The organism is Nocardioides sp. InS609-2 (genome assembly GCF_023208195.1).
Classification (GTDB): domain Bacteria; phylum Actinomycetota; class Actinomycetes; order Propionibacteriales; family Nocardioidaceae; genus Nocardioides.
In genome coordinates this window covers 4,312,959-4,427,816 of record NZ_CP060034.1, presented here as the reverse complement: position 1 = coordinate 4,427,816, position 114,858 = coordinate 4,312,959, and the positions used below count along the sequence as shown (strand labels likewise).

The following is a 114,858-nucleotide window of genomic DNA, read 5'->3' as shown; positions in this document are numbered from 1 at the left end:
GTCGGGCGATCCGGGCCGGGCAGCCAGCATCTGGCCGCACGTCGAGGAGCACGTCGTCGACCTGATCGAGCAGCACCGCTCGACCATCGTGTTCGCTAACAGCCGGCGGCTGGCCGAGCGGCTGACGGCCCGGCTCAACGAGATCGCGGCCGAGCGCGCCGGCGAGCGGCAGGAGCAGCAGACCGGCCCGCCCGCCCAGATGATGGCCCAGTCCGGTCAGTCGCACGGTGCCGAGGCCGTCATCGCCAAGGCCCACCACGGCTCGGTCAGCAAGGAGCAGCGCGCCCTCATCGAGGACGACCTCAAGCGTGGTCGCCTGCCCGCCGTGGTCGCCACCAGCAGCCTCGAGCTCGGCATCGACATGGGCGCGGTAGACTTGGTCATCCAGATCGAGAGTCCGCCCAGCGTGGCCAGCGCCCTGCAACGCGTCGGCCGCGCGGGGCACCAGGTGGGCGAGACCAGCCGCGGGGTGCTGTTCCCCAAGCACCGCGCCGACCTCGCCCCCACCGCGGTCACGGTCGAACGCATGCGCTCAGGCGCGATCGAGAGCCTGCGGGTGCCCACGAACCCCCTCGACGTGCTCGCCCAGCAGATCGTCGCCATGACGGCGATGGACGCCTGGGGCGTCGACGACCTCTTCGAGCTGGCGGTCCGCAGCGCCGCGTTCACCCATCTGCCACGCTCCGCCTACGACGCGGTGCTCGACCTGTTGAGCGGTCGCTACCCGTCCGACGAGTTCGCCGAGCTGCGCCCGCGGATCGTCTGGGACCGTGTCACCGGCCAGCTCACCGGCCGCCCCGGCGCCCAGCGGCTTGCGGTGACCAGCGGCGGCACGATCCCCGACCGCGGGCTCTTCGGCGTCTTCCTCGTCGGCGAGGGCACCGGCCGTCGGGTGGGTGAGCTCGACGAGGAGATGGTCTACGAGTCCCGCGTCGGCGACATCTTCGCCCTCGGCGCGACGAGCTGGCGCATCGAGGACATCACCCACGACCGCGTGCTCGTCACCCCAGCGCCGGGCATCCCCGGCCGACTCCCGTTCTGGACGGGCGACACCCTCGGCCGCCCGGCCGAGCTCGGTGCGGCGATCGGCGCGTTCACCCGCGAGCTGGGCGCGATGCCGCGCGCCAAGGCAGTTGCCGAGCTCCGCGCCCACGGCCTGGACGCCTACGCCGCCGACAACCTGGTCGGCTACCTCGCCGAGCAGACCGAGGCCACCTCCGTCCTGCCCAGCGACACCACGCTGCTCGTCGAGCGCTTCCGCGACGAGCTCGGCGACTGGCGCCTGGTGATCCACTCCCCCTACGGCACGCCGGTGCACGCGCCCTGGGCGCTGGCCATCAACGCCCGGCTGCGCGAGAGGTACGGCGTCGACGGCCAGGCAGTCGCGTCCGACGACGGCATCGTCGTGCGCATCCCCGACACCGACGCCGAGGCCCCGCCCGGCGACATCATCGTCTTCGCGCCCGACGAGATCGACGACCTGGTGACCCAGGAGGTCGGCGGTAGCGCGTTGTTCGCGAGCCGCTTCCGGGAGTGTGCCGCCCGGGCGTTGTTGCTTCCGCGGCGCGACCCTGGCCGTCGCAGCCCGCTGTGGCAGCAGCGCCAGCGCAGCGCGCAGCTGCTCGAGGTCGCTGCGCAGTACCCGTCCTTCCCGATCGTCCTCGAAGCGGTGCGCGAGTGCCTCCAGGACGTCTACGACCTGCCCAGCCTGGTGGCCCTGATGCGCCGCATCGACCGGCGCGAGGTGACGGTCACCGACGTGGCCACCACGCAGCCGTCGCCGTACGCCCGCAGCCTGCTCTTCGGCTACGTCGCCCAGTTCGTCTACGAAGGCGACTCCCCCATCGCCGAACGCCGGGCGGCCGCGCTCAGCCTCGACCAGGGCCTGCTCGCCGAGCTGCTCGGCCGGGCCGAGCTGCGCGAGCTGCTGGACCCGCAGGTGCTCGCCGACGTGGAGGCCGAGCTCCAGTGGCTGGCCGAGGGCCGGCAGGCGAAGACCGCCGAGGCCGTGACCGACCTGCTGCGTCTCCTCGGGCCGCTCACCACCGTCGAGATCACCGATCGTGCCGTCGACGGGGCTGACGTCGACGAGTGGCTGGCCACGCTGACCGCCGCCCGGCGGGTGGTCGAGATCCGGATGGCTGCCCAGCAGCGCTGGGCGATCGTCGAGGACGTCGGGCGGCTCCGTGACGCGCTCGGAGTGCCCGTGCCCGCCGGCACACCCGACGTCTTCGCCGACCCGGTCGACGATCCGGTAGGCGACCTGGTGGCCCGCTTCGCGCGCACCCACGGCCCGTTCACCACCGACGAGGTCGCGACCCGGCTGGGTCTGGGTGCCGCGGTGGCCCGGCACACCCTGCAGCGGCTGGCCGCGCGCGGTCGCGTTCTCGAGGGGGAGTTCCGGCCCGCCGGCGCCGGCTCCGAGTGGTGTGACGCCGAGGTGCTGCGCAAGCTTCGTCGCCGGTCGCTTGCGCTGCTCCGCAAGGAGGTCGAGCCAGTCGAGCCCGATGCGCTGGGTCGCTTCCTGCCGGCCTGGCAGCACGTCGTCGGCCGCGGGCTTCGGGGCGTGGACGGCGTCCTAGCCGCCATCGACCAGCTGTCCGGAGCACCCATGCCGGCCAGTGCGCTCGAGTCACTGGTCCTGCCGGCCCGGGTCCGCGACTACCAACCCGCCCACCTCGACGAGCTCACCGCCGCCGGGGAGGTCGTGTGGGCCGGCCACGGTCCGCTGCCCGGCGCCGACGGCTGGGTCAGCCTCCACCTCGCCGACCAGGCCGACGTCACCCTCCCCGAGCCGATGCCGTTCCAGCAGGCCGAGCTGCACCAGTCGGTGCTCGACGCGCTCGCTCCTGGCGGCGCCTGGTTCTTCCGGCAGCTCGCGGACGCCGTGGCCAGCGCCGACGACGGGGCTCTCAGCAAGGTGCTGTGGGACCTCGTCTGGGCAGGTCGCATCAGCAACGACACTCTCACTCCCCTGCGGGCGCTGACCCGCGCCGGCACCACCACCCACCGCAGCCGCCGGCCCCCGCCACGCACGGGGCGTGGCTCACTCCCCCGACGCACCGGCCCGCCCGAGACCGCCGGCCGCTGGGCCGCCCTGCCTGCTCTGGACGTCGACCCGACGCGTCGTGCGCATGCCGTTGCCGAACGGCTTCTCGACCGGCACGGCGTGGTCACCCGCGGAGCGGTGGTCAGCGAACGCCTGCCCGGTGGCTTCGCCGCGGTCTACAAGGTGCTCAGTGCCTTCGAGGACTCCGGCCGCTGCCGTCGCGGCTACTTCGTCGGCGGCCTCGGCGCAGCCCAGTTCGGCACCACCGGCGCCATCGACCGGCTCCGCACCTTCTCCGAGGTCGCGCCCGACGCGACCCCGGTTGCCGTGGCACTCGCGGCCACCGACCCGGCCAACCCGTTCGGCGCGGCGTTGCCGTGGCCGGTCGGTGACGCCGAGGCCGGCGGCCACCGACCGGGTCGCAAGGCCGGCGCACTGGTCGTGCTGGTCGACGGTCACCTCGCCCTGTACGTCGAGCGCGGCGGCCGCACCCTGCTCACCTGGGGCGACGACGGCACCCGCCTCGGCCCGGCCACGCAGGCCCTCGCCGACGCCGTACGCCGCGGCGCACTCGGCCGGCTCACGGTCGAGAAGGCCGACGGCGCCCAGCTGCTCGGGGCCGGTCAGACTCCCCTCCGTGCGGCTCTTCAGGATGCCGGATTCGTGTCGACGCCGAAGGGGCTACGGCTTCGCGGCTGAGCACCGCGTCGCGCGGGCGTAAGGTGGGCTGATGGAGACGCGCCGTGCCAGAGGGTGACACCGTCTGGCGCGCGGCCCGCACCCTCGATCGCGCGCTTGCCGGCCACGTCCTCACGGCCTCCGACTTCCGCGTCCCGCAGCTCGCGACCGCCGACCTGAGCGGCTCCCGCGTCGTCTGCACGCTCTCGCGCGGGAAGCACCTGCTGACCCGCCTGCAGGGCGGCGAGACGGGCGGCGCCGACTGGACGCTGCACACGCATCTGAAGATGGAGGGCGGCTGGGAGATCTACACGCTCGGCCAGCGCTGGCGGCGGCCGGCCAAGGACGCCCGCGTCGTACTCACCACCGACGAGCGCGTGGTCGTCGGCTTCAGCCTCGGCATCGTCGAGCTCGTGCCTCGGCACGAGGAGCAGCGCGTCGTCGGCCACCTCGGCCCCGACCTGCTCGGCCCCGACTGGAACGAGGAGGAGGCGCTACGCCGCCTGCGTCAGGACCAGTCGCGCCCGCTCGGTGAGGCACTCCTCGACCAGACCAGCCTGGCCGGCATCGGCAACATGTATGCCTCCGAGCTGTGCTTCACCAGTGGAGTGCATCCGCTGACGCCGGTCGGCGAGGTCGACGACCTGCCGCGGCTGGTGCGCCGGGCCAGGCAGATGCTCGACCACAACAAGGAGCGCGCCGAGCAGACCACCACCGGCGACCTGCGACGCGGTCGTCGCATGTGGGTCTATCGACGCGACGAGCAGCCGTGCCTGCGGTGCCAGACACCGATCAAGGTGCACATGCAGGGCGACCCGGGCAAGGAGCGCGCCAAGTACTGGTGCCCGAGCTGCCAGCCGGCACCCGGCTGAAGACCCGGTCAGGCAGCGCTGGCGACGACGTCGCCACGCTTGGCACGAGCGACCTCGATGGGCGTGGCCGCCACGGACGCCTCTTCGACGGCGACAGCACGGCTGACGTCATGGAGGACCGACGACAGCGGCACCTCGAGCGCCGAGCACAGCGAGGCGAGCAGCTCGGAGGAGGCTTCCTTCTGGCCGCGCTCGATCTCGGAGATGTAGCCCAGGCTGACTCGCGCCTCGGCTGAGACCTCGCGCAGCGTCATCCCGCGCGCCAGGCGACGGTCGCGCAGGACGTCGCCGAGCACTCGACGGAAGAGCACCATGCGTCTGTCCTTCCCGACAGGAGACCGGTCTGTGAGGCCCAACGCTACCCGACGGGCCTTTCTTCCCAGGTCACCTTTCCACAGCGTCCAGATATTCGATCAGCGCACCCAGCGCCGCCCGCACCGTCGCGTCGGCAACGGCGAGCCGATCACCGGTCAGTGACAGCGCCGCGACCCGGGCCTCCCCCGGCCCGGCAAGACCGACGAAGACGGTGCCGACCGGGTGTCCCTCCTGGGAGTCGGGCCCCGCGACCCCCGTCGTACTCAGTGCGTACGACGCCCCCGTGAGGTCACGCACCCCGACCGCCATCGCGCGGGCGCACTCCGCCGACACCACGCCGTACTCCGCCACGAGGTCGTCGGGCACACCAACCACGGCTGTCTTCAGCGACGTCGCATAGGCGACCACCCCGCCGAGGAAAACCGCCGACGCCCCCGGCACCGCCGTCACCGCCGCGGCCAGCCGGCCACCCGTCAGCGACTCGGCGACCGCCAGCGTCTGCCGGCGGCTGCGCAGCAGGTCGAGCACGGTCACGGCCTCCGACATGCCCGTGATCATAGGTAGGTGGCCGGTCGTTACGGTGACCCCATGGCGCTGGCGATCGAGGACTACGCACTGGTCGGTGACCGCGGCACCGCAGCACTGGTGGGACGTGACGGCTCCGTCGACTGGCTGTGCCTGCCCCGCTTCGACTCCCCTGCCTGCTTCGCCGCCCTGCTCGGCGACACCGACAACGGCCGGTGGCTGCTCGGCCCCGCCGACCTCGAGGACGCCACCGTCACGCGCCGCTACGTCGGGAACTCCGCACTGCTCGAGACGACGTTCACCACGTCAACCGGCACGATGATCCTCCTCGACGTGATGCCCACCGGAGACGGTCGCGCCGACCTGGTGCGCCGGATCATCGGCGTCGAGGGCACTGTCCGGGTCCGGCACGACTGGGTCGTGCGCTACGACTACGGCCGCATCCGCCCCTGGGTCAGCCGGCACCACGACGGCGACGAGGAGACGATCGTGGCGGTCGCCGGCCCCGACCAGGTAATCCTGCGCGGTCCGCGCCTTCCGGTCGCCGTCGACGGCCATCACGAGGACGAGTTCGACGTGAACGCCGGCGACGAGCTGGTCTTCTCGACGACCTGGACGAGGTCATGGCGCGACATCCCACCGCGCATCGGGTACGACGACCGCATCGAGGCCACCCGTCTCGACGGGGAGGAGTGGGTCAGCTCCTGCGTCTCCGGTGTGCCGCATCGCGACAAGGTAGTGCGCAGCCTGCTGACCCTTCGCCTGCTGACCCACGACGAGACCGGCGGCATCGTCGCCGCGCCCACGACGTCGCTGCCGGAGCACTTCGGCGGTGAGCGCAACTGGGACTACCGCTTCTGCTGGCTGCGCGACGCTTCGCTCACGCTGGAGTCGTTGCTGGCTGCTGGCTTCACCGGCGAGGCGGAGAAGTGGCGGACCTGGCTGTTGCGCGCAATCGCCGGCGACCCCGCCGACATGCAGATCATGTACACCGTCGACGGCGGCCGCCAGCTGCCCGAACGAGAGCTCGGCCACCTCGAGGGGTACGCCGGATCGCAACCGGTGCGCATCGGCAACGGTGCTGCCTCACAGCGCCAGACCGATGTCCTGGGCGAGGTGATGATCGCCCTCCACGACGCCCGCCTCTCCGGCATCCGCGAGACGCGTGACTCGTGGTCGCTCCAGCGACGGCTGGTCGACGAGCTGGCCGACCACTGGGACGAGCCCGACAACGGTCTGTGGGAGATCCGTGGGCCGCTCCAGCACTTCACCCACTCGCGGGTGATGGTCTGGGTGGCGTTCGACCGCGCGATACGCGGCATCGAGGAGTTCGGGCTCGACGGCCCCGTCGAACGCTGGCGCCGGATCCGCGACGACGTGCATGCGGAAGTGCTCGCCAAGGGCTTCGACACCGAGCGCGGCACCTTCACCCAGCACTACGACACCTCCCACGTCGACGCCTCGCTGCTCAACCTCCCGCTCGTCGGCTTCCTGCCACCCGACGACCCGCGCATCCTCGGCACCATCGCCGCGATCGAGACCGACCTCATGCGCGACGGCTTCCTGCTGCGCTACCTCACGGAGTCGGGCGTCGACGGTCTCCCCGGCGACGAGCACCCGTTCCTGGCCTGCTCGTTCTGGCTCGTCTCCGCGTACGCCGCGGCCGGGCGCCTGGACGACGCGCACGCCCTGATGGACCGCCTCTGCGCGCTCACCAACGACGTCGGCCTGCTGTCGGAGGAGTACGACGTGACGAACGCCAGGATGGCCGGCAACTTCCCGCAGGCGTTCAGCCACCTGACCCTGGTGCAGGCCGCGCTGCGGCTCGCGGACGCGACCACCCGCGGCTGACGTCGTACGGAGATGACGGAAGGGGCCCGGGAAGACCCGGACCCCTCACGTCAGATGGTGCTCCAGCTAGTTGCGGTAGACCTTGATGGTCTTCTTGCCCTTGGCCGGCTTGTAGAGGTTGTTGCCGAGGCACTTGACCTTGACGTTGTAGCTGCCGGGCGACGTGAAGCGCGGCAGCTTCACCTTGGCCTTGCCCTTGATGACCTTGCCGAAGTACTTCTTGGCACCGATCTTCACCTTGAGCTTGCCGCCCACCTTGGCGCCGCCCACGTTCTTGACGACGACCACGACGCGCGGAGCACCCTTGCGGACCGCGATGTGCTTCGGGAAGAACTTGATCTTGGTGACCTTCGGCCGGCTCTTCTTGACGTCACGGACCAGCGTGGTCTTGCTCGGCATTGCGACCAGCTCGACCTGCGAGGCACCGGGCACGGTGAACGGCACCTGGGCCGACCCGTTGGTGACGGCGACGGTCTTCATGACCTTGCGCTTGCCGTCGCGGACCCGCACCACCTGCACCTGGGTGTTCTTGACCGCTCCAGTGGACGTCATGTCGAGCTTGGACAGGTTGGTGGTGATCTTCTGGCCGGTCTTGAGCGCGGCCGGGAGGTGCTGTGCCACCACTTGCTCGCGCGCGAAGTTCGGCGCGAGACCGGCGTGGTCGCGGATGTACTTGATCCACAGGTCCCGGTCGACGAGACCGGTGTCCTTGGTCTTGCCCTCGGTGAAGGCACCGAAGTTGTCACCGCCGGCGGCGAGGAACGAGAACGTCGACACGGTGTAGGTCTCGGTCGACACCATCGGCTTGCCGGCGATGCGGATCGAGGTGATCCGGTGGCCCACCGCTTGGGTGGGGTCCTGGGTGACCTGGACGTTGTCGGAGACACCCAGGTGCAGGTAGGGCCGCGAGGATCCGACGGGCTGCCACTGCTGCTCGAGGATCTTCTTGATCTGGGCACCCGTCAGGTCGACGGCCGACACATTGTTGACGAACGGCAGCACGTTGTTGGCCTCGGCGTAGGTGACCACGCCGTCGGTGTTGGCCGGGTTCGTGGTCGTGTCGCCGGCGAAGACCAGGTCGGCACGCAGGCCACCAGGGTTGACGAAGCCGAGGTCGGGCTTGGCGATGTCGGCAGGGATGCCGTCGCGCAGCGCGTTGGCGACGAGGTCGCCGAGAGCCGACTCCGCACCGCGGTCCTCGACCGGCTTGCCGGCGGCGTCGACGCCGCTGAAGGCACGGCTGATGTCAGCGGTGACCGAGCCGATCGGCTGATCGCCGATCTGCTTCGCGTAGGCCTGGGCGGCCTTGACGATGTCGTCGACCTGCTTGACGTCGGGGTTGGTGAGGTCGGCCTTGACACCGGCCGACGGCACGTTCTTCTTGGTGTAGGACTCCACGTTGCCGGTCGCCGTGTCGACGGTGAGCTGGATCTGGCCGACGTTGGCGGCGTACTCGCCGGTCTGCAGGATCGGCCGCGTGCCGCCACCGGGCTTGGGTGCGTCCCAGGCATAGACCTGGTGGGTGTGGCCGTTGAAGATCGCGTCGACGGACGCGGGCAGGGTGGCCATCTTCTGGAACTCGCCGGCCTTGGCGACCTCGGCTTCGTACGTCGAGCCGGAGCCCCTGGTGGCTCCCGCGTGGAAGCTCGCGACGATGACCTGAGCCTCGCCGTTGGCGGGGTTGCCGTCGCTCAGCTGGTTGGCCACCCGGGTGACGGCGGCGATCGGGTCGCCGAAGTCGAGGGCGGTGATGCCGGCAGGCGACACCAGCGAGGCGGTCTCCTGGGTCACGGCGCCGACGACGGCCACGGTCAGACCGTCAATGGTCTTGGTGGCGTACTCCGGCAGGACCGGAGTCTGGGTGCCCTTGGCATAGACGTTCGCGCCGAGGTAGTCCCACTTGGCGTTGCGTGCGGTTGGCGTGCCGATCACCCGGTCGCGCAGGTCGGCGAAGCCCTTGTCGAACTCGTGGTTGCCCACGGCCGAGGCGTTGAGGCCGATCGCGTTCATCACGTCGATGGTTGGCTGGTCGTTCTGGACTGCCGAGGCGAAGTCGGAGGCACCGATGAGGTCTCCGGCACCGACCACGATGGAGTTGTTGGGGCGGGTCGCCTTAGGTCCACCCGCGAGCGTCTCGAGGTTGGTGGCCCACTTGGTGGTGTCGTTGTTGATGCGACCGTGGAAGTCGTTGATGCCGACCAGGTTGATGACGGTCGACGGGACCGCCTGGGCGGGCACGGCAGTGATGCCGACGACCGCGAGTGGTGCGGCGGTGAGGGCCGCAGCAGTGGCTGCAACTCCCAGTCGTCGCCGCAACGGGCTGCGTGTGCTCCCCGACTTCGTTGCTGACACAGTGATTCCCTTCACAAGGGTTTGAATAATGGTGACGCCCGTCACCATAACCCGAAGGGGCTATTCACTCTGGCACCAATGGGCTATTGCCCTATCGGCGCAGATCTGCTCATGAGCGGGTGTCACCCGTGACCGCAGCGCGGTGGCGCCAGACGTCGCGGAAGAACTCGTAGCCCGACCACAGGGTCATCGCCACGGCGCCGGCCAATGCCACCTGGCTGAGGTAGAAGAGGGCTTCACCGAAGCGGCCCCAGGCGTCGAAGTTGCCGCCGTGGGCGTCGCCGTGCGGCAGCGGCCACGTGAGCCCGCTCAGCGCGACGGCCTGCAGCGTGGTCTTGATCTTGCCGCTCTGGTTGGCCGGCAGGACGACGTGCTTGAGGACCGAGAGGCGCAGCAGGGTCACCGACCACTCACGCACCAGCACGAGGATCGTCACCCACCACCAGATGTCACCGACGATCGACAGCCCGATGAACGCCATGCCGGTGATCGCCTTGTCGGCGATCGGGTCGGCGATCTTGCCGAAGTCGGTGACCAGGTCGTGCTTGCGCGCCAGGTCGCCGTCGATCTTGTCGGTGATCATCGCGACCGCGAAGATCGCGAAGGCGATCCAGCGCCACATCGTCGAGTCGCCGCCGTCGTGCAGCATCGCCCAGCCGAAGAACGGCACCATCACGATGCGCAGCGCGGTGAGCGCGTTGGGCACGTTGTAGTTGCTCGCCTTGGAGTTGGTCTCGCTCATCGCTGCCTGCTCGCGATCAGGTCGACGCCGTCGGTGCCGACTACCTCGGCAGTGACCATGTCGCCCACGGCCACGTCGCCGGACAGGTCGACCAGACTCGTCGTGCCGTCGACCTCCGGGCCCTGGTGTGCGGCCCGGCCGACCACGCCGTCGGAGATGTCCTCGACGAGTACGTCGACGGTCTCGCCGATGCGGTCCTCGGCACGCTGGGAGTTGAGCTCCTCGACCAGTGCGGTCACGTGCTCGGTGCGGGCCCGGACCTCGTCGGCGTCGAGCTTGCCGTCGTACGTCTCGGCCTCGGTGCCGTCCTCGTCGGAGTAGCCGAAGACGCCGGTGACGTCCATCCGCGCTGCCGCGAGGAAGTCGCACAGTGTCTGGAGGTCGTCCTCGGTCTCGCCGGGGAAACCGACGATCACGTTGGACCGCACGCCGGCCTCGGGAGCGAGGGTGCGGATCTGCTCGAGCAGGCCCAGGAAGCTCTCCGGGTCGCCGAAGCGCCGCATCCGGCGCAGCACCGTGGCGCTGGCGTGCTGGAAGGAGAGGTCGTAGTAGGCAGCCACCCCGGGCGTCGAGGCGATGGCCTCTATCAGGCCGGGCCGGGTCTCGGCCGGCTGCAGGTAGGACACCCGCACCCGGTCGACTCCGTCGATGCCGGCGAGCTCTGGCAGCAGGGTCTCGAGCAGCCGGAGGTCGCCGAGGTCCTTGCCGTACGACGTGGAGTTCTCGCTCACCAGGAACAGCTCGCGCACTCCCTGGGTGGCCAGCCAGCTGCCTTCCTGGATGACGTCACTGGGCCGGCGGCTGACGAACGAGCCGCGGAAGCTGGGGATGGCGCAGAACGAGCAGCGCCGGTCACACCCGCTGGCCAGCTTGAGCGGTGCCATTGGGCCACCGTCGAGCCGACGGCGTACGGCGCGGGGACCGCTGTCGGGGGCCAGGCCGGCCGGCAGGTCGGGCGCGGAGTGGCCCGGGACGCTGACCGTGCTCGCGCTGCGCTCGGTCGGGGAGATCGGGAGCAGCCGGCGCCGGTCGGACGGCACGTGGGACTCGTGCTTGTCTCCGGCGACGATCGAGCGCAGCCGCGCCGCGATGTCTGGGTAGTCGTCGAAGCCCAGCACGGCGTCGGCCTCGGGAAGCGACTCGGCCAGGTCCTTGCCGTAGCGCTCGGCCAGGCAGCCGACGGCGACGACGGCCTTCGTGTGCCCCTGTCCCTTGAGATCGGCAGCTTGCAGCAACGTGTCGACGGAGTCCTTCTTGGCTGCCTCGACGAACCCGCACGTGTTGACCACCACGGTGTCGGCGTTCTCGGGGTCGGCGACCAGCTGGAAGCCGTCGGCCTCGAGCCGCCCGGCCAGCTCTTCGGAGTCGACTTCGTTGCGCGCACAGCCGAGGGTGACGACGGCGACGCTCATGGGGGGCTTGTCAGTGGTGGTGCTCATCGTGGTCCGAGTATGCCGTGAGGGCGTCCGTCACGCTCATTCGGCAACGTCTCAGTCGCCGGCGTAGGTGCCCTGCGCGGCCTGACCCGGCTCCCCGATCGGGCCGCGGTCGCGGCCGGCCACGGACACTGTCACCGCACCGTCGGAGGTCTGCACGCGCAGCGGCGGCGAGGCCTTGACGGTCTTGGAGTCACTGATCGCCAGATTGCCCTTGAAGACCACGATCCCGGTGCTGTCGCGCACCACGATCTGGGCGCCACCGGAGACGGCCGAGATCACAACCGGGATCGGCTCGGCGGCCTTCGCGGAGCCGCCGTGCGGCCCACCGGAACCGTTGAGGATCGGCTCTGCCCCACGCAGCTCGGTGGGTGCGTCCATCACCAGCCGGGCGATCGACCAGGCCAGCACAAGCGCCATCACCACGGCGACCAGGATCGACCAGTTGGGACCGCCGCGGGTGCCGCGGATGCTCCCGTGCGAACCCGTGGCCAGCTCGGCCTCGAAGACCCGGCGCGGGTCGATGGGGGCGTGCGCGTAGCGGTCGGCGTACGCCTCGAGCAGTGGAGCGACGTCGATGCCGAGAACGCGGCACAGGGTGCGGAGGTGGCCGCGGGCGTAGAAGTCGCCGCCACACGGCACGAAGTCGTCGACCTCGATCGACTCGATCACGTGCGGCCGGATGCGGGTGCGGTCTGCCAGCTGGTCGACGGTCAGGCCGAGACGGGTGCGCGCGGCGCGGATCTCGGGACCGACCACGGGGTCGTCGGCGGGCTCGATGCCGAGCTCATCGATGACCAGGGGCGCGACTGCGCTGCCCTCGCGGGCGATCGGGCGTACCCGGTCGCTCCAGACCTGGTCGTCCTCGACCATCTCGACGGGCGCCCGGGGCCCCGCCGCGGCGGTCTCGTCGGCGCGGCTTACGTCGGAGCGGGCGCCGACCACTGGCTCCCTGGTGGGTGCCGGGGTCGGCGTCGCGAGCGGCAGCTCGTAGGCGGCGTCGTCGAGCTCGTCCTCGACCGGCTCCTCGATGGCGTCGTCGTCGTCGAGCACGGCATCGCGGCGTGGCAGCAGTGCGGAGATGCGGGCGATGCCGGAAGCCAGCAACGGTCGCGGGTCGCGGACCCGCGGCGGTGTCGTCGGCTCGGGCTCCGGCTCCTCGCCGTCGGGCTGGCCGGGCAACCGGTCGAGCTCGGCCTCGTCGTCGCGGTCGTCGATGACGACGAGCTCGGTGGTGCGGTCGGCCAGCGCAGCGAGCGCGGCCGAGAGATCGGTGGTGCCGACGACCCGGGTGGCCAGGCCCAGCGGCAGCGCCAGCGGCGCGCCGTACAGCCAGCTGGAGACCGCCGCGCGGCGCGAGGCACCGGCGTCGAGCTCGTCGACGAGCCGTTCCGGGTTGTGGGGTACGACGACCAGCCGGCCGTCACGCAGGAAGCTGGCGCGCGGCGTGTGCTCGACGCGGGCCACGGCGCCCCAGGGCAGACCACGCCACGAGCGACCGAGCCGCACGCGCACACCCTGGGCGTCGGCGACCAGCAACGGAGTGCGGGCGTCGACCAGCGCGACCAGCCAGCCGATGCCGAGCATCCCGATGGCTGCGGCGAGCGCCCAGTCGACCGGCGAGCCGCTGACGATCGCCCGGCGGAGGTACATGATCGCGACGGTCGAGGCGACTGCACCGACGGCGGCGGCGAGCCCCGCGTTGCGGCGTACCTCCACGGAGTCGGGGGCCATGCTCAGGCCGAGTCCCCCGTCGTTGTCGTGCGGGTCCTCGATCTCGTGGACTTCGGTGGCACTCATCGGTCCCCCTCCAATGTGGCGATCACTGCGTCGATCTCGTCGGGCTTCACGAGCACGTCGCGGGCTTTCGAGCCCTCGCTGGGCCCGACCACGCCGCGACTCTCCATGATGTCCATCAGCCGGCCGGCCTTGGCGAAGCCGACCCGGAGCTTGCGTTGCAGCATCGACGTGGAGCCGAACTGCGTGGAGACGACGAGCTCGATGGCCTGCACGACCAGGTCGAGGTCGTCGCCGATGTCGTCGTCGAGGTCACGCTTGGCCGCTGCCGGGGCGGTGACCTCTTCGATGTAGTTGGGCTCGAGCTGGGTCTTGCAGGCCTTCACGACCTGGTGGACCTCAGCCTCGGTGACCCAGGAGCCCTGCACGCGCACGGGCTTGCTCGAACCCATCGGCAGGAACAGACCGTCGCCCTGGCCGACGAGCTTCTCGGCGCCGGGCTGGTCGAGGATGACGCGGCTGTCGGTGACGCTTGAGGTCGCGAACGCCAGCCGTGACGGCACATTGGCCTTGATCAGGCCGGTGACGACGTCGACCGAAGGCCGCTGGGTGGCGAGCACCAGGTGGATACCGGCCGCCCGGGCGAGCTGGGTGATCCGGACGATGGCGTCCTCGACGTCGCGCGGCGCGACCATCATCAGGTCGGCGAGCTCGTCGACGACCACGAGGAGATACGGGTACGGCGAGAGCGTGCGCTCGCTGCCTGCGGGCACTTCTACCTTGCCGGCCCGCACCGCCTTGTTGAAGTCGTCGATGTGACGGAAACCGAAGTTGGCCAGGTCGTCGTAGCGCATGTCCATCTCGCGCACGACCCAGGCCAGCGCCTCGGCGGCCTTCTTGGGGTTGGTGATGATCGGGGTGATCAGGTGCGGGATGCCCTCGTAGGCGTTCAGCTCGACCCGCTTGGGGTCGACCAGGATCATCCGCACCTCGTCGGGCGTCGACCGCATCAGGATGGAGGTGATCATCGAGTTGATGAACGACGACTTGCCGGAGCCGGTTGCGCCGGCGACGAGCAGGTGCGGCATCTTCGCGAGGTTGGCGACGACGAAGCCGCCCTCGACGTCCTTGCCGAGCCCGGCCACCATCGGGTGGTGGTCGGCCCGTGCGATGCCCGACCGGAGGACATCGCCGAGGCTGACGATCTCCTTGTCGGTGTTGGGGATCTCGATGCCGATCGCGGACTTGCCCGGGATCGGCGACAGGATGCGTACGTCGGCGCTCGCGACGGCGTACGCGATGTTCTTGGAGAGCGCGGTGACCTTCTCGACCTTGACGGCCTGGCCGACCTCGACCTCGTAGCGGGTGACCGTCGGTCCACGGGTGTAGCCGGTGACCTGGGCGTCGATGCCGAACTCGTCGAGCACCTGGGTGAGCCGCACGACCACGTCGTCGCTCGCCTTGGAGCGCGCCTTGTGCACCGACCCGGGCTTGAGCACCTCGTTGGCGGGCAGCGTGTAGGTGATGTCGCCGGACAGCGACAGCTGCTCGACACGCGGCGGCAGCGGCGTGTGCGGCGGCGGCTCGATCCGGCCGGCGTCGTCGACCGCGGGGGTGACCTCGGTGGGGACGTCGGTCAGCAGGTCGAGGCCGACGTCTGAGGTGTCGTCGGCGCCCTTGCGGCGACGCTTCTTGACCTCACGGTCCTCGAGCACGGGACTGTCGTAGGCCGGGTCGCCCAGCTCGGGGTCGATGTCGTCGAGCATCCCGCGGCGGCGGGTGCGGATCGGCTGGGTCAGCTGGGTCTCGTCGTCACCGTCGGCGTCGGCCGGGCTGCGGCCGAGCAGCCGGTCGCGAGTGGCCCTGAGCTTGGCGGGCACCTGGTAGACCGGGGTGGCCGTGATGACCAGCAGCCCGAAGAGGCCGAGCAGGGTGAGCAGCGGCACGACGACGTACGCCGTGCGAAGCAGGTCTAGGAGCAGGCTCGAGACGACGAAGCCGATGGCGCCACCGGCCTGCTGGAGCGAGCTGGCGTCGCCGAGCTCGGGCTGCGGGCTGCCGTTGGCGATGTGGACGATGCCCAGCAGTCCCAGGCACAGCGCGGACCAACCGATGACCTGGCGACCTGCGGGCCCGTTGTGCTCGGGGTTGCGCAGCGTGCGCCAGCCCAGGTACGCCAGCCACAGCGGCACCAGCCAGCCGACCTTGCCGACCGAGCCGGCGACCGCCGAGCGGATGAACTCCATGAAGCCACCGGGCGGCTGCCACCACACCGCGGCGGCCACGACCATGGCGAGGCCGAAGAGGAAGAGGCCGACACCGTCACGGCGGTGGGCCGGGTCGAGGTCGCGTGCACCGTGGCCGATGCTCCGGGCCACCGACCCGATCGCGTGGGCCACCCCGAGCCAGATCGTGGCGACAGCGCGCCCCAGGCTCGTGAAGCCGCGCGAGACCGGTCCGGGGCCGTTGCGCACGGCGCGCGGAGCGGGACGCCGGGCAGGGCGTTTGGATGCACCTCGGCTGGAGGTACTCCGGGATCGGGTGCTCGAACCCTTCCTGGTGGTGGTGCCAGACCTCGAACCCGACCGCGGGGCCGACTTCGTGGAACCACTCCTGGACGTGCTCGAGCTCCGCGAACCCGGCGGGGAAGACGTACGGGTCGCCATGCTCACGACCCTACGGGATCAGTCACACCAGCCCCATGCATCACACGGTCAACGAGCGCGCGTGTCGCACCCGGAACAACCGTGGCCTCACGACCCTCATCGCGTAACAAGAAAATGCCGCCCAGCCATTTACCTGTAACGAACCGCTTCATAAGGTGACCCGCGTCACCCTGCCGCTCGGGCCGGGTCGGCGCTCACTTTTTTGGAGGAAGAAATAGTGAAGTTCCTCAGGCAGGGGATCGCCCTGGCCGTCGCTGGAGCAGGCCTCGCGGCCATCCCGGCGATGCAGGTGCAGGCACAGGCGGCAGAGCCGTCCCTCGTGCAGCAGATGAAGAACCAAGCGCAGGGCGCGACGTCCGTCTCCGACGAGAGCGCCACCGGACGAGTCGGCTTCATCCGGGTCTCCGCCGGCGGCGACCTCATGCCGGCGCGTGATGGCGCGTCGACGTCGGCCGCTGCCGACAAGGCGTCGGCCTACCTCGACAAGTACGCCGCCGGCTTCGGCGCCGGCCCCGGTGAGCTCGAGCAGGCCGGCGTGGTCAAGGACTCGTCGGGCTGGACGGTCACCTACACCCAGGACTACAACGGTGTTCCGGTGTTCGGCTCCACGCTCCGGGCACACGTCGACAAGCAGGGCGACCTGACCGCTGTCAACGGCTACGCCGCCCCCGGTCTGAGTCTCTCGACCACGCCGCGACTGGACGCTGTTGCTGCCGCGGAGCGCGCCGTCGGCACGGTGCGCCAGGACCCGCCGGGCCACGAGGACGAACGGGCCGACACGACCGGCATCGAGGCTGCCAAGAACGACCTGGTCGTCTACCGCACCGGCGCCACCAAGGGTGTTGTCGGCAAGGCCTCCCTCGCCTACGTGGTCGAGGTGAGCAACGGCGCGAACATCCGCGACATGGTGTTCATCGACGCCCAGACCGGCAAGATGCTCAACCGCTACTCCATGGTTCATGACGCGCTCGACCGCGAGCTGTACGAAGCCACGGGTACCCCCGCGGCCCCGGTCCTGACCAAGGTCTGGAAGGAAGGTGACCCGTTCCCGGGCACCCTCAACCAGGACCAGCAGAACGAGGTCGACGGCACGGGCGACGCCTACTGGTTCTTCAAGAACGGCTTCAACCGCGACTCCTATGACAACGCCGGGCACAAGATGGTGACTGTCAACAACGACCCGCGGATCCGCTGCCCCAACGCCAACTGGAACGGCGCGACGACCAACTACTGCTCCGGCGTCTCGTCGGACGACGTGGTCGCCCACGAGTGGGGTCACGCCTACACCGAGTACACCCACGACCTCATCTACCAGTACCAGTCGGGCGCGCTCAACGAGTCCTACTCCGACATCTGGGGCGAGACGGTCGACCTGATCAACGGCAAGCAGGACGCCGGCGAGGGTGATCTCACCGCAAAGCGTCCCGACGGTCAGTGCTCCAAGTACACCCGTAGCGACATCTCGATGGTGATCAACTCACCGGCCGGCGCCGCCGGCCCGTGCACCGCGGTCGCCGCGGCGTTCGGTCCGGTCTTCGACCAGGCGGGGGTGACCAGCGACATCGTGGTTGCTGTCGACCCGGTCGAGCCGGCTGTGCCGGGTCCCCCTGCCGTACCGGCCGGCACCGCGAACGACGGCTGCTCGGCGTACACCAACGCCTCTGCTGTCGCAGGCAAGTTCGCCTACGTCGACCGAGGTGGCTGCTCTTTCGGCATCAAGGCCGACCGAGCAGCGGCGGCAGGCGCCACTGGCATCATCGTCGGAGACAACGCCCCTGGCCGTGCGCCGATCTCAATGTCGGGCAGCGCCAACATCTACGGCGCCATGGTCACCCAGAGCAACGGGGCCCGCATCAAGACCGCAGGCACCGTGAACGCGACCATCAAGGACGCGGAGACCGACCCCAAGGCCGACTCGTACCGGTGGCTGATCGGTGAGAAGTCCACCGCCTTCGGCGGCGCGATCCGCGACATGTGGAACCCCACGTGTTACGGCGACCCCGGCAAGGTCTCGGACGCCGAGTACTTCTGCGGCACCGCAGACGGCGGGGGCGTGCACAGCAACTCGGGCGTGCCGAACCACGGCTACTCCCTGCTCGTGGACGGTGGCAGCTACAACGGTCAGTCGGTTTCCGGCATCGGGTTGGACAAGGCCGCGGCGATCTACTTCCGGGCGATGACGCAGTACCAGACGCCGACCTCGGACTTCGTCGATCACGCTGACTCCCTGGCCGCGTCGTGCACTGACCTGATCGGCCAGCCGATCAACCAGCTGACCATCGCGCGCAACGCAACCCCGACACCCGCGACTCCGATCACGGCGGCGGACTGCACCCAGGTCGCCGCGATGTCCGCGGCCGTCGAACTGCGGGTCGATCCAACCGACCAGTGCGGCTACAAGCCGTTGTTCGACAAGAACACCCCGGCCCTGTGTGGTCCGGGATTCAAGGAGAACACCGTCTGGTCCGAGGACTTCGAGGACGGCCTGGCCGGCTGGACGGCCAGCCAGGAAATCGTGTTCGCAGGCGGGATCGGCGCCGAGTGGAAGGCGAGCAGCACTGCTCCGGGCAACCATCCCGGCGGAGTAGCCTTCGGTCCCGCGCCGGACAAGGGCACCTGTTCCAGCGGAGCTGGTGACTTCTCGAGCCGTGACTCCATCACGGGTCCGGTCATCGAGCTGCCGGCCTCTGACAAGCTGCCGCGCATGTCGTTCGACCAGTACGTCGCCACTGAGAACGGATACGACGGTGGCAACCTGAAGGTGAGCGTCAACGGCAGCGAGTTCACCGCCCTCCCGGCGGCTTCCTACACCTTCAACGCTCCGGTCACGCTGACCGGGTCGGCGACCAACACCAGCCCGTTGGCCGGCGAGCCCGGCTTCACCGGAACCGACGGTGGCAAGCTCAACGGCTCCTGGGGCACGTCTCACGTCGAACTGTCAAGAGCCGGCGTCAAGCCCGGTGACCTGGTGCAGTTCCGGTTCGACATCGGCCGCGACGGCTGCGGCGGACTCGACGGTTGGTACGTCGACAACGTCAAGCTCGTCACCTGCAAGATCAAGGCCAAGGTGAGCGCGGCGCACCTGCCTGAGCCGTCCACCTTCGGTCAGGCCTCGTCGGTCAAGGTCACGGTCGATCGTGACGGCACCGTGGGAGCCGCGCCCACCGGCAGCGTCACCCTCACCAAGGCCGACGGCACCGCCGTTGGTTCTGGCACCTTGGCCAACGGCAGCGCGATGATCGCGCTGCCTGCGGACCTGGCGGTCGGTGTCTACACGATGAAGGCGAACTACTCCGGCAACGACACGATCGCCCCGGAGACGGGCACGGTCACGGTGACGGTCAAGTCCGGACCGGGCACTCCCCCGACGTCGGTCGGCTCCAGCACGCACCTGAAGGTCAAGCCGAGGCACCCCACCTACACCCAGAACATCAAGGGCGTGGCGAAGGTCATGGCTGACAACGGGTCGGACGTCACCGGCAAGGTGAAGTTCCTGCTCGACGGCAAGAAGGTCCGCGTCATCTCGCTCGACAACGGCCGGGCTGTCATCAAGATCAAGAAGGACCTGAAGATCGGCAAGCACAAGCTGGTTGCCGTCTACACGGGTTCGGACACGATCAGGAGGAGCCGCGACAAGGTGCCGTTCGAGGTGAGGCGGCGCTGAGCCGGCCCCGGCCACCTAATAGAAGTGATGCGGAGGCCCCGCCGGACTCGTCCGGCGGGGCCTCCCCCATTTCAGGAGGCGGAGTCGAGGCGCGCCTGGCGCGGCAGCCGCAGCCAGAATGTGCTGCCGACGCCGAACTCCGACTCGACAGTGATGTCGCCGCCGTGCAGCTCGGCGATCCGCCGCGAGATGGCCAGCCCCAGGCCGGTGCCCGGCAGCGAGAGCGCGTCGGGATTGCTCGATCGGTGGAATGCCGAGAACAGGTGGCTCTGGTCGACCTGGGAGATGCCGAGCCCGGTGTCGCGCACGGTCACCACCGCGGCGTCCCCGGCGTACGACGCCCCCACATCGACCCGACCACCGCGTCGGGAGTACTTCACGGCGTTGCCGACAAGGTTGTCGATGATGCGGCCCAGCTCGTCGGGGTCACCCGACACGACGGCTCCACCCGAGACCGGGGTGAGCGTGATGGAGATGCCGGCGGACTCGGCCTGGAAGGCAAGCAGCTCGACGCTGTTGCGGCACAGGTCGTCGAGGTCGACCGGGCGGCGTACGTGCGCGCGCTTCTCCTGCAGGCTCGAGTAGTTGAGCAGGTTGGTGATCAGCCGGTCCAGTCGCTGCGCGTTGCGCGAGATCGCCTTGACCGACGTGGCTCCGAGCTCGGCCTCGTCGAGGAGCTCGACGTGTCCGATGATCGAGGTGAGCGGAGTCTTGAGCTCGTGGGAGATGGTCGCGATCAGCTCGCTCTTGTAGCGGTCGAGCTCCTGCAGCTCGGCGACGAGCCTGCTCTCGCGTTCGTAGAGGCGGGCGTTCAGCACGATCCGGCCAAGCTCCCTCGCGATGTCGCCCACGGCTACGAGCTCGCGCTCGTTGAACTCCCCCGGCGTGGCCAGCCGGGCCATCACGAGCAGACCCAGCATCTCCTGGCCGACGCCGATGGGCACGGCGGCGACATGGGTGACGTCGAGCTGGCGCATCTGTTCCTGGAGGGTCGCGCGGCTCAGGGTGAGCGCCGGGCAGTCCTCCTGGTCGACCGACAGCTGCACCGGCTCGCCGCCGGGCCACGCAGAACGCGCGAGGTCCTGGCGCAGGCCGGGAATGCCGCCACCGAGCTCGTTGGGGATCGGGTAGCCCGCGACGTGCTCCTGCGGCCCGGCGTCGCCCTCGGGGAAGCACCGGATCCACGTCTGGAGGGCCGAGAACCCGTGGGTCATCAGCTCGGCCGACTCATCGAGGGTCGAGTCGAGTCCGACAAGGGTGCCCGCCATCGCCACGCCCTTGACGGTCTCGCCCAGCCTGACGCGTTCGGCCAGGTCATCGCGCTGACGGGCGTTCGACAGCGCGAGGCCGGCCTGGACGACGTACAGCTCGAGGAGCTCGCGGAGGTTCTCGTCGGGGATTCGTCCGTCGGGCGGCAGGTCGAAACCCATCGTGCCGAGCAGCTCGCCGGTGGCGGAGTAGAGCGGGGCGATGAGCATGTCGTCGGGGTGCCAGTCGAGAGGATCGTCGCTGACGGCGATGTCGGGGGTCCACAGCGAGGTCTCCTTCAACCATTGCGGCAGCTCCCGGTCGTGCGGGATGTACCGGAGGATCCCCCAGTGCTCGGCCGAGTCCATCATCTCCACCCAGAACCTGACCGCTTGACGGTCGCCGAGGATCGTCTCGGCCAGTCCTGGCGGGCCCTCGCAGTAGGTCGTGACCATGTCAGGCCCCTGGACCTGGGAGAGGGCCACGGCACCGAAGCCCAGCTCGATCACACCGCCCGCGACCTCACCGAGGACCTCGTAGGTGTCGGTGGACGAGTTGACCCGTCGCATCAGCTCGAACAGCCGAGCGACGCTCTGGTTGTGCGCCGGATCGAAGGCGCTGTTGTCAGACATGCTTCGTACGCCGCTCAGGAGGCTGGCGCCGAGGCGCTGTCGAGGGAGTCAGCGCGAGGCAGCCGCAGCCGGAACGTGCTGCCCTCACCGAGTTCGGACTCCACGCTGATGTCGCCGCCGTGGATCTCGGCGATGCGACGGGAGATCGCCAGGCCGAGGCCGGTGCCCGGTATCGACAGGGCCTCGGGGTTGCTCGAACGGTGGAACGCAGAGAAGAGGTGGCCCTGGTCGATCTGCGAGATACCCAAGCCGGTGTCGGAGACGGCGACCTCGGCGACCTCGGCGTGCTCGCCGACGTGGGCGACCCGGACGTCGATCTCGCCACCGGACCGGGAGTACTTCACCGCGTTGCCGATGATGTTGTCGACGATGCGCCCCAGCTCGTCGGGGTCGCCGTTCACCAGCACCGCACCGTCGGGCCGCGAGATCGACCAACGGACCCCGGCCGCCTCGGCCTGGAACTGGAGCAGCTCGAGGCTGTTCTGACACAGCTCGGTGAGGTCGACGCGCGAGCGGACGTGCTCGCGCTTATCCTGGACCCGTGAGTAGTTGAGCAGGTTGGCGATGAGCTGGTTGAGACGCTGCGCGTTGCGCGCGATCGCCTGCACGGATATCGAGCTGTGCTCACTCTCGTCGAGCAGCTCGGTGTGACCGATGATCGAGGTCAGCGGAGTCTTGAGCTCGTGGGAGATGGTCGCGATCAGCTCGCCCTTGTAGCGGTCGAGCTCCTGCAGCTCGGCGACGAGCCGGCTCTCGCGTTCGTAGAGGCGCGCGTTCAGGACGATCCGGCCGAGCTCGCGGGCGATCTCGCGCACCGCCGACAGCTCGTGCTCGTTGAGAACCTGGTCGGTGTCACGCATGATCACGACATAGCCGAGCAGCTCGACGCCAACGCCGAGCGGCGCGGCGACGAGGCTGAGCGCGTGGTGCTTGCGCATCACCGCCTGGAGGGCCTCGCGGGTCTCGGGCAGGGCACGCGACTTCTCCGCATCGACCGTGAGGTGGATGGCGCCGCCCTGGGGCCACGCGCTGCGCACCAGATCACGGCGCAACCCGGGCAGCCCGCCGTTGGCGGGATTGGGGGCCGGGAAGCCGGCAGCGTGCTCGCTGCGGCCCAGCTCTCCGTCGGGGAAGCAGCGGATCCAGGTCTGCACGGCACCGAAGCCGTGCGCGAGGGCCTCGGCGGACCGCTCGAGCGTCGAGTCGAGACCAACGAGGCTGGAGGCCATCGCGACGTCCTTGACGATCTCGCCCAGTCGGACCTGCTCGGCCAGCCGCTCGCGCTGCTGGGCGTTGGAGAGCGCCAGACCGGCCTGCACGACGAACAGCTCGAGCAGGTCGCGCAAGGCCTGGTTGGGGATGCGGTTGCCGGGCGGGAAGTCGACGGCCATGTTGCCGAGCAGCTCGCCCGTGGCGGAGTAGAGCGGCGCGTAGAGCGCGTCCTCGGGGTGCCAGGCCTGGGGGTCGTCATCGGGCTCGTAGTCGGGGATCCACGCATTGGTGAGGAACTCGTCGTCGACACGGCCGTGCGGCACGTAGCGCAGGATCCCCCACTTGTCGGCCTGCCGGAACTCGTCCATGATCCGCTGCTTGGGATTGCGCCGACCGATGATCTGGGCGCGTACGTCATCAGGCCCGACGCAGGCGGTCATCACCAGGTAGTCACCCTCGAGACGCGCGATCGCGGCCACCCCGAAGCCCAGCACCTCGACGACACCGCGCGCGATCTCCTCGAGGACCTCGCCGGTCTCGGTCGACGAGTTGACCCGCCGCATCAGGTCGAAGAGTCGCCGCACACTCTCGGCACGCGAAGGATCGAGATCCTGCATCGCTTCCTCCGGCCGACGGGTGGGCTGACGTGCGTGACTCCCCAGGCCACGCATCAGACCTAGAGTAAATACACCGGGACCGGTCTGTGACCCCTTTGGACAACCTCGAACCGCCGCTCCAGGCGGTGCTACGCCTCGATGACGACGGGGATGATCATCGGCCGGCGGCGGTGCGCCCGGCTCACCCAGCGACCGACCACGCGTCGTACGACCTGCTGGAGCTGGTGGGTGTCGTCGACACCGTCGGCGACCGCCTTGTCCAGGGCTTCGATGATGACCGGCTTGACGGCGTCGAAGGCCTTGTCGTCCTCGGCGAATCCGCGGGCGTGGATCTCGGGTCCACCCGAGACCTTGCCGGTGACGGAGTCGATGACCACGATCACCGAGATGAAGCCCTCCTCACCCAGGATCCGCCGGTCCTTGAGCGACGACTCGGTGATGTCGCCGATGCTCGTGCCGTCGACGAAGACGTAGCCGCACTCCACCTTGCCGGCGATCCTGGCCACTCCGTCGATGAGGTCGACGACCACGCCGTCCTCGGCGATGACGACGTTCTCGACTCCGGTCGCCCGAGCCAGCTCGGCGTTGGCGTGCAGGTGGCGGATCTCGCCGTGCACGGGCAGCACGTTGCGGGGGCGGACGATGTTGTAGCAGTAGAGGAGCTCACCGGCGCTGGCGTGGCCGGAGACGTGCACCAGGGCGTTGCCCCTGTGCACGACGTTGGCGCCCCAGCGGGCCAGGCCGTTGATGACGCGGTAGACGGCGTTCTCGTTGCCGGGGATCAGCGAGCTGGCCAGGACGACGGTGTCGCCCTCCTCGATGTGCACGAAGTTGTGGTTGCGCTGCGCGATCCGGCTGAGCGCCGAGAGCGGCTCGCCCTGGGACCCCGTCGAGATCAGCACCTGGCGCTCGGGCGGCAGGTCGGCCAAGTCCTTGGCGTCGACGAGCACGCCCGCCGGCACGGTGAGGTAGCCGAGCTCCTTGGCGATCTGCATGTTTCGCACCATCGACCGGCCGACGTAGGCGACCTTGCGGTCGTGCGCGACGGCTGCGTCGAGCGCCTGCTGGACCCGGTGCACGTGGCTGGCGAAGCAGGCCACGATGATGCGCCGCTCGCTCTTCTGGAACACCCGGTCGAGCACCGGACCGATGTCTTTCTCGTGGGTGGTGAACCCGGGCACCTCGGCGTTGGTGGAGTCGGTGAGGAAGAGGTCGACGCCCTCCTCCCCCAGGCGCGCGAACGCACGCAGGTCGGTGACCCGGCCGTCGAGGGGCAACTGGTCCATCTTGAAGTCGCCGGTGTGCAGCACGAGACCGGCGCCGGTGCGGATCGCGACCGCCAGTGCGTCGGGGATCGAGTGGTTGACCGCGACGAACTCGAGCTCGAACGGGCCGAACGTCATCGTGTCGCCGGCCACGACCGTGTGGTGCACGGTTTCCTTGAGGCGGTGCTCCCGCAGCTTGGCGCCGAGCAGGGCGAGGGTGAGCTTCGAGCCGACGAGCGGGATGTCACCGCGTTCGCGCAGGAGGTACGGCGTGGCGCCGATGTGGTCCTCGTGACCGTGGGTCAGCACGAGCGCCTCGACGTCGTCGAGGCGGTCACGGATGGGGTCGAAGTCGGGCAGGATCAGGTCGACGCCCGGGTGGTGGTCCTCCGGGAACAGCACTCCGCAGTCGACGATGAGCAGGCGGCCGTCGTACTCGAAGACCGTCATGTTGCGACCGACCTCGCCGAGGCCTCCGAGCGGGATGATCCGCAGGGCGCCCTCCGGGAGCGCGGCAGGCGCGGACAGCTCGGGATGGGGGTGGGACAAGAGGTTCTCCTAGATCAGGTGGGACGCCGCGAGGCCGGCACGCAGGGCGGCCACTTCGTCGTCGTCGAGGGGAACGAGCGGTCCTCGCACGTTCCGGTTGTCGAGCACGCCCAGCAGCTGAAGCGCTGCCTTGGCGGTGGTGGCTCCGTAGTTGGCGACGCCCATGACGGCGTCGATCGCGGGGAGCAGCCGCGTGAAGATCGCGAGGGCCTCGGCGTGATCGCCGGACTCGAAGGCGTCGACCATGGCGCGCGTCTCGTTGCCAGCCGCGTGGCCGACCACCGAGACGACGCCGCAGGCGCCGTGCGCCAGCCAGCCGAGGTTGGCGATGTCGTCGCCGGAATAGAGGGCCAGGCCCATTTCGCGCAGGCGCACGCCGCGGGCGTAGTCGCCGACGGCGTCCTTGACGGCGACCACGTGCGGCCACGTGACGGCCTGCTCGTAGGTCTCCATGGCGATGGTGGTGCCGGTGCGAGCCGGCACGTCGTAGAGCATCACCGGGACGTCGGTCGCCTCGACCACGGTGCGGAAGTGATGGAGGACGCCGGCCGGGCCGGGCTTGTTGTAGTAGGGCGTGACGAGCAGCAACCCGTCGGCGCCGATCTTGGCGGCCTGGCGGGCCAGCTCGACCGAGTGTGCGGTGGCGTTGGTGCCGATGCCCGCGACCACGCTGGCACGGTCGCCGACGGCGTCCTTGACGGCCCGCAGGATCTGACCGTCCTCCTCGACCGAGGTGGTCGGCGACTCACCCGTGGTGCCGCTGACGACCACGCCGTGGTGGCCGTGGTCAACCAGGTGGGTGGCGATGCGGGCGGTGGCCTCGAGGTCGACCGACCCGTCGTCGTCGAAAGCGGTCGCCATCGCGGTCAGGACGCGGCCGAACGGCGCGGCGGGCAGGCTCATGTCCCTAGGCTATCGCCGTGGGGACGCGATACCCGACCCGCTCCAGCCAGACCCAGTCGAGATCCGGTCGGGTGACGCGCCGCGCCTCGGCCCACTCGCGCGCGTCGTACGCCGGGTAGCGAGCGTCGCCGTCCGGCGAGAGGTGGACCTCGGTCAGGATCTGGTGGGTCGCCAAGGGCATCGCCAGCTCGTAGATCTGCGCTCCACCCGCGACGTACACCTCGTCATCGCCGGCCATCTCCAGCGCCTCGTCGAGACCGTGCGCCACCTCGACGCCCTCAGCGCTCCATCCGTGGTTGCGGGTGACCACGACGGTGCGGCGACCCGGCAGAGCTCGGCCGATCGAGTCGAACGTCAGCCGGCCCATGACGAGCGTGTGACCGAGCGTCTCCGCCTTGAAGTGCGCGAAGTCCTCGGGCAGGTGCCACGGGAGCCGGCCGTGGTCGCCGATGACGCGGTTGTCGGCGTACGCCGCGATCAGGGTGATGCGGCGCTCAGACGGCAATGGGTGCCTTGATGCCGGGGTGCGGGTCATAGCCCTCGACGGCGATGTGGTCGAGCTCGAAGCCGTCGATCTCGGAGATGCGCGGATCGAGGGTCAGCGTGGGCAGGGCCCGCGGCTCGCGAGTGAGCTGCAGGCGCGCCTGGTCGACGTGGTTGGAGTAGAGGTGCGCGTCGCCCATCGTGTGCACGAAGTCGCCCACCTCGAGGCTGGTCACCTGCGCGACCATGTGGGTGAGCAAGGCGTACGACGCGATGTTGAACGGCACGCCGAGGAAGGCGTCGGCGCTGCGCTGGTAGAGCTGACAGCTCAGCCTCCCTTCGGCAACGTAGAACTGGAACATCGTGTGGCAGGGCGGGAGCGCCATGTCGGGGATGTCGGCGACGTTCCACGCGCTGACGATGTGCCGGCGGCTGTCGGGGTTGGTGCGGATCTGGTCGATGACCTGGCGGATCTGGTCGACATGCCGGCCGTCGGGCGTGGGCCACGAACGCCACTGGTGGCCGTAGACGGGGCCGAGGTCGCCGTTCTCGTCGGCCCACTCGTCCCAAATGGTGATGCCGCGGTCCTGGAGCCACTTCACGTTGGTGTCACCGCGCAGGAACCAGATCAGCTCGCCGAAGATCGAGCGGGTGTGCACCTTCTTGGTCGTCATCAGCGGGAAGCCGGCGCGCAGGTCGAAGCGCATCTGGTGGCCGAATACCGAGCGGGTGCCGGTGCCGGTGCGGTCGGTCTTCTCGACGCCCTCGTCGAGAATCCGCTGGAGGAGGTCGAGGTAAGCCTTCACGAGCCCCAGCCTACGACGCGGCAAGGGCGGCCATGGCGACCCTCGCCGACATGCCCTCGGCACGAAGATTGAACTGCGTAGGCAATGGGTGGCCTCGCGACATGCGACTTGTTCGGCTCGTGGCGGCACCCTTGTTTCCGCTCGTTCTCCTGGGCGGTTGCGGTGCCCCCTCCCCGACCCCGTCGGCACAGACCGATCCCCCCCTCGGCCAGTTCCGCAGCCTCCCCCGGACCGGGCGACGACGACCTGTGCCGAGTCATCACCGAGCCGGACCTCGAGCAGTGGCTGGGCAGCGCCGTCACCATCAATCCGGGAGTGCCCTCGTTCGGTGGTGTGGGCTGCTCGGTCAACGACCCACAGGGCACGAGTCCCGTCGTACTCAACTGGACCATCAGCCCGGCAGCCGGCGACCTCGTCCAGGTCGCCGAGGCTCAGGGATACCCAAGCGGACCCGGAGCGACGTGGTCTTGGCTGCGGCCCGGGCCCCTCGGTGACCCACCCAACCCGGGTGAACCGCCCTCGACCGGCCCGATCCTCGCATGAACGACCACCCCGAGGTCGTGGTGGACGCACCGGCCCATGTTCTGGCCGTCTGGGCGGACCAGTCCATCCAGTCAAGTGACCGAAGCAGTCATCTGAGCCGGAGGCTCCCCGTGCTGCCCGAGACTCTCACCACGTCATGGCACTCCAGCGGCACCAGGGCGCACGTGCGCAGACTCAGCGTTCCGGTCTCGGAGAGCCGCACAGCGGTGTCTGCCGAATGATCTTCGTACTGGTTGCTGATGACGTATGTGACTGTGCCGTCCGGAGCGAAGGTGGCGTCGAGCACGCGCCGGTCAGCCCGCACACCCGAGTCGAGCGTCTCGCGCCGGGTCCGGTCGTATGCGAAGGCGCCGCCGTCGGGGTAGTAGGCGGATGCACCGCCCTCACGCAGGCGCACGACGTAGCGCTGGTCGTGAGAGACACGGACACCGCCGGAGCTTTCGGGCGCGTCGGGCGCCGGTGCCGCCTCCACATCGCCATCGCCGCTGACGGTGAACCAGCGACCGGCCGTGTCGCGGTAGGTGACCTCGTCGTCGCCGGTCACGACGAAGCGGTCCAGACGCGGAAGCTCGACGCTGACATCCTGCAGGTGCAGCCGGCCCTCGGCGTACCACGGGACGGGGGCTGGATTGGCCTCCACTACGACGTCGGGGGCGGGCGCGCGGGTGGTCGCCCAGGCGAGGTAGACGCCGACGATGACGACCGCGACCGCCGCGACCGCGACGCCGCGCAACACCGTACGGCGCCGCTGGCGGGTCTGGTCCTCGATGAGTTCGAGTGGCTGGGGGCTCACCGTGACGTCGGCCGTGCTCTGGATCAGGTCAGGGTCGTCGAGCACCGGTGCGACGGCTCCGTGGTCGGGCGGCAGGCCGGCCTCGGCGCGAATGTCTGCCCAGACGCGGACGTCTGCGTCCTCGTCGCGCGCGAGCCGGCTCCAGCCCGGCCGCAACCGCGCGAGCACCCTGGCCACGGCGGTCTCGGCCTCGGCGACGTCGACACCGTTTGCGACCAGGGACAGGACGAGGACCGGCCAGCGGGCTTGCACGTAGGAGGTGTAGTCGCCTGGTCGGTTGCCCTGCGCGGCCAATGCACTCTCCCTCCGGTCCGATGCGTCAGTGGTTCGTCACCGGGGCGCCGACGGATGGGATCCGCGACTGTTCGGACCGCGCCTTGCGCCAGCCTTCGACACTGTTCCACACCCAGACGAGCAGGAGGAGGAACGCCAGGATCCACGAGGAACCACCTGAGAAGGCACCGTCGTCGTCGACCGCCGCGAGCATCGCGGGGTTGAACAGGCGCTCGGCCACGGCGAGGTAGACCAGCGGCGCGGTGAAGAGGGCGCCCACGACCACGTTGACGGCAGCCAACGTCCGAGACCAGCCGCCGGCGCGGCACCTCACGACCTCGAAGGCCATCGACACGATCACCGTCACGAGCACGACGGGCAGCCAGGTCGACCAGAGGTGGGGGTCGAGCAGCGGCATCCGCTCGCCTCCGGCGGTGACGGGCGAGGAGAGCTGCTGCCAGACGATGGCGGCCCCGAGGAACCCGAACCACGTCAGGTTCGCGGCCATGTCCATGAGCGAGCCGCGCGACTCACCCAGCGAGTCGGGCAGGTGGTCCGGCGTCCACGCCGCGACCGAGCCTTGCAGGTCGCGGGACTCACCGCCGCGCTCGACAAGGGCGAACACCACGGTGATCCAGAAGACGATCTGGACGACGACCGTGAGCGCCATCCACACGGCCCCGCCGACCAGCGCTCCCGTCGACTCGCCGCGGCTGATGTCAGCCAGTGTGGTCAAGGTGACGGCCGGCGGGACGGCCACCCACAGCATCGCCCGGAGCACGCGCACGTAGACCGGGTAGACCTCGGGCCCGATGAGCTGGGCCACCCGTCCCGAGTACGCCGCAGCGAGTCGCACCGGGTCGCCGAGCTCGACGAGGGCGGCGTACTCCGCCTGCGCGAGACTCGTCCCGGGCCGTTCGCGACGCATGGACTCCACGCGGTCGGCGATGCTCGCGCCCAGCTCAGCGGAGATGTCGGCCCGCTGGTCCTCGGGGAGCCGACGCGTCACGTCGCGGATGTAGCGGTCCGGCAGCCGTTCCGAGGCGTACGACGCGGGTTGCGTGGTCATGGGGTTCACCTCAGCTTCTCGATGGAGACGTGCAGGCCCTGCCACTCGTCGAGCAGGGCCTGCAGCAGGGCCTCGCCGTTGCGGCTGACCCGGTAGAACTTGCGCGGCCGCGACTCCTCGGTGTTCCACTCGCTGGTGAGCAGCCCCTGCTTCTCCAGCCGCCGCAGCAGCGGGTAGAGCGTGTTGCCGTCCACCGCGAACCCGGCCTCGGCCAGCGTCTCGAGCAGCGCATAGCCGTACGTCGGTCGGCTCAGTGTCGCGAGCGCGGCCATCACCACGGTGCCGCGTCGCAGCTCCTGGAGGTGGCCTGCGAGGGCGTCGTCGGTCATGTCTGAAACAATAGTGTGTGTCACACACTATTGTCCAACGCACCAGCCGGTCAGGTTCCGGCGTCCACCACGTACGCCGTGAAGTCAGCCGTGTCACGCCCTCGTGACGGTGCGTCGTCGGCGTACTCCTCGGGTCCGCCCGCGCGGATGCGCATCGCCTCGAGCAGCACCCGGCGGAAACGTTCCGGATAGTAGGTGAGCCCCCAACGACCGGCGCCCGACTTCGTGGTCATCTCGCCGGTGACGAGCAGGTGGTGCAGCCGGGCGACGCCGAGGACGCACCAGCAGCACGCCCACTCCGTCCCACCCTCGGGCGGCAGCGTCGCCAGCCCCTCGGCGTTGGCGCGCCAGTAGGTGTCGAGGTTGCCGCGGGTGAAGTCGGCCAGTCGCTCGTCCGAGGTCCACACGCCCAGCTCGCCGATCGCCGGACCGCGCACCGTGATGCCGCGATGGGCGAGCTCGTGCCACGTCACCGCGTTGATGTCGGAGCGCGCCTCCTCGTCGAAGTGCGCGTGCAGCACGCACGGCACATCGGGGCACAGCTCGGGGTCTGCGGCCAGGTCGGAGGCGAGCAGGTGGGCACCGTCGAACGGCACCTCCGGGTGCTCTTCGTGTACGACGACGTGCGAGGTCGCGATCGCCTGCAGGTCGTCACGGCTCGGTCGCCGGGCCAGCGTGGCGACGAAGTCGACGTCGCTCTGCCCCGGCACCCACTCGCCGAACGCCAGCCCACCGCGCAGGTAGAGCCCGGCCACCAGCCCCGGCGCGGCCGTGTCGATGCGGGCCAGCCAGGTCTCGCAAACAGCGGCCACCGGGGCCGGAAGACGGTCGTTCACACGCTCCCCGACACCATCACGGCCGACGCCGGGAAGACGATGTGCTCTCCGTCCATCAACGGCTGCCGCAACCTGTCGAACTCTGCGCGCATGCGGCCCTGCACATCGGGTGTCTGCGCACGCCAGGCAACCCCGACCCCGGCCACTCCCCCGGTGGGTGCGGCCCAGAAGTCGTCGGGCAGGACACGCCAGTCCCAGGTCACGAATCGTCCCTCGACCTCGCGGCAGCCCGCAGCGAGAAGCAGGTCGCCGAGACCCTCGACGGACCGCACGAAGTCCTTGTCCTCGGGCAGCGCCGGGAACTGCGGGTCGATCGCCGCACTGGCCTCCATGACCGCGCGGAACAGCTGGCCCTGGGCGGTCGGCTGGTTGCTCCAGATGGTCGTCCGGAGCGAGCCACCCGGCGCAGCCACGCGCACCAGCTCGGCGGCCGACGCCGCGGGATCGTCGACGTGGTTGAGCACGAAGTTGGCAACCACGACGTCGAACACCCCGTCGTCGTGCTGCAGGTCGGGCAGACCCGCCACGGCGACCGGGACGCTCGCGCCGAGCCGGGCATGGGCGAGCGCCACCATGTCGGCGTCGACGTCGCACGCGCTCACCCGGGCGCCGCGACCGATCGCCTCCTCGGCAAGGGCGCCGGTGCCGCAGCCGACATCCAGCAACCGGGCACCGGGAGGCAGGTCGGCAAGCACGACGGGGAGGGAGCTGGCACACAGACCGGCAAAGCTGCGGGCATAGGCGTCGGCGACGTTCGACCAGAGCTGCTGGGCCATCGCGCGGATCAGGTGTGGAGCGACATCGGCCCGTACACGGCTCGGTCGTGCTCGTAGAGCGTGACTCCGTCGACGCCGAGCTCCGCCAGCTCCGACCAGATCTCGCCGACCCACGACTCGGCGTCGGCCTGGCTCGCGAACCGCGCCGCGGCGTACTCGTCATCGACCTCGACGACGGCACCCGCGGCGTCCAGAAGCGCCCAGTGCCACGGCTGCTCCTCCGGGGTGGGCTGGCGGAAGGTGGGCGGCTGGTCGGGCAACATCACGCCTCCCGGACGGACGGATCGACGAACGGCAGCTTGGTGGACGCGAAGATCTCGCGGCGGCCCCGGACGTCGACGCCGAGCTCGGCCCCCGGGTGGATCATCGTCGGCACCAGCGCCATGCCGATGCCCTTCTTGAGCGTCGGGCTGAACGTGCCGGAGGTGATGTCGCAGAGAGGCACGTCGGCGACCAGGGTCACGCCCATGCCCGGCCGTGGGATCCCGCGGTCGACGGCGATCAGCCCGCGCAGCTTGCGCTTCGGCCCGGCCTCCTTCTCGGCAACGAGTGGCTCGCGGCCCCAGAAGGCTTCCTTCTTCCAGCCGACGGCCCAGCCGAGGCCGGCCTCGTTGGGCGTGACGTCGATGGTGATGTCCTGGCCGTGAAGCGGGTAGCCCATCTCGGTGCGCAGGGTGTCGCGCGAGCCGAGCCCGCAGGCCAGCATCCCGAACTCCTCGCCCGCGGCGAGCAGCTGGTCCCAGAGCTCGCCGGCGATCTCGTTGGCCGCGATCAGCTCGTAGCCCCGCTCCCCGGTGTATCCCGTGCGGCACACCACCACGGCGGGGCCGCCGGGCTCGCCGAACTCAGCCTCGGCAAAGGACATGTACTCGTGCCCGACGGGCAGGCCAACACGTGAGAGCACCTCGTCCGACTTGGTGCCCTGGACCGCGAGCACGGCGTAGTCGTCGTGGTGGTCGACGATCCGCACGCCCTGGGGCGCCTCGGCGGCCAGGCGTCGTACGACCTCTGCCGTGTTGGCGGCGTTGGGCACCAGCAGGACGTGCTCGTCGTCTTGGTAGTAGGCGATCAGGTCGTCGACGATGCCGCCGGTCGCCGCGTCGCAGCACAGCGTGTACTGCGCCTTGCCGGGGCGGATCTTGGCGAGGTCGTTGGAGAGCGTCGCGTTGATGAACTCGGCCGCGCCGGGCCCGGTCACCATCGCCTTGCCGAGGTGCGAGACGTCGAAGATGCCGACGCTCTCGCGCACCGCGGTGTGCTCCTTCACCACTCCGGAGGAGTACTCCAGTGGCATCGACCAGCCACCGAACTCGGCGAACTTCGCACCGAGAGCCGCGTGGCGGTCGTGCAACGGGGACTGCTTCAAGTCAGACGTCTGCGCCATGCGGGCGAACCTACCTCAGGGGGCTGGCTATCCTGCCGAGGTGACGACGACCTACACGCTGCGTGCAGCCAACCCCGCCAAGACCCGTGCCGACGCCGTCGTGGTCGGCGTGCGATCCACCGACAAGGGGCCGGAGCTGGCTGCGGGGGCCGAGGACGTCGCGAAGGCATACGGCCGAAAGCTGCGCCCGCTGCTCGCCTCCCTCGGAGTGAAGGGCAAGGCCGGCGAGAGCCACAAGGTGCCCACCAACGGCGCCATCAACGCCCCGCTCCTCGTGCTGGTCGGGCTCGGCTCCGACGTCGACGCCACGGCAGTACGCCGCGCGGCCGGTGTGGCCGCGCGCAGCGTGCCCAACGCCTCGTCGGTGGCCATCGCCCTGCCGGCCGACGAGCCGTCGCTCGTCGCTGCTGTGACTGAGGGCCACCTGCTGGGCGGCTACACGTTCACGGCGTACAAGTCGTCGAAGTCCGACGACACCGAGGCCGGCGACGTTGTCGTGCTCTCCCCCGTCGCCCGCAAGGCCGAGGCGGTCGCCGCCTTCGAGAAGGCGCAGGTGCTCGCCGCCGCCGTCGCGACCACGCGCGACTGGGTCAACCAGCCTCCCGGTGACTTCACGCCGTCGAAGTTCGCCGATGCCGCGACGGCCGCCCACAAGGCGGCCACCAAGGGCCGCGGCGCCCCCAAGATCAAGATCGAGGTGCTCGACGAGACGCAGCTCGCCGAGCTCGGCTGCGGCGGCATCCTCGGTGTCGGCGGCGGCTCCGACGCTGCCCCGCGCCTGGTCAAGCTCACCTACGCACCCAAGGGCGCGAAGCAGCACCTGGCGCTGGTCGGCAAGGGCATCACGTTCGACTCGGGCGGCCTGACCATCAAGCCGTCGGGTGGCATGCAGACCATGAAGTGCGACATGGCTGGCGCGGCCGCCGTACTCCAGGCCACGTTCGCGATCGCCGCACTCGGGCTGCCCGTCAAGGTGACGACCTTCGCGCCGATGGCCGAGAACATGGTGTCGGGCTCGTCGGTGCGTCCCGGTGACGTGCTCTCGATGTACGGCGGCACCACCGTCGAGGTGCTCAACACAGACGCCGAGGGCCGGCTCGTGCTGGCCGACGCGCTGGTGATGGCGACCGAGGCCAAGCCTGACGTCGTGCTGGACACGGCCACCCTCACCGGCCACATGGTGGTCGCGCTCGGCGAGCGCGTCGGTGGCGTCATCGGCACCGACGGCATCGTCGACGACGTGCTCGCGGCCGGCGCCCGGGCCGGCGAGGCGCACTGGCCGATGCCGATCCCCGAGGAGATGGACGAGCGCATCCACAGCAGCAAGGTCGCCGACCTCTCCCAGCACGACTGGGTGCGCTGGGGCGGCGGGCTCTTCGCCGGCGCGTTCCTGCGCGAGTTCACCGACGGGCTGCCGTGGGCGCACCTCGACATCGCCGGACCGGCTTACCACTCGGGCGGGCCGACGGGTCACTGGACGCACGGCGGCACCGGTTTCGGCGTCACGACGCTGGTGGAGTTCGCGGCCGGGTTGGCTGAGGGCTGAGCTAGCGGCCTTCGGCCTTCTTGCGCCGGTTGTAGTCACGCATCCGCTGCGGCACGCCGACCACTGCCGCGTCGTACGACGGCACCTGGCGCTTGTTGCAGAACGAGTGCGCCCACTCGACCGACGGCACGCGGCGTCGCGTCCACTCGCCGTCGTGCGCGACGAGCAGCAACGTCACGTCGCTGACCGCGGTGCGGGGCTCCACGAACCCTTCCACCCCCCGGCGTGCCGACATGAACTCGTCGAGGTGCCGCTGATCGGTCGCGTCAGAGGCACGCACGGTGGTGGACCCGGTGCGCGCGGTGTCGCGGCCCGGACGGCGCATCCGCGCTCCGCGTCGAAATCGGTCGAACAAACCCATGGGCACAGTGTGTCAAACGGGGTAGCAAACCGCGTGCCGTCGCCACGGGAGCAACCGGGTGTCGGCGGCCTCGCAGAGAGTGCAAAGATGTGTCGGACATCGCAAGTGCACCAACAGGAGGACCGCAGCGTGGCCGAGGCCGAATTCGACGTACTCATTCTCGGGGCCGGGTCCGGTGGCTACTCCTGTGCCCTGCGAGCGGCACAGCTCGGCCTCTCGGTCGGGCTCGTCGAGAAGGGCAACCTCGGTGGCACCTGCCTCCACATCGGCTGCATTCCGACCAAGGCCCTGCTGCACGCGGCCGAGGTCGCCGACTCCGCCCGTGAGGCGTCGCAGTTCGGTGTGCAGACCACGTTCGAGGGCATCGACATGCCCGGCGTCAACGCCTACAAGGACGGCGTCGTCGACCGCCTCTTCAAGGGACTCACCGGGCTGATCAAGGGCCGCGGCATCACGGTCATCGAGGGCGAGGGCCGGCTGACCGGTCCGCGCACCGTCACCGTCGACGGCGCGTCGTACTCCGGCAGGAACGTCGTGCTCGCGTCGGGCTCCTACTCCCGCTCGCTGCCCGGCCTCGAGGTCGACGGCGAGCGCGTCATCACCTCCGAGCAGGCGTTGCGCCTCGAACGCGTGCCCACGTCGGTCATCGTGCTCGGCGGTGGCGTGATCGGCTGCGAGTTCGCGAGTGTCTGGAAGAGCTTCGGCGCCGACGTGACGATCATCGAGGCGCTGCCCCGACTGGTCGCCGTTGAGGACGAAGCCTCCTCCAAGGCCCTCGAGCGTGCCTTCCGCAAGCGGAAGATCGCGTTCAGGACGGGCGCTCCGTTCCAGAGCGTGAAGACCACCGACACCGGCGTCGCGGTCACCGTCGAGGGCGCCAATGGTGAGCAGAGCGTCATCGAGGCCGAGCTGCTCCTGGTGGCAGTCGGCCGCGGTCCGACGACCGACGGGCTCGGATACGACGAGCAGGGCATCGCCATGGACCGCGGGTTCGTGCTGGCCGACGAGCGCTGCCGCACCAACGTCGACGGCGTCTTCGCGGTCGGCGACATCGTGCCCGGTCTGCAGCTTGCCCACCGCGGCTTCCAGCAGGGCATCTTCGTGGCCGAGCTGATCGCCGGGCTCGATCCGACGCCGATCGACGAGTCGGGCATCCCTCGGGTCACCTACTCCCACCCCGAGATCGCCTCGGTCGGTCTCAACGAGTCCGCCGCCCGCGAGCAGTACGGCGACGAGATCACCACCGTGACCTACGACCTGGGCGGCAACGGCAAGAGCCAGATCCTCAAGACCCAGGGCTTCGTCAAGCTGGTTGCCCGCAAGGACGGCCCCGTCGTCGGCATCCACCTGGTGGGTGACCGGGTCGGCGAGCTCATCGGCGAGGCCCAGCTGATCTACAACTGGGAGGGCCACGCCGACGACGTCGCTCCCTTCGTACACGCGCACCCGACCCAGAACGAAGCACTCGGCGAGGCCCACCTGGCACTCGCCGGCAAGCCGCTGCACGCCCACTCCTGATTTCACGACCGACCAGCCTCCTAGACGACAGGAATCCCATGGCCTCCGAAGTCACCCTCCCCGCACTCGGCGAATCCGTCACCGAGGGCACCGTCACCCGCTGGCTCAAGCAGGTCGGTGACGCCGTTGCGATCGACGAGCCCCTGCTGGAGGTCTCCACCGACAAGGTCGACACCGAGATCCCATCGCCCGTTGCCGGCACCCTGCTCGAGATCAAGGCCAACGAGGACGACACCGTCGAAGTCGGCGCCGTGCTGGCCATCGTCGGCGAGGAGGGCGAGGGCGGCGGCAGCGCGTCGTCCGACGAGTCCTCCACCGACGAGTCCTCCTCCGACAGTGAGGCCGGAGGTGGCGAGGACGTCCAGCAGGAGGCCGCCGAGGTCGACGCCGAGGAGCGGGACTCTTCCGGCGAGGCTCCGTCGGAGCAGGCAGAGCCCGAGCAGGCCGAGCCCGAGAAGCAGGAAGAGGAGCCCGCCGAGCAGCCTGCAGCCGAGCAGGACGCGCCCTCGGGCGACTCCGGCGGTGGCGGCGGGTCCGGCACCTCGGTGACGTTGCCCGCCCTGGGCGAGTCGGTCACCGAGGGCACCGTGACGCGCTGGCTCAAGCAGGTCGGCGACGACGTGGCCGTCGACGAGCCGCTGCTGGAGGTCTCCACCGACAAGGTCGACACCGAGATCCCCTCCCCCGTGGCCGGCAAGCTCCTCGAGATCAAGGTCAGCGAGGACGAGACCGTCGAGATCGGCGCCGAGCTCGCCGTGATCGGCTCCGGCGACGGTGCCGCAGCACCCGAGCCGAAGGAGGAGGAGGCCGCGCCCGAGCCGGAGAAGGAGGCCGAGGAGGCACCCGAGTCCGAGCCGGAGCCGGAGCCGGAGAAGGCACCCGCACCGGAGCCGGAGCCGGAGAAGACGCCCGAACCCGTGGCCGAGAAGCCCGCCGAGCCCGAGAAGCCGGCCGCCGCACCCCGGGCCGCCGAGGGCTCCGGCGACCAGAGCAGCTACGTCACCCCGCTGGTCCGCAAGATGGCCACCGAGAACGGCGTCGACCTGAGCGCCGTCACCGGCACCGGAGTCGGTGGCCGGATCCGCAAGCAGGACGTGCTAGACGCGGCTGCCGCGCAGAAGGCACCCGCCGCGGAGGCCGCACCGGCCGCCGCTCCCGCTGCCGCACCCTCGGCGCCGGCAGCAGCGTCTGCGGCCCCGTCGCCGCTGCGTGGCAAGACCGAGCCGCTGTCGCGGCTGCGCAAGGTGATCGCCAAGCGGATGGTCGAGTCGCTCCAGGTGAGCGCGCAGCTGACCACGGTCGTCGAGGTCGACGTGACCGCGATCGCGCGTCTGCGCGCCTCCGTCAAGGACGACTTCGCGGCCCGCGAAGGCGTCAAGCTTTCGTTCATGCCGTTCTTCGCCAAGGCTGCGATCGACGCGCTCAAGCAGCACCCGTCGCTCAACGCCACGATCGACACCGAGAAGGGCGAGGTGACCTACTTCGACCGCGAGAACCTCGCGATCGCGGTCGACACCGAGAAGGGGCTGCTGACCCCGGTCATCAAGGAAGCCGGCGACCTGTCGATCGCCGGTCTCGCACGCAAGATCGCCGATGTCGCCGAGCGCACGCGCACCAACAAGATCACGCCGGACGACCTGTCGGGCGGCACCTTCACGCTGACCAACACCGGCAGCCGAGGGGCGCTCTTCGACACGCCGATCATCAACCAGCCGCAGGTCGCCATCCTCGGCACCGGGTCGATCGTGAAGCGGCCCGTCGTGATCGACGACGCCAACCTCGGAGAGACGATCGCGGTCCGGTCGATGGTCTACCTCGCGCTGACCTATGACCACCGACTGGTCGACGGCGCCGACGCGGCCCGCTACCTCACGGAGGTCAAGCAGCGCCTCGAGGCCGGTCAGTTCGACCTCTGACCAACACGTCGCAAGATATGACGAGCGCCGGGACCCATCGGGTCCCGGCGCTCGTTTCTTGTACGCCGGTCGGCTACTTCGCCAGGGCCTTCCAGTCGTCGAGCCCAAGGGCCGACCCGAGCGCCCGGCTGATGTGCAGGACGAACTCACGGTTGAGGTGGAAGCTGTCGCGGTAGACCGCGTGCTCGTCGATCACGGCCGGGCACACGTCGTCCTTGCACAGCCACGGCAACGGCGAGACGTACGTCGCGCCGGCGTCCTCGGCAGTCGCCTTCTCGGCGGCGTTGTGCTCGTCGTACACGCCGACCTCAGGGGTGACGCTGCACTCGTCGAGAGCGTCAGGGTGCTCGGCCAGGCAGGTGCCGGCGTCCTGGGTCGGGTACGGCGCCTCGCCGAGCACGAACACCTTCGCATCGTTGTGGTCGAACGACGCGATGGTGCGACTCAGGCTCTTCTGCCAGATCTCGTCGGCGTCCTCGTCGGGGGTCCAGGTGTTGTCGGCGTTGCCCTGGCCGAGGGCCCTCGGCTCACCGTCGTCGGTCACAGCGAAGCTCCGGACGGCACCCGCGAGCACCACCATGTCGGGCTTGACGACGTCGTCGACGAGTTCGGTCACCCGCCCGTTGAACTGCGTGCACTCGGCATAGGGACGGGACTCCGCGGCCAACCACGGCGTCTCGCCGAGGAGCGGCGGGCAGCCCAGCTTCGTCAGCACTGCGAGCCGGTAGCCGGTCTGCTCTGCGATCCGGGACAGCGCAGGCATCCACATCGCCGCCCGCGAGTCGCCCCACAGCAGGATGGTCCGGTCTGCCGCCGGGTCGCCGAAAATGCAGATCTCGTCGATCAAGGCGTAGCCGTAGTCGCGTGCACAGCGCTGCTCGAGGCTGGTCAGGGCACCGGACCTGGCGATCAGGCCCTGTCCCGGCACCAGGTCCTCGGGCACCTCGGACGTGTCGACGGCCTCGGTCACCATCGACTCGACCTGTGCGGCGTCCGGCAGGCTGCGGAGGATCTCCTCGGCCGACGGCCCCTTGTCCTTGACGTCGTCGTCGTCGCCACTGGAACAGCCCGCCAGCACGGCCACCGTGGTCGCCAGGAGAAGTGCCACGGCAGTGCGCCGAGCTCTGGCCGAGAGAGGAACAGACATGCGATCGACCCTCTCATGCAGGTTCGGGGCGTTCACAACGGTGGGGGCAACCGGCCCCGTGCCATGGTTGGACCATGCACGCGGTCATCGCCGGCTCGTCCGGGTTCCTCGGATCTCGTCTCGTCTCGTCGATGCGCCGCCATGGCCACACCGTGACCACGCTCGTACGCCGCGAGGCCCGCACGCCGCACGAGCGCCGCTGGGATCCGTACGACGGCGCCCTTGCGGCCGACGTACTCGCGGGTGTCGACGTCGTGGTCAACCTCGCCGGCTCCCCCACCGCCGGCAACCCGCATTCGAAGTCGTGGGCGCGAGAGCTGCGCGAGTCGCGGGTGACGACCACGCGGGTGCTGGCCGAGGCCATCGCTGCGGCGGACGAGCCGCCGCGCTTCCTGGCCGGCAACGGCATCTCGTTCTACGGCGACCACGGCCCGGACTCACTCGGCGAGGGCGCCGACTCACGCGGCGACGCGTTGCTGACCCAGGTGACCCGCGACTGGCAGGCGGCGACCACAGCCGCCACGGGCGCCGGCGCCCGCGTCTGCGTGCTCCGCACCGCCCCGGTGATCGACCGGCGCAACCCGCCCATGAAGCAGCTGTTGCCGCTGTTCAAGGCCGGCCTCGGCGCGCGCCTGGGCTCCGGCACCCAGCACTTCCCGATCATCTCGTTGCGCGACTGGATCGGCGGGGTCTGCTTCCTGGCCGAGTCGCACGACGTCGAGGGCCCGTTCAACCTCTGCTGCCCCGACACCCCCACGAACGCGGAGTTCACCCAGGCGCTGGCCGACGCGGTCGGCCGGCGGGCCCGGCTGGCGGCTCCGTCGTGGCTGCTCAAACCAGCCGCCGGGTCGATGGCGCCGGAGGTGCTCGGCTCTGTCAACGCGCGGCCCGAGGCGCTCGAACGGGCCGGTTACGACTTCCGCGACCAGGACGTGCGCGACGTCATCGCCAGCGCGCTGGGCTGAGCCTCACTCCCGCACCTCGTCGACCAGCCACTCGCCCGCAACCAGCCGCAGCGTGACCTCGCGAGTGCTCGCCCGGTCGGCGGGCAGCGTGATCCTCCGGTCGTCGCCCACTGCGACGGCGCCGCGCATCCGGTCGGTCACCGAGACCACGACCGCCCGGTCGTCGTGCCGCAGCACCTGCGCCCGGAGCACCTGCGTGCGGAGGCCGCGGACGCGCAGCCCGCGGTCGACGTACGCGCTCAGCATGTCGGCGTCCTGGCGGCCGGTGCGGGAGCCGGCGACGTAGAGACCGCGCAACGCCTCGACGTCGCCCTCCGCCCAGGCCCGCGCGCGGCGCGCGTCCCAGTCGGCCAGGGTCGCGACGGCGTCGGGCGGCTCGGCACGGCCGACCGATGAGCTGTCACCACCGGTGGTGGAGAGCCACACCACGACCACGAGCAGGACGCTGAGCGCCGCCACGACGGCGCTCCCGAGGACGAGTCTGCGAGCGAGCACGTGACCACTCTGCCCCGAATCGGCGGCCGGCGTCGGGCGTCATCCACAGGCTCATTTCCCGGCGGTAGGGTCGACGCCATGTCCTTTGATCTGCGTGTCGCCGGCCTGGGTGACGAGGCCGTCGACTACCTGACCGCGTGGGATCTCCAGCGCGAGGTTCACGCCGCCGTCGTCGCGGGCGAGTCGCCCGACACGGTGCTCGTGCTGGAACACCCGCCGGTCTTCACCGCCGGCAAGCGCACCGACGCCCACGAGCGACCGGCCGACCCCGGTGGCGCTGCCGTCATTGACGTCGACCGCGGCGGCAAGATCACCTTCCACGGCCCCGGCCAGCTCGTCGGCTACCCCATCGTTCGGCTCCCCGACCACGTCAAGGTCGTCGACTACGTACGCCGCGTCGAGGAAGCGCTCATCCACGCGTGCAGCGACCTGGGCGTCACCACCGCCCGCATCCCCGGCCGTAGTGGCGTTTGGCTGCGCGCCGACGACCGTGGTCCCGAGCGCAAGGTTGCGGCCCTCGGGATCCGGGTCAGCCACGGCGTCACGATGCACGGCTTCGCCATCAACTGTGACGTCGACCTCGGCTGGTACGACCGGTTCGTGCCGTGCGGCATCGCCGACGCCGGGGTCACCTCGCTCAGTGCCGAGCTGGGTCGCGACGTGACCACCGCCGAGGTGCTGCGGGTGGTCGAGCAGCACCTGCGGCGCTATCTCGACTGGTCGTCGTACACGCCGACGCCCGACTACCAAGCGCGCCCCGAGCCGGGTCGTGCGCCGCGCGTCGAGCTGGTCAGGCCGGGCGCCTGACGGCAAGTTGGGGCGCCTCGGGGCCCCGCGTAGAGTGTCGGCGTGACGCTAGCTGCCGCCCCAGATCCCGGAAGTCGCAAGCTCCTTCGTTTGGAAGTCCGTAACGCGGAGACCCCCATCGAACGCAAGCCGCCGTGGATCAAGACGAAGGCGAAGATGGGTCCGGAGTACACCGCCCTGCAGAACCTCGTGAAGTCCGAGGGCCTGCACACGGTGTGCCAGGAAGCCGCGTGCCCCAACATCTTCGAGTGCTGGGAGGACCGCGAGGCGACGTTCCTCATCGGCGGTGACCAGTGCACGCGGCGCTGCGACTTCTGCCAGATCGACACCGGCAAGCCGCTGCCCCTCGACCGCGACGAGCCCCGCCGGGTCGCCGAGTCGGTGCAGAAGATGCAGCTGCGCTACGCCACGATCACCGGCGTCGCCCGCGACGACCTCGAGGACGGCGGTGCCTGGCTGTACGCCGAGGCCGTGCGCGCCATCCACGAGCTCAACCCCGACACCGGCGTCGAGAACCTGATCCCCGACTTCAACGGGAAGCCCGACCTGCTGCGCGAGGTCTTCGAGTCACGGCCCGAGGTGCTGGCCCACAACGTCGAGACGGTGCCGCGGATCTTCAAGCGGATCCGGCCGGCGTTCCGGTACGACCGCTCGCTCGACGTGATCACCCAGGCCCGCGACTTCGGCCTGGTCACCAAGTCCAACCTGATCCTCGGCATGGGCGAGACGCGTGCGGAGATCAGCCAGGCGCTGGTCGACCTGCACTCCGCCGGCTGCGAGCTGATCACGATCACGCAGTACCTCCGCCCGTCGCTGCGCCACCACCCGGTCGAGCGCTGGGTGAAGCCCGAGGAGTTCATCGAGCTCAAGGACGAGGCCGACGAGATTGGTTTCTCCGGCGTGATGTCCGGGCCGCTGGTGCGTTCGTCGTACCGTGCCGGCCGGTTGTACCGTCAGGCCCTGGAGTCCCGAGAGGGCGCCCGCGCCTCGCTCTGAGCGCGACCCAGATCCGCAGCCGTTCGAACACGACAGAAGGCCACGCATGTCCAGCACCTCCCCGGTAGCCCCCGAGAAGTTGAGCCGGCGCAAGCAGTTCGCGCAGACCTACAAGATGGCCCACAAGACCGACCGGGCCCTGCCGTGGTGGATCCTCGGGACGTTCGTCGTCGGCGCGGCCGTCGGCTTCACCATCCTGTGGCTGCTGCCCGGGACGGGCGCCCTGTCGCTGGTCCTCAGCATCGTCAGCGCACTGCTGCTCGGCCTGCTCGGGGCGCTCATCATCTTCGGTCGCCGTGCCCAGCGGGCGGCGTACGCCCAGATGGACGGGCAGGCAGGTGCTGCCGCGTCGGCGCTGCAGATGCTGCGCCGTGGCTGGAAGGTCGACCCGGTCGTCGCGTTCACCAAGCAGCAGGACGTCGTGCACCGGGTCGTGGGTCCGCCCGGCATCGTGCTCGTCGGTGAGGGCAGCAGCCCCAACCGGCTCAAGAGCCTGATGATCACCGAGCGTCGCAAGCACGAGCGGGTGGTCGCGGACGCGCCCATCCACGAGGTCATCTGCGGCAACGGCGAGGGCCAGGTCCCGCTCACCAAGCTGGTGCGTCACGTGACCAAGCTCGGCCGCGGCGTCAAGCCCGCCGAGATGACCGACATCCTCAACCGGCTCAAGGCGCTCGACGCCAACCGCTCGAACATCCCGCTCCCGAAGGGGCCGATGCCGACCTCGATGAAGGGCATGCGCGGCAACCAGCGCGGCCGCTGAGCGCGCCCTCCTCAGGGTCTGCTCAGGCTGCGGGGTCCATCGTCGGCATCTCGGGCATCGTGGTGATCTGGTCGGCCGGCGGCGCGTCGATCGAGACGTCCTTGCCCCAGTCGTCGACCTTCATCGTCAGCTGACCAGCCTGACCGAGCTCGCTCTGCATCTGGCGGAACAGCCCGTCGCCGTCCAGCCACACGTCGTACTTCAGCTCCTTGGGCAGCGCGCCCTCCGGCGCGTCACTGGCCACCGATCCGGCCACCTTCTCGCCGTCGACGACGAGCGTGTAGTGGTTCATCTGGTCACCGTCGACTTCTTCCTCGCCGACGAAGGTCACGGACTTGATGGCGTCCTCGAAGTTGTCGAAGGCCTTCGCGGGGTCCAGCTGCTCGGTGAAGTCGCCGCCCAAGGGGTTGCTCGGGTCGTCGAGGTCGAAGCTCATGAACTTCTCTCCCCCGCCGGGCACCGACATGTAGAACGTGCCGTCGACCAGGCGCAGGTCCATGTCCTCGCCGGACATCGGGCTCTTCATGGTCATCGCCATCGACGGCGGGGTGGTCGAGTAGTCGATGTCGCCCTCGGCGGACAGCGCCATCTGGCCCTCGGTCTCCATCGTCATGTGGGCCGTCGTGCTCTTCGAGAAGGCCGCCTTGAAGTCGGCGACGAAGTCGGCCGGGTCGACCTCCTCGCCACTCTCGGCGCCGGATGCGGTCGACGAGGTGTCGGTGGCCTTGTCGTCGGAGCCGCACGCGGCGAGTCCGGCGAGTGCGATCGGGAGTGCGGCAGCCCCCAGGGCCAGCCGGCGAAGGGTAGAAGTCGTCATGCGATCGAGGTTACCGGGAGCTCCCAGACGCTGTCTGGAGCGTCACGGTGGCCGTGCCGGCAGCGATGTCGTGCAGGCCGCGACCGTCTGGCCGGAAGACCAGGGGCGGGATCACCAGGCAGATCAGGACGCTGCGCAGCAACGCCTGGAGCAGGCCGACCGGCGCGCCACTGCCGTCGTGCCGTACGACGCGCAGCCGGGTCAGCAGCTTGCCGAACGAGCCACCCACCGAGGCGGTGAGCAGCGCCGACTCGATGACGTAGACCGCCATCGTGTAGAAGCCGGAGTAGCGGTCGTCGCTCCAGCCGGACGGCCCGATCAGGAGCAGCACGACCAGGGTCGAGGCGAACCAGTCGACGACGAGGGCGAGCATCCGACGGGCCCACGAGGCGGTCTCGATCACCCGCACAGGCTAGGTCGTCGTACCTCATGGCCGGAGGCTGGGCATCTGTTACACGGCCGAAACAAACGGGATACGGTCAAGAAACTGCCCCTGCGTAGGTTCACGGACATCCGGTGCGGCAACGCACTCGGTTCTGAACCCGCCTGCCAGAAACCGCATTCGGTCGGGGACGAGATCCCCGACCAAGGAGGACACGAATGTTCGCAAACAGCGACGAGCTGCTGAAGTACGTCAAGGACGAAGGCGTCGAGATGGTCGACGTGCGTTTTTGTGACCTGCCGGGTGTGATGCAGCACTTCACGGTGCCGGTCTCCTCCTTCGACCAGTCGGTGTTCGACGACGGCCTGAACTTCGACGGCTCGTCCGTGCGCGGCTTCCAGGCCATCCACGAGTCGGACATGGCGCTGTTCCCGGACCCGACCACGGCCTACCTCGACCCGTTCCGTGCGGCGAAGACACTGGTCGTCAACTTCTTCGTGCACGACCCGCTCACCGGTGAGGCCTACTCGCGCGACCCGCGCAACATCGCCAAGAAGGCGCAGGCCTACCTCAAGTCGACCGGCGTCGGCGACACCGCGTACTTCGCCTCCGAGGCGGAGTTCTACGTCTTCGACTCGGTGCGGTTCGAGACCAAGCAGAACGCGGGTTTCTACCACATCGACTCCGAGGCCGGCGCGTGGAACAGCGGCTCCGAGGACAACAACCGGGGCTACAAGGTCAAGTACAAGGGCGGCTACTTCCCGGTCGCGCCGTACGACCACTTCGGCGACCTCCGCGACGAGATCGTCATCGAGATGGAGAAGACCGGACTGCACGTCGAGCGCGCCCACCACGAGGTCGGCACCGCCGGCCAGGCGGAGATCAACTGGCGCTTCGACGAGCTGCTGAAGAGCGCCGACGACGTGATGAAGTTCAAGTACCTCGTCAAGAACGTCGCCTGGCGCAACGGCAAGACCGCGACCTTCATGCCGAAGCCGATCTTCGGTGACAACGGCTCGGGCATGCACTGTCACCAGTCGATCTGGAACGAGGGCGAGCCGCTCTTCTACGACGAGACCGGGTACGCCGGCCTGTCCGACATGGCTCGCTACTACATCGGTGGCCTGCTCAAGCACGCGCCGTCGCTGCTGGCCTTCACCAACCCGACGGTGAACTCCTACCACCGCCTGGTGCCCGGCTTCGAGGCTCCGGTCAACCTGGTCTACAGCCAGCGCAACCGCTCGGCCTGCATCCGCATCCCGATCACGGGCTCGAACCCGAAGGCCAAGCGCATCGAGTTCCGCTGCCCCGACCCGTCGGCCAACCCTTACCTCGCCTTCTCGGCGATGCTGCTGGCCGGACTCGACGGCATCAAGAACAAGATCGAGCCGCACGAGCCCGTCGACAAGGACCTCTACGAGCTCCCGCCCGACGAGCACGCCGGCATCCCGACCGTGCCCGCCACGCTCGACGCGGTGCTCAACTCGCTCGAGGCCGACCACGACTTCCTGCTCGAGGGTGACGTCTTCACCCCCGACCTGATCGACACGTGGATCGACTTCAAGCGGACCCAGGAGATCCAGCCCGTCGCGCTGCGTCCCCACCCGCACGAGTTCGAGCTGTACTACGACCTCTGAGATCTCGTAGACCACGAAAACGGCCCCTGACCTGCGGTTTTGCAGGATCGGGGGCAGTTTTCGTTGGGCTAGATCGGCCAGATTTCGCAGGGATTCCGCAGGAGATTCACTCCGGGAACTGTTGGGCGCCGACTTTGGTAGCGTCCGGCCCGCGACAGCGTCGCGGAACGCAAGTTGCCCAGGTGACCTTCAACGGGCACGACATCTGCTGGATCCCCGACCGGCTCTGGCGGGTGGACCGCGGCTCTGCTTCAGCAAGGTGACGTTTCCTGACCGCCCGGCCTCACGCGAGACCGGCGAATGGGTCATGCGCGACTGGGACCTCGCCGACCGCGAAGAACGACGAAGGGTGTACGGCTACCTGCTCCGCGCCGGCCTACCACTGTGGATCTACCGCTGGGTCGACGGAGCGCTCCTCGTCGATCTCTGGCCCGAGCTCGACCTGCCCAGTCCGCTCCGGAAGGAGTGGCAGCCACTCATCGACCACGCCCGGCAAGGGCCCACCGAGGACCCGATGAGAGTGTCATTCGACGACACCAAGATGCGACGAGCCGAGGAACTGCAGGAGCGGATCGCAGCCCGACGTGTCGAGGCCGCACGGCGCCTGACGCAGCGGGACGCTTAGCCGAGTTCAGGCGGTGAGAATTCGCAGTGCGGCCTGTCCGTTGGTCCGCCACCCCGCGGACAAGGAACGCCACTCGCGAGCGTCGTCCGGCAAGGCCCGAAGTAGGGTCTGGAGCCTGGCCGTGTCGGACCCGGTGAAGTGCTCACGCTCGGCGTACGGATCTTCAATCACGGCCAGCAGAAGAGCTGCGTCAAGCAGGTGGCGCTCTTTGTCCCGCGAATCAGTCTGATAGGCGGCTGCCTTGAGGATCACCGCACCGAACGGGGACGGAACGCTGACCGTAGTCGTGCGTCCCGGAACGATCTCAAGCCGAGCGTTGATGGCGCGTTTGAGGGCTTGGGTGCCACCCTCGATCGCAACCATGGTGCGACCGCGAAGCTTCTCGACCACGCTGGGTGCCGGGTGGTCGGCCACCAATACGTCCACGACGTCCGGTGCGCTGGAGACGAGGTCGACGCTGGACTGGCGGCGCTTGAACCGGTGGGCGGTGCCGTGGCGTTCGTCGATGGACGGCGCGAAATCGTACCCGAGCGACTCAAGCGCCCTGGCAGTCTCGGCGGCGACACCGCGAGTGGTCTCGACGTGAAGCACGATGTCCACGTCATTGGTCGGACGCAGGGTGTCAATGCCTTGGTGAATGCCGTGGAGCTGGGTCATCAACCCGCCGACAAGAGTCCACTTCTCGTGCGCGAGGACCGCCTCGATCTCGGCGACGTTGGGCCACGGCGCACCCCAGCCACCAGGCAGACTGGGCACTTCGATGGCCGGGCGCTCAACCACGGAAAGCCTCCAGCACACGGTCGAGTGCGTCGATCCCGGCCCGGCGCTCGCGGACATCGAGAGACTCGGCCAGGTCGAGCGCCCCGAGGACGACGCTTCGCTGGCTCAGATCACGAACGACGTCGAGGTCCATCGCGGTGGCCCGCAGCGTGACCCTGCCTTCGTCGTCCCGAATCAGTCCGTGACGCGAGACGAGTCCGAGAACGTCGCCGACTGCGAGGTAGCCGTCAATGTTGTTCGCCTGTGCCAAGCCGAGCCGGCCCGCGACATCGGCGGCGTACACGAGCTCGGCTTCGAGGTACTGCCCCGTGCTGGAGTGGGCTGCGTAGCGGGTCACGTCAGCCCGTTCACGAGCACGCTCGACCAGAACGGCCGCGCTCATTGCTCGGAGTCGGCCTTTGAGACGGGATCGCTGGCTCTCCCCCATCCACTCCGCGTCAGCACCCGACAGGATCGCGACCGCGCCCCACGCCGTTGCCTCGGACCAAGCGCGCTTGTGAGAACCTCCACGCACCGCAGCAAGCCGCTCTACGGAGGTCTCGTCCAGCACGCCCCGCGCGACCTGCCGCAGCTCGCCGCGCGCGACAAGGTGCTGTACCTGTCGCGTCGAGACCCCGAGACGGTCAGCGGCCTCGGAGATGGCAAGAAGACTCATGACAGACAGTTTCGCTTATGCGAAGTTATCAGTCAACCTCGACCCCTTCTCCGCAACCCCCATTCCGGCTGGGTTGACAGTCCCTTTGCAATGCGTATAGTTATGGGAGAACAGTCAGAAAGGACAAGCGATGTCGAAGTGGGTGCCGGTGCTGGTGCGGCTTGAGGACTACGCCGAGTTCGCGGCCATGGTCGCGGATCGGGAGTCCCGGCGTAATGAACCCGTGTCGGAGGTGACGACCATGCCGTCGAGCGCGGCAACCGCCTCTCCCGACCCGGATGAAGTCCAACTCGCTTCCTGGACACCCTGGCCCATCGAGGACCTAGGGAAGTTGGCCGCCGGGGCTAGTGAGACAGCGAAGCGTTGGACGCGCGCAATGGATGTGTGCTGTGAGGTCGCCGGCACCCACGACCAGTGGTTATCGACATCGGAGGTGGCTGCGAAGAGCGGCATGACTGTCAACGAATGGCGCGACGCCCCGCGGAAGATCACGCGTCACCTCAAGGCGAACTACCCCAACGTGCCTCTCGACTCACACGGTCTGCACATCTGGCCACTCCTCGCCAAGGGCAAGCCCGGCTCGCAGGAAGTCCACTGGGCGATGAATGCCGAGCAGGCGAGCAGTTGGCGCAAGGTGCGAGGGCTGGAGTCGTGACTCGTCGGCCCGACATCCCTCGGCGCCCACGGGATCGCGAAGGCACGCCGTACGACCAGCCGCGATCATTCCGAATGAGCGATCAACTGTGGACTTCCGTGCAGAACACGGCCCAGGCCGACGGCCTCACCGCCTCCTTTGTGCTTGCAACGCTCGCCCGAGACTTTGCCAAAGGATTGCTCGACGTCCGAGAGGTCACTAGCCCCGGTCTTTCATGGAGGTAGTCGGACGGCTGCGCGTCGAGGTTGACGACGTGTGCGTTGCTTGGGCTGGTTCCGGGGTTGACCTGTAGGCCGACTGTCGCTGTCGGGTGCGGTTCTCCGGGTCCTCGGGTTGTGGGTGGGCGGGGATGTTCAGGCTGGTGGTGGGATCGCTGCGATGTTGGCGAATGTCGCGACGATCGCTGCCGCCCAGGGCCAGGTGTCGGGGATCCGGAGTTGTCGCCGTCTTCCGGTGTGGACCAGGCGTGCTGGTGCGTGCAGGAGTCGGTAGCGCAACGCTTTCGGCTCACAGCCGGCGAGCACAGCAGCCTCGCCGGTGAAGGCCAGAAGTCTGGTCCAGGCGGTGAGGTCGGCAGCGATCATGGTCGCTGTCAGCCAGGCCTGGTTGATCGCGAACTCACGTGAGGGGAATCTGCCCAGGCCGGTGTCCTTGGCGATCCGGATCCGGTCCTCGACGCGGGCGTGAGCACGGTGACGGGCTTCGAGGAACGCCAGCTGTCCGGTGGTGGTGTTGGTCGCGATCACTTGGTAGCGCCACCCGTCGGCTTCTTCGAACAGCGACAGCTGCGCACCGGGGTGGGGTCGTTCGCGGCGCACGATGAGCCGCATCCCGGGCGGCCATGCCGTCAGGTCAAGGAGGTCGGTGAGCTCGGCGACGTCACCACCTTCGCGGACCCCACCATCAGCATCGGACGCGGGTGTCCACACGTGCTTGGGGACGACCTTGATGGCTTCGCGGATCTTCTCGGTGACTGCGTAGCCGACGCTGTACTCCAAGCGACGTCCCCGCACGCGGCCTTGTTCGGTGAGCCAGGCCAGGAGCTTGTGGGAGGCACCCGCGCCATCGCTGCGGATCAGCAGGTTCTTGCGTTGTGCGGCGGGGACCTGGGCGATTGCCGCGGTGAGGACTTCGATGTGATCGGTCGCGGTGTTCGACCCCGCCTTCCCGGTCCGCAACGTGGCGGCGAGGAACTCGCCTGTGTTGTCGCACCACACCCCGATCGGGTGGTACCCGAACGTCCGCTTGAACGTCGCCGATGCCAACTCTTTCTCGGAGTGGGTGATCACGACCGTGGCATCGACATCGAGCACGACCACCTCGCCGAGGTCGGTGCCGGCGACCTTCGAGGCAGGGAACCCTTCGGGTGAGGCGTTCATGAGTGCCCAGACGTGGCGCCGTGTCCTGGCTCTGGCCACGGCGATTTTCTTGACCTGCCCGGGGTTGATCTCATCCAAAGCCCGCCAGACCGTGGCCTGCGAGGCCACCGCACCGAGCACGGGTTCCTGGTGGCGCAGGACCTCGATGTCAGCGATCGCTTCACCGCCGTCGGCGATCATCACCGCGACATCGACCAGGACCCGGCCGCGGTCATGGGCAGGGGTGAACGAACGTCGTGCCAGGGCCTTCGAGAGCTGTCCAGTCAGCCCGGTCCGATCACCTACGAGACGCAGCCCGACGCTTCCGGCATGGGCCACCACGCCGACACCGCCCCCAGTTACTGACAGACCCCTCGACCACGAACTACGCTTCACCTGCAGAGTTCCTTCCAGTTGGAGAACTTGTTCCGTCGCAAGACCAAGTTTCCCCTGCTGGACAGGCACTTCTGTGTTTCTACGCGCCGATCAAGCCGCCGACCCGTGAATGATCCGGGCTAGAGGGAGCGAACCGAGCAAGTCAGCCCGAATCAGCGACGCGGCGCTGAAGCTCGAATCCAAAGCCCAAGGCATGCCGGCCTCCCGCGTACTCGTAGCGCTCGCTCAGGACTACGTGCAGGGGCAGGTCGCTCTTCATGTACATGTGGTCACGAGCCAGCAGCTGTAACCAGAGCCCCTCCAAGATTCCGCAGGGATTCCGCAGGAGAACCTTCGAGGCCGAAATCAGCCAACCTCGCCCCACCGGCCAAATCGACGTTTCCGCAGGTCAGACCGTGTTGTTCCGAGATGTCCGGAGGTGTCCAACACCCCCTCCGGTGTTCGAGCTGTACTACGACCTCTGAGTCGTAGCCACGACACCCCAGCCCCTGTCCTCTCTGAGGGCAGGGGCTGGTGCCATGTCCGGGCCTCGCGGAAGAACCCGCGATCAGGATTGCGGAGGACGTATGCCTGCACTCCCCCGCTCAACCGCGGCCTGCTCCTCCCGATGACGCAGCATCAGGACGACGGTGTCCCGTCAGCACCCTCGGGACCCGAGGGCACCAGCTGCCCGGACTCCCACCGGATCAACGTCAGGAGATGCGTGCCGATCACGGCTCCGACCTCAGCGACGGATGCGTTGGCCGAACCCGGACGCTGTTCCTCTCCCACCGAGATGGAGAGGAACAGCGTCGCAGCAGCACCCATTGAGGGTCACCCCCAAAGATCTCGACTCGTAGGTGAACAACCCCCCGGGCCTCGGGGGTGCTAGCTCGTCCGTTCGGCGTAGGTCTCTGCGGCGCTGAAAACGCTCGTGACGTAGACCCGCTCGTGGTTGTAGGAGTAGATCGCAGCGGCCCAGTCGGCACCGTTGGCCAAGGTGCCGGAGGCACAGAGATACCGCGCAGCGGCGAACGCCGCATCGTCCAGATCGTGCGGGTCGGCGACACCATCACCGTCACCGTCGGAAGCCCACGTCGTCCAGGTGGAGGGGATGAACTGCATCGGGCCCACGGCGTGGTCCCAGGCGGCGTCACCGTGCCAGCGGGCGCTCTGGGCCGTCGCCGGAATGGCCGCGAACCGACCGCGACCGTCGAGAGTCGGGCCGAGGATCGCCACCGACGGTCGGCCGTCGGCCGACACGGAGCGGCCACCTATGGTGCCGTGCTGCGACTCCACCCAGCCGATGCCGGCGAGCGTCGTCCAACCGAGGTGGCATGAGCCCGGGACCTGCTGCGTCGCCCGCGCGTAGGCACGCAGGGCCGGGGCGGGAATGCCCGCCCGATACGCCGTGTCGGCGATCCACTGGCCGTCGATGAGCGTCGGCCGAGACCGTGAGACTGTGCCGCGCCGTACGGGAGTGACGGCCGGCGCCCCGACGACGGGCGGCGGCACCTGCACCGTGCTCGCCAGGACCGGGTCGCGGTAGGAAGCCTGCTGCTGAGCGACGTACGCCGTGGCGCTGAGCACGCCCAGCACACCGAGCATGGCGACGAGGTGGGACAACCTCACCCGAACCGGCCGTTCACGTAGTCAGAGGTGCGCTGGTCCTGGGGATGAGTGAACATCGCGGTTGTGTCGCCGTGCTCGACGATCACGCCCGGCGTGCTGTGCGACGCGAGGAAGAACGCGCAGGTGTCGGAGACCCGGGCTGCCTGCTGCATGTTGTGGGTCACGATGACGATGGTGACCTCCTTCGCCAGCTCCTTCATGGTCTCCTCGATCACGCGCGTCGAGGTCGGGTCCAGCGCCGAGCACGGTTCGTCCATGAGCAGCACGCGCGGCCTGATCGCGAGCGAGCGGGCGATGCAGAGCCGCTGCTGCTGGCCCCCGGAGAGCCCACCGCCGGCCGCGTCGAGCCTCTCCTTGACCTCGTTCCACAGCCCGGCGCGCACGAGGCACTGCTCGACCAGCTCCTCCTTGGCACTGCGAGAGGCCCTGGTGCCCGTCAGTTTCAGTCCCGCGATGACGTTCTCGCGAATCGACATCGCCGGGAACGGGTTCGGTTTCTGGAACACCATGCCGATGCTGCGACGGGCGTCGGTGATCTTGCGCTGGGGGTCGTAGATGTCGACGCCATCGAGCAGCACCTCCCCGGCCAGGGCCGCGGACGGCACCAGCTCGTGCATCCGGTTGAGGATCCGCAGGAACGTGGACTTGCCGCATCCCGACGGGCCGATGAGGGCCGTGATCCCGCCGGCCGGCATCGTCAGCGAGACACGGTCGAGGACCTTGTGCTGGCCGAACCATGCAGTGATCCCGCGTGCCTCGATCTCGGCGAGGGCGGAGGTGTTCACGCCGTCTGCCGGGGAGTACGACGGGACCGGCGGCAGCACGGTCGTCGCGTCGGCGTACGGGGAGGATGCGGAGGTCATGGGTGCCTTCTCTTGGTGAATGGTGCGGGTAGCGGGCCCGGGCTGCGTCAGCAAACGCCCGGGCCCGCTGGTCTCACAGCTGCTTGATCGTGAACGTCTTGGTGCCGCCGCCGACCGTGGCGGAACCCGAGACGTAGCTGACCTTCAGCTTGTTCTTGCCCTTCGGAAGGGGCTTGAGCTTGATCGTCACCTTGCCGCCCTTGAGCGTGCCCGTGCCGACGACCTTCTTCTTGAGCTTGATCGTGACCTTGCCGGTGGCGACGCGGCCGGCGACGGACGTCGTGATGGTCACGACGCCCTTGGCGCGCTTGCCGGACTTGACCTTCGACTTGAAGGACTCAGCGACCTTCGACGTGGCCTTGACTGCGGGAACCGGCGCGACTGCCACCACGGTGACGACCGTCGGCGCGGACTGCGACGCCGCGAACACCGAGTTGGCGCTCGGGGCGAACTTCGCGACGACCGTGTGGTTGCCTGCGGCGATCCCGGAGAGATCCTTGGTCGCCTTGCCCCCGGTGATGGGGGCCGAACCGGCCGCCGCCGCCGCACCGTCGAGGAAGAAGCTCACGATGCCGTCTGGGGCAGTGGCGGCACCGACGGTCGCGGTGAGCTTGAGGGCACCCGCCGCGGCCGAGGAACCCACGACCGACGTGGTGGTGGCCACCTGCTGGACAGCCAGGTTGGTGGCCGGGTCCTGGGTCGGGACGCCGCAGGCGCCGCCCTGGGTGCGGGGCAGGAGCTGCTCGAAGCCGGCCTTGGCGATCAGCGGCTTGGCGGCTGCCGAGCAGACGAACCCGCTCTCGCCGAAGATCGATATGATCTCCGCCTTGGCCACATCGGCCTGACGGACGACGTTGTAGAGGGCGCGAGCGGCCGTGAAGCCACCCTCGATGCGCAGCGTGCCGAGCAGACCGGCACGACCCACCGAGAACGGCGCGACCGCATTCGGGTCGGCCTTGATCGGCGCGTCATCGTGCTCCTGCACCTCGGTGACACTGGGCGCCAGGGTGACGTCCGTGCCACCGTTGGCGGCCTTGAGCTGGGCCACGAAGAAGTCGCGCGTGCCCGATCCAGTCTGCGGGATCTTGGGGGCGATCAGGCCCGCCGAGCCGCCGAGCTGGCTCCAGTTGGTGACTACGCCGCTGTAGATCTTCACCATGTCGGCCGAGCTGATCGTGGCCGGCGCGTTCGACGTGGTGGCGGTGGCGAGCGCCAGGTTGTCTTTGGCGAAGGGGAACGCGAACAGACCATTGGACTTCTCGGTGGCGCTGATGGCCGAGGAGGAACGGGCGAAGTCGACGTCGGGGTTGTTGCCCGCGCCGTACAGCGTGCTCTTGCCGGCACCGGAGCCGTTGGGCCGGTTGACCGCGGCGTGGGTCTCCTGGAGGACCACGGTGGTCGAGTTGGTCTGCGTGCCACCGGCGTCCTTGATGGCCGCGTCGAAGGACATCAGCCGTCCGGTGGTCTTGCCGGCGTTGTAGCCCGCGACGCCGTCCTTGCCGTCGGCGAGGTAGGTCACGGCATACATGGAGGTGTCGGAGCCGACACCGACGACGTCACCGAGGTTCGGCACGGCGGACGGGTCGGCCTGGGCGGGGGCCATCACGGCCCACGACGCGACGACGAGGGACGTGGTGGCCACGCCCGCGAAGAGCCTGCGAACAGACATCTGGATTCCTTTTCGTGTGTGTTGGTTGTGGTCGTGCAGGTGGAGCACCGACGCCCGGTGGGCCCGGTCAGAGCAGGTTGGGCAACAGCCGCATCACCACGTCGGTGGTCACCCAGGCCACGGCGATCACGACCGGGGTCGCGATCACCCACACGAGGGCGGTGGACCAACGCTGACGCGCGGCGATGACACCGAGCGTCATCGCCAGGAGCAGGGCCAGGCACAGGGCAAGGAGCGGCAGTGCTCCGGGCTCCGTGGCCATCGCCTGCTCGGAATCGGGGATGGCCGTCGGCAGGCCGGGAGGAGCGGGGAACGCCTTCTGGGCCTCGGCGTCGACGTAGACGACCTCCGACGGCGCCACGGCCGCCAGCTGGCCACGACCCACGGCGCTGACGAGGACCATCCGGGCAGCTGTGGCCGGGCGCGGCTGCGGCAGCGGTTCGCCGGCGCGACGTACGCCGAGCACAGCGAACTCCTGGCGCCCCTGCGCTGTGACGACGTCGATGACGTCGCCCTCCTGCAGGGTCGCGATGTCACCGAACGGACCGCCGTACGACGCGGCGCGGCCCATCACCACCGAGGTGCCGAGCTGCCCGGGCAGCACGGTGTTGCGCTGGTGCCCCGGACCGGACAGCAGGTCGCCGGAGGCCGTGCCCTCGACGACGACCTGCTCGACCCCGAGGGATGGGATCGAGAGGAGGGCGACCGGGTCGCCCAGCGACGTCACCGGGCCGATGGGCGCCGTCGCGGCCGCGAGCTGCTCACGGAACTCGACGTACAGCCGCGCCTGGTCGCGCTGCTGCGACAGTCCGCCGAGGAACAGCATCTGGGCAAGGACCCAAGCGCCCACCAGCACCAGCATCAACGCCGTCGTGGACACCATGGAGACGGCCCGCTCACCCTGGCGGGGAGGGCCGGCTGGCGGACGAGGAGCCGGTGCTCGCTTGGGCGCGATCCCCGGAACCCGACCGGCTCGAGCCCGGAGCGGGACACGCGTGAGGCGTCGGGCGACCGCCGTGGGGCGGTCGAGAAGGTGCGTCACCGAGACCTCCGCCGACCCAGGGACACACGGAGCAGGCCGGCGCACACAGCGCCGATCACGACGATGCCCAACAGCACCGGGATCAGACCCCCCGCGACCTCGGAGCTCACCAGAAGCGTGTCGGGCATGACCACCGGCTCCGTCTTGGCGTGCTCCGCCGCGACAGTCTTTTCGTCCTTCGGCTTGGAGCCTGAGGAGGGCAGCGGCCCGGCGGGGACGTCATCGGGCACGGTCACCTCGGGTGTGTCGCCGCCCTGCCCGCCTGCGTCGCCGTCACCCCCGGAGGGCTCCTCGTCGGCGGGGACGGGCTCCTGCTCCTTGATGCTCGCGGCCACGGCGTGGGCCTGCTTGAGCAGCGGCGCGGTCGGACCCGACTTCGCCAGCGGAAGGTAGCCCTCGGGCAGCTCACCGTTGCCGGACCCTGGCTGCTGCCCCTCCGAGGTGGCGACGTCGATGAACTCCGCCACCTTGGCTGCGTCACCCTTTTCCAGCCCGGACGTGCGAGCGGCGGTGTAGACCACCATCGTGCCGGGGTAGGCGGAGCGGGACTTCACGACGTCGGTGACGTCGAGGCCGAACGGCTGCCCGTCCTTCTTCGGCGGGCTGGCAACAGACACGGCCTTGGCCATGGCGGCCTGAGTGGGCGCCACGAACGCTCCCTTGGTGGTGGCCAGCTCGGCCTCACGCAGTCCGAAGCGGCGGGCATCGCCAAGGCTGACCACACCGAGCATGAAGCGGGCGCCAACACCTTGTCGGTCGATGCGGCCGATCCGCCACGGGTCGGACGTGGTCGAGCGGTCGCACTTCGTCTGCACGTTGGGCCAGGAGTCGAGCACCGCCTCGGCGATCTTGCGCATGGACGTGACGGGCGCCGCGAGCTGGGTGAAGTACGGCGACGGGTTCTGCTGGTAGCACTCCTGATTGCTCGGCGGCACGTAGCTGTCGAGCAGCGGCCACTCCGAGCGGGGCAGCTTGATCTTCTTGTACGCCGGGTTGATCGCCATGCCCCACGGATCGGGCTTGCCGGCGATGAAGGCCGCTGCGTCCTTGTCCTGCGCGATGTAGCCGGTCAGCGTGTCGATGACGTCACTGGCCTCCGAGAGCGAGAGCAGGACCGAGGCCGCCTCGCGCGGGACCAGGTCGAGCCCGGGGTTCAGCTGCTGGAACTCCGGGTCGAGGTTGATCGAGGACGGGTTGCCCGACATGCCGGGGTGGCCGGCGCCGCGCTCGCTGCCGACGTACGACTGTGTGAGGAGCTTGGCCAGCAGCCGCGGCGTCAGCCTGAGGTCGGTCAGCTCGCCGGCATTGTCCGGTCGGTCGATGACGTAGGCGATGGTGAAGCCGGTGACGGCGGTCGGTGCGTAAGCGACCGGGTCCTCGCCGCGTCGCTTGTGCGCGCCGGAGACCAGGGCGGCCGCTCCCCCGCCGTTCTCCATCAGGGCGAAGGCTGCCTCGTCGGACATCTTGTTGTGCTGGAACTTGAAGCGGTCCTTGCGAAGGCAGTACGCCGGCGACCACTGCAGAGCCGCCTGCGCCATCAGCTCGGAGCCGTAGAAGCCGGTCGGCGCGCGGCTGTCGAGGACGTTGCACGCGTCGGGCGGGAGCCCGAAGGTCACCGGAATCGAGAAGCGGTTGCGCCAGTTGGACTCGGCCCACCACAGCGAGGGCGACACGCTTGCGTCGACGCCCTCGTTGGCGAAGTTGCTCGCGCCGGACTCGAAGCGGCCGGCCTTGCGGCACTCGCGGTCGTCATCGGCGCAGGAGAGTCCCTGGATCGGGATCACCACGATGGAGCAGGCCACCGTGTCGGAGCAGCCGAGCGACTCGTTCTCGACGGCGCTGCGAACCTCGAACTTCACCGCGCCGTTGCCGGCGACGTCGGTGTACGCCGCCTGCTCGGCCGGCGGGAACGCCGCACCGACAGCAGCTTCGGGCGCCATCGTCTCGGCCGTGCAGGACGGGAACACCGTCCCGTTCGCGGCGATGAACGGCGTGACGTGCGTGGAGAAGGTCTCGACGTCGTTGCACTCCGGTGGGAGGGGGGACAGACCGGTCTTGGCCGCGCGATCAGCCTCGGCGGCGTACAGGTCGTGGCGCCAGACGGCAGAGCTCTCGTCCACCAGCTGGCTGCGCTGCTGGCGCGTGGACGTCCAGCACGTCGACGGCGAGAGCTGCTTCTCCGGCGGCAGCGTCGGGTCGTCGACCCCTCGGCACTGGAGGATCACCACGGGGTACTCCTGCAGCAGACCCTGCTCCCCGTAAGGGCTCGCGGTGCGACCGCCCGTCGGGTGCGCGCCTGTCCACGAGATGTTGATCCGCTCGCGACCGCGGAGGTCGGTGGTGCGGTCGGCGCTGACCGTCACGTCTCGCTCGTCGACGACCAGCTCCTCGCCGTCGGAGATGAAGCTGCGGGTCAGGTGCTTCGTTTGCGTGTACGGCGTCCGGTCGGGCTCCGCAGCCGCCGACTGACCGTCAGCGCTGACGATCACGAGAGGCGCCATGGCGAGGATGCCCAGGCCCACGGCGAACCGCACCGCGTTCAGTCGCGCGCTCATCGGGCCGCTGCCTTGCGGCGGGCGCGTGTTGCCGCGACCGCTCCGGGCACCAGGATGAGGGCGAGTAGCTCGAGCACCGCGAGCCAACCGAAGGCCTTGCGGTCCGTCGGCCGGTCGGCGGCCAGCTCGGTGGGCGTCGCGTAGATGGGGTCGGACGCCGCTGTCCCCGCCGGGTCGGTCCCCGTCGCCGCGGCGATCGGCGTCCCGCCAGGCACGGCCTCGCCTGTGACCGGGTCGATGACGGGCGTCCCCGGTGGTGGCGCAGAAGTCGGGCCACTGGGTTGCGTGGCGCCCTTCTTGCCGCCCTTGCCCTTGCCACCCTCGGTGCCCGGGGCACCCGACTCGTCGGTCGAGGGCTCGCCGGTGCCAGTGACGGTGCCGCAGGGACCGGCGCCGAGCTTGTCGCACGCGGCGGGCTTGGGCGCGATCTCGGCGAGCTTGTTGCGCTTGAGGTCGCCACCCACGAACGTCGGGTTGTTGCACTTGGTGACGTCTCGGTTGGTCAGGTCGACGGCCGGGTCCGCCTGCTTGAGCAGGGCCAGCTGCTGGAAGCCCGCCTGCACGAGGTTCAGCGGCAGCGGAGAATAGCCGTACGGGCCGGCCTTCGACTGCCCCTCGCACAGCGAGTAGTACATGAAGTCGCCCAGCGTCTGCCGCTTGGCGGTCGACATTCGCTGGTCGTCCGCGCCGGTCGGGACGAGCATGTAGCTGTAGGACGACAGCGGGTAGGCGCGTGGATCGGTCGAGCGGTAGACATCGTCGAGGATCTGCGTCAGGTAGAGCTGAGATGACTTGTCCTGGTTGATCTTCGCCTTCGTCAGCGCGACGGCGACGTTGTACTGAGTCGGCTCCACGTAGTAGCCGCCCTTGTTCAGCACCTTGACGACCGGATAGTCCTTGTTGAGGGGGTAGGAGTACTCGACGTACCCGATGGTGCCGTTGCCGGCGAAGCCCGAGATCGTGTTCATCACCTGGTCGGAGCCGGACTGGGCGATCATCCGGCCCTTGCGCGGGTAGTACGACGTGTAGCCGCTGCGCCCGTAGTAGCCCTGCCAGAGCGAGCCGTACTCACTGTCCATCCAGGTGGTGAGCTGGGCGGTCGTGCCCGAGCCGTCGGAGCGGACGACCGGCGTGATCGGCAGCGACGGGAATGCGCGGCCGTTGTTGTCCGCGGCGATGGCCGGGTCGTTCCAGTTGGTGATCTGGTTGGTGAAGATCTTGACGAGCGTCTCGCCGGAGAGCCGCAGGTTGCGGACCAGCTCGTTGCCGATCTTGAGCTGGTAGGTGAACGCGGTTCCTCCGGCCACGATCGGCAGGTAGGCGTACTCGCGGCCGTTGGAGTTGTCGGCGTTGCCGAACTCGTCGACGCCCGGGTAGGGGATCTCGGAGATGCCGAAGTCGGTGACGTTCTGGGAGAAGTTCTTGCGTCCCTGCGACGAGCCACCGCCGTTGTAGGTCACCTTCATGCCGAGCGCGTCGACGTCGGAGATCCACTGCTGGACGATCACCTCCGACCAGGTGCTGCCGGAACCCTCGATCTGGGCGTACGCGGCACGGGCCACCGGGGCGCCGTCGTCGGCGTGGGCGACCCCGAGGCCGGGCAGCAGCGCCACCAGCACGAGACCGAGCAGGAGGCGGAGCGGGCGGGTCATCGGGTCTCCCTGGACAGAGTGGGGGTATGGCGGAAGCGGCGGCGCGCGCCGGTGCGGGGGCGGGCGATCAGCCGGGCAATGACGAACAGGGCCAGCACGAGCACGAGGAGCACGGTGGCGGCGGAGAAGGCACGCTCGATCATCATCGGCTCTGGGCTGCGCGCCCCGGTGAAGATGAACAGTGGCAGTGAGTTCATCACCCCGTCGGTGGGGTTGAGGACCACGAACGACGCGGCGCCCGACGTCAGCAGCACCGGTGAGGTCTCGCCCACGCCGCGGGCGACACCCAGGATCAGTGCGGTCGCCAGACCGGGACGCGCGGTTGGGAGTACGACGTGCCACACGGTCCGCCAGCGGCTGGCCCCCAGCGCCAGGCTGGCCTCGCGGAGGCCGCCGGGCACGACCCGGAGGACCACGTCGGCCGCGCGGGCGATGATCGGAAGCATCATCACGCTCAGTGCCATGGCGGCAGCGAACCCCGACCGGGGAAAGCCGACCGCCACGATGAGGACCGTGTAGATGAACAACCCCGCAACGATCGAGGGCAGGGCGGTCATGGCCTCGACGATGGTGCGGACGACCTGGGCGAAGCGGCCACCCACCTCGGTCATGAACACCGCGGTGCCGATGCCGAGCGGGAGTGTGATGGCGATGGCGATGGCGAGCTGGAACATCGAGCCAGCGATCGCATGCAGGATTCCGCCGCGCTCGAACGGGTCGCGCGGGCCGACGCCGGACATGTCGTCTATGAAGAAGTTGAGGTGCAACAACGGCTGCCAGCCGCGGTAGACCACGAAGACGACAGTGCTGACAAGGGCCGCGCCGACGACGAGCGCGCCCGTGGTGACGAGGCCCGTCACCACGCGGTCGACCACGTCGACACGCGTGCCCCCGATGGCGCTGGTGACCGCGGTCAGCACCAGGCCGAGCACCAGCCACACGACGAGCAGCCAGGCCGGTCCGCCAACGGGCAGGAGGCGCTGAGTGACGAGCCAAGCCAGGGCGAACGCGCCGAGCCACGAGCCGACCGCGATGAAACGCTCCTCGGCCGTCGGCCGGCCGAGACCGGGCCTGGGCAGCGCGGGCGCGGCATCGTCGTCGGGCCTCGGGAGGTGGGTGCGCGTGGCAGCGTCGGCTCCGGTCGTCGTACTCATGCGTCGGTCCCTGCGCCGGAGCGGCTGCGGTTGACGATCACAGCGGCGAGCGTGTTGACGACCAACGTGATCATGAACAGCACGAACCCTGCGGTGAGCAGCGCGGAGAGCTGGGCGGCGCTCGCGTCACCGAATCTGCCGGCGATCAGCGCGCTCACCGTCGATGTGCCGACCTCGAGCACTCGGGGCTTGATGATGAAGTCCGGTGAGATGATCAGGAGTACGGCAATGGTCTCGCCGAGCGCGCGACCCAGGCCGAGCATCGTGCCACCGATGATGCCGCCCCGGCCGAAGGGGATGACGACGGTGCGCACCATGCCCCAGCGCGAGGAGCCCAGCGCGAGAGCAGCCTCCTTCTCGCCGGGTGGAGTCTGCGAGAAGACCTGTCGCATCACCGCACACGACATCGGGAGCACCATCATCGCGACGGCGATCCCGGCACAGAAGGCGCTGCCGATGTAGCGGGACTGGTCCCACACGGCCGCGTCCGGGTCGGCGCCGACGTCGAAGAAGGGGATCCAGCCGAGATTCTGGTGCAGCCACAGCGCGAACGCCGCGGCGTGGGGCATGACGAGGAAGTAGCCCCACATCCCGTAGATGATCGAAGGCACCGCAGCCATCAGGTCGACCATCGACACGAGCGTGGACTTGATCGACGGCGGCGCGTACTCGCTGATGTAGAGCGCGGTGAGCAGCGCCAGCGGGAAGGCGATGACCATGGCCACCGCTGCCACCGAGGCGGTGCCGACAAGCACCGCACCGATGCCCAGGACGTCGGCCTCGGGCTGCCAGGCCGTCTCGGTGAAGAAGCTCCAGCCGTACCGCTGCAACGTAGGCACCGACTGCCACGCCAGGAACGCGCCGATGCCGCCGGTCACGGCGAGAACGGTGGCCCCGACGAGGCGGGCACCGTTCTCGAAGACACGGTCAGCCCCCGTCGCGGCACGGGCGATCTTGCGAGGCTGTGCGTCCACTTCTGGCCGCACGGCAGGGAGCGAGGTCACGATGAGTTGGTGCCTTCTAGGTACGGCCCGAGGTGGCTGACGGAAGCTGATCGGTGCGCTGAACGGCGCAGCGAGGAGAGTCTTGGGAGGGACCAGGAACGATCGACCCTTGTCCGGTGAACGGAGGGCCAACACCTCGGCGTCCTTCGCAGAACAGGCTCAACAGAGGGGGATCCGCGGGGCTCTGCCCCTTCTGAGGACTAGACAACCCATCTGCATGACGGTGTGTCACCACGCCTGAGAGTTCCTCGGCTCCTCGACTGTGCGCCAGCGCGGTCGTATCTGCCCGAACGTGGTGGGGTGATCGCCGGCGTGAACAAGGTCAAGGTCGTGTGCGGGTTCGACATCGTCCGAACGGCCGTGGCTCGGCGGCCATGGCCGACTTCGAACAGGACCTCGACCTGACCGCCGGCGTGGCCCGACTCAGCGGATCGGCGCGCGCCTTCTCCGGCGCCAAGGTCGGCTTCGAGCGTCGGATCGTCCGGGGTGTCGGCGCCGACGGTGACTGGAAGCGTCAGGTGGACTTCAGCCACTCGTCGCATCGGCTGCGGGGGGGTGGCGACGACCGTGCTCGAGGGGGCCGGCTGGAACCGCGGCTGGTTTGCCAGCCTGCCCACCGGGTCGAAGGGCGCCGTGGTCGTCGGTCTCATCGGAGCCTCCGCCATCCCGCTCGTGCCGATCGCGCTGCTCATCGCGTATCTGACGAAGTAGGCGAACCCGGAGGTGCGCGCCCTAGCCCACCTTGCGGTACTTCCGATGGATCGTCTGGCGGGTGACGCCGAGCAGGGTGGCGATCTCCTCCCATGTCAGGCCGGTGTGCCGACCCTTGCGCACCGCCACCTCCTCGCGTCGGGACAGGTCGCGCTTGGCCTCGGCCACGGCCGCGAGCTCGCCGATCACTCCCCCGTCGTCATCCGAGCCGACTGATGTCTTCATACCTGTCAGCATATGCTGACAGGCCAAGTCGTCTGGATCTCGTGGTGAGTGGGCCGGCCTGCCATCAGGGTGGCGACCACGCGCGGCGTGGGGTTTGTCGCCAGCGCCACGGCTGGTGAGATCGCCTCGGCGGCGTACGGGTCGCAGCAGTAGGCCGTGCGGGTGTTGAGCGAGCCGTCAGAGATGATCTTGAGCGGCCCCATGGTGACGAGGCCGGCGTCGTCGAGCACCTGGCAGTCGCTGGCCGACCCCCACCATCCCGACATCTCAATCCAAAGAGATCCCTGCCAACTTCTTGACGCGGGACGCGTCGCGCCAAGGCGCCCAGACGTCCTCGATTGCGAGTTTCCGCAGGTCAGCGACCGCTCTTCCCCCGCTCCCTCACCGGTGCTGACATCCGCGAAGGCTCGATCTCCAGCACGGAACTCAAGGACGGCACGATCACTGAAACCGACCTCTCCGCCACACTGCTGAAGACCCTCAACGGGGGTGCCGCCGGCTTCCAGGTGGTGACCGCGACCTCCCCGCAGGTGGGCCCGCTCGGCACCGCCGTCGTGAGTGCTGCGTGCACTGATGGCAAGGTGGCGATCAGCGCCAACGCGTACTGGCTCGGGGACGCCAACCTCGCCGCCCCCCAGGTCCGTAGGAACGGCCCGGGCAGCTTCACCTCCAAGGGTTCGTTCCCGGTCGGTCTGGTCGGTCTGGACTCTGTTCAGCTTCAGGTGACGTGCGTCAACGCCGCCTGAGCACCATCGCCCACCCACTCGCACCCGGGTGTCCGTCAGCCTCTCCGAGGCCTTCGGATACCCGGCGTTCTTGTGCCCGCACGCGTCCTGTCGTGCGCCGGGGCTAGAGGTCGCAGTAGGTCAGACGGCCAGCCATCACGGTGGCGGTCACGCTCATGTTGCGCAGTGCCATGGAGGCGCCGGCCGTGTCAGAAGCTGCCGCGAGCGGCTCGGCGTCCAGGAGTACGACGTCGCCCCGACCCCCCACAGCGAGTGTGACCTGGCCGTCCGTGCTCGAAGCCAGTGCGAGAGTGGATGAGATCGCCTCAGCCGGGCGCCAGGGCTCATCGCCAGGCTTGCCGCGGTGCACCGCGGCGGCCATCGCGAGCCAGGGGTCGAGGGCTGCGACGGGGGCGTCGGAGCCGAGCGCGAGCGCGACCCCGGCCTCGTGCATCGACCGGAGCAGGAAGCAGCGGTCCTCGCGGTCGGCCCAGATCTGCTCGGTGAGCTCGCGGTCGTCGAGGAGGTGCGCGGGCTGGACACTGGCCGTCACGCCGAGTGCAGCCATCCGCGCCAGGTCCTCGCGGCGTACGAGCTGGGCATGCTCGATTGTCCCTCTCGCTCCAGTTCGCTCGAAGGCGTCGAGAGCGACAGCTGCGGCCGCGTCACCGATCGCGTGTACGGCGACCCGCAGGCCGTGCGCGTGCGCGCGGCGGAGCAGGTGGGTGAGCTCGGCGGCGTCGAAGTTCTGTTTGCCGCGGGCGTGGTCGCCCGCACCGGCGGCGTACGGGTCGCAGCAGTAGGCAGTGCGGGTGTTGAGCGAGCCGTCGGAGATGATCTTGAGCGGCCCCATCGTGACGAGGCCGGCCTCGTCGAGCACCTGGCCGTCGCGCAGACCGGCGTCGATGACCTCGTCGAGACGGTCGGCGTAGGCCGCGGGTCGCACTCGTAGCTGGTCGATGCCGGCCGCCGTACGCGCTGGCCAGTCGGCGAAGCCGCGACCGAACTCCATGTCGACGATGCCGACGACTCCCCTCGCGGCGGCGTCGGCGGCGGCCTCGCGGTAGGCACGGTCGAGCAGGCTGGGGTCGGCGGGGAGCTCGTCGAGCCGGGCGCAGATCTCGAACCACTCGTTCTCCTCGATCGGCCCCTCGGCTGGTCGCGCGCCGAAGGCCCAGAGGGCGCGAGAGTTGAGCCAGCCGTTGTGGACGTCGCCGCTGATGAGTACGACGGGGCGGTCGGCGACCGCGAGATCGAGCTCCTCGACGGTGGGCTGGCGGGCCCAGCCGGCAGCGCGGAAGCCGAACCCGAACACGGCCGCAGTCGAGTCCGACGGCAGCGTGCGCAGATGCTGGAGGATCCGGGCGATGACCTCGTCGGGGCTGGTGCTGCCGCTCAGGTCCACCTGGATGCGCGTGCGCGCCCACTGCCCCATGTGCACGTGCTGGTCCCAGAGTCCGGGGATCGCCCACCGGCCTGCTGCCTCGATCATCAGCTCGTCCGGTGCCGGGCGGAGCCCGGTGCCCACCTCGGTCACGATGCCGTCGGTGATGCGGAGGTCGACGGGCTCGCCTCCCCCGGCCGCCGGCGTGCCGATCGGGACCAGGCGGGCTTGCCGGATGAGGGTAGATGGAGGGTTCATCGGGGTCGATCATGCCTCGCGCGGGTCAGTATCCGTTGACGGGTCTCGCTCTCGGCTGGCAAGCCAGGCACAGTGGCCCCGCTGCGCGACTTCGACGGAGACAGCGACTGCCGCCGGTCGCTGGTTCGACGCGTGACGAGCGCTGGCGAGCAACCTCGAAACCGCGGTCCCTGACAGGGGAGAAGACTTCATATGTCGCTAGCCGGGATGTGGCACGCTGGAGTTCGTGGACAGATATCCACCCTGCCCGAACGGGTGGCACAAGAGAAGGTGACTCGAGCCAGCACGGAGGCCCGAAGGACGGGCCCAAGCGACAGCGTTGGTGGTGTGAGCCGAAGACCGGCGAGAAGCACCGGTTCCGGGAGCCCTCCCACGCATCGTGGGTCACGACGAGCACGGACACACCTGTCGGGAGTGCGCCAGCAGCCTGGCCCCGTGGGAGGGACAGCCGGCGCCGCGGTAGTACGGCTACGCGGTGCGAGACATCACCTGGGCCCTGGCCCGGGTGTCGGAAGGGCTGCCCTACCGCGGCGCCGCGGCGGATGTTCGGGCGCGCTGGCTGACCGCTGGACACCGAGGTCCCCCGGGACAAGAGCGGCAAGCGCCTGCGGCCGGCCCCGAACGACCACGGCCAGCTCGTATCGGACTAGGTAGACATGTACGCCCCAGTCATCTGGGACGCCTAGGCGCCCACGGCGTGGCCGCGGGATGCCATCCTCGACGAGGACGAGATGCGGTACTCCGTGCCCTGAGCCAGCCGCGCGCAGCTGGCGTTCATGGTCCTCGCTGTCATGGGCCGCACCAACGCGGAGCGACCGTACGTCGCGTCCATCGAGGCCATCCCCGCGCGCCACCACCTCCGCCGCGTGGGCGAAGCAGCTCAAGCGCCTGGGCGGCGCCCTGGCCGTGTACGTCACCGACGGCGGCAGCGCCGTCATCGCAGCCACCAAGAACGCATGGCCGGACGCCGAGGCACGCCGCTGCGAGTTCCACCTAGCCCGCAACCTCCGCGACGCCCTCCCGAGCAAGGTCGCCCGCGACCTCCAGGACCCGCTCCACGCCGCGCACCGCGGCGCCGTGTGCTCGCTCACCGCCTGGGAGGCCTTCCGACGAGAGCTCAACGCTCGCGGCGCCGCCGAGCCGGGCTGCCTGAACTCGATGACGCTCGCCGCGAAGCTCGACCGCACAGTCCAAGGCCAACTGCCCACCAGGAGCTCGTTCGGCGTGAACTCCACCGGCCCACTCGAGCGGTTCTACCGCGACCTGAACAACGACATCGGGGACCGCGCAGGTCGGATGACCAACAAGCGCCGAGCAGACGCGCTCCTGATGCTCCTGGCCGCGCGCAACAACCGCTGGGGCAGCGAGCAGGAGTGGGCTGAGCTCATCCACAAGCACCTCACCACGGTTAAGGGCATGGCACGTCAGCATCGGCAGCGCACCGACCCCAAGAACGCCCCGAAACTGCGCTGCTGACACGTTCCGCCTGTCCCCTCGTGCCGAGATCCGCGTGCGCGATGAACGAGGCTCCTTGTGGCCGCAGTCGTGGAACCATCGACCATGGCTCGCCGTCGGATGGTCGTGAAGCCACTGGTTGCGACACTCCTGCTTCTGCCGTTCCTCGCATCCTGTTCTTCGGATCACACGTCTCGCGCCACGCCGACGTCCGCGAGCCCGCGGCCGAGCCAGGGGACATCCCTGAGCCAGGACGAGGTCGCTATGGCTGATGCCGTCGCGGGCCAGGTGATCGCAGACCAAGGGGCGTCAGTGTCGAACGCTTCTGCCATCGCTCAGTCAGGGAAGGTCGCGGACTCGAACACCGGCCAACCCTGCACGTCTGGTCGCGTGCTCCAGATCAAGTTGATCGGCAATTTCCCCCACACGGTGACAACCGGGCACCCAGTGCCGCCGGGCAGCCCCGCTCCCGACTCCACGGTTCGAGCCATGATCATCACCGCCGATGCCAAGTCAGGGCGTGCTTGCCTGATAGGTGTGCAGACCGGCGAAAACGGCGAGGTCAAGCCCTTGCCGGGCGCAATGATCCGGATCCCATAGCGAGTCTTCCAGCGTCCGCACCTGCCGCCTGGCGGGCGGGCGATCTCCCAGAACTACCACGGTCCGCGCTCAGCCATGTCCGTAGACAGAACAAACCTGTTCGGACAAACTCCAGGCTCGTACATCCCCTGCTAAGCGACATATAGAACTTTCGAATAGTTGTGCACAACGTGGTCTCCACCTTGATCCGGCCCGAAAGTGTCGGTGGTCCCTGATTGGCTTCTCATATGGCCCTCACGACCAGCGAGCTCCCCGACACCGCGTCCGCGGTGCTCGCGTTCGCGCGCTCAAGCCGCGCTGCGGCCGATCGCGAGGAAGCCAACCTCCTGGTCGCGGCGTGCGAGTGGGCCGACCTGCACCCGGCTTCCTCGGTGCTTGATGCGGCCGCGTTCTTGCTGCCTGGTGGTTCGGAGCATGAGGAGCCGGTCGCTGGCCCGGGGGCGCCGTTGGTGGCGGAGTTCTGCATCGCCGAGTTCGGTGCCGTGCTCGGCATCTCCACGGTGTCGGCGAAGCACCTGATCGGTCAGGCCCTCGAGCTGCGGCACCGTCTCCCACGGTTGTGGCGCCGGTCCAAGCCGGCGACCTGCCCGCCTGGCGAGCCAGGCGGATCGCCGAGACCACCATCCACGCCGGGCTCTCTCGTGAAGCTGCGTCGTACGTCGACGCCCAGCTCGCCCCGTTCGCGCACCGCACCTCGACCTCGGCGGTGGACCGGTTGGTGGATGCGGCGATCGCCCGGTTCGACCCCACCCGCGCCGCTCTGGAAGCAGCCCGGGCCGCGGATGGTCGACATGTGACGATCGAGGAGGAGCAGGTCTCGTTCGCCGGGACGATGCGCGTGACTGCTGAGCTGGATCTGGCCGACGCCCTCGACTTCGGCGCCGCCGTCACCCACGGTGCAGACGTCTTGAAGAGCCTCGGGTCCGAGGACTCGCTCGATGCCCGGCGGGCGTCCGCGGTCGGGGAGATGGCACGGTCCCAGCTCGCCCTCCCGTTGGTTGGTGAGGTTGCGCAGCAACCGTCTCGAAACCAAGCCTCCACTGCGGCTCGGCAAGTCGTCCTCCACGTCCACCTGGCCGAGGGCGACCCGATCGCCCGCCTAGAACGAGGCAACCTCGCCACCCTCGACCAGATCCGTGGGTGGTGTCAGCAGTCCCGCACCCAGGTGACGGTGAAACCCGTCATCGACCTCAACGAGCACATCGTCTGTGCCGGCTACCAACCCTCACCCCGGCTCCGCGAGCAAGTGATCCTGCGCGACCAGACCTGCGTCTTCCCGTGGTGCAGCAGACCCGCCAGAGCCGGCGACCTCGACCACATCGTCCCCTGGGAAGCCGGCGGCGAGACCTCCACCCACAACCTCGCCGCGCTCTGCCGACGACACCACCGCCTGAAGACCCATTCCGCCTGGTCCTACCGGCGCACCGGCCCCGCGACGTACACCTGGACCAGCCCGCACGGCCACATCTTCGTCAGGGACGACATTGGCACGGTTTCGAGACAGGACTCCGTCCTTCACTTCGAGACGGACCTGAGGGCCCTCCTCAGTACGACGCCTCAACCAGCGGAGCCGTGACCATCACGCCCCACACCCCGCCACCGAAGCATCAGGCGGGGCTACCGGCACGTCCTGGTCAGGGCGTGAGGCTCAGGAGGCCAGCCTCGGTGGGGCGGAAGCCACACGCGTCTCGGTAGAACTCGGCCAGGTGCGGCTCGTAGTCGACGTGCAGCCACGCGCACCCGGCCGCTCGGGACTCGGCGACCGCTTCCTGCACGAGCGAGCGACCGATCCCACGGCGCTGGTGATCGGGCTCTGCGGCAGTCTCGTGCAGGAAGGCATGCGTGCCGCCGTCCCAGATGACGTTGACGAAGCCGACGAGTACGTCTCCGTCGAACGCTCCGACCCAGGTGAGGCTGTGCGCCGAAAGCCGCTTGGTCCACGGTTGCACGAGAGCCTCAGACGAACCGAAGGCGAGCGCGTGCAGTCGCGAGACCTCGTCGTCTTCGGGAGTGAAGCGGACCCGGATCTCCACGTCGTCTGGCACCGCGGCACCGTAGGCCGCCCACTGTCGGCGGCACCACCTAGCGTGCGACCCGTGGACGTGCCAGCCGATGTCGTCGCGCGACTGCGCGCGATCTGCGACCCGCTGCCGGGCGCCTACGAGGAGGCCGCGTGGGCGGGCATCAGGTTCCGGGTGCGTGGGCGCACATTCGTGCACTGCGTGGCGATCGCTGAGGGGCGACCTCCGGCCTTCTCGCGGCATGCCGGCACCCGAGGTCCCGCGCTGGCACTCACCTTCGAGGCCGAGGGCGAAGAGCTGCTCGCACTGCGCAGCAGCGGCCACCCGTTCTGGAAGCCGTCGTGGCGCCCGACCGTGGTGGGCATGTTCGTCAACGACGACACCGACTGGGCGGAGGTCGGCGAGCTGGTCACCGAGAGCTACTGCGTGCAGGCACCGAAGAAGCTGCGAGCCCAGGTGCGCGCCGGCTAGGAGGGAGCGTCCACGTTCTCCAGCACCACGGCCAGCGCCTGGCCGACACCGATGCAGATCGCGGCGACACCCCAGCGGTCGCCGGACTCGCGGAGACGGTGCGCGAGGGTGCCGAGGATCCGTGCACCCGAAGCACCGAGCGGGTGACCGATCGCGATCGCGCCGCCCTTGGCATTCACGATCTGGGGGTCCACCTTCCACGCGTCGACGCAGGCCAGCGACTGCACGGCGAAGGCCTCGTTGAGCTCGACTGCGGACACGTCGGTCCACGAGATACCGGCTCTCGAAAGGGCCAGGTTGGCGGCCTCGATCGGTGCGATGCCGAAGAGCTGCGGCTCCAGGGCGGCCGTACCCCGGCCCGCGATCCGGGCCAGCGGCGCGAGCCCGATGCTGTCGGCCGCGGCCTCGGAGCCGATCAGCAGTGCCGCCGCGCCGTCGTTCAACGGAGAAGCGTTGCCGGGAGTGATCGTGCCGTCGGGACGGAACGACGGCTTCAGCGCTGACAGCGACGTGGCGCTGCTGCCCGGGCGGATGCCCTCGTCGCGCGTCAGGTCGATGCCCCCGACAGGCACCACCAGGTCGTCGTAGAAGCCGGCGTGCCACGCCGCGTCGGCGAGGTTGTGCGAACGGGCTGCGAACTCGTCCTGCCGCTCGCGCGAGATCGCGTGGCTGCTGGCGATCTGCTCGTTGCACTCACCCAGAGCGAGCGTCCACTCCTTCGGCATCCGCTCGTTGACCAGCCGCCAGCCCAGAGTCGTGCTCACCGCCGTGACGTTGCCGGCCGGGAACGCCCGCGACGGCTTCGGCAGCACCCACGGCGCGCGCGTCATCGACTCGACTCCCCCGGCCACGACCACGTCGGCGTCGCCGGTCTCGACCGTGCGCGACGCCATCATCGCGGCGTCCAGGCTCGATCCGCAGAGCCGGTTGACCGTGGTCGCGGGCACCGAGACCGGCAGCCCGGCGAGCAGCACCGCCATCCGGCCGACGTTGCGGTTGTCCTCGCCCGCGCCGTTCGCGTTACCCCACACGACCTCGTCGACCGCGGCCCGGTCGAGACCGGGCGCCTTGTCGAGCACGCCACGCAGGGCAGTCGCGGCCAGGTCATCAGGCCGTACGTCGGCCAGGGCGCCACCGAAGCGTCCGAACGGCGTGCGCGCCGCGGCGTACACGAAGGAGCTGGTCATCGGTCGTCCTCTTCCTCTGCCAGAACCTGCTGCGCGATCCGGAACGCCGTGTTGGCGTCGGGGACCCCGCAGTAGATCGCGGTCTGGAGCAGCAGCTCCTTGATCTCGTCGACCGTGAGGCCGTTGGTGCGGGCCGCGCGCAGGTGCAGCGCGAGCTCCTCGTGGTGGCCCCGCGCGACCAGCGCGGTGAGCGTGATGAGCGAGCGGCTGCGACGGTCGAGGCCGGGGCGGGTCCAGATGGTGCCCCAGGCGTACGTCGTGATGAGCTGCTGGAACTCGGCGGTCAGGTCGGTCGTGGCGGCTGTCGCGCGGTCGACGTGCGCGTCGCCGAGCACCTCGCGGCGTACGGCCAGGCCCGCGTCGTACACCTCGCGCAGCGTGCGGTCCTGCCCGTCAGTCGATTCGAGCAGCTCCCCCAACAGGTGGTGCCGAATCAGTCGGGCGACCAGGTTGGGCGCCTCGGCCGGAGCGAGGTGGGCGACACCGTCGAGCTCCACCAACCGGCCGTCCTTGACGCCGTCGGCGATCTCGCGCAGCTTGGCGGGCGGCGCCGCGACGTCGCGGGATCCGGCCACCGCGAGCACCGGAGTGGTGATCTCGTGCAGCCGGTCGCGTACGTCGAACTCCGCCAGCGCGCCACAGACCTGCACGTAGCCCTCGTCGTCGGCGTCCTGGAGGGCATGCAGCAGCGCCGACGCCCGGTCCGGCTCGCGTTCGACGAAGCCGGGCCCGAACCACCGCTCGGCCGAGCCGCTCACCATCACCGGCGTGCCCGAGACACTGACCTGGCCCATCCGCCCGCTCCACATCGCGACGTCGCCGATTTGGGCGCCGGTGCACAGCAGCACCGCGGCAGACACCCGGTCAGGCGTGTCGAGCAGCAGCTGGAGGCCGACGGCGCCGCCGACCGAGTCACCGGCGTAGCCGAACGAGCCACCGGCCTCGCCACGCTCCTCGAGCACCGCGTCGACCACGCGCAGCACCCCGGTCGCCAGCTCGCCCATCGTGAACGGCTCGTCGTGAACGGCCCGGTTGTGACCGTGGCCAGGCAGGTCCCAGGCGACGACGTCGAAGACGTCGGTCAGCCCCGCGGCGCAGGCCGACCACAATGTCGTGGCCGACGTGCCGAGGCTCGGCCCCAGCACCAGCAACGGCATCTCCGAGCGGTCGCGCGCGCCGGTCAGCCGGACGGTGGTGACGGCCGGGATCATGCGTCCTCCTTCAAGGCGGTGCGGGCGCGAGCCACGACTTCGTCGACCAGGCTGCGCGCCTCGCCGGTGTAGTCGCCGTCTGCCGGTGCGTGGTGGCCGGAGACCTCGGCGATGCTGCGCTGCTCCGCACGTACGTCGTCGCGCGCGGCATCGAGAGTCGTGACCATCTTGTCGTGGTGAACGCGGAGCCCGTCGAGCAGGTCCCTCATCTGGCTGCCGGCCACGAGCGTCCGACGTACGAGCACACGCAGGGTGTCCCACTCGACGTGCCAGCCGCCGCTCGCGCGCTCGTCGGACTGGTCGGCGGCCGCGGCGTGCAGCGTCGCGGCAAGCTGCGGGGCGGCGAGTCCAGCGCGTCGTACAAGCGTCGAGAGCACGGGGTTGGCCTTGTGCGGCATCGTCGAGGAGCCGCCGCCGACGCCCTCCGACAGCTCGCCGATCTCGGGCCGCGACAGGGTCAGCACGTCATTGGCGATGCGTGACCAGGCATCGGTGCACGCGACGAGGGCGTCAGCTGTCCGGGTCACCGGACGTCGGGCGGTGTGCCACGGCAGCGCCTCGTCGAGACCCAGGCCGGTAGCCAGTGAAGTGCGTGCGGCAGCCGGGTCGAGGCCGAGCTCGACAACGGCCGCATTGGTGCCGCCGGCACCGCCGAGCTGCACCGGGAAGGAGAGCCCGACCACGTCGTCGTACGCATCGAGCACTCCGGTCAGCCAGGCCGCCGCCTTCGCTCCGAAGGTCGTCGGCACCGCCCGTTGGGTCAGGGTGCGCGCCACCATGGGGGTGTCGCGGTGCTGGTCGGCTAGCTCGGTCAACCGCAGGATCGTGCGACGCAGGTCGGCGCGCAGGTCGACGGCCGCATCGCGCAGCAGCATCATCAGCGCGGAGTCGACGACGTCCTGGCTGGTGAGTCCGCGGTGCAGCCACCGCGCTGCGTCATCGTCGACACCAGAAAGCTGCGCTCGCAGGGCAGCGACGAGCGAGATGACCGGGTTGCCGCCGGACTCGACGTCCGTGAGGTCGCTCTGCGACAGAAGCGCGGTCGGATGCCCGAGCACGGACAGCCAAGCCCGCTCAACCTCGACCATCGCAGCGACGAAAGCGGTGTCGCTGAAGTGGTGGCCCGCCCGGTCGTCGCCGGGCCAGAACAGTTCGCTCACGACGTCAGTGTCGCGGATGGGCGAGGAAGACGGTCTCGTCCTCGCCCTGGAGGCGGATGTCGAACTCGTAGCCGGCGTCGTCAGCCACCGCGAGAAGCGTGTGCCGCCGCTCGGCCTCGACCGTCCGCAGGAACGCGTCCCCCGATGCCGTCGGCAGGTAGGCGCGGGTGAACAGCCCGTCGAGCAAGCCGCGAGCGAAGACGGTGAGCGCGAAGAACGGTGCTCCAGGCACGAGCGTGGTGAACGCGTAGCGGCCATCGGCACCGGTCGCGCACCGCCCCCAGCCGGTGAACGTCGCACTGTCGCGGCGCAGCGACCCGGATGCCCGTGAGGGACGCCCGGACGGCTCTGCCTGCCACAGCTCGATCAGCGCGTCCGGCACCGGCTGGCCGGCGCCGTCGAAGACCCGGCCGTGCAGTCGTACGGCATCGGGGTGGTGGTCGGGCACCAGCGCCGCGTCGCCGTCGTACTCGAGGGCGAAGGAGAAGAAGGGGCCGACCGTCTGGCCCGGCGTGGGCAGCCACGTCACGCGTGCTCCTCCTCGAGCGGGGTGCGCTGGCTGCCGGTCAGCACGATGTCCCACCGGTAGCCGGTGCACCACTCGTGCTCGGTGACGTCGTGGTCGTACGCCGCCACCAGCCGGCGTCGCGCGCGTGGGTCGACGATCGACCGGTAGATCGGGTCGAGAGCGAAGAGCGGATCGCCCGGGAAGTACATCTGGGTCACCAGCCGCTGCGTGAAGTCGGTGCCGAAGAGTGAGAAGTGGATGTGCGCTGGCCGCCAGGCGTTGCGGTGGTTCCTCCACGGGTAGGGGCCGGGCTTGATGGTGGTGAACTCGTACGTCCCGTCGCCGTCGGTGAGACAGCGTCCGACGCCGGTGAAGTTCGGATCCAGCCCGGCCGGGTGGTTGTCGCGCTTGTGGATGTAGCGGCCGCCCGCATTGGCCTGCCAGATCTCGACGAGCTGGCGCCGCACCGGGCGTCCGTCGCCGTCGAGCACCCGCCCGGTCACCTTCATCCGTTCGCCGACGGGCTCGCCGCCGTGCTGGACGGTTAGGTCGGCCTCGAGCGGGTCGAGGTCGTTCTCTCCGAACACCGGCGACCACAGCTCGACACCCTCGGGATCGGCGTGGTGGAGATCCTTGGTCGGGTGCCGCAGGATGCTGCTCCGGTACGCCGGGAAGTCGAGACGCGTGCGCGTCTCGCCGTCGCCCGCGGCGGCCTTCGAGCCGGCGTACTCCCGGGAGACGGCATCCATGTCGGCACTCACCTCGGCCTGGCTCCGCGACGAGGAGTCAGGGTCGGCCGGCGCGTGCGTGTTGTGGAGGAGGTCGCTCACGTGCACAACGGTAGGGCCCGGAGCCCGAGACGCCCTTCGGTCCACTTCCACCCAGTGGAATCGGATGCTCGGCGGACACTGTGACCGCTGCCACGGTGAGGTCGATCCCCCGACCGCCAAGGAGCCCCCGATGTCCACCCCACTCCCCGCCTCATCCGCCACAGGTCGGACCGGCACGCCACGCGCCGCCGGCTCCTGGCCCGTCGTGCTCTGCTGGATCGCGGTCGCGCTCGACGGCTTCGACCTAGTCGTCCTCGGCGCCGTGATCCCGACACTGCTCGGCACCGGCAACCTCGGCTTCACGCCGTCATCGGTCACCGCGGCCTCGACCATCGGCCTGGTCGGGGTCGGACTCGGCGCGGTCGCGATCGGCCCGCTGACCGACCGGTTCGGCCGGCGCAAGAGCCTGATCTCCTGCGTGCTGATGTTCTCGCTGTTCACCCTCGCGATCCCGCTGGCCGCCGACGTCACCCAGTTCACCGCGCTGCGGCTCCTCGCCGGCCTGGGTCTGGGGGCCTGCCTGCCTACGGCACTGGCCTACATGAGCGAGCACGCGTCGGCCGGTCGCAACGGCCGGGCAGTCACGCTGACGATGACCGGCTACCACGTCGGCGCCGTACTCACCGCCCTGCTGGCGCTGGTGATGATCGACTCCTACGGCTGGGAGTCGATGTTCGTCGTCGGCGGCCTCGCCGGTCTCACGACCGTGCCGCTGCTGTGGGCCAAGCTGCCCGAGTCGGAGGCCTACCTGCGGGCGCTCGAGTCCGTCGGCGACGCCAAGCCTGCCGTGGTGCGCAGCGCCGATGTCGTCAAGGGTCGCTTCCTGCGCGTCAGCATCGGCCTGTGGGTCGCGTCGTTCATGGGTCTGCTGCTGGTCTACGGCCTCAACACCTGGCTGCCGACGATCATGGGCGAGGCCGGCTACTCCATCAAGGCCGGCACCGGGCTCCTCCTGGTGCTCAACGTCGGCGCCGTCATCGGTCTTGTCGCAGCCGGCGGCATCAGCGACGCACGCGGAAACAAGAGGACCGTGCTCGCATGGTTCGGCCTGGCCGCGGTGTTCCTCGCCATGCTGTCGATCAAGATCGACAGCTCGCTGCTCGTGTACGTCGCCGTTCTGCTCGCAGGCATCTTCGTCTTCAGCGCCCAGGTGCTGGTCTACGCGTTCGTCGGCCACCTCTACCCGCCCGAGATCCGCGGCACCGCGCTCGGGATGTCCGCAGGCGTCGGCCGGATCGGCGCCATCGTCGGCCCGTCGCTGGGTGGCGCGCTGGTGACCGCCGGGATCGCCTACCCGTGGGGCTTCTATGCCTTCGCCGTCGCGGCGGTGCTGGCGGTGGCCGCGCTGTCGACCGTGCCCGCCGACATGCACTCGGCCGAGCGCTGACGGCGTAGCGCCGGGTTCCGGCGAGTGGAAGACTCTCCGTCGTGGCCGGCAACTCCTCCTCTCCCGGCGCCACGGTGACGAGCCGGGCGCTGGCCCTGCTCGGCGCGTTCGACGAGGACCACCGCCGGCTCACCCTGACCGAGCTCGCCGACCGGGCCGGCCTGCCCGTGCCCACGGCCCACCGGCTCGCGGCCGAGCTGGTCGCGTGGGGCGCTCTGGCCCGGGTGAGCGACGGTCGGTTCGTCATCGGGCGGCGCCTCTGGGACATCGGACTGCTCGCTCCGTTGCAGGCCGGCCTGGTCGAGCTCGCCTCGCCGTACCTCAACGACCTGTACGGCGCCACGCTGGCCACCGTCCACCTGGCCGTGCGGGACGGTACCGAGGTGCTCTATCTCGACCGGCTTCGCGGCAACAGCTCGGTGCCGATCGTGAGCACCGTCGGCACCCGGCTGCCCATGCACGCGACCGGGGTGGGCAAGGTGCTCCTCGCCCACGCCCCGGCCGAGGTGCAACGGGCGGTTCTCGCTGACCTGCCGCGGCTGACGGCGTACACGCTCACCCAGCCCGGTCACCTGCGGCGCCAGCTCACCCAGGTCCGGCGAGTGGGCTACGCCACCACGTCGGAGGAGATGAGCCTGGGCGCCTGTTCGGCTGCCGTGCCGATCCGCCGAGGTGACGCCGTGGTGGCAGCACTGGGCATCGTCGTGGCGTCCCTCAGGAACGACCGGCCCAGGCTGGTCGCCGCCCTGGAGGTCGCGGCCCGAGGCATCGGTCGGGCACTCGAGCGCAACTTCCAGTCAGCGGAAGCATCGCATGGCTCGGTGGACAGCCGATCCGGTTGACTCGCGCCATGTCAGAGCCGATCCGCACCCAGGTGGCCATCGTCGGAGCAGGACCGGCCGGCCTGCTCCTCGCCCACCTCCTGGCCGGAGACGGGGTCGAGTCGGTGGTCGTCGAGAGCCGCTCCGAGGAGTACGTCGCCGCGCGGATCCGCGCCGGCATCCTGGAGCAGTCGACGGTCGACCTGCTGCGCTCCGCCGGTCTGGGCGAGCGGCTCGACCGCGAAGGTGCGCGGCACCGCGGGATCCACCTCCAGTGGCCCGAAGAGCGGCACCACCTCGACTTCGTCGACCTGACCGACCGGTCGGTGTGGCTCTACGGCCAGACCGAGGTGCAGCGCGACCTCGTCGCGGCGCGCACGGCTGCCGGTCAGGAGGTGCACTACGAGGTGTCCGACACCGCGCTGCACGACCTCGAGACCGACGACCCGTCGGTCACGTTCACCTCGTCCGAGGGCGAGGCCCGGCGCATCGTCGCTGACGTGGTGGTCGGCTGCGACGGCTCGTTCGGGCCCTCGCGGGCCGCCGTACCGTCCACGGTGCAGCAGACCTGGGAGCGGACCTATCCCTACTCCTGGCTCGGCATCCTCGCCGATGTCGCGCCGTCGACCGACGACCTGATCTATGCCTGGCACCCCGACGGTTTCGCCATGCACTCGATGCGTTCGGAGACGGTGTCGCGGCTCTATCTCCAGGTGCCCAACGACACCTCGCTCGACGACTGGCCCGACGACCGCATCTGGCAAGCGCTCGCTACCCGGCTCGGCCACGGACAGGACGGCTGGGAGCTGACACCGGGCCCGGTCACCGACAAGTCGGTGCTGCCGATGCGATCCCACGTCTCGACGCCGATGCGCCACGGCCGGCTGTTCCTCGCGGGCGACGCCGCGCACATCGTGCCGCCGACCGGCGCCAAGGGTCTCAACCTCGCGGTCGCCGACGTCGGCCTGCTCGCGCCAGCGCTGGTCGAACTGCTCCGCAAGGACGACTCACGCCTGGCCGACGACTACTCCGACACCGCGCTGCGCAGGGTCTGGCGATGCACTCACTTCTCGTGGTGGATGACCACGATGCTGCACAGCACGGGAGACCCGTTCGACGAGCAGCTCCAGCTCTCACAGCTGCGCTGGGTCACCTCCAGCGAAGCCGGTGCAACGGGTCTGGCCGAGAACTACGCGGGCCTGCCGATCGGCTTCTGACGACCGAGGGCTCAGGTGGCGAGCAGTGCGAGCGAGGCCAGGGCGATGGTCCAGCTTACGAAGCTGCCGACCAGGAAGTACTCGGTCACCTCGTGGATGCCCGGACCGTGCGGCGCCTTGCCCTCGCGGGCCGCATCGCGAGCGGCCTGCAGCTCGGGGAACCGGATCAGCCCCTTCGCGGCAACCACGATGCCCGCGGCGGTCACCTGACCGGCCAGTCCCAGGCCGAGGATGAACAGCCGCTCGAGCGGACCGAGCAGCCGTCCACCCTTCAGCTGGGGCACGGGCAGGTCGTGGGACGTGCCGCCCTTGCGCGAGTTGAGCGTGTGGGTCGCGGCAAGCACCAGCCGCACGATCACGTTGCCGGTCGAGAGCTGGAGCAGGGTGAGACCGAGGAGCAGCAGCGCGCGGTCGGGAGTGAGATCGCCGAGCAGCGGGATCGGTGAGTCGGCCAGCCAGGTCTCGAGCCAGCCGCTGGACGCGCCGGCCTCACCGCTGGCGGCGACCGCGACGGTCACCTCGCCTGCGAAGACCGCCAATGGCCACCAGGACGGGCCCCTGCCGAAGCCGCGCGTCACTGCCCAGCCCCAGAGCACCACTGCGGCGGCGATGAGGATCAGTGCTACCACGTCGGCGACGTCGGTGAGGCCCACCGACAACCCGAGGAGTACGACGACGATGGCGGCCACGCCCTCGGGCGCGAACTTCTGAGGTCGGACCGAGAAGATGAGGTCGGTCAGCCCCAACCCGACCAGCAGCAACGCCAACCAGCTCATCGGATCCCCCTCAGCTGTTCTTCCATGGCCATCACGACCCCGAGTCCATCGTTGCGCACCCGCTGCGAGACGGCCGACGCGGAGATGCCCTCGGCGCGCGCCAGCTGCTGCTGGGTCTGCCCCGACAGCAGACCACGCAGCACCGACAACGAGCGTTCGTCGAGCCGGCCCACGAGGTGGTCGCGGGCCAGCAGGGCGGCGTTGATGGCGCCCGTCTCGGGCCCGGTCACGTCGGGCGCGAGCGCGTAGCGGGTACGTGCCGAGCGAGTGACCGACCGCGTCGCGTCGTCCTCCACCTCAACGATCGCCGCCCTCGCGGACCACCAGCCCGGACCGTCCTCGACCCGCGGTGACTCCGCCAGCACGGCGACCGGACCCCAGGCGATGCCCTGCCGCACGTCGACGTGCGGCAGCAGGGCGAGCCGCAGGTGCAGCGACGCGGCCAGCGCCGTACCGACGTCGGCGAACGTGCCCTGGTACTCGTCACCGGCGAAGACCGTCAGGTCCGCCACCGGAGCGAACGTCGCGTTGACCTCGGCCAGCGTCGCGACGAGCCGGTCGTGCAGGCCGGTCCGGTCAGCAGACAGGCGCGAGCCGACCATGTCACCGATCAGCACCGCTGAAGGCTTCTCCTTCATCTCACCCATATGAAGAAGATAGCTTACTTTTGAGCAGATGAACCCATCCGCTTCACCCGACGTACGACGCGGCGTACCGGCGCACGGTCCAGGCGGGCCTTCATCCGCCGGGCCCTGGCCCGGGCCGCGAGAGTACGCGCCTGCGCGCCGGTCAGCTCGCCCAGCAGCGCGTCGAACATGGTGGGCAGCCCGGTCTCACCGAGCAGCCGCGCGGGGGACGCCGTGCCGCGGCGCACGATCCAGACCGGCTCGCCCTCCTCGACCCGCAGCCACACGCACATGTCGGCGCCGAGCACCTCCAGCGGCGTGACCCGCTGGAACGTCAGCCCCGCCTCGTGGAGCCGGTCCTCGAAGTCGTCGCCGTACCAGCGCACGTGGTCGCGCTGACCGAAGCGCTTCTTGCGCTCCTCGGGTGTGGTGTCGGCGTCCTCGTCGGTGACGGTGCCGAAACGGATCGGCACCTGTACGAGCGCAAGACCCTCTGGCGTCAGCACGCGGGCGATCTCACGCATCGCCGCGCGGTCGTCGGGGATGTGCTCGAGCACGTGGTAGCAGAACACCAGGTCGACCGAGGCGTCGCCGAGCGGCAGGTCGGTCAGGCTGGCGAGCACGTCGACACGGCGACCGTCGAGGCCGAGGTCGAGGCTGATGCGCCGACCGGGGCGCAGGCTCGCCAGTATCTCTGTGGTCTGCGGCGACGGCGCGACGTCGAGCAACACCTCGACCGTGCCGATGGCCGGCTTCAGGCTGCTGATGAGCACCGCCAGGAAGCGGTGCCGCTCGAGGCTCTTGCACCGTGGACAGCTCGCGTGCGGGCGACCGTTGGGGCCGGGCCTGAAGTTGCGCAGCCACACGACGTTGCCACAGGCCGGGCAGTAGCGCTTGGGGTGATTGTCGACAGCTGACACGGGCTTCACCCTACGGGCGCCCGGCCAGCTCTCCGAACCAGTCCGCCACCTGCGCGGGATCGTGCTGCAGGGCCTGGCCGTAGGCCGAGACCTCGCACACCGAGGTGCCGGGCATGTCGGCTGCCCGCCAGGGCGGGCTGACCCCGGTAGCCGTCCGTAGAACGAGGTCGAGCAAGCGCTCGTTCATCTCGTCGGCCGGCGCGTCGGCGTACACCTCGAAGATGCAGGTGTGCGGGACCTCCGGGTACGGCCGGAGTCCGCGGTCCGCCAGCTCGTCGGCGAACGCGCGCGCCCAGGCCAGCTCCTCGGCGGCGTGCGGGAGCCGGTCGCGCAGGCCGACAAGGGCGCTCAGCGCCAGCGGGGTGAGCCGGTGCAGGGCGCCGCCCATCCGCTTGCGCCACAGCCGCACCTCGTCGATGACATCGGTGTCGGCCGCGACCGCCGCGCCCGGCAGTCCGGCGAGGCCCTTGTAGAAGGAGACATAGACCGAGTCGGCGAGTCCGGCCAGCTCGGCGAGCGGCACGTCGTAGTTCGCCTGGCTCTCCCACAGCCGCGCGCCGTCGAAGTGCAGGGGTACGCCGCGTTGAAGGGCCGCAGCCGACAGCTCCTGCAGCTCGGTCAGCGTCGGCAGCAGGCAGCCGGCATCCCGCAGCGGCAGCTCGACCATCGCCGCGCCCAGCCGCCCGGGGACCTTGGCCAGGTGGTCAGCCGTGGCCACCTCGCGGCCGGTCGTCAGGTGCTCGAACTCGAACCCGTGCAACAGCTGCGGACCGTCGGCCTCGTAGGTGAGCAGGTGCGAGAGGTCGGGGATGGCCACCCGGCGCGAGCCGCTGCGGTCGCACCAGACCCGCAGCACGGCCTGCTGCGCCATGATCCCGCTGGGCACGAAGACGGCGGCCTCCTTGCCCAGCAAGGTCGCGATCTGCTCCTCGAGCATGGCGACCGCGCCGTCGTCGCCGTACACGTCCCACTCGGTGAGGCCGAGCTCGTCGGCCGCCTCGGCCAGCCCCGTGAACACCTCCGCCGGCGTGCGAGTCGGGTGCCAGAAGACTCCGCGGCCAGCCGTGCGGACCGCGGTGCGCACCCGGGTCGTGAGGTCGTCGATCACTGGTCCTCCTGGTGTCGGACGAACGTGCGGGTGCGGGCGCCGGGCCGGAAGCCGATGCCTCGGTAGACGCGCTGCGGCACCGGGTAGGCGGTGTCGCCCCGCGGGCGCACGAGTCCGGTGGTAGCGCCATGATCCCTGGAGGCGGCCAGGGCCGCGAGCGAGACGGCTCCCGCGAGGCCCCGGCCCCGGTGCTCGGGCGCGCAGCCGACCGGCTCCACGAGCGCCACCTCGCCCGCGAGCCAGACCAGGCACGACGTCACCATCTCCCCCGCGGCGTCGGTGGCCACCCAGTCGAGAGCACGGTCGTAAGGCGCGGTGCCGGCGATGCCGTCGTACTTCTCGGTGGTCATCGACGACGGCGCGACGTCTGACCACGCGGCCCGGTGGCAGGCGGCGCGGGCGGCGGTCTCCCCAGCCGCGACCGGCCGCAGCGTGTAGCCGTCGGTCGTGGGCACCTCGATGTCGCGGAGGTCGAGCAGGTGCTGGCGGAAGTACGGCGCTTCGTCGGCCGCGAAGCCGAGATCGGCCAAGGCGCGCACGAGGTGCTGCTCGGTCTCGAGGACGAGCACGTCCGCCGGCTGCGCCCAGCCGATCACCTCGGCCGCGACGGCCTCGTGGGCCGGGTCGACCACGAGCTCCGGCCCGTCGAGCAGACAAGCGGCGACGTCGACGCCGCCGTCGGACCAGATCGCCGCCGCGGAGTCCGGGTCGGTGAAAGCCGACGACCAGGCGAGCTGGCCCGCGTGCGCCCACGACTCCGGCGTCCACAGCCGGGTCGCGAGCGCCTGCACGTCGGGCAGCAGGTCGACGAGCGTGCCTACCCGGACCTCCACGGCTGTGAGGCTAGGCGACGCCGAAGAAGTCGCCTATCGACTTGATGCGCCGCAGCACCAACCGGTCGAGCAGCAGCACCACCAGCACCGAGATCCCGAACACTGGGAGCAGCCCCCCGAGCCCGATCAGACCGACCAGCAGGAGCGGGGAGGCACGCAACGGCAGCCGTCCGCGCGGGGCGCCCATGGCCGCCGTTCCCCGGGGTCGTCGGCGCCACCACATCAGTGGCCCGGTGACGCACATGAACATCACGCCCAGGCACATCAGCAGCGATCCCCAGAACGACACCAACCCGAGCGAGCGGCCCTCGTGCAGGCCGATGCCCTGCGACACGACCTTGGCAAGCAACGGATAGTCGTCGAAGCCGTACGACGACACGACCTCGCCGCCGTACCGGTCGACGTGCACCGTGCGTTCGTCCGACGGCGCGTCGAAGGCATAGCCGATCACCGAGAACACGCCCGCCTCGTCGGCCGGCAGCGCCACCGTCATCGGGTGCCGCAGCCCCTCGCGGTCGGCCACGGTGAGTGCGGTGTCCACGTTGGCGACGCTGACGCCGTCCTCATCGCTCGAGGAGCGTGGCACCGGCGACTCCCCCATCGCCCACGGCACGTCGGTCGCGTGGCTGTGCGGCAGGGACTCGTCGAGGCTCGACGTCGGATCCGAGAGGGCGCCGTGGTCGAGGCTCCACATCGACGTGTCGTTGACGGTGGCGAGCTTCTGCGCCTGCTCACCCCAGACACCGGTCCACGGCAGCCCGGAGATCAGCAGCCCCAGCAGGCCGACACCCACGAACGAGCCGACCAGGCCGTGCCGCATCCGGAGCCGCTTGGCGGTGCGCTGGGCCTGCCGTCGCCTTGCCTTGCGGCCCTTCAAGAACAGGTAGTAGCCGGTCAGGGACATCACGATCGCCCAGCAGGCGCCGAGCTCGATGACCAGGTCACCGAAGCGGCCGCTCATCAGCTCGCCGTGCAACCGGACGGCGTACCCCGAGAGTGTGGTGTCGGGGTTCAGCGAGCCGAGCACCTCGGCGCCGTACGGGTTCACGTAGGCGTCGCGGGTGCTGCCATCGATCTCGGTCAACGAGAAGACCGTGCTGCGATCTGCCGTCGACGGCTCGGTCATCGACACGACAGTGTCGTCCGGGTAGGCGCGCTCGACGGCCGCCTGCTGGGCGGCGTACGGCTGGCGGATCTGGCTGCTCGACGCCGCCTCGATCTTCATCAGGTCGGCATGAAGCAAGGGTTCGAGCTGGAAGCGGAGCAGGTAGATCAGCCCCGTGCTGGCCAGCACCAGCAGGATCGGGACGACCAGGAAGCTGGCGTAGAAGTGCCAGCGCCAGAACGCGCGGAACCAGCCGGCGTTCTGCCGGTCCGGTCTCTCCTTGTTGGTTGGCGTGGATGTGAGTACGTCGGTCACGTGGAGCTCTCCTCGAGGCAGCGCGCGGGCGCGCGCGGGTCAGCACGGGCGAGGCCCGTGTAGGTGGTGAGTGCCGTGCCGCCCGGCGATCAGGCGGCGAGGAGAGCCGGCGGTCCGCGGCGTACGACGACGCGCGCGAGGAGCGCTGGAGCCTGCGGCGGACGCGGCTCGGTGGCGATCGGGACGACCGGGGACGGAGGTGCGACCACGACGCGGCAGGCAGCGAAGGCAACAGCGAGCGGGCCGAGCGCGGCACGCGAAGCGAGCGCGACCAGCGACCACAGCGCACGCTCACCCGCAGCCAGCCACAGCCCGACGAGAGCAGCCGCGGCTAGGTGGGCGGCCATCATCGGGGCGTGCGCCGAAAGGTCGTCGACCAGGTGGCCGATCGGCAACGCCGGGGCGACGCCCGACGTGGCGCCGATCGTGGCGTCGTACGAGTCCATCAGCGAGCCAACCCTGCGCCCGCCGACGCTCGGGAGGCCGCCTGCACTGACGTGCGGCGTCGAGGCAACGCGTTCACCGACGTGGCCGGCGGTGGCGGAGAACACCACGTGTACAGCGGTCTGGCCGAGCACCAGCAGCGCGACGATGCGCCGTCGCGACGCGGGCCGGTTGAGCAGGGCAGCGCACAGCACGAGCGCCACCACGAAGAGCCCGGTCAGGACCGGCACCCCGGGCAGCAGACCGTCGGCCGAGAGGTGCCCGACGATGCCGGCCAGCATCGTCACGGCCGCGAGCGCAAACGCGCGCGACCAGACGAGGACCGGATCCATGGACCCATTCTCGCCCACCGTCTCGGCGGGCGTCAGTTCAGGTTGCGGAACTCCGGGATGCCCTCGCCCCGGTGTATCGCCGACACGGCGTCCTGAAGGGCGGTGAGCGCTACCCGCTGGGTCATCGGGCCGTACGACACGCGCGCCACGCCGAGCTCCTGCAGTCGGGCGGTTGACGGCGAGCCCGGGGCGCCGATGGTGGTCAGCTTCTGCGGGCCGTAGGCCTCGACGAGCGTGGCCACCATCGCCTCGTCGAGCGGGCCCGGCACGAACACGACCGGTGCGCCGGCGTCGAGGAACGCCTTGCCGCGCTCCACCGCATCGGCGAGTACGTCGGCCGGGTCGCGGTCGCGGCCCTTCACGAACGCGTCGGTGCGGGCGTTGAGCACGAAGTCGGGCACCCCCTCGGCCTCGGCGGCCTTCATGATCGCCTCGACCTGGGCCGCCGCCTCGGCGAGCGGCTTCATCTGGTCCTCGATGTTGGCACCGACGATGCCCAGCCCGATCGCGCGACGGATGGTCTCGGGGGCGTCGCCGTACCCACCCTCGAGGTCGGCCGAGACCGGCAGGTCGGTGGCCTTCACGATCCGGCCGCACATGTCGAGCATCTCGTCGACGGGGATGTTCTCGCCGTCCTCGTAGCCGAGCGTCGCGGCGATCGAGTGGCTCGCGGTGGCCAGCGCACGCGTGCCGTCCATGCCTGCGACGGCCTTTGCGCTGATCACGTCCCAGACGTTGACGACGGTGAGCAGCTCGGGAGCGCGGTGCAGCTCGAGGAGACTGGTGGCGCGGGCAGCGGAGTCGGAGTTGGTCATGCATTTCACCCTAGCGGCCGACCCCGACCCTCCCAGAGCGTCGAGACAGTCGGCGACCAGGGGGTGATCGCTGGTTGAGGTCTGAGATGCGCAAGCAACCCGCCGGCGGTTGAGGTGTGAGGAGCGCCAGCGACGAACCGGTCATCTATCAGGGGAGAAGTTTTCGATCAGTTGTCGACTATGTGGCTTCTTCGCCTGGATCCGGCCTCGAAATGTCGGTGGTCCCTGCTTGGCTTCTCTGTATGGCGATCACGACGAGCGAGCTCCCCGACACCGCATCCACGGTGCTCGCGTTCGCGCGCTCATCTCGGGCCACTGCCGATCGCGGCGAGGCCGAGCTGTTGGTCGCAGCATGCGCGTGGGCCGACCTCCATCCGGCGTCGTCGGTCCTTGATGCGGCCGCCTTCATGCTCGGTGGTTCGGAGCATGAGGAGCCGATCGCCGGCCCGGGTGCGCCGTTGGTGGCGGAGTTCTGCATCGCCGAGTTCGGTGCGGTCCTGGGCATCTCGACGGTGTCGGCGAAGCACGTGATCGGTCAGGCCATCGAGCTGCGACACAGGCTCCCGCGGTTGTGGCGACGCGCGCAGGCCGGTGACCTGCCTGCTTGGCGGGCACGTCGGATTGCGGAGGCCACCATCCACGCGACGTTGTCGCATGAGGCCGCGTCGTACGTCGACGCCCAGCTCGCCCCGTTCGCGCACCGCACCTCGACCTCGGCCGTCGATCGGTTGGTCGATGCCGCGATCGCACGGTTCGACCCCGCCCGTGCCGCTGCCGAAGCCCGGCTCGCGGCCGACGGGCGGCACGTGACGATTGATGAGGAGCAGGTCTCCTTCGCGGGCACCATGCGCGTGACCGCTGAGCTCGACCTGGCCGACGCCCTCGACTTCGGTGCCGCCGTCGCGCACGGCGCCGAGGCGTTGAAGAGCCTCGGGTCCGAAGAGTCACTCGATGCCCGGCGTGCTTCTGCGGTCGGGGAGATGTCCCGATCCCAGCTCTCCCTCCCGCTGGCCCCGTCACCGCTGGTTGAGGAGGGCCTTCAAGGCCCGTCTCGAAACGAAGGCTCGGCCGCAGTTCGTCAGGTCGTCCTCCACGTCCACCTGACCGAAGGCGACCGGGTCGCCCGGCTCGAACGCGGCAATCTCGCCACCCTCGACCAGCTTCGCCAGTGGTGCACGCAGTCCCGCACCGACGTGGTCGTGAAGCCGGTCATCGACCTCAACGAGCACCTCGTCTGCGACGGCTACCAACCGTCACCCCGGCTCCGCGAACAAGTGATCCTGCGCGACCAGACCTGCGTGTTCCCGTGGTGCACCCGACAGGCGAGGTCCTGCGACCTCGACCACATCGTCCCGTGGGAGGCCGGCGGAGTCACTTCGACGGCAAACCTCGCAGCGTTGTGCCGGCGACATCACCGGTTGAAGACCCACGCCGCCTGGCGATACGAGCGCGCCGGCCCCGCGACGTACATCTGGACCAGCCCCCACGGGCACACCTTCGTCAGGGACGAGGCCGGCACCTAGCCGGGTTGACATCACCCCGCCCCACACCCCGCCGACACCACAGCCGGCGGGGTAGGTGGCGCGCCGAACTGAACTGCAGCGGCTAACCGGATCTAGCCGAAATTCGGACGTCGTGGAACCGCTCTCCTGAGACCATGCTGACGTGAAGAATCTAGATGCGCAGTCCGCGATCGAAGCCGGGGGTTGGGATTCACGGTTCGGCGTGACTCTTGCCGTGGCAGCGGGTGACAACATCGCCGCAGCGCTCATCGACACGAACGGCGACGCGGCTTCGATCGACCTCGACGAATACGAGCGCGACTCTGAGGGAGACTGGCAGGCCTTGGCCAGCGGCAGCGCTGGCGACGATGGGGTCTCGTGGTCCTGGCGAATGGTGGCGATCTGGGGGCAGACCGCACCCAGAAAGACCGTCGACATCGAGTACCTCGGAGATCGCCGCGCAACGGTCGCGTCCGACGCGGGCTGGTGGCTCTTCCTGGCGCCGTCGACCGACGATTCTGACGCCGTCCCTCGACGGATACAGCGTCAGTCGTCTAGCGGAGCTGCCGCAGATAGCGCACTGACCTGCCGATGAGCGTGCCTGCGACTCGGTCCGCTCCCCATGTCGCTAGAGTCCGGCTCCGTGATGGAACTCGTCGACGTAGCCTGCGAGGTCGTGGCACCAGCCATGCGGGCCGTGTTCAAGAAGAACGAAGTTTCCGCGTTCGAGTTGAGCGTCACGGACGAGTTGGAGGGCTCAGTTGCACTCTCTCTCACGGCGCGGGGCGAGACGTTCCGCGACTACGTCGTCCAGGGGTTCGCGCCGCAAACGAGCGTTGAGGAGTGGCGGGAGCGGCTGCGGTCGAACCTTGTCGACTTCGTTGCGGAAAGCCGGTTCGGCTGGGGAGAGAACCGAGACGCTCGCTGACGTTTTCGTGCAACCGTCCGCCCATGCCGCATTGTGGGCGGCTACGCTCGCCCGGATCTGCCGCTGCTCGGTTCTCGACAGCTACGCGATCTAGGTGGCATGGTGCCGGGTCTCGTGGGTGAGTGGCACAGCGCCAGGGCTGCGACGAGGGTCACGACCTGCGCAGCGCAGGCAGCAGGCTCACACCTGCTCAGCCCCAGAACACCCGCTCGACCACGGTGTGGGCACGCCGGGTGATGCGAAGGTAGTCGTTGACCATCCGCTCCGACTCCCCCGCTGGATAGTCGAGCACGCTGGCGACGGCCGCCTTCTCGGTGGCGTCGCGCGGCAGCTGGTCGGCCGCCTTGCCACGCACCAGAGTGACCGCGTTGCGCACCTTGCTGACGGTGCGCCACGCGGAGGCGAGTACGTCGGCGTCGGCAGCGTCGATCAATCCTGCCTCGGCAGCCGCGGCGAGTGCGGTGAGGGTGCGAGGGGTGCGCAGCTCGGGCACCCGGCCGGCGTGCCGCATCTGTAGCAGCTGGACAGTCCACTCGACGTCGGCAAGGCCACCGCGACCAAGCTTGAAGTGGGTGTGCGGGTCGGCGCCGCGCGGCAGCCGTTCGATGTCGACGCGCGCCTTGATGCGGCGTACCTCGACCACGTCGTCCTCGCTGATGCCCTGCTCGGGGAACCGCAGTGGGTCGATCAGTGCGGTGAAGCGCTCGCGCAGCGCGGGGTCGCCGACGACCGGGTCGGCCCGCAGCAGCGCCTGGAACTCCCACACCTTCGACCACTTCGCGTAGTAGGCGGCGTAGGACTCGAGGGTCCGCACAAGCGGCCCCTGCTTGCCCTCGGGACGTAGACCCGCATCGACCTCGAGGGCCGGGTCGGTGCCCGGCAGCGCCAGCAGGCGACGTACCTCGTTGGCAACGGCCTGGGCGAACGACGCGGCTCCGGGTGCTTCGGCGCCCGCGACGGGCTCGTGCACGAACATCACGTCGGCATCGGACGAGTAGGACAGCTCGAAGCCGCCGTAGCGCCCCATCGCGACGATCGCCATCACGGTCGGCACGGCATCGAGCGACCGCTGGGCGCGCACCGACTCCATGGCCACCGCCAGCGTCGCCTCGAGGGTGGCGTCGGTCAGCCGCGACAGCCCCGCGCCGACGGCCTCGACGTCGTTCTCGCCCAGGAGCTCGCCGACGGCGATGCGGAACAGCTCGCGGCGGCGGACGGCCCGGATCGCGCGCACGGCGTCCTCGGGGGCGGCCTGCCGCGACGCCGTCGACGCCATCTCGGCGCCGAGCGCCTCCGCTGTCAGGGGTGCCAGGTCGTCGCCCAGCATCCGCACGCCCTGCGGCTCCCGCACCAGGAGGTCGGTGGCGAAGCGCGACGTCGCGAGGATCGTGGCCAGCCGCTCGGCCACCTCGCCCTCGTCGCGCAGAAGGCGGAGATACCAGTGCGTGCTGCCTAGAGTCTCGCTGAGCCGCCGGAAGCCGAACAGCCCGGCGTCGGGATCGGGCGCCCCCGCGAACCACTCGAGCATCACCGGCAGCAGGGTGCGCTGGATCGAGGCCGTGCGCGAGACCCCGCTCGTCAGGGCCTCGAGGTGGCGCAGCGCGGCCTTGGGGTCGGCGTACCCCAGGGCGGCCATCCGCTGCTCGGCCGCCTCGGGCGAGAGCCGCGCCTCTTCGCCGGGGATGCGCGCGACGGCGGTCAGCAGCGGGCGGTAGAAGAGCTTCTCGTGCAGCCGCCGGACCTCGCGACGATGGTGTGCCCACTCTGCGGTGAGCGTCGTGACCGAGTCCTTGTGCATGCCCATCGAGCGCCCGAGGCGGCGCAGCGACGGCTCGTCCTCGGGTACGACGTGCGTGCGGCGCAGCGCGAAGAGCTGGATGCGGTGCTCGAGGGTGCGGAGGAAGACGTAGGCGTTGTGCAGCGCCTCGCCGTCCTCGCGCCCGACGTAGCCGCCGCGGGTGAGGCTCGAGAGCGCGCTCAGCGTCGTGGACGAACGCAGCGTCTCGTCACTGCGACCGTGCACGAGCTGCAGCAGCTGCACCGCGAACTCCACGTCGCGCAGCCCACCCGCACCGAGCTTGAGCTGGCGACCCGCCTCGTGCGCCGGGATGTGGGCGATGACGCGACGACGCATGGCCTGTACGTCGGCCACGAAGCCGTCGCGCCCGGCGACGCTCCACACCATCGGCGCCACCATCCCGACGAACTGCCGACCCAGCTCGAGGTCGCCGGCAGCCGGCCGGGCCTTGAGCAGCGCCTGGAACTCCCACGTCTTGGCCCAGCGCTCGTAGTAGCCACGGTGGCTCGCCATCGTGCGGACCAGCGGACCCGACTTGCCCTCGGGTCGCAGCGCCGCGTCGACCGGCCAGATGGTGCCCTCGCTGGTGTGGTCGGAGCAGACCTGCATCACGTGCGAGGCGAGCTGGGTCGCGGCCCGCGTCGCCCGTGACTCGTCGGCACCCTCGACCGGCTCGAAGGCATAGATGACGTCGACATCGGAGACGTAGTTGAGCTCGTGGCCACCGCACTTGCCCATCGCGAGCACCGCGAGCCGGGCCAGCGCGGCGTCCTCGCCGACCCGGGCGCGGGCCACGGCCAGCGCCGCGTCCAGGGTGCCGGCCGCGAGGTCGGACAGCTCGGCCGCGGTGTCGTCGAGCGCCTGGTCGTGCGCGAGGTCGCGGGCAGCCAGCCGCACCAGCACGCGGCGGTACTCCACGCGCAGGGCATCGAGCGCCGCCGCGTCCGGCAGCGTGGCCACCGGGAGCACGTCGGCCGGATCCGCACCGACGGCACGCAACAGGTCGGCCCGGACGGCGTACGCCGGGGGCCGCGACGAGCCCATCGTCGGGTCGGTGAGCTCGAGCCAATGGCCCGGGTGCCGCACCAGGTGGTCGGAGAGCGCCGTACTCGCGCCCATCACCAGCAGCAGCCGCATCGCCGTGCCCTCGTCGGCAGCGAGCGCGGCCAGCATCGCGTCACCCTCGTCGGACGCCTCAACCAGTCGGACCAGCCCGAGCAGCGCGAGGTCGGGGTCGGCGGCGCGACCGAGGATGGCCAGCAGCTCCTCACCCGGTGCGCCGAGCGAGGCCAGGTGAAGGAGCGCGCGGTCGGGCTGCTGGAAGCCCAGGCGGGCCAAGCTCCCGCTCGTCGGTCGCTCGTTCCTCGCCACCGGTCCTACCCGACTCAGATGACCGGCAGCATGCGGTCCCGCTCGAACGCGGAGACCTGGCCGCGGTACTCCTCCCACTCCGAGCGCTTGTTGCGCAGGAAGAAGTCGAAGACGTGCTCACCGAGGGTCTCGGCGAGAAGCTCGGAGTTCTCGGCGACGCCGATCGCGTCGTACAGGCTCTTCGGCAACGGCGCGATGCCCAGGCTCGTGCGCTCGCGCTCGGTCAGCGACCAGACGTCGTCCTCGGCCTCACGAGGCAGCTCGTAGCCCTCCTCGATGCCCTTCATGCCGGCAGCGAGGACCACCGCGAACGCGAGGTAGGGGTTGGCTGCGGAGTCGACGGTACGCAGCTCGATGCGGGTCGACTGGCCCTTGTTGGGCTTGTACATCGGCACCCGGATCATCGCCGAGCGGTTGTTGTGCCCCCAGCAGATGTACGACGGCGCCTCGCCGCCGCCGATCAGCCGCTTGTAGGAGTTCACCCACTGGTTGGTGACGCAGGTGATCTCGGCCGCGTGCCGCAGGATGCCGGCGATGAACTGGCGTCCGGTCGCCGACAGCTGGTATTCCGCGCCGGCCTCGAAGAACGCGTTGCGGTCGCCCTCGAAGAGCGAGACGTGCGTGTGCATGCCCGAACCCGGGTGGGTGGTGAACGGCTTCGGCATGAAGCTCGCCCAGATGTCCTGGCTCAGCGCCACCTCACGGATGACGGTCCGGAACGTCATGATGTTGTCGGCCGTGGTGAGTGCGTCGGCGTAGCGCAGGTCGATCTCCTGCTGCCCCGGCCCGCCCTCGTGGTGGCTGAACTCCACCGAGATGCCCATCGACTCGAGCATCGTGATCGCCTCGCGGCGGAAGTCGGCACCCATGGACTGCGCGGTGTGGTCGAAGTAGCCGCTGCGGTCGACCGGCACCGGATCCTCGCCGGCCATCGGGGTGTCCTTGAAGAGGTAGAACTCGATCTCGGGGTGCGTGTAGAAGGTGAACCCCTTGTCGGCGGCCTTGCTCAGGGTCCGCTTCAGGACGTGCCGCGGATCGGCGTACGACGGACTGCCGTCGGGCATCACGATGTCGCAGAACATCCGCGCGGTGGACGGGCCCTCGCCGCGCCACGGCAGGATCTGGAACGTCGCCGGATCGGGCTTGGCCAGCATGTCGGCCTCGTAGACGCGCGCGAAGCCCTCGATGGCCGAGCCGTCGAAGCCGATGCCCTCGGTGAACGCGCCCTCCAGCTCGGCCGGCGCGACCGCCACCGACTTCAAGAACCCGAGCACGTCGGTGAACCACAACCGGACGAACCGGACGTCGCGCTCCTCGAGAGCGCGAAGGACGAAGTCTTCCTGCTTACCCATGTGCTCACTATCGCGTAGCCGTGGCCGCACCCGCGGCACCGGCCACGGATCGGGCGAGGGTCAGTAGCCGGAGGCGTCCGGCAGGCCGCGACCGATCATGGCCTCCCGCGTGGACCGGCCGCCGGCATGCATGGCCTGAAGGAGCCTGCGCAGCCGTGGCTCGTCGGGGATGAGTCCCACCCTCAGGTGGACGCCCGGGGGGTCCGGCACCCGGTCCGTGGGCAGGAGGAACCGGCTGACCCGCTGCCGGTACGACGGCGCGTCGACAGCCGCGGTGAGCACAAGTGCCGCCCACCGGGTACCGAGGTGCGCGTGCTCCACCACACCGACATCGTCCCAGCCCAGCTCGGAGTCGATGCCCGCGCCGTGGAGCTGGACCAGGTCGGCCGAGATCCGCAGCTCGGGCTTGAGGAGGAAGCTGCGCCACATCTCCGCCCCGAGGACGAGCATGAACAGCGCGAGCGCCCCGGACAGAACGGTCACGCCTGTGGAGTCGGCCACGAAGGCACCGAGCAGGAATCCGGCGCCCAGCACGGTGCAGACCGTTGCAGCAGCGGGCGCCGACCCCCTCGACCCGCCGACGGGCACGGACCAGGCCGGTCGTCCGGCCAGCGTCGTGCTCGACCAGGCGCTGCGCGCCGACCGCGCCGAGACCAGCAGGAGCCAGGTCACCGACAGCATGAAGACGCCGATGACGAGGCCCAGCACACGCTGTTCGGGGCCTACGGCCGCCACGCCGAGACCGGACAGGCCGATGAGACCGGTGAGCAGGGCCACCGTCCAGGTCGACGCCCTGCCGCCGGGGAGGTTGCTCGTGGGTCGCTCAGAAGATTGAGTCAAAGACGTCTCCCACTCCCTCGGCCACGCTGCCGATGGTGTCACCGACCTCTTCGACGCCGTCGACCACCGCCCCGCCCCAGTCGCCCAGACTGTCGGCGCCGGAGTCGAAGAGGCTGTCGACCGCGCCGGAGGTGAACGCACCGACGACGGTGCCGACTGCGGCCCCGACGACCACACCGGCCGCGGTACCGACCCCGGGGATCGGGATGAAGCTGCCGACCACCGCGCAGGTGGCAGCCCCCGCGACGATGGCGGAGCCGATCGAGGCCGCCGCAGGGACGGCGTTGGAGGTGATGGCCTGCGCGGGACCCTCCTCCTCCTCCCAGTCGGAGTAGATGCCGTAGCCGGCAGCGGCCACGTCCACTGCCCACAGGCCACGGGTCAGACCCTTGGGCAGCTCCCAGTTGGACAGCGCCCCCCGCGCACCGGGGTGTGCGTCGTCCAGACGCTCGGCCTCGTCGAGCAGGTCGTAGAAGCGGGAGGGATCGGAGATCCGGCCGTCGGGTCCCTTGAAGGCATCGGCATGCGCACGCAGCTCCTGGGCACGCGTCAGCATGTGGTCCACGGTCCCCGTGAGCGCGGGCGTGGCCCTGCGGATGAGCTCGAGCTGCGCTCCGGCCGAGAGCAGCTGGCCACTCAACCCGACATAGGTCGAGTCGTGCTTGCTCCAGGCGTCCGCGGCGGCCTCGAGGGCGTCCAACCACCGCTGCCAGGCCGCGTTGGCCAGCTCGACGCAGTCGTTCCAGACATCGACCTTGGCGTTGTGCTGCTGCACCGCCTGGTCGTTCTGCTCCCAGCTGTCCCGTGCAGCCTGGGAAGCATCCGCTGCAGGCGACGGTCCCGCCGCCGGGGGCCGGCGCCGGGGTTGCGGATGACGAAGCCGTCCACCAAGAGGTCGCCCGCACGAGCCTTGGCACGAACGTCGGACATGTCGTCCTTCGCCGTCTTCAGGTCGGCGGCGACGTCGCTCACGAGTGTGGCCGTCTTGCCGGTGACGTCGGCGCCGTCGTCGGTCGCCTGCACGAGGGTCTGCGCACGTCCGGCGAACGCCGAGCCCGCCTCTCCCTGCCAGTCCCCCTGAACGTCGCGGCGCTGGCGGACGACCTCCCACCCAGGTCACCCAGTCCGGTCCGCAGGTCCTGCTCCAGCCAGGTCGAGACCGCCCGGACGTTCGCAGCTTCGCCCTTGATCTCGGTGTCGAGGTCCGCCATCAGCTCTTGCCCACCAGGAAAGTGGCTGCGGCCGCGGAGTCGACGGTCTCCGCGTCCACGTTGCAGTCCTCGACCGCCGCGGCGAGCGTGGTCGACTCGAAGGCCAGCCGACCGGCTGCCTCGGAGGCGGAGGCCAGGATCATCAGGAGAAGTGGCTCGGCGAGCCCGGTGTCGCTCGGCGAGGGCCGGCCACTCCCGACGTCGTCGAGCGCCGACGCGGCCGTGCCGAGACCCGCGGCGACCGCCGTGAGTGCCCCGCGGTCCACGACATAGCTCGACGACCCGCCGCCACCACCGCCGTCCGCGACGTGGTTCATCGGGTCAGCCCTACCTGACCGGGCTCGCGCCGCTCCTCAGGCACGTATACATCGGTGTAGACGACGTCGAAGGCGCGCCCGTCATGGAGCATCTGCAGATCCTTCACCGGGAGACCGAACCAGGGCTGGTCATCGCCACAGCACGCGTGCAGCCGGTCGAGCGCCGAGTACACCAGCAGCGCCGTGCGTCCGTCCTTGGTGGTGCGGTACTGGGCTTCGGCGTGGGCGCCGTCGGTCACATGTTCCATGCACGGGATGTAGAGGAAGGGCGGGTAGTCCCGTGGCAGTTGCTCAAAGGTCACGCGCGACATCATCCCCTCATCAGCGCCTGGGCAAGCGCCATTCCGGTCCTGAAGTCCGGTCAGTCGTCCTCGGGAAGGGTGTTGCGTTCGAAGTCACTGAGCGTCGGCTCACCCCGGTTGCAGTAGATCTCGATCGAGCGACCCTGGTTGGCGAAGACCGCGTCCACGTCGTCGTCGGGGCCGGCCTCGCGGTGACGATGGCGCCGCGTGACGACGGTGGGCTGGAGCTCACCGTGGACGACGAGGGGTCGGGCTTCCCCGACGGCGTCGAGGTCGTACGCCGCGTCATCAGTGGTGCCGACTCGTCAGGACTGGGGTTCTCGATCGCACACAAGACCGCCACCGAGTCCGGTGGCGGCCTTGTCGTGCGGACCTCTCCTGCTGGTGGCGGCCGGGTCGTCGTCGAGCTCACGACGGGATGTGCTCGATGTCGGCGAGCCAAGCAGCAGCCGATGCGTCGGAAGGCATCCGCCAGTCGCCACGCGGGCTCATCGTGCCGCCGGCGCTGACCTTCGGGCCGTTGGGCAGCGCGCTGCGTTTGAACTGGTTGGCGAAGAAGCGCGTCACGAACACGGTCAGCCAGTGCCTGATCGTCGCCAGGTCGTACGACGGCCGGTCCTGCTCGGGGTAGCCCGGCGGCCACTCCCCCTGCGCCGCATCCGCCCACGCGTGCATGGCGAGAAAGGCGATCTTGCTTGGCCGGTAGCCGCGTCGTACGACGTGGAAGAGCGTGAAGTCCTGGAGGTTGTAGGGGCCGACGGTGTCCTGGGTGGCCTGCGGCTTGGCGCCCTCGGTGTGCGGGATCAGCTCGGGGGTGATCTCCTGCGTGAGGATCTCGCCGAGCAGCTCGTTGGTGTCGGCCTCGAACTGGCCCGACTCGGCGACCCAGCGGATCAGGTGCTGCACCAGCGTCTTCGGCACCCCGGCGTTGACCGAGTAGTGCGACATCTGGTCGCCGACGCCGTACGTGCACCAGCCGAGCGCCAGCTCCGACAGGTCGCCGGTGCCGACCACGATGCCGCCGCGCTGGTTGGCGAGCCGGAAGAGGTAGTCGTAGCGAAGCCCGGCCTGGATGTTCTCGAATGTCACGTCGTAGACCTCCTCGCCGTCGGCGAACGGGTGCCCGATGTCGGCGAGCATCTGCCGCGCGGACGCGGTGATGTCGAGCTCCTCGAAGGTGACGCCGAGGCTCTTGGAGAGCCTCGTTGCGTAGGACTTCGTCGTGTCGCCGGTCGCGAACCCAGGCATCGTGAACGCCAGGATGTCGCTGCGCGGGCGGCCCAGCCGGTCCATCGCCTTGGCAGCGACGATCAGCGCGTGCGTCGAGTCGAGCCCGCCACTGACACCGATCACGGCCCTGGGCGACCCGATCGCGGCGATCCTCTGCTCGAGCCCGGAGACCTGGATGTTGTAGGCCTCGTAGCAGTCGAGCGCCAGCCGCTGCGGGTCGTCGGGCACGAACGGGAACCGGTCGACCTTGCGCCGCAGCCCGATGTCTCCGGCCGGCGGTTCGAGCGTGAACTCGATCGTCCTGAAGCCACGGACGTCGCCGAAGGTACGCCGATTGTCGTCGAACGTGCCCTGCCGCAGCCGGTCCTGCCGGATCCGGTCGAGGTCGATGTCGGCGATGGTCACGACAGCGTGATCGGGGAACCGTTCACCCTCGGCGAGAAGGTCGCCGGACTCGTAGATCATGGTCTGGCCGTCCCAGCTGAGATCGGTCGTCGACTCCCCCTGGCCCGCCGCCGCATAGAGGTACGCCGCGCTGCAGCGCGAGCTCGCACTCCGCACGAGCAGCCGGCGGTCCTCCGCCCGGGCCACCGTGATCGGGCTGCCACTCAGGTTCGCGAGCACCGTCGCACCGGCCAGCGCTGCCTCGGCGCTCGGCGGGATCGGCACCCACATGTCCTCGCAGATCTCGACGTGCAGCCTCAGCCCGCGCACGTCGACTGCGTCGAAGATCAGGTCGGGCCCGAACGGCACGTCTCCGCCCGCGACGCGGATGATGCCGCCCCGTTGGTCGTCGCCGGGCGCGAAGTGCCGACGTTCGTAGAACTCGCGGTAGTTGGGCAGGTACGACTTCGGCGACACCCCCAGCACCCGCCCGCGATGGATCACCACGGCGCAGTTGAGCACCCGCGTGCCGTGCACCAGCGGCGCACCCACCACCAGCACCGTCATCAGGTCTGCACTGGCCTCGACGAGGGTCGCGATCGCCGCGTGTACGCCGTCGAGCAGGGTGTCCTGCAGCAGCAGGTCGTCGATGGCATAGCCGCTCAACGCCAGCTCCGGGAACACCGCCACCGCCACCGCGTCGTCGTGGCACGCCCGCGCCGCCTCGAGGATCGTCGCGGCGTTGGCGGCCGGGTCGGCGATCGCGACCGGCACCGTCACCGTCGCGACGCGCGCGAAGCCATGGGCATAGGCGGAGTAGAAGTCCACGTGACGAGTCTAGGGCTGCCGCTACTCCACGAGCGCGGGCGCGACCTCGATGGTGCGCAGGCCCTGACGGCCACTGCTGATCCGCTCGAACTCACCGGTGCGGAAGCGCCAGGCCACCAGATGCGTCTGTCCCTCGCCGATCTCCATAGTGCGGGAGTCCATGGGCGCCACGAGCAGCAGCACCGTGTCGGCATCGAGGAACCCCATCGCCGTGAGGTGGCCATTGTCGCTGTAGACCGCGCTCTTGTCCTTGATCGGCGCGTAGCCGAGCACTTCGCCGCTGGCCGCGTCCACGACCACGGGGCCGCTGCGGAACGGCTCGATGCTCCCGGTCGTGCAGGCGACCATGCCCTGGGCCGCGACCAGTCGCTCACACTGCGGGAACGGCGAGTCGTCCACTCGCACGTCCCCCTGCCAGGTGAGCAGCCTGCGCCAGTCGTAGTCGTTCTGGTAGACCGCACCCCCCGGCTCAATGGCCAGGTAGGGATAGCTATCACCGTACGGCGCGGGGTGTGCGTCACCGTCGAGGCCGATCTGCCAGGTATCGGTTCCGTAGAGCACCACGAAGCCGTCGCCCGCCGGCTGCCACAGCAGCGGTAGCGGGAAGTCCCATGGCCCGGCGATCTCCTCTGGCCACGGGATGATCCGGCTTTCCCCGGCCGTCACGTCGACGACCAGAATTCCGGAATCGACGGACATCGCGACCTGTCGTCCGTCGTGAGAGATTGCCGGATCGACCACGGGGCGCAGCGAGTCGGCGATCGCGTTGCTGGTGCCGGGCACCGAGCGCCACTCCCCGTCGGTGCCGAGCAACCGCAGCAGCCGGCCCTCCTCGGGCAGGGCGAGGACCGCTGCTGACATGGGCTGGTCGAGCACGCTCGGCGGGTCATCGGGAGGGGTGAGGTGCTGGGGGAGGACCGAAGCACGCACCGGAAGGGCAGGGATGGTGAACGGGTCCCAGAGCGGCGGGGTGACGGCCTCGACCTCGCTGGGCACGTTCGTCGGCAAGGTCGGCGCCGGCGCGGGCGTGGCGTCATGGTCGGCCCCCGACACGAGCGACCCGACGACCACCGCTCCCACCACGACGGCCGCAGCAGCCGACGCGAGCCCGGCACGGCGACGGAAATGACGACGCCGCGCCTCAACCAGCGCCTCGCGCGCGAGGTCAGGTGACTCGACGTGCTCGGTCGCGCGGTGCAGGACATCGTGCAGTTCGGAGTCGTTCATGGCGTCCTCCCGATCAGGTCGAGGAGCTCGGGGGCTCCGGTGCGCAGTCGCGCCAGCGCAGCGGCGTTCTGGCTCTTGACGGTGCCGATGGTGACGCCGAGCGCGTCGGCCGTCTCGCGCTCGGTCAGGTCGTCGAAGTGGCGCAGCACCACGACGGCACGCTGCCCCGGCGAGAGGCGGCTGAGCGCGCGTCGTACGACGAGAGCGACCTCGGGTTCGTGGGCACGGACGTGCGTGTCGCGGACCGTCTCGATGAGCAAGTCGCGCCTTTTACGCCACCACGAGATGTTGTCGCGCACCACGATCTGACGCGCGTACGCCGTGGGGTTGCCGTCGCGCAGCCGAGGCCAGCGCATCGCCACCTTGACCAGCGCCTCCTGGACGAGGTCCTCCGCCCGATGCAGGTCACCGGTGAGGAGGTACGCCGAACGCACCAGCGCGCGCTGGCACCCACCCGCCCACTCGGTGAACTCCCGATCGTCCACGCCCGCCCCCTCACCTCTACCCAGTCAACGCTGCGGAGGCCGGAAATGGTTGGCGGCCCTGTCCGGCGCTCCGGACCTCGGCATCCGTAGTCTGCAGTGGTGAACCGTCTCGGACCCGGACGCCTGACCTTGCTGGTCGGCGTACTGCTCGCCACGTCGGCCTGCGCCAATGAGGAGGCCGGCCAGGCAGCGGCGGACAAGGAGAGCGTCGACGCCGCCACGCGCCAGGCAGTTCCGGCGCTCGCGGTTGCCTTGGCGGCGGAACCGCCCGGCAACCTGCACAGCATGTTCTACGAGTGCGGCGGCGGCTACGGAGTCTGGACCTACCAGGTCGGCGGCCAGATGCTGGCGCCTTCGGGTGGTCGACGCAAGATGAGCCGCGCCGTTGGTGAGGCTCTGCGCGACCTGGGCTGGACCACTGCGGTCCGCGACGATCTCTCTGTCGCAGGCGATCGTGAGGGCCTCACGACCCTGGTGCAGATTCCGCAGCTGACCGTACAGACCGGCGCGCGCGTGGTCGACGTGCGTTGGGGCGGGCCGAGCTGCGTCAACTACGCCGGCGACGACGAGCCGTTCATCGAGGACTACGAGGGCGAGGACTTCTCCGACCTGGCCTCCGTCGGTGACTAGTTCCCTGTCGAGGGTTTGAGCCGCTGCTCAGCGCGGGATAGTCACCACATGGCAGCCCCCGATCCCGCGCGCGACGACCCGTTCTTCGCGGAGTTGCGACGCAAGCACCCCGACGTCGACATCGTGCTGCTTCCACCGGTGGACACCACTCCGCCGGTCGAGCCACCCGCCACGATCGGCCAGGCAACCGCCACCCAGCGCCACACCACAGCGGTGCTCGCAGCCCTGTGGACCCGCGTCGGACGTACGCCGACGGCATCGGTGGGTCTGTGGTGGCAGCAGGCCAACCCGCACCTGCACCGCTACGTCGCCAACGGCGCCGTGTCCGGGCTGAAGGAGAACGAGACCGAGCCCCTCGTCAACGAGATCGCGCGCGCCCTTCTCGACCTGGGATGGAGGCCCCAGCCGTCGCCCGCTGACCAGCCGTCCCTCATGGCTCGGGTCGGCACGATCGACCTCAAGGTGACCGGCAACGCCACGTCGGTGTCGGTGGAGGCCGTCTCCGACGCCCTCCACCTCACTCCTGACACGCTGAGCCGGCTGGCGGCGAACTCATGACGCTCCAGGTGTGGAACCACAAGCTGAGGAGTGCCGCCGCCGACTGGGAGGACCGCGGCGACGACCTGCACGGCGCGAGCAAGACGATCTCCGCCGCCGACACGACTCTGCTGGGGTCGAGGGTGGCTGGGGTCGCGAAGACCTTCCTCACCAACTGGGGAGACGAAATCGAGTCGTTGCGCGTCCGCGCAAACCTGAACAGCAGCGAGCTGAGCGACACAGCGAGCGAGTTCGGCATCTCCGACAAGGACACGGTGGAGGCAATGCAACGGCTGCTGTCGTGGGAGGACCGTGACACCACTCCGGTGCAGCCGAGGGGCCTGCGATGACCCAGATCGACGTGCCAGCCAAGATCGCGGAGATCCAGGAGCTCGAGGCCAAGGCGACCGCATCCACGGTCACCACGGCGCTCCGCGGGTCGGCGACGGCAGTGAGCGATGTGGCCACCTGGACCAGCAGCCACGGCGCGCCGGCCGACTGGACCGGCGACGCCGCCGAAGCCGCCGACCACGCGATAACCTCGTTCGGCAAGGACGCCGACGCGGTCACAGCCGCTCTGGAGAAGGCGACCACCGCGTGCGACGTCTACGTCGACCAGGTCGTGCAGCTCACGGCCGACCGTGAAGGCCTGGAGTCAGACCGGATCGAACTCAACAACGCCATCGACGCCCTGCTCACCGAGATCGAGAGCGCGACCGAGGAGGACGTACCCGCGCTCCAGACAAAGGCCGAGACCCTGCGCAACAGGGCGACCACGATGCGCAGCCGGATGACCAGCTTCTGGGAGCGGGTGACGTCGGCCGAGGATCGCTTCATCAACGTCCTGCAGTCGGTCGACACGAAGGCCGAGGGGCAGACCGCGGCCACCAGCGCCGGTCGGCCCAACACCGGCGAGCTGGTCAACCAGCTGAAGAACGTCGGCACCGACCCCGCGGCCGTCACGGCCTGGTGGAAGGGCCTCTCCGGCGCCGAGCGTGAAGCGCTCAAGATCAGCGACCCCGACCTCATCGGCAACGTCAACGGCATCCCGACCGGCGACCGCGACGAAGCCAACCGCACGTCGTTGCAGCGCGACCTCGACTTCCTCGAGGGCCTGGGCGACGAACATGAAGACCTGACCTCCGAGCAGGAGGCGACGCTCAAGAACGCCAAGGCTGCTCGCGACGCTCTCGACATCCCGGCGTCACTGGGCCAGGACGACGTCGACGTGAATCTCATCGTCTACCAGCCCACCGCGTTCAACGGCGACGGCGCTGCGGCAGTGAGCTACGGCGATCCCGACACCGCCGACAACACGGCCGTGATCGTGCCCGGCATCATGAACGACGGGTCGAGCATCGCCGCCCAGGGCAAGGACGCGTACACGCTGTACCAGAACGCCATCCGCAACGGCGAGTCGATGGCGAGCATCGCCTGGATGGGCTACGACTCCCCCAACTGGAACCCCGAGGGCGTGCTCGACTACCCCGGCGACGGCCTCGACATCGGCAGCGTGGTCCAGGAGGACAAGGCGATCGCCGGCGGGCACGCACTCTCCGACTTCGTCGACGGCCTGCGGGCGACCGACGAGGGCGACAAGTCGCATCTCTCGGTCATCGGGCACAGCTATGGCTCGACGACGGCGGCGCACGCGGCCGCCGGTGACGGTCTCGACGCCGACTCCCTCACACTGATCGGCAGCCCCGGCGCAGGCGGTGACAACGTGAACGGCGTGGGCGACCTGCACATGCCCGAGGGCAAGGTCTACGCCGGAGCCGCCGACAACGACTTCGTCAGCTGGCTGGGCCGCGACGGCGACCTCGGCATGGGCCCGGACCCGACGCAGGCAGACTTCGGGGCCAAGGTCTTCGGGAGCGACCCCGGCAAGGACTTCCACGTGGAGAACATCGGTCAAGGCGTCGACAACCACACGTCGTACTTCGACCCCCAGCTCAACCCGACGTCCCTGGACAACCTGACCTCCATCGCCCAGGGCGACGAGCCGGACCTCATCGGCGGACGCACCCAGGAGGCCAACGACTACGCCAAGGACTGGGCCAAGGACGAGGCCGTCCACCAGGTCGATCGGGCCGCCGACGTTGTCGTCGAAGAGGTCCGCACGACGATCGACGAAGCCAACGAGGTCTACGAGGGCGGCAAGGAGTGGGCAGGCGATCGGTGGGACGACGTCACCGGCCTGTTCTAGGCTCCCCACATGACTCGCATGGTTCTCGGGCTGATCGCCATTCTCGTGCTGTCCTCCTGTTCGCCCGGGGACTCCGACTCAGCTGAGCCGGCCGCCGACGATGCCAAGACGTTCAAGGCCGAGATGGACCAGTTCGCCAGCGCCCTGCTCCCCGAGCTGCAAGCTGCTCTGGGCGATGCCGAGCTCAAGGGCATGCAGGCCAAGTTCTACGAGCCCGGGGGCAACTTCGGGCAGTGGTCCTACGAGGCCGGGGGTGAGTTCATCGAGCCCCCCGGCACCGCCGAGGACGTGCTCGACTCCGTCGAGGAGGTCCTCGCGCAACAGGGCATGGAGATCGAGCGGCCTGCGGGCAGCCAGGACATCTCTGCGATGAAGGGCAACATCGGGGTCCTGGTGCAGCGCGCCCTCGAGGCGGACGTGGAGACAGTGAGCGGTCTCAATGTCAGGATCTCCTCGATCGACCGGCTGAAGTCGGGCGACGACTTCGCGGAGGACGCCGAACCCGAGGACTACCTCGCCTACCTGAAGTGACCGGCGCCACAGCACGATGAGCCCCGGTCGGGACTAGCCTGAACACGGTCCGTGGACCTCGCCAGGAGGCCGCGAGATGACGTCAGGAGAGTCGCAATGAGCGAGCAGCAGTCAGGTGAGATCGCCGCGCCGTACGGCACCGGGTCGGCCTCCCCCGCAAAGCCCGTCAAGCGGGTGCGCACCCATCATCTGCGGGAGATGAAGGAGCGCGGCGAGAAGGTCACGATGCTCACCGCCTACGACATGTACACCGCGGCCACGTTCGACGAGGCCGGCGTCGAGCTGCTCCTCGTGGGCGACAGCGCCTCCAACAACGTCTTCGGCAACGAGACCTCCCTGCCGGTCACGGTCGACGAGTTACTCCCCTTGACCCGTGCGGTGGCCCGCTCGGTCAAGCGTGCCATGGTCGTCGGTGACCTGCCGTTCGGCTCCTACCAGGCGTCGCCCGAGCAGGGCTATCTCACCGCCGTGCGCTTCATGAAGGAAGCCGGCGCGCACTGCGTGAAACTCGAGGGCGGCGCCGAGATGGCGCCTGTGATCGAGAAGTGCACCCGCGGCGGCATCCCCGTGATGGCCCACATCGGTTTCACACCGCAGAGCGAGCACACCCTGGGTGGCTACCGCGTGCAGGGTCGCGGCGAGCAGGCCGACCGCATCCTCGCTGACGCCCATGCCGTGCAGGAAGCGGGCGCGTTCGCCGTCGTCATGGAGATGGTGCCCGCCGACGTCGCCGCGCGGGTCACCAAGGAGCTGGACATCTCGACCATCGGCATCGGCGCCGGGCCCGACTGCGACGGCCAGGTGCTGGTCTGGCAGGACGCCTTCGGTCTGCGCACCGGCCGGATGGCGACCTTCGTCAAGCAGTACGCCGACGTGCACGGCGTACTCCTCGAAGCGGCCCGGGCCTACGCCGACGACGTACGCGGCGGCTCGTTCCCCGGCCCCGAGCACTCCTTCTAGGCCTGCTCAGGCAGTCCAGCCGAGCCAACGGGCGCCGGCGTTGAGTACTACGAACCACACGGCCACCGCGACGATCGGCAGCGCCACGACCCGCTGGGGATGCGGGGTCCACCACCTCGTGGCGACGACGAAGAGCACGCACCACAGCACCATCAGGAGCGTCACGGCCCACCACGGCGCCACGAGCCCGCTCGCGGCGTACAGGAAGAAGGCGGCGGCCATGCCGATCATCCCGATGAACGGCCACGCCGGTGTCGCGTGCGGGTTGTGCTGCTGACGTCCGTTGGCCACGGGGTCAACCTAGCCGTGACACGGTCTGTCCCTGCTGGGGCCGCCGTGGCAGGGTTACGCCATGAGCGAGACCCCGAGCACCCCGGCCAAGAAGACCTCCGCGAAGAAGGCCGCCGCCAAGAAGGCGCCTGCGACGAAGTCGGCGACCAAGAAGACCGCGACGAAGAAGACCGCCGCCAAGAGGGCGCCGGTCAAGAAGTCGGCAGCCAAGAAGGCTTCCCCGGTCGTCGAGGCCCCCCGGGTCGCGGCCCCGCCGCCCACGGCTCCCAATGGCTCTCCCGAGCCCGTGCCCGCCCCCACGGCCGCTGCCCAGCTCACGGCGGCGGTCGCCACTGCGGAGGCCACGGTGAAGATGGCGCAGGCTGCTGCCGAGAAGGTCGCGACCGAGGTCGCCGCCAGGGTGGCCGCTCAGGTCAGCTCGAACGCCTTCACCAAGGAGCTCTCCAGGACCGTGCAGAAGGCGGTCCTGATCGCGATGCGGCAGGCCCAGCAGGGCGCCGACCTGTTGCCCGGCAAGAAGCGCAAGAAGAAGGGCAAGAAGTAGCGGTCAGTCCTCGAGCTGGGTGTCGTTCCACTTCGGGTCGTTGTCCCACTCCTCGTTGCGTTCCTCGACCTTGTCGAGGGCCCGCGACGCTTCCGCAGCGCTGGCGTAGGGACCGAGGCGGTCGGCGTTCTTGCAGCCGTCGGCGCCCTCGACCGTGTGGTGGGTGAGGCAGAACCAGTACTCCGTGTCCGAGTCGCTCATGTCGGTGAAACTACACTCGCTGGCGTGAGTGCTGTAGCCCCTGCCGTCATCTCCGCGCGCCGTCCGGTGCCCGCGCACATCCCGCGACCCGAATACGTCGACAAGCCGGGGCCTGAGCGGTTCACCGGCAGCGAGGTCAAGGACGACGAGACCATCGAGAAGATGCGCGTCGCGAGCAAGCTGGCCGCGCAGGCACGCGAGCTCGTGGGCGCAGCCATCGTCCCCGGCGTCACGACCGACGAGCTCGACCGCATCGGTCACGAGTTCCTGTGCGACCACAACGCCTACCCGTCGACCCTGGGCTACCGCGGGTTCCCGAAGTCGCTGTGCAGCAGCGTCAACGAGGTCGTCTGCCACGGCATCCCCGACTCGCGGGTCGTCGAGCACGGCGACATCGTCAACATCGACATCACCGCGTTCCTCGACGGCGTCCACGGCGACACCAACGCGACGTTCCTCGCCGGCGACGTCGACGAGGAGTCCCGGCTGCTCGTCGAGCGCACGCGCGAGGCCCTCGACCGGGGCATCAAGGCGGTCAAGCCCGGCCGCCGCATCAACGTCATCGGCAGGGTGATCGAGTCGTATGCCCGGCGGTTCGGCTACGGCGTCGTCCGCGACTTCACCGGTCACGGCGTCGGTACGGCGTTCCACTCGGGGCTGGTCATCCCCCACTACGACGCCGAGCACTACGACGACGTGATCGAGGTCGGCATGACCTTCACCATCGAGCCGATGCTCAACCTCGGCACCCACGAGTGGACCATGTGGGACGACGACTGGACCGTCGTCACCAAGGACCTGCGGCGCAGCGCGCAGTTCGAGCACACCCTGTTGGTGACCCCGACCGGGGCAGAGGTCCTGACGAACCCCTGACCCGGCCGGCATCTCCGTTGCTCTGGCGGCTGGCCGTTCTACTCGATGCCGCGCTTTTCGATGCCGCGCTTTTCGATGCCGGCCTTTTCGATGCCGGCCTTTTCAATGCCGCTCTTCTCGGCGGAGGGCTGCGCAGCAGACGCAGCGATCACGCCGCCGACACCGAAGGTCGTCATGACGGCGAGCGCCGCCGCGGCGGCTGCCCCGGTGAGGGCCCGAGTGCGAGATATGGTCATTGTGTTTCTCCTTGAGGTCGAACATCTGAGCCGTGACTCCAGAGGACGGCCACGGCAACTGTGGCAAAGAGAAGCAGTCGCCCGGTGTCGGGTCAACTACCTACACCTCCAGCAGATACACGCATCCTCAATACAGGTGATCAACCACCATGATGACAGCTTGACCCCTGACCTCGCCGGAGAAGTCGCTGATTGAGGGGATTGCGCAGCAACGAAGGCGTAGGAGCTTTTGACCGACACCAGTGCGAGCACGCCCGTGGCGACCGCTAGGGTGGCCACGCGAATGGGCTGGCCGGGCGACCGCGTTCTCCTCACGGGGAGACCGAGGAAGGTCCGGGCTCCACAGGGCAAGGTGGTGGGTAACACCCACCCGGGGCAACCCGCGGGAAAGTGCCACAGAAAACAGACCGCCGCTCCTCACGGGGAGCGGTAAGGGTGAAACGGCGGTGCAAGAGACCACCAGCGCCCCGGGCAACCGGAGCGGCTAGGCAAACCCCACCTGGGGCAAGATCAAGAAGCTTCCGCAACAACGGAAGCGCGTGTGCGTTCGAGGGCGGCCCGCCCGAGTACGCGGGTAGATCGCTGGAGGCGGCCGGCAACGGTCGTCGTAGATGGATGGTCGCCATGGCGCCTTCGGGCGTCGTACAGAACCCGGCCTACAGGCCAGCCCATTCGCCACACCCCATCTGACCTGCGGAAACGCATTTCAGGCGTCCCGCTGTGCACACACTGTGCACAGAATTTTCAAAAGCCGCTTCGCATGACCGACCTGAAGCGGATGTCCTCGTAGCCAAACGCGAGGATCTCCTCGACCTGCGGCAAGCCTTCCCGGCCTATCCCTGCAGGTCGGCGCTCGCGTGCTCGACATGCCTCACTGGGTGTGTCCCTGTCGGAAGGACAGTGTGGGCGTACGCCGTCTACCGGATCTGCCGAGTTGCGGACGTTCAATTGGTTGGCGCGGGCGGAACTTACAGAGGTCAGCTGAGCCAATCGGCGTAGAAGATCCCGAGGCCGGCCGCAACGCACAGACCGGCGATGATCCAGAAGCGGATGACCACGGTGACCTCGTCCCATCCCAGGTGTTCGAAGTGATGGTGGATGGGTGCGATTCGGAAGATGCGGCGCCCGGTGCCCGTGATGCGCCTGGTGAGTTTGAAGTAGCTCATCTGCAGGAGCACGGACAATGTCTCAAGCACGAGCAGTCCCGCGATGACGGCCATGAGGAGTTCGGTCCTGGACATGATCGCTAGACCGGCCAGAGCGCCTCCGATGGCGAGCGAGCCGACGTCGCCCATGATGATCCGGGCTGGTTTGGCGTTCCACCAGAGGAAGCCGATGCAGGCCATGGCTATGGCTGCTGCGAAGACCGCGAGGTCGAGGGGGTCTCGCGTTTGGTAGCACTGGGACTCCACCATTGTGGGCTTGAGGGATCCGCATTGCTGGCTGTTCTGCCAGAAGTTCACGATCGTGTACGCGCCGAAGATCATGGCTGAGGTGCCGGCAAGCAGGCCGTCGGCGCCGTCCGCGAGGTTGGCACCATTGGAGGTCGCCGTCACGATGAACCAGATCACTAGCAGGACCACGACCAGGGGCAGCTTGATCCCCCAGTCGTGAGTGGTGGAGATGTACTGCGATGCGGGCCTGACGCCTCGTTCATCGGCGAAGAATTGCGTCGCCAGGAGCCCGAATCCGAAGGCGACCACCGTCTGTCCGGCCATCTTTCCGCGGCTGGTCAACCCCCGGTTGTTCTGGGTGTAGACCTTGATGAAGTCGTCGAGGAACCCGACGACTCCGCAGCCAAAGAACGGGATAAGGAGGAGCCAGGCGCTGGCGCTGGGCAGCCCGCCGGTCAGCATCGTGGCCACGAGGTAGGCCACCGTGGCGCTCAACAGGATCACCAGCCCGCCCATAGTCGGCGTGCCCCGTTTGACGTGGTGTGTCATCGGGCCGTCGTCCCTGATCGGCTGGCCGAAGCCGTGTCTCGTGAACCATCCAATGGCTAGTCGGGTCCCGAGCAGGGAGCAGATAATCGCCAGCCCGCTGCTAAGCAGGATTGCCCGCATGTAATTGAACCTCTCTCAGCCTTCTGGATGGTCGATCGCCGCGGGCAGTAGGGCCGCCCGCGCACATTGTGCTGCACGAGCGTCCCAGGCTCGTTGAACCGCGCGCGTAACCGCCCCCGGGAGGACGAGCATTGCCGCCTGCCCGCCGTTCCCACCCCCAGCCGACTCGAAGATCTCGCTTTCATCGGGGCCAGTTACACGACCTCGCGGACATTCGGACCGAACCAGCACAGCTGTCGCAGTATCGCCCAGGAACGCGCTGATCTGCCGCAAACAGTGCGCTCAACTACCGCAGATAGCGTGCGTTGCGGCCATCCGGACATGCCGCGATCCCCTCGCTCATGCCGATGAGCGATCTCCCAGGGCAAAAGGCGGCATGCCGCCCATCATTTCGCGTGGCGGCTTCGTCGATGAACTGACGAGAGCAGAGTCCCAAACCCGTGACCTCGTGGCCGAGCACCTCTCCGACAACGATGAACTCATCCTGCACCTGCTCATGAGTGACCTCTTGAGGTTGACAGTGAGCACCTTTCTCGACGGGCGACTTGAGGTCGTAGACCGCGCACTAGCCCCGGTCTTTCATGGAGGTAGTCGGACGGCTGCGCGTCGAGGTTGACGACGTGTGCGTTGCCTGGGCTGGTTCCGGGGTTGACCTGTAGGCCGACTGTCGCTGTCGGGTGCGGTTCTCCGGGTCCTCGGGTTGTGGGTGGGCGGGGATGTTCAGGCTGGTGGTGGGATCGCTGCGATGTTGGCGAATGTCGCGACGATCGCTGCCGCCCAGGGCCAGGTGTCGGGGATCCGGAGTTGTCGCCGGCGCCCGGTGTGGACCAGGCGTGCTGGTGCGTGCAGGAGTCGGTAGCGCAACGCTTTCGGCTCACAGCCGGCGAGCACAGCAGCCTCGCCGGTGAAGGCCAGAAGTCTGGTCCAGGCGGTGAGGTCGGCAGCGATCATGGTCGCTGTCAGCCAGGCCTGGTTGATCGCGAACTCACGTGAGGGGAATCTGCCCAGGCCGGTGTCCTTGGCGATCCGGATCCGGTCCTCGACGCGGGCGTGAGCACGGTGACGGGCTTCGAGGAACGCCAGCTGTCCGGTGGTGGTGTTGGTCGCGATCACTTGGTAGCGCCACCCGTCGGCTTCTTCGAACAGCGACAGCTGCGCACCGGGGTGGGGTCGTTCGCGGCGCACGATGAGCCGCATCCCGGGCGGCCATGCCGTCAGGTCAAGGAGGTCGGTGAGCTCGGCGACGTCACCACCTTCGCGGACCCCACCATCAGCATCGGACGCGGGTGTCCACACGTGCTTGGGGACGACCTTGATGGCTTCGCGGATCTTCTCGGTGACTGCGTAGCCGACGCTGTACTCCAAGCGACGTCCCCGCACGCGGCCTTGTTCGGTGAGCCAGGCCAGGAGCTTGTGGGAGGCACCCGCGCCATCGCTGCGGATCAGCAGGTTCTTGCGTTGTGCGGCGGGGACCTGGGCGATTGCCGCGGTGAGGACTTCGATGTGATCGGTCGCGGTGTTCGACCCCGCCTTCCCGGTCCGCAACGTGGCGGCGAGGAACTCGCCTGTGTTGTCGCACCACACCCCGATCGGGTGGTACCCGAACGTCCGCTTGAACGTCGCCGATGCCAACTCTTTCTCGGAGTGGGTGATCACGACCGTGGCATCGACATCGAGCACGACCACCTCACCGAGGTCGGTGCCGGCGACCTTCGAGGCAGGGAACCCTTCGGGTGAGGCGTTCATGAGTGCCCAGACGTGGCGCCGTGTCCTGGCTCTGGCCACGGCGATTTTCTTGACCTGCCCGGGGCTGATCTCATCCAAAGCCCGCCAGACCGTGGCCTGCGAGGCCACCGCACCGAGCACGGGTTCCTGGTGGCGCAGGACCTCGATGTCAGCGATCGCTTCACCGCCGTCGGCGATCATCACCGCGACATCGACCAGGACCCGGCCGCGGTCATGGGCAGGGGTGAACGAACGTCGTGCCAGGGCCTTCGAGAGCTGTCCAGTCAGCCCGGTCCGATCACCTACGAGACGCAGCCCGACGCTTCCCGCGTGGGCCACCACGCCGACACCGCCCCCAGTTACTGACAGACCCCTCGACCACGAACTACGCTTCACCTGCAGAGTGCCTTCCAGTTGGAGAACTTGTTCCGTCGCAAGACCAAGTTTCCCCTGCTGGGCAGGCACTTCTGTGTTTCTACGCGCCGATCAAGCCGCCGACCCGTGAATGATCCGGGCTAGCCTTCGTTGATCGATGTCTTCGCGACGGTGATGACGATGTAGTCAACGCTGTCTGTGTCTCTTTCGTGGAAGATTTCGGTCCGCCTCGATACCGAAGGCCGCGTCTACTACCGACGCAAGCGAGCCGAGGGCAAGAAACCAATGGAGGCGATGAGGTGCCTCAAGCGCAGGATCTCCGACCGGGTCTACCGCCGGCTGCTCGACGACGCCCAACGAGGGGAAGGCGCGGGCCCGGGAGGGCACCACGGGGCGTCTCAAGAATCCAGCGCGGTCGACCTTCCCCCGCACATCGACACTTCGGATCAGCCACTTCCCGGACCCGCGGACCCAACGCTACGCCCGGCATCGACGTCCCGGAAGACCGAACTCCCCAGGACTCTCGAAGCCACCGTTTGACAACAGAAGGGAGCCGGAATGCAGCGCGACCGGCCAGCCACGCTGTGGCCCGATCCGAGTCAGCGCGAGGTACGCGACACCAACCAGATCAGCGCACGATCTATCGCGGGCCGGTGTCGGTCCTCAACGGTCGGTAGTCGCCGGGCGATCTCGTGCGGATTGACGAGGCCCGCGTCGATTAGTGCGCCGACGAAGTTGAGGTCCTTCTCCCGGTAGGCGCAGAGCTTCGCGACGCCGGCCTACAGGCAGCCCATTCGCCTCCACCACGAACGGAAAACTCCCCGGCCCAACGGTCCCTCGACAGGGTCTGGGTCGCTGGGCCGTTGCCCGGCGTCGCGACGACCGGACAACTGGGCGTAATCGCCTTCTACTCCCAGTCGCGGTCTCCACGCGCAGGCTTGGCTTGGGTGCTTGCGCCCGCTCACAGTCGCACGTCGCGACCCTCGCTGTGAGGCCCGGTCATCCGTCGCAAGATACCCATCCAGAGCCCCTTCGCCGGAGGCGCGCATCGCTTGGCAGCGGATCCAGTATGGTTAGGCATTCCTAACTAGTCGTCGACGCTGAAGGTCCCCATGTTGCGCGCGCTCTCCTTGTCCTGCCTCGGTCTGACCCTCGCGATGACCGGTGGTCTGCTGTCCGGTTGTGGCCTCGGCGGACCCTCGATCGTGGTCTACAACGCCCAGCACGAGCAGCTGATCGAAGAACTCGCGCCGGCGTTCACCGAGGAGACCGGCATCGACGTCGAGCTGCGAAACGGCAAGGACCTCGAACTGGCCGCGCAGCTGGTCCAAGAGGGCGACAAGTCGCCGGCCGACGTGTTCCTCACCGAGAACTCCCCCGCCATGTCGCGGGTCGAGTCCGAGGGCATGTTCTCGAAGCTGCCGGCCGACCTGGTCGCCCCGATCCCCGCGCAGTACCGCCCCACCAGCGGCCTGTGGACCGGCTTCGTGGCCCGCTCGACGGTGCTCGCCTACAACACCGACCTGGTCGGGGAGTCGGAGCTGCCGGGGTCGATCATGGATCTCGCCGACCCCGAGTGGGCCGGCCGCATCTCGCTCTCGCCGACCGGCGCCGACTTCCAGGCGATCGTCGCCGCGATCCTGGAGCTCGAGGGTGAGGACGCGACCCGGGCCTGGCTCGAGGGCATCAAGGCCAACGGCACGGTGTACGACGGCAACAACGTGGTGCTCGAGTCGGTCAACTCCGGCGAGTCCGAGGTCGGGATCATCTACCACTACTACTGGGACCGCGACCAAGCGGAGTCCGGCGACGTCAGCGACGACAGCGCCCTGTACTTCTTCGGCAACCAGGACCCCGGCGCGTTCGTCAGCGTCTCCGGCGCCGGCGTACTCGCCTCGAGCGACAAGCAGTCGGATGCGCAGAAGTTCGTCGAGTTCCTGGTCAGCGAGACCGGGCAGCAGGGCCTCGCCGACAGCTATGCGCTGGAGTACCCGCTCAATCCGGCCGTGTCGCTGCCCGAGCCCGTCAAGCCGTTCAGCGAGCTGGCGCCGCCGGCAGTCAACGTCTCCGACCTCGACAGCGATCGGGTCGTCGACATGATGACCGAGGTCGGGTTCCTCTGACCGCGCCGCTCGCGCCGGAACGGGCCCCCGACGGGCCCCGCCCTCCCGGGCGCACACGAGCCACACCGGCACCGGCAGCCCTGTTCGTCGCGGGGTCTCTAGTCGCGGCCGTGAGCCTGCTCCCGCTCGGCTACGTCGTCTTCTCGACCGCCGAGCTGGGCTGGTCTGCTGCCATCGAGTTCCTGGTGCGGCCGCGCATCGGCGAGCTGCTCTGGAACACCTCCCGGCTCCTCGTCGCTGGTGTCGTCGTCAGTGCCCTGCTCGGCGTCGGCGGTGCCTGGCTGGTCGAGCGCACCGACGTACCCGGGCGAGGCTGGTGGCACGGCATCCTCTGCGCACCGCTCGCCATCCCGGCATTCGTCAACGGCTACGGCTGGGTCTCCACCACGCATGCGGTGCAGAGCTTCGGCGGCGCCGTGGTGGTCGTCAGCCTGTCCTACTACCCGCTCGTCTACCTGCCGACCGTGGCGGCGCTGCGCCGGCTCGACCCGGGTCTCGAGGACGTCGCCGCGGCGCTCGGGCACGGCGCCGTACGCCGCTTCGTGGGCGTCGTGCTCCCGACCATCAGCCCGGCTGTGCTGGGTGGCGCGCTGCTCGTCGGCCTGCACCTCCTGGCCGAGTACGGCGCCCTGCAGCTGCTCAACTACCCGACCCTGACCACGGCGATCCTCGAGCAGTACGGCACCGCTTTCAACGGGCCGGCCGCGACCCTGCTTGCCGGCGTACTCGTGCTGTTCTGCCTGGCGCTGCTGGCACTCGAGCTGCTGGTACGCGGCCGGCGGCGGCACTGGCGCGTCGGCTCGGGCACCGCCCGCACCCTGCAGCCGATCGCCCTTGGCCGTCATGCGACGTGGGTGTTCGCGACGCTCTCGGCGCTCGCGTTGCTCGCCCTGGCCGTGCCGCTGGTGAGCCTGGCCCGCTGGCTGGTGCGTGGGTCGTCGACGGCACTCGACGTCGGCGAGCTGGTCGAAGCTGCGTCGACCACCGTGGGCCTGGCCGTGGCCGGCGGGCTGCTCGCCACCCTCGCTGCCCTGCCGGTCGCGTGGCTGGCCGTACGCCACCCGGGGTGGCTGGGCACGCTCGTCGAGCGCAGCACCTACACGACCGGTGCGATGCCGGGCATCGTCGTGGCCCTCGCGCTCGTCACGGTGTCGATCCGCGGTGTGCCGTTCCTCTACCAGACCCTGCCGTTGCTGGTCCTCGGGTACGCCATCCTCTTCCTCCCGCGTGCGGTCGTGAGCGTGCGCTCGAGCCTGGAGCTGGCCCCACCCGTCCTGGAGGACGTCGCCCGGTCGCTCGGGTGCAGCGGCCCCCGCGCCGCCGCACGCGTCACCCTGCCGGTGATCCTGCCCGGACTCGGCGCCTCGGT

The 114,858-nt window shown here is 69.5% G+C and carries 105 protein-coding genes and 1 other RNA gene (2 of these 106 running past the window's edge); 38 read left to right on the top strand and 68 right to left on the bottom strand.

Annotated elements, in window-relative coordinates; all coding sequences use genetic code 11:
• A protein-coding gene (locus tag H4Q84_RS22605; protein WP_248581305.1) for an ATP-dependent helicase crosses the window boundary here: on the top strand, positions 1-3,748 show its 3' portion. The gene continues 755 nt to the left of window position 1, outside the view; 3,748 of the gene's 4,503 nt are visible here — the last part of the coding sequence; its start codon lies beyond the left edge, outside the window; its stop codon occupies positions 3,746-3,748.
• A gap of 44 nt (positions 3,749-3,792) precedes the next feature.
• On the top strand, positions 3,793-4,599 hold the full coding sequence (locus tag H4Q84_RS22600; RefSeq protein WP_248581304.1) for a DNA-formamidopyrimidine glycosylase family protein: 807 nt from the start codon (positions 3,793-3,795) through the stop codon (positions 4,597-4,599).
• An 8-nt stretch (positions 4,600-4,607) separates the two neighbouring features.
• Here H4Q84_RS22600 and H4Q84_RS22595 read toward each other — a convergent pair whose 3' ends face one another.
• Both H4Q84_RS22595 and H4Q84_RS22590 read right to left on the bottom strand, forming a co-directional pair.
• Positions 4,608-4,913 (bottom strand): helix-turn-helix transcriptional regulator, encoded by a 306-nt coding sequence (locus H4Q84_RS22595; RefSeq protein ID WP_248581303.1) that lies wholly within the window; start codon positions 4,911-4,913, stop codon positions 4,608-4,610.
• Positions 4,914-4,983: 70 nt separating this feature from the next.
• The gene (locus H4Q84_RS22590) at positions 4,984-5,460 is read right to left on the bottom strand and encodes a nicotinamide-nucleotide amidohydrolase family protein (RefSeq protein WP_248581302.1); all 477 of its coding nucleotides are present in this window, start codon (positions 5,458-5,460) and stop codon (positions 4,984-4,986) included.
• 42 nt (positions 5,461-5,502) lie between these two features.
• Between H4Q84_RS22590 and H4Q84_RS22585 the strand changes: the two genes are divergently transcribed.
• Positions 5,503-7,290: a glycoside hydrolase family 15 protein gene (locus H4Q84_RS22585; protein ID WP_248581301.1), complete on the top strand. Its 1,788-nt coding sequence runs from the start codon at positions 5,503-5,505 to the stop codon at positions 7,288-7,290.
• 66 nt (positions 7,291-7,356) lie between these two features.
• Here the strand turns inward: H4Q84_RS22585 and H4Q84_RS22580 are convergent, their stop codons facing one another.
• From H4Q84_RS22580 to H4Q84_RS22560, 5 genes are all read right to left on the bottom strand, one after another.
• On the bottom strand, positions 7,357-9,642 hold the full coding sequence (locus H4Q84_RS22580) for a bifunctional UDP-sugar hydrolase/5'-nucleotidase (RefSeq protein ID WP_248581300.1): 2,286 nt from the start codon (positions 9,640-9,642) through the stop codon (positions 7,357-7,359).
• 109 nt (positions 9,643-9,751) lie between these two features.
• Positions 9,752-10,384 carry a CDP-diacylglycerol--glycerol-3-phosphate 3-phosphatidyltransferase gene (gene pgsA / locus H4Q84_RS22575; RefSeq protein ID WP_248581299.1) on the bottom strand — a complete coding sequence of 211 codons (633 nt, stop codon included), beginning with the start codon at positions 10,382-10,384 and terminating at the stop codon, positions 9,752-9,754.
• On the bottom strand, positions 10,381-11,796 hold the full coding sequence (gene rimO / locus H4Q84_RS22570; RefSeq protein ID WP_248583708.1) for a 30S ribosomal protein S12 methylthiotransferase RimO: 1,416 nt from the start codon (positions 11,794-11,796) through the stop codon (positions 10,381-10,383). The genes pgsA and rimO overlap by 4 nt, the downstream gene beginning before the upstream one ends.
• Before the next feature lie 78 nt (positions 11,797-11,874).
• Positions 11,875-13,620 (bottom strand): helix-turn-helix domain-containing protein, encoded by a 1,746-nt coding sequence (locus tag H4Q84_RS22565; protein WP_248581298.1) that lies wholly within the window; start codon positions 13,618-13,620, stop codon positions 11,875-11,877.
• A complete protein-coding gene (locus H4Q84_RS22560; RefSeq protein ID WP_248581297.1) occupies positions 13,617-16,223 on the bottom strand; it encodes a DNA translocase FtsK in 2,607 nt (868 codons plus the stop codon). The genes H4Q84_RS22565 and H4Q84_RS22560 overlap by 4 nt, the downstream gene beginning before the upstream one ends.
• A gap of 217 nt (positions 16,224-16,440) precedes the next feature.
• Between H4Q84_RS22560 and H4Q84_RS23290 the strand changes: the two genes are divergently transcribed.
• Positions 16,441-19,887, top strand: coding sequence for a M4 family metallopeptidase (locus tag H4Q84_RS23290; RefSeq protein WP_282580292.1), 3,447 nt, complete (start codon positions 16,441-16,443; stop codon positions 19,885-19,887).
• Between the two features lie 71 nt (positions 19,888-19,958).
• Here H4Q84_RS23290 and H4Q84_RS22540 read toward each other — a convergent pair whose 3' ends face one another.
• From H4Q84_RS22540 to gcvT, 13 genes are all read right to left on the bottom strand, one after another.
• Positions 19,959-21,767, bottom strand: a complete 1,809-nt coding sequence (locus H4Q84_RS22540) for a HAMP domain-containing sensor histidine kinase (protein ID WP_248581296.1) — start codon at positions 21,765-21,767, stop codon at positions 19,959-19,961.
• A gap of 14 nt (positions 21,768-21,781) precedes the next feature.
• On the bottom strand, positions 21,782-23,596 hold the full coding sequence (locus tag H4Q84_RS22535; protein WP_248581295.1) for a HAMP domain-containing sensor histidine kinase: 1,815 nt from the start codon (positions 23,594-23,596) through the stop codon (positions 21,782-21,784).
• Between the two features lie 128 nt (positions 23,597-23,724).
• Complete coding sequence (locus tag H4Q84_RS22530; protein WP_248581294.1) at positions 23,725-25,410, bottom strand: ribonuclease J; 1,686 nt, start codon at positions 25,408-25,410, stop codon at positions 23,725-23,727.
• 9 nt (positions 25,411-25,419) lie between these two features.
• A complete protein-coding gene (gene dapA, locus H4Q84_RS22525) occupies positions 25,420-26,313 on the bottom strand; it encodes a 4-hydroxy-tetrahydrodipicolinate synthase (RefSeq protein ID WP_248581293.1) in 894 nt (297 codons plus the stop codon).
• 4 nt (positions 26,314-26,317) lie between these two features.
• Positions 26,318-26,818 carry a dihydrofolate reductase gene (locus H4Q84_RS22520; RefSeq protein WP_248581292.1) on the bottom strand — a complete coding sequence of 167 codons (501 nt, stop codon included), beginning with the start codon at positions 26,816-26,818 and terminating at the stop codon, positions 26,318-26,320.
• Positions 26,808-27,602, bottom strand: coding sequence for a thymidylate synthase (locus H4Q84_RS22515; RefSeq protein ID WP_248581291.1), 795 nt, complete (start codon positions 27,600-27,602; stop codon positions 26,808-26,810). Before H4Q84_RS22515 ends, H4Q84_RS22520 begins: the two co-directional genes overlap by 11 nt.
• Positions 27,603-28,233: 631 nt before the next feature.
• On the bottom strand, positions 28,234-29,190 hold the full coding sequence (locus H4Q84_RS22510; protein ID WP_248581290.1) for a hypothetical protein: 957 nt from the start codon (positions 29,188-29,190) through the stop codon (positions 28,234-28,236).
• 67 nt (positions 29,191-29,257) lie between these two features.
• Positions 29,258-30,280 carry a hypothetical protein gene (locus H4Q84_RS22505; RefSeq protein ID WP_248581289.1) on the bottom strand — a complete coding sequence of 341 codons (1,023 nt, stop codon included), beginning with the start codon at positions 30,278-30,280 and terminating at the stop codon, positions 29,258-29,260.
• A gap of 5 nt (positions 30,281-30,285) precedes the next feature.
• The gene (locus H4Q84_RS22500; protein ID WP_248581288.1) at positions 30,286-30,609 is read right to left on the bottom strand and encodes a PadR family transcriptional regulator; all 324 of its coding nucleotides are present in this window, start codon (positions 30,607-30,609) and stop codon (positions 30,286-30,288) included.
• A 50-nt stretch (positions 30,610-30,659) separates the two neighbouring features.
• A complete protein-coding gene (locus H4Q84_RS22495; RefSeq protein WP_248581287.1) occupies positions 30,660-31,445 on the bottom strand; it encodes an aminoglycoside adenylyltransferase domain-containing protein in 786 nt (261 codons plus the stop codon).
• On the bottom strand, positions 31,442-32,221 hold the full coding sequence (locus tag H4Q84_RS22490; RefSeq protein ID WP_248581286.1) for a class I SAM-dependent methyltransferase: 780 nt from the start codon (positions 32,219-32,221) through the stop codon (positions 31,442-31,444). The genes H4Q84_RS22495 and H4Q84_RS22490 overlap by 4 nt, the downstream gene beginning before the upstream one ends.
• Before the next feature lie 8 nt (positions 32,222-32,229).
• A complete protein-coding gene (locus H4Q84_RS22485; RefSeq protein ID WP_349238388.1) occupies positions 32,230-32,484 on the bottom strand; it encodes a hypothetical protein in 255 nt (84 codons plus the stop codon).
• A complete protein-coding gene (gcvT, locus tag H4Q84_RS22480) occupies positions 32,484-33,605 on the bottom strand; it encodes a glycine cleavage system aminomethyltransferase GcvT (RefSeq protein ID WP_248581284.1) in 1,122 nt (373 codons plus the stop codon). Before gcvT ends, H4Q84_RS22485 begins: the two co-directional genes overlap by 1 nt.
• A 40-nt stretch (positions 33,606-33,645) precedes the next feature.
• On the opposite strand from gcvT, the gene H4Q84_RS22475 reads away from it, so the two are divergent.
• Positions 33,646-35,151: a leucyl aminopeptidase gene (locus H4Q84_RS22475; protein ID WP_248581283.1), complete on the top strand. Its 1,506-nt coding sequence runs from the start codon at positions 33,646-33,648 to the stop codon at positions 35,149-35,151.
• Between the two features lies 1 nt (position 35,152).
• Here the strand turns inward: H4Q84_RS22475 and H4Q84_RS22470 are convergent, their stop codons facing one another.
• Positions 35,153-35,512, bottom strand: coding sequence for a hypothetical protein (locus H4Q84_RS22470; RefSeq protein WP_248581282.1), 360 nt, complete (start codon positions 35,510-35,512; stop codon positions 35,153-35,155).
• A 129-nt stretch (positions 35,513-35,641) separates the two neighbouring features.
• Between H4Q84_RS22470 and lpdA the strand changes: the two genes are divergently transcribed.
• Entirely contained in the window at positions 35,642-37,030 is a 1,389-nt protein-coding gene (gene lpdA / locus H4Q84_RS22465) for a dihydrolipoyl dehydrogenase (protein WP_248581281.1), read from the top strand.
• Positions 37,031-37,068: 38 nt separating this feature from the next.
• On the top strand, positions 37,069-38,946 hold the full coding sequence (gene sucB / locus H4Q84_RS22460) for a 2-oxoglutarate dehydrogenase, E2 component, dihydrolipoamide succinyltransferase (protein WP_248581280.1): 1,878 nt from the start codon (positions 37,069-37,071) through the stop codon (positions 38,944-38,946).
• A 73-nt stretch (positions 38,947-39,019) separates the two neighbouring features.
• On the opposite strand, the gene H4Q84_RS22455 is transcribed toward sucB, so the two are convergent.
• Entirely contained in the window at positions 39,020-40,093 is a 1,074-nt protein-coding gene (locus H4Q84_RS22455) for an SGNH hydrolase domain-containing protein (protein ID WP_248581279.1), read from the bottom strand.
• A gap of 74 nt (positions 40,094-40,167) precedes the next feature.
• Between H4Q84_RS22455 and H4Q84_RS22450 the strand changes: the two genes are divergently transcribed.
• Positions 40,168-41,058 carry a TIGR01777 family oxidoreductase gene (locus H4Q84_RS22450; RefSeq protein ID WP_248581278.1) on the top strand — a complete coding sequence of 297 codons (891 nt, stop codon included), beginning with the start codon at positions 40,168-40,170 and terminating at the stop codon, positions 41,056-41,058.
• A 3-nt stretch (positions 41,059-41,061) separates the two neighbouring features.
• On the opposite strand, the gene H4Q84_RS22445 is transcribed toward H4Q84_RS22450, so the two are convergent.
• Positions 41,062-41,553, bottom strand: coding sequence for a hypothetical protein (locus H4Q84_RS22445; protein WP_248581277.1), 492 nt, complete (start codon positions 41,551-41,553; stop codon positions 41,062-41,064).
• 78 nt (positions 41,554-41,631) lie between these two features.
• Between H4Q84_RS22445 and lipB the strand changes: the two genes are divergently transcribed.
• The 3 genes from lipB to H4Q84_RS22430 are packed head-to-tail and all read left to right on the top strand — an operon-like array spanning position 41,632 to position 44,119.
• Positions 41,632-42,360: a lipoyl(octanoyl) transferase LipB gene (lipB, locus tag H4Q84_RS22440; protein WP_248581276.1), complete on the top strand. Its 729-nt coding sequence runs from the start codon at positions 41,632-41,634 to the stop codon at positions 42,358-42,360.
• Positions 42,361-42,402: 42 nt separating this feature from the next.
• Positions 42,403-43,356: a lipoyl synthase gene (gene lipA, locus H4Q84_RS22435; RefSeq protein WP_248581275.1), complete on the top strand. Its 954-nt coding sequence runs from the start codon at positions 42,403-42,405 to the stop codon at positions 43,354-43,356.
• A gap of 46 nt (positions 43,357-43,402) precedes the next feature.
• Entirely contained in the window at positions 43,403-44,119 is a 717-nt protein-coding gene (locus tag H4Q84_RS22430) for a DUF4191 domain-containing protein (RefSeq protein WP_248581274.1), read from the top strand.
• A 22-nt stretch (positions 44,120-44,141) separates the two neighbouring features.
• Here the strand turns inward: H4Q84_RS22430 and H4Q84_RS22425 are convergent, their stop codons facing one another.
• Positions 44,142-44,936, bottom strand: coding sequence for an LppX_LprAFG lipoprotein (locus H4Q84_RS22425; RefSeq protein WP_248581273.1), 795 nt, complete (start codon positions 44,934-44,936; stop codon positions 44,142-44,144).
• 10 nt (positions 44,937-44,946) lie between these two features.
• Positions 44,947-45,339 carry an RDD family protein gene (locus tag H4Q84_RS22420; protein ID WP_248581272.1) on the bottom strand — a complete coding sequence of 131 codons (393 nt, stop codon included), beginning with the start codon at positions 45,337-45,339 and terminating at the stop codon, positions 44,947-44,949.
• Positions 45,340-45,536: 197 nt separating this feature from the next.
• Here H4Q84_RS22420 and glnA point away from each other — a divergent pair, with 197 nt between their 5' ends.
• A complete protein-coding gene (gene glnA, locus H4Q84_RS22415) occupies positions 45,537-46,955 on the top strand; it encodes a type I glutamate--ammonia ligase (protein ID WP_248581271.1) in 1,419 nt (472 codons plus the stop codon).
• A gap of 259 nt (positions 46,956-47,214) precedes the next feature.
• Positions 47,215-47,580, top strand: coding sequence for a hypothetical protein (locus H4Q84_RS22410; RefSeq protein WP_248581270.1), 366 nt, complete (start codon positions 47,215-47,217; stop codon positions 47,578-47,580).
• Between the two features lie 6 nt (positions 47,581-47,586).
• On the opposite strand, the gene H4Q84_RS22405 is transcribed toward H4Q84_RS22410, so the two are convergent.
• Together H4Q84_RS22405 and H4Q84_RS22400 are read right to left on the bottom strand one after the other, a co-directional pair.
• Entirely contained in the window at positions 47,587-48,360 is a 774-nt protein-coding gene (locus tag H4Q84_RS22405; RefSeq protein ID WP_248581269.1) for a hypothetical protein, read from the bottom strand.
• Positions 48,353-49,015 (bottom strand): hypothetical protein, encoded by a 663-nt coding sequence (locus H4Q84_RS22400; RefSeq protein ID WP_248581268.1) that lies wholly within the window; start codon positions 49,013-49,015, stop codon positions 48,353-48,355. The genes H4Q84_RS22405 and H4Q84_RS22400 overlap by 8 nt, the downstream gene beginning before the upstream one ends.
• A gap of 451 nt (positions 49,016-49,466) precedes the next feature.
• Between H4Q84_RS22400 and H4Q84_RS22395 the strand changes: the two genes are divergently transcribed.
• The gene (locus H4Q84_RS22395) at positions 49,467-49,670 is read left to right on the top strand and encodes a hypothetical protein (RefSeq protein ID WP_248581267.1); all 204 of its coding nucleotides are present in this window, start codon (positions 49,467-49,469) and stop codon (positions 49,668-49,670) included.
• A 353-nt stretch (positions 49,671-50,023) separates the two neighbouring features.
• On the opposite strand, the gene H4Q84_RS22390 is transcribed toward H4Q84_RS22395, so the two are convergent.
• The 10 genes from H4Q84_RS22390 to pstC all read right to left on the bottom strand — a co-directional run bounded on the left by H4Q84_RS22390 (position 50,024) and on the right by pstC (position 62,974).
• Positions 50,024-51,442, bottom strand: coding sequence for an IS1380 family transposase (locus H4Q84_RS22390; protein WP_248583585.1), 1,419 nt, complete (start codon positions 51,440-51,442; stop codon positions 50,024-50,026).
• Positions 51,443-52,042: 600 nt separating this feature from the next.
• Positions 52,043-52,231 carry a hypothetical protein gene (locus H4Q84_RS22385; protein WP_248581266.1) on the bottom strand — a complete coding sequence of 63 codons (189 nt, stop codon included), beginning with the start codon at positions 52,229-52,231 and terminating at the stop codon, positions 52,043-52,045.
• Positions 52,232-52,291: 60 nt separating this feature from the next.
• Positions 52,292-53,035: a lytic murein transglycosylase gene (locus tag H4Q84_RS22380; protein ID WP_248581265.1), complete on the bottom strand. Its 744-nt coding sequence runs from the start codon at positions 53,033-53,035 to the stop codon at positions 52,292-52,294.
• Complete coding sequence (locus tag H4Q84_RS22375) at positions 53,032-53,898, bottom strand: phosphate ABC transporter ATP-binding protein (RefSeq protein WP_248581264.1); 867 nt, start codon at positions 53,896-53,898, stop codon at positions 53,032-53,034. The genes H4Q84_RS22380 and H4Q84_RS22375 overlap by 4 nt, the downstream gene beginning before the upstream one ends.
• 73 nt (positions 53,899-53,971) lie before the next feature.
• A complete protein-coding gene (locus tag H4Q84_RS22370) occupies positions 53,972-55,567 on the bottom strand; it encodes a substrate-binding domain-containing protein (RefSeq protein WP_248581263.1) in 1,596 nt (531 codons plus the stop codon).
• Positions 55,568-55,634: 67 nt separating this feature from the next.
• Positions 55,635-56,450 (bottom strand): class E sortase, encoded by an 816-nt coding sequence (locus H4Q84_RS22365; protein ID WP_248581262.1) that lies wholly within the window; start codon positions 56,448-56,450, stop codon positions 55,635-55,637.
• A gap of 155 nt (positions 56,451-56,605) precedes the next feature.
• A complete protein-coding gene (locus H4Q84_RS22360; RefSeq protein WP_248581261.1) occupies positions 56,606-59,164 on the bottom strand; it encodes a hypothetical protein in 2,559 nt (852 codons plus the stop codon).
• Positions 59,161-60,816 carry a substrate-binding domain-containing protein gene (locus H4Q84_RS22355; RefSeq protein ID WP_248581260.1) on the bottom strand — a complete coding sequence of 552 codons (1,656 nt, stop codon included), beginning with the start codon at positions 60,814-60,816 and terminating at the stop codon, positions 59,161-59,163. Before H4Q84_RS22355 ends, H4Q84_RS22360 begins: the two co-directional genes overlap by 4 nt.
• On the bottom strand, positions 60,813-61,970 hold the full coding sequence (gene pstA, locus H4Q84_RS22350) for a phosphate ABC transporter permease PstA (protein WP_248581259.1): 1,158 nt from the start codon (positions 61,968-61,970) through the stop codon (positions 60,813-60,815). Before pstA ends, H4Q84_RS22355 begins: the two co-directional genes overlap by 4 nt.
• Positions 61,967-62,974: a phosphate ABC transporter permease subunit PstC gene (pstC, locus tag H4Q84_RS22345; RefSeq protein WP_248581258.1), complete on the bottom strand. Its 1,008-nt coding sequence runs from the start codon at positions 62,972-62,974 to the stop codon at positions 61,967-61,969. The genes pstA and pstC overlap by 4 nt, the downstream gene beginning before the upstream one ends.
• Before the next feature lie 567 nt (positions 62,975-63,541).
• On the opposite strand from pstC, the gene H4Q84_RS22340 reads away from it, so the two are divergent.
• Positions 63,542-63,685 carry a hypothetical protein gene (locus H4Q84_RS22340; protein WP_248581257.1) on the top strand — a complete coding sequence of 48 codons (144 nt, stop codon included), beginning with the start codon at positions 63,542-63,544 and terminating at the stop codon, positions 63,683-63,685.
• Positions 63,686-63,706: 21 nt separating this feature from the next.
• Here H4Q84_RS22340 and H4Q84_RS22335 read toward each other — a convergent pair whose 3' ends face one another.
• Positions 63,707-63,910, bottom strand: coding sequence for a hypothetical protein (locus tag H4Q84_RS22335; RefSeq protein WP_248581256.1), 204 nt, complete (start codon positions 63,908-63,910; stop codon positions 63,707-63,709).
• A gap of 5 nt (positions 63,911-63,915) precedes the next feature.
• Entirely contained in the window at positions 63,916-64,176 is a 261-nt protein-coding gene (locus H4Q84_RS22330) for a hypothetical protein (protein WP_248581255.1), read from the bottom strand.
• A gap of 72 nt (positions 64,177-64,248) precedes the next feature.
• On the opposite strand from H4Q84_RS22330, the gene H4Q84_RS22325 reads away from it, so the two are divergent.
• Positions 64,249-64,656, top strand: a complete 408-nt coding sequence (locus H4Q84_RS22325) for a hypothetical protein (RefSeq protein ID WP_248581254.1) — start codon at positions 64,249-64,251, stop codon at positions 64,654-64,656.
• A 103-nt stretch (positions 64,657-64,759) separates the two neighbouring features.
• Here H4Q84_RS22325 and H4Q84_RS22320 read toward each other — a convergent pair whose 3' ends face one another.
• A complete protein-coding gene (locus tag H4Q84_RS22320; RefSeq protein ID WP_248581253.1) occupies positions 64,760-66,277 on the bottom strand; it encodes an amidohydrolase family protein in 1,518 nt (505 codons plus the stop codon).
• A 906-nt stretch (positions 66,278-67,183) separates the two neighbouring features.
• Here H4Q84_RS22320 and H4Q84_RS22315 point away from each other — a divergent pair.
• The 4 genes from H4Q84_RS22315 (at position 67,184) to H4Q84_RS22300 (ending at position 69,908) form a co-directional block, all read left to right on the top strand.
• Entirely contained in the window at positions 67,184-67,753 is a 570-nt protein-coding gene (locus H4Q84_RS22315) for a hypothetical protein (RefSeq protein ID WP_248581252.1), read from the top strand.
• 243 nt (positions 67,754-67,996) lie between these two features.
• On the top strand, positions 67,997-68,332 hold the full coding sequence (locus H4Q84_RS22310; protein WP_248581251.1) for a hypothetical protein: 336 nt from the start codon (positions 67,997-67,999) through the stop codon (positions 68,330-68,332).
• Positions 68,333-68,559: 227 nt separating this feature from the next.
• Entirely contained in the window at positions 68,560-69,129 is a 570-nt protein-coding gene (locus tag H4Q84_RS22305; protein WP_248581250.1) for a hypothetical protein, read from the top strand.
• The gene (locus H4Q84_RS22300; protein ID WP_248581249.1) at positions 69,126-69,908 is read left to right on the top strand and encodes an HNH endonuclease signature motif containing protein; all 783 of its coding nucleotides are present in this window, start codon (positions 69,126-69,128) and stop codon (positions 69,906-69,908) included. The genes H4Q84_RS22305 and H4Q84_RS22300 overlap by 4 nt, the downstream gene beginning before the upstream one ends.
• Before the next feature lie 58 nt (positions 69,909-69,966).
• On the opposite strand, the gene H4Q84_RS22295 is transcribed toward H4Q84_RS22300, so the two are convergent.
• Positions 69,967-70,377 carry a GNAT family N-acetyltransferase gene (locus H4Q84_RS22295; RefSeq protein WP_248581248.1) on the bottom strand — a complete coding sequence of 137 codons (411 nt, stop codon included), beginning with the start codon at positions 70,375-70,377 and terminating at the stop codon, positions 69,967-69,969.
• Between the two features lie 51 nt (positions 70,378-70,428).
• Here H4Q84_RS22295 and H4Q84_RS22290 point away from each other — a divergent pair, with 51 nt between their 5' ends.
• Positions 70,429-70,824, top strand: coding sequence for an MmcQ/YjbR family DNA-binding protein (locus H4Q84_RS22290; RefSeq protein ID WP_248581247.1), 396 nt, complete (start codon positions 70,429-70,431; stop codon positions 70,822-70,824).
• On the opposite strand, the gene H4Q84_RS22285 is transcribed toward H4Q84_RS22290, so the two are convergent.
• Genes H4Q84_RS22285 through pcaH form a run of 5 tightly spaced genes read right to left on the bottom strand, consistent with a single transcriptional unit; the run spans position 70,821 to position 75,720 of the window.
• Positions 70,821-72,011 (bottom strand): thiolase family protein, encoded by a 1,191-nt coding sequence (locus H4Q84_RS22285; protein WP_248581246.1) that lies wholly within the window; start codon positions 72,009-72,011, stop codon positions 70,821-70,823. The genes H4Q84_RS22290 and H4Q84_RS22285 overlap by 4 nt on opposite strands.
• Positions 72,008-73,222 carry a 4-carboxymuconolactone decarboxylase gene (gene pcaC / locus H4Q84_RS22280; RefSeq protein ID WP_248581245.1) on the bottom strand — a complete coding sequence of 405 codons (1,215 nt, stop codon included), beginning with the start codon at positions 73,220-73,222 and terminating at the stop codon, positions 72,008-72,010. Before pcaC ends, H4Q84_RS22285 begins: the two co-directional genes overlap by 4 nt.
• Complete coding sequence (locus H4Q84_RS22275; RefSeq protein ID WP_248581244.1) at positions 73,219-74,382, bottom strand: lyase family protein; 1,164 nt, start codon at positions 74,380-74,382, stop codon at positions 73,219-73,221. The genes pcaC and H4Q84_RS22275 overlap by 4 nt, the downstream gene beginning before the upstream one ends.
• Positions 74,383-74,386: 4 nt before the next feature.
• Positions 74,387-74,911 carry a protocatechuate 3,4-dioxygenase subunit alpha gene (pcaG, locus tag H4Q84_RS22270; RefSeq protein ID WP_248581243.1) on the bottom strand — a complete coding sequence of 175 codons (525 nt, stop codon included), beginning with the start codon at positions 74,909-74,911 and terminating at the stop codon, positions 74,387-74,389.
• Positions 74,908-75,720, bottom strand: a complete 813-nt coding sequence (gene pcaH, locus H4Q84_RS22265; protein WP_248581242.1) for a protocatechuate 3,4-dioxygenase subunit beta — start codon at positions 75,718-75,720, stop codon at positions 74,908-74,910. The genes pcaG and pcaH overlap by 4 nt, the downstream gene beginning before the upstream one ends.
• A 130-nt stretch (positions 75,721-75,850) precedes the next feature.
• Here pcaH and H4Q84_RS22260 point away from each other — a divergent pair, with 130 nt between their 5' ends.
• The 3 genes from H4Q84_RS22260 to H4Q84_RS22250 are packed head-to-tail and all read left to right on the top strand — an operon-like array spanning position 75,851 to position 79,145.
• Positions 75,851-77,107 carry an aromatic acid/H+ symport family MFS transporter gene (locus tag H4Q84_RS22260; protein WP_248581241.1) on the top strand — a complete coding sequence of 419 codons (1,257 nt, stop codon included), beginning with the start codon at positions 75,851-75,853 and terminating at the stop codon, positions 77,105-77,107.
• A 41-nt stretch (positions 77,108-77,148) separates the two neighbouring features.
• Positions 77,149-77,949, top strand: a complete 801-nt coding sequence (locus tag H4Q84_RS22255) for an IclR family transcriptional regulator (RefSeq protein ID WP_248581240.1) — start codon at positions 77,149-77,151, stop codon at positions 77,947-77,949.
• 8 nt (positions 77,950-77,957) lie between these two features.
• Positions 77,958-79,145 (top strand): 4-hydroxybenzoate 3-monooxygenase, encoded by a 1,188-nt coding sequence (locus H4Q84_RS22250; protein ID WP_248581239.1) that lies wholly within the window; start codon positions 77,958-77,960, stop codon positions 79,143-79,145.
• Positions 79,146-79,156: 11 nt separating this feature from the next.
• On the opposite strand, the gene H4Q84_RS22245 is transcribed toward H4Q84_RS22250, so the two are convergent.
• From H4Q84_RS22245 to H4Q84_RS22210, 8 genes are all read right to left on the bottom strand, one after another.
• Positions 79,157-79,921, bottom strand: coding sequence for a hypothetical protein (locus tag H4Q84_RS22245; protein ID WP_248581238.1), 765 nt, complete (start codon positions 79,919-79,921; stop codon positions 79,157-79,159).
• Positions 79,918-80,568, bottom strand: a complete 651-nt coding sequence (locus tag H4Q84_RS22240) for a SatD family protein (RefSeq protein WP_248581237.1) — start codon at positions 80,566-80,568, stop codon at positions 79,918-79,920. The genes H4Q84_RS22245 and H4Q84_RS22240 overlap by 4 nt, the downstream gene beginning before the upstream one ends.
• Before the next feature lie 14 nt (positions 80,569-80,582).
• Positions 80,583-81,467 (bottom strand): class I SAM-dependent methyltransferase, encoded by an 885-nt coding sequence (locus H4Q84_RS22235; RefSeq protein WP_248581236.1) that lies wholly within the window; start codon positions 81,465-81,467, stop codon positions 80,583-80,585.
• A 10-nt stretch (positions 81,468-81,477) separates the two neighbouring features.
• Positions 81,478-82,575 (bottom strand): beta-eliminating lyase-related protein, encoded by a 1,098-nt coding sequence (locus tag H4Q84_RS22230; protein WP_248581235.1) that lies wholly within the window; start codon positions 82,573-82,575, stop codon positions 81,478-81,480.
• The gene (locus H4Q84_RS22225; RefSeq protein WP_248581234.1) at positions 82,572-83,408 is read right to left on the bottom strand and encodes a hypothetical protein; all 837 of its coding nucleotides are present in this window, start codon (positions 83,406-83,408) and stop codon (positions 82,572-82,574) included. The genes H4Q84_RS22230 and H4Q84_RS22225 overlap by 4 nt, the downstream gene beginning before the upstream one ends.
• A gap of 10 nt (positions 83,409-83,418) precedes the next feature.
• Complete coding sequence (locus H4Q84_RS22220) at positions 83,419-84,828, bottom strand: PepSY domain-containing protein (RefSeq protein WP_248581233.1); 1,410 nt, start codon at positions 84,826-84,828, stop codon at positions 83,419-83,421.
• A gap of 89 nt (positions 84,829-84,917) precedes the next feature.
• Complete coding sequence (locus H4Q84_RS22215) at positions 84,918-85,604, bottom strand: hypothetical protein (protein ID WP_248581232.1); 687 nt, start codon at positions 85,602-85,604, stop codon at positions 84,918-84,920.
• Positions 85,605-85,636: 32 nt separating this feature from the next.
• On the bottom strand, positions 85,637-86,419 hold the full coding sequence (locus H4Q84_RS22210; protein WP_248581231.1) for an isocitrate lyase/phosphoenolpyruvate mutase family protein: 783 nt from the start codon (positions 86,417-86,419) through the stop codon (positions 85,637-85,639).
• A gap of 242 nt (positions 86,420-86,661) precedes the next feature.
• Here H4Q84_RS22210 and H4Q84_RS22205 point away from each other — a divergent pair, with 242 nt between their 5' ends.
• From H4Q84_RS22205 to H4Q84_RS22195, 3 genes are all read left to right on the top strand, one after another.
• Positions 86,662-87,942 (top strand): HNH endonuclease signature motif containing protein, encoded by a 1,281-nt coding sequence (locus H4Q84_RS22205; protein WP_248581230.1) that lies wholly within the window; start codon positions 86,662-86,664, stop codon positions 87,940-87,942.
• Between the two features lie 142 nt (positions 87,943-88,084).
• A complete protein-coding gene (locus tag H4Q84_RS22200) occupies positions 88,085-88,516 on the top strand; it encodes a hypothetical protein (protein WP_248581229.1) in 432 nt (143 codons plus the stop codon).
• A gap of 48 nt (positions 88,517-88,564) precedes the next feature.
• A complete protein-coding gene (locus H4Q84_RS22195; protein WP_248581228.1) occupies positions 88,565-88,849 on the top strand; it encodes a hypothetical protein in 285 nt (94 codons plus the stop codon).
• A gap of 190 nt (positions 88,850-89,039) precedes the next feature.
• On the opposite strand, the gene H4Q84_RS22190 is transcribed toward H4Q84_RS22195, so the two are convergent.
• From H4Q84_RS22190 to H4Q84_RS22150, 9 genes are all read right to left on the bottom strand, one after another.
• Positions 89,040-91,985 carry a bifunctional [glutamine synthetase] adenylyltransferase/[glutamine synthetase]-adenylyl-L-tyrosine phosphorylase gene (locus H4Q84_RS22190; protein WP_248581227.1) on the bottom strand — a complete coding sequence of 982 codons (2,946 nt, stop codon included), beginning with the start codon at positions 91,983-91,985 and terminating at the stop codon, positions 89,040-89,042.
• 47 nt (positions 91,986-92,032) lie between these two features.
• On the bottom strand, positions 92,033-93,370 hold the full coding sequence (locus H4Q84_RS22185; protein ID WP_248581226.1) for a glutamine synthetase family protein: 1,338 nt from the start codon (positions 93,368-93,370) through the stop codon (positions 92,033-92,035).
• 60 nt (positions 93,371-93,430) lie between these two features.
• Positions 93,431-94,210: a hypothetical protein gene (locus H4Q84_RS22180; protein WP_248581225.1), complete on the bottom strand. Its 780-nt coding sequence runs from the start codon at positions 94,208-94,210 to the stop codon at positions 93,431-93,433.
• On the bottom strand, positions 94,194-94,985 hold the full coding sequence (locus tag H4Q84_RS22175; protein ID WP_248581224.1) for a hypothetical protein: 792 nt from the start codon (positions 94,983-94,985) through the stop codon (positions 94,194-94,196). The genes H4Q84_RS22180 and H4Q84_RS22175 overlap by 17 nt, the downstream gene beginning before the upstream one ends.
• A 435-nt stretch (positions 94,986-95,420) precedes the next feature.
• The gene (locus tag H4Q84_RS22170) at positions 95,421-95,738 is read right to left on the bottom strand and encodes a hypothetical protein (RefSeq protein ID WP_248581223.1); all 318 of its coding nucleotides are present in this window, start codon (positions 95,736-95,738) and stop codon (positions 95,421-95,423) included.
• Positions 95,735-96,040: an SAV_915 family protein gene (locus H4Q84_RS22165; protein WP_248581222.1), complete on the bottom strand. Its 306-nt coding sequence runs from the start codon at positions 96,038-96,040 to the stop codon at positions 95,735-95,737. The genes H4Q84_RS22170 and H4Q84_RS22165 overlap by 4 nt, the downstream gene beginning before the upstream one ends.
• A gap of 408 nt (positions 96,041-96,448) precedes the next feature.
• Positions 96,449-98,482, bottom strand: a complete 2,034-nt coding sequence (locus H4Q84_RS22160; RefSeq protein WP_248581221.1) for an NAD(+) synthase — start codon at positions 98,480-98,482, stop codon at positions 96,449-96,451.
• Between the two features lie 21 nt (positions 98,483-98,503).
• A complete protein-coding gene (locus tag H4Q84_RS22155; protein WP_248581220.1) occupies positions 98,504-99,709 on the bottom strand; it encodes a hypothetical protein in 1,206 nt (401 codons plus the stop codon).
• Positions 99,706-100,194 carry a SigE family RNA polymerase sigma factor gene (locus H4Q84_RS22150; RefSeq protein ID WP_248581219.1) on the bottom strand — a complete coding sequence of 163 codons (489 nt, stop codon included), beginning with the start codon at positions 100,192-100,194 and terminating at the stop codon, positions 99,706-99,708. Before H4Q84_RS22150 ends, H4Q84_RS22155 begins: the two co-directional genes overlap by 4 nt.
• Positions 100,195-100,293: 99 nt before the next feature.
• On the opposite strand from H4Q84_RS22150, the gene H4Q84_RS22145 reads away from it, so the two are divergent.
• From H4Q84_RS22145 to panB, 6 genes are all read left to right on the top strand, one after another.
• The gene (locus H4Q84_RS22145; RefSeq protein WP_248581218.1) at positions 100,294-100,824 is read left to right on the top strand and encodes a hypothetical protein; all 531 of its coding nucleotides are present in this window, start codon (positions 100,294-100,296) and stop codon (positions 100,822-100,824) included.
• Positions 100,825-100,872: 48 nt separating this feature from the next.
• Positions 100,873-101,382: a hypothetical protein gene (locus tag H4Q84_RS22140; protein WP_248581217.1), complete on the top strand. Its 510-nt coding sequence runs from the start codon at positions 100,873-100,875 to the stop codon at positions 101,380-101,382.
• Positions 101,379-101,711 (top strand): hypothetical protein, encoded by a 333-nt coding sequence (locus tag H4Q84_RS22135; RefSeq protein WP_248581216.1) that lies wholly within the window; start codon positions 101,379-101,381, stop codon positions 101,709-101,711. The genes H4Q84_RS22140 and H4Q84_RS22135 overlap by 4 nt, the downstream gene beginning before the upstream one ends.
• Positions 101,708-103,567 carry an alpha/beta hydrolase gene (locus tag H4Q84_RS22130; RefSeq protein ID WP_248581215.1) on the top strand — a complete coding sequence of 620 codons (1,860 nt, stop codon included), beginning with the start codon at positions 101,708-101,710 and terminating at the stop codon, positions 103,565-103,567. The genes H4Q84_RS22135 and H4Q84_RS22130 overlap by 4 nt, the downstream gene beginning before the upstream one ends.
• Before the next feature lie 9 nt (positions 103,568-103,576).
• A complete protein-coding gene (locus H4Q84_RS22125; protein WP_248581214.1) occupies positions 103,577-104,098 on the top strand; it encodes a hypothetical protein in 522 nt (173 codons plus the stop codon).
• A gap of 96 nt (positions 104,099-104,194) precedes the next feature.
• Positions 104,195-105,058, top strand: a complete 864-nt coding sequence (panB, locus tag H4Q84_RS22120; RefSeq protein WP_248581213.1) for a 3-methyl-2-oxobutanoate hydroxymethyltransferase — start codon at positions 104,195-104,197, stop codon at positions 105,056-105,058.
• 6 nt (positions 105,059-105,064) lie between these two features.
• Here panB and H4Q84_RS22115 read toward each other — a convergent pair whose 3' ends face one another.
• Positions 105,065-105,349, bottom strand: coding sequence for a hypothetical protein (locus H4Q84_RS22115; protein WP_248581212.1), 285 nt, complete (start codon positions 105,347-105,349; stop codon positions 105,065-105,067).
• A 61-nt stretch (positions 105,350-105,410) separates the two neighbouring features.
• Here H4Q84_RS22115 and H4Q84_RS22110 point away from each other — a divergent pair, with 61 nt between their 5' ends.
• Positions 105,411-105,893 (top strand): hypothetical protein, encoded by a 483-nt coding sequence (locus H4Q84_RS22110; RefSeq protein ID WP_248581211.1) that lies wholly within the window; start codon positions 105,411-105,413, stop codon positions 105,891-105,893.
• Between the two features lie 3 nt (positions 105,894-105,896).
• Here H4Q84_RS22110 and H4Q84_RS22105 read toward each other — a convergent pair whose 3' ends face one another.
• Positions 105,897-106,094: a hypothetical protein gene (locus H4Q84_RS22105; RefSeq protein ID WP_248581210.1), complete on the bottom strand. Its 198-nt coding sequence runs from the start codon at positions 106,092-106,094 to the stop codon at positions 105,897-105,899.
• Positions 106,095-106,118: 24 nt separating this feature from the next.
• On the opposite strand from H4Q84_RS22105, the gene map reads away from it, so the two are divergent.
• Complete coding sequence (gene map / locus H4Q84_RS22100; RefSeq protein ID WP_248581209.1) at positions 106,119-106,967, top strand: type I methionyl aminopeptidase; 849 nt, start codon at positions 106,119-106,121, stop codon at positions 106,965-106,967.
• A gap of 38 nt (positions 106,968-107,005) precedes the next feature.
• On the opposite strand, the gene H4Q84_RS22095 is transcribed toward map, so the two are convergent.
• On the bottom strand, positions 107,006-107,203 hold the full coding sequence (locus H4Q84_RS22095) for a hypothetical protein (protein WP_248581208.1): 198 nt from the start codon (positions 107,201-107,203) through the stop codon (positions 107,006-107,008).
• A gap of 284 nt (positions 107,204-107,487) precedes the next feature.
• On the opposite strand from H4Q84_RS22095, the gene rnpB reads away from it, so the two are divergent.
• An RNA gene (gene rnpB, locus H4Q84_RS22090) (RNase P RNA component class A) lies at positions 107,488-107,878 on the top strand.
• Between the two features lie 302 nt (positions 107,879-108,180).
• Here rnpB and mraY read toward each other — a convergent pair.
• Both mraY and H4Q84_RS22080 read right to left on the bottom strand, forming a co-directional pair.
• Positions 108,181-109,266, bottom strand: a complete 1,086-nt coding sequence (gene mraY, locus H4Q84_RS22085) for a phospho-N-acetylmuramoyl-pentapeptide-transferase (RefSeq protein ID WP_248581207.1) — start codon at positions 109,264-109,266, stop codon at positions 108,181-108,183.
• 720 nt (positions 109,267-109,986) lie between these two features.
• Positions 109,987-111,405, bottom strand: coding sequence for an IS1380 family transposase (locus tag H4Q84_RS22080; protein WP_248583584.1), 1,419 nt, complete (start codon positions 111,403-111,405; stop codon positions 109,987-109,989).
• Between the two features lie 1,073 nt (positions 111,406-112,478).
• On the opposite strand from H4Q84_RS22080, the gene H4Q84_RS22075 reads away from it, so the two are divergent.
• Both H4Q84_RS22075 and H4Q84_RS22070 read left to right on the top strand, forming a co-directional pair.
• Positions 112,479-113,489: an iron ABC transporter substrate-binding protein gene (locus H4Q84_RS22075; protein WP_248581206.1), complete on the top strand. Its 1,011-nt coding sequence runs from the start codon at positions 112,479-112,481 to the stop codon at positions 113,487-113,489.
• A 110-nt stretch (positions 113,490-113,599) separates the two neighbouring features.
• A protein-coding gene (locus tag H4Q84_RS22070; RefSeq protein ID WP_248581205.1) for an iron ABC transporter permease crosses the window boundary here: on the top strand, positions 113,600-114,858 show its 5' portion. 208 nt of this gene lie beyond the right edge of the window; only the first 1,259 of its 1,467 coding nucleotides appear in the window; its start codon is at positions 113,600-113,602; the stop codon falls past the right edge of the window.

Bases quoted from the DNA above. Each gene is read 5' to 3' on its own strand.
- sucB (WP_248581280.1), top strand. From the start codon at position 37,069: ATGGCCTCCGAAGTCACCCTCCCCGCACTCGGCGAATCCGTCACCGAG.
- H4Q84_RS22505 (WP_248581289.1), bottom strand. From the start codon at position 30,280: ATGACCACGCAACCCGCGTCGTACGCCTCGGAACGGCTGCCGGACCGC.
- H4Q84_RS22205 (WP_248581230.1), top strand. From the start codon at position 86,662: ATGGCGATCACGACGAGCGAGCTCCCCGACACCGCATCCACGGTGCTC.
- H4Q84_RS22590 (WP_248581302.1), bottom strand. From the start codon at position 5,460: ATGTCGGAGGCCGTGACCGTGCTCGACCTGCTGCGCAGCCGCCGGCAG.
- H4Q84_RS22355 (WP_248581260.1), bottom strand. From the start codon at position 60,816: ATGACCCGCCCGCTCCGCCTCCTGCTCGGTCTCGTGCTGGTGGCGCTG.
- H4Q84_RS22395 (WP_248581267.1), top strand. From the start codon at position 49,467: ATGACTGTCAACGAATGGCGCGACGCCCCGCGGAAGATCACGCGTCAC.
- H4Q84_RS22375 (WP_248581264.1), bottom strand. From the start codon at position 53,898: ATGACCTCCGCATCCTCCCCGTACGCCGACGCGACGACCGTGCTGCCG.
- H4Q84_RS22075 (WP_248581206.1), top strand. From the start codon at position 112,479: ATGTTGCGCGCGCTCTCCTTGTCCTGCCTCGGTCTGACCCTCGCGATG.
- H4Q84_RS22335 (WP_248581256.1), bottom strand. From the start codon at position 63,910: ATGAAGACATCAGTCGGCTCGGATGACGACGGGGGAGTGATCGGCGAG.
- H4Q84_RS22095 (WP_248581208.1), bottom strand. From the start codon at position 107,203: ATGACCATATCTCGCACTCGGGCCCTCACCGGGGCAGCCGCCGCGGCG.
- H4Q84_RS22140 (WP_248581217.1), top strand. From the start codon at position 100,873: ATGGCAGCCCCCGATCCCGCGCGCGACGACCCGTTCTTCGCGGAGTTG.
- H4Q84_RS22470 (WP_248581282.1), bottom strand. From the start codon at position 35,512: ATGGGTTTGTTCGACCGATTTCGACGCGGAGCGCGGATGCGCCGTCCG.
- H4Q84_RS22285 (WP_248581246.1), bottom strand. From the start codon at position 72,011: ATGACCAGCTCCTTCGTGTACGCCGCGGCGCGCACGCCGTTCGGACGC.
- H4Q84_RS22560 (WP_248581297.1), bottom strand. From the start codon at position 16,223: ATGGCGACCCGTACGTCTTCCCCGCCGGGTTCGCGGAGCTCGAGCACG.
- H4Q84_RS22455 (WP_248581279.1), bottom strand. From the start codon at position 40,093: ATGTCTGTTCCTCTCTCGGCCAGAGCTCGGCGCACTGCCGTGGCACTT.
- mraY (WP_248581207.1), bottom strand. From the start codon at position 109,266: ATGCGGGCAATCCTGCTTAGCAGCGGGCTGGCGATTATCTGCTCCCTG.
- dapA (WP_248581293.1), bottom strand. From the start codon at position 26,313: ATGAGCCTGCCCGCCGCGCCGTTCGGCCGCGTCCTGACCGCGATGGCG.
- H4Q84_RS22250 (WP_248581239.1), top strand. From the start codon at position 77,958: ATGTCAGAGCCGATCCGCACCCAGGTGGCCATCGTCGGAGCAGGACCG.
- H4Q84_RS22490 (WP_248581286.1), bottom strand. From the start codon at position 32,221: ATGGCCCAGCAGCTCTGGTCGAACGTCGCCGACGCCTATGCCCGCAGC.
- H4Q84_RS22245 (WP_248581238.1), bottom strand. From the start codon at position 79,921: ATGAGCTGGTTGGCGTTGCTGCTGGTCGGGTTGGGGCTGACCGACCTC.
- H4Q84_RS22565 (WP_248581298.1), bottom strand. From the start codon at position 13,620: ATGAGTGCCACCGAAGTCCACGAGATCGAGGACCCGCACGACAACGAC.
- H4Q84_RS22240 (WP_248581237.1), bottom strand. From the start codon at position 80,568: ATGGGTGAGATGAAGGAGAAGCCTTCAGCGGTGCTGATCGGTGACATG.
- H4Q84_RS22385 (WP_248581266.1), bottom strand. From the start codon at position 52,231: ATGGGTGCTGCTGCGACGCTGTTCCTCTCCATCTCGGTGGGAGAGGAA.
- glnA (WP_248581271.1), top strand. From the start codon at position 45,537: ATGTTCGCAAACAGCGACGAGCTGCTGAAGTACGTCAAGGACGAAGGC.
- H4Q84_RS22540 (WP_248581296.1), bottom strand. From the start codon at position 21,767: ATGTCTGACAACAGCGCCTTCGATCCGGCGCACAACCAGAGCGTCGCT.
- pstA (WP_248581259.1), bottom strand. From the start codon at position 61,970: ATGAGTACGACGACCGGAGCCGACGCTGCCACGCGCACCCACCTCCCG.
- pcaC (WP_248581245.1), bottom strand. From the start codon at position 73,222: ATGATCCCGGCCGTCACCACCGTCCGGCTGACCGGCGCGCGCGACCGC.
- H4Q84_RS22500 (WP_248581288.1), bottom strand. From the start codon at position 30,609: ATGACCGACGACGCCCTCGCAGGCCACCTCCAGGAGCTGCGACGCGGC.
- H4Q84_RS22310 (WP_248581251.1), top strand. From the start codon at position 67,997: ATGGCTGATGCCGTCGCGGGCCAGGTGATCGCAGACCAAGGGGCGTCA.
- H4Q84_RS22135 (WP_248581216.1), top strand. From the start codon at position 101,379: ATGACGCTCCAGGTGTGGAACCACAAGCTGAGGAGTGCCGCCGCCGAC.
- H4Q84_RS22320 (WP_248581253.1), bottom strand. From the start codon at position 66,277: ATGAACCCTCCATCTACCCTCATCCGGCAAGCCCGCCTGGTCCCGATC.
- H4Q84_RS22330 (WP_248581255.1), bottom strand. From the start codon at position 64,176: ATGTCGGGATGGTGGGGGTCGGCCAGCGACTGCCAGGTGCTCGACGAC.
- H4Q84_RS22110 (WP_248581211.1), top strand. From the start codon at position 105,411: ATGAGCGAGACCCCGAGCACCCCGGCCAAGAAGACCTCCGCGAAGAAG.
- H4Q84_RS22210 (WP_248581231.1), bottom strand. From the start codon at position 86,419: ATGACCAACTCCGACTCCGCTGCCCGCGCCACCAGTCTCCTCGAGCTG.
- H4Q84_RS22430 (WP_248581274.1), top strand. From the start codon at position 43,403: ATGTCCAGCACCTCCCCGGTAGCCCCCGAGAAGTTGAGCCGGCGCAAG.
- H4Q84_RS22535 (WP_248581295.1), bottom strand. From the start codon at position 23,596: ATGCAGGATCTCGATCCTTCGCGTGCCGAGAGTGTGCGGCGACTCTTC.
- lipB (WP_248581276.1), top strand. From the start codon at position 41,632: ATGTCCTTTGATCTGCGTGTCGCCGGCCTGGGTGACGAGGCCGTCGAC.
- H4Q84_RS22170 (WP_248581223.1), bottom strand. From the start codon at position 95,738: ATGAACCACGTCGCGGACGGCGGTGGTGGCGGCGGGTCGTCGAGCTAT.
- H4Q84_RS22155 (WP_248581220.1), bottom strand. From the start codon at position 99,709: ATGAACGACTCCGAACTGCACGATGTCCTGCACCGCGCGACCGAGCAC.
- panB (WP_248581213.1), top strand. From the start codon at position 104,195: ATGAGCGAGCAGCAGTCAGGTGAGATCGCCGCGCCGTACGGCACCGGG.
- rimO (WP_248583708.1), bottom strand. From the start codon at position 11,796: ATGAGCGTCGCCGTCGTCACCCTCGGCTGTGCGCGCAACGAAGTCGAC.
- pgsA (WP_248581299.1), bottom strand. From the start codon at position 10,384: ATGAGCGAGACCAACTCCAAGGCGAGCAACTACAACGTGCCCAACGCG.
- H4Q84_RS22185 (WP_248581226.1), bottom strand. From the start codon at position 93,370: ATGGGTAAGCAGGAAGACTTCGTCCTTCGCGCTCTCGAGGAGCGCGAC.
- H4Q84_RS22125 (WP_248581214.1), top strand. From the start codon at position 103,577: ATGACTCGCATGGTTCTCGGGCTGATCGCCATTCTCGTGCTGTCCTCC.
- H4Q84_RS22595 (WP_248581303.1), bottom strand. From the start codon at position 4,913: ATGGTGCTCTTCCGTCGAGTGCTCGGCGACGTCCTGCGCGACCGTCGC.
- H4Q84_RS22425 (WP_248581273.1), bottom strand. From the start codon at position 44,936: ATGACGACTTCTACCCTTCGCCGGCTGGCCCTGGGGGCTGCCGCACTC.
- gcvT (WP_248581284.1), bottom strand. From the start codon at position 33,605: ATGGCGCAGACGTCTGACTTGAAGCAGTCCCCGTTGCACGACCGCCAC.
- H4Q84_RS22305 (WP_248581250.1), top strand. From the start codon at position 68,560: ATGGCCCTCACGACCAGCGAGCTCCCCGACACCGCGTCCGCGGTGCTC.
- H4Q84_RS22105 (WP_248581210.1), bottom strand. From the start codon at position 106,094: ATGAGCGACTCGGACACGGAGTACTGGTTCTGCCTCACCCACCACACG.
- H4Q84_RS22365 (WP_248581262.1), bottom strand. From the start codon at position 56,450: ATGGTGTCCACGACGGCGTTGATGCTGGTGCTGGTGGGCGCTTGGGTC.
- H4Q84_RS22585 (WP_248581301.1), top strand. From the start codon at position 5,503: ATGGCGCTGGCGATCGAGGACTACGCACTGGTCGGTGACCGCGGCACC.
- H4Q84_RS22215 (WP_248581232.1), bottom strand. From the start codon at position 85,604: ATGGATCCGGTCCTCGTCTGGTCGCGCGCGTTTGCGCTCGCGGCCGTG.
- H4Q84_RS22370 (WP_248581263.1), bottom strand. From the start codon at position 55,567: ATGTCTGTTCGCAGGCTCTTCGCGGGCGTGGCCACCACGTCCCTCGTC.
- H4Q84_RS22130 (WP_248581215.1), top strand. From the start codon at position 101,708: ATGACCCAGATCGACGTGCCAGCCAAGATCGCGGAGATCCAGGAGCTC.
- H4Q84_RS22360 (WP_248581261.1), bottom strand. From the start codon at position 59,164: ATGAGCGCGCGACTGAACGCGGTGCGGTTCGCCGTGGGCCTGGGCATC.
- H4Q84_RS22485 (WP_349238388.1), bottom strand. From the start codon at position 32,484: ATGTTGCCCGACCAGCCGCCCACCTTCCGCCAGCCCACCCCGGAGGAG.
- H4Q84_RS22260 (WP_248581241.1), top strand. From the start codon at position 75,851: ATGTCCACCCCACTCCCCGCCTCATCCGCCACAGGTCGGACCGGCACG.
- H4Q84_RS22450 (WP_248581278.1), top strand. From the start codon at position 40,168: ATGCACGCGGTCATCGCCGGCTCGTCCGGGTTCCTCGGATCTCGTCTC.
- H4Q84_RS22400 (WP_248581268.1), bottom strand. From the start codon at position 49,015: ATGAGTCTTCTTGCCATCTCCGAGGCCGCTGACCGTCTCGGGGTCTCG.